The organism is Marinobacter xestospongiae (genome assembly GCF_023156385.1).
GTDB lineage: Bacteria > Pseudomonadota > Gammaproteobacteria > Pseudomonadales > Oleiphilaceae > Marinobacter > Marinobacter xestospongiae.
In genome coordinates, this window is record NZ_JAKZAK010000001.1 from 168,495 (window position 1) to 282,781 (window position 114,287).

The 114,287-nt window shown below is 61.7% G+C and carries 103 protein-coding genes (2 of these 103 cut by a window edge); 72 read left to right on the plus strand and 31 right to left on the minus strand.

The features are described from left to right. Positions 1 to 1,108: the 3' portion of a DUF4153 domain-containing protein gene (locus tag MLD24_RS00795; RefSeq protein ID WP_248163214.1), read on the plus strand. 719 nt of this gene lie to the left of the window's left edge; only the last 1,108 of its 1,827 coding nucleotides appear in the window; its start codon lies off the left edge, out of view; it ends in the stop codon at positions 1,106 to 1,108. On the opposite strand, the gene MLD24_RS00800 is transcribed toward MLD24_RS00795, so the two are convergent. Further along, on the minus strand, positions 1,065 to 1,667 hold the full coding sequence (locus MLD24_RS00800; RefSeq protein ID WP_248163215.1) for a TetR/AcrR family transcriptional regulator: 603 nt from the start codon (positions 1,665 to 1,667) through the stop codon (positions 1,065 to 1,067). The two genes, MLD24_RS00795 and MLD24_RS00800, sit on opposite strands and share 44 nt — an antisense overlap. Positions 1,668 to 1,913: 246 nt before the next feature. Here MLD24_RS00800 and MLD24_RS00805 point away from each other — a divergent pair, with 246 nt between their 5' ends. The 5 genes from MLD24_RS00805 (at position 1,914) to MLD24_RS00825 (ending at position 5,708) form a co-directional block, all read left to right on the plus strand. Further along, positions 1,914 to 2,600, plus strand: a complete 687-nt coding sequence (locus MLD24_RS00805) for a DUF4336 domain-containing protein (RefSeq protein ID WP_248163216.1) — start codon at positions 1,914 to 1,916, stop codon at positions 2,598 to 2,600. Positions 2,601 to 2,753: 153 nt separating this feature from the next. Further along, the gene (gene trhA / locus MLD24_RS00810; RefSeq protein ID WP_227174243.1) at positions 2,754 to 3,413 is read left to right on the plus strand and encodes a PAQR family membrane homeostasis protein TrhA; all 660 of its coding nucleotides are present in this window, start codon (positions 2,754 to 2,756) and stop codon (positions 3,411 to 3,413) included. After that, positions 3,403 to 4,248, plus strand: coding sequence for an NAD-dependent protein deacetylase (locus MLD24_RS00815; RefSeq protein WP_248163217.1), 846 nt, complete (start codon positions 3,403 to 3,405; stop codon positions 4,246 to 4,248). Before trhA ends, MLD24_RS00815 begins: the two co-directional genes overlap by 11 nt. A gap of 111 nt (positions 4,249 to 4,359) precedes the next feature. Further along, on the plus strand, positions 4,360 to 5,154 hold the full coding sequence (locus tag MLD24_RS00820) for a siderophore-interacting protein (protein ID WP_227174247.1): 795 nt from the start codon (positions 4,360 to 4,362) through the stop codon (positions 5,152 to 5,154). A gap of 89 nt (positions 5,155 to 5,243) precedes the next feature. Continuing rightward, a complete protein-coding gene (locus MLD24_RS00825) occupies positions 5,244 to 5,708 on the plus strand; it encodes a DUF302 domain-containing protein (protein ID WP_248163218.1) in 465 nt (154 codons plus the stop codon). Positions 5,709 to 5,749: 41 nt separating this feature from the next. Here MLD24_RS00825 and MLD24_RS00830 read toward each other — a convergent pair whose 3' ends face one another. Continuing rightward, positions 5,750 to 6,169, minus strand: coding sequence for a universal stress protein (locus tag MLD24_RS00830; RefSeq protein WP_248163219.1), 420 nt, complete (start codon positions 6,167 to 6,169; stop codon positions 5,750 to 5,752). 188 nt (positions 6,170 to 6,357) lie between these two features. Between MLD24_RS00830 and yghU the strand changes: the two genes are divergently transcribed. Beyond that, complete coding sequence (gene yghU, locus MLD24_RS00835; protein ID WP_248163220.1) at positions 6,358 to 7,224, plus strand: glutathione-dependent disulfide-bond oxidoreductase; 867 nt, start codon at positions 6,358 to 6,360, stop codon at positions 7,222 to 7,224. On the opposite strand, the gene MLD24_RS00840 is transcribed toward yghU, so the two are convergent. Genes MLD24_RS00840 through MLD24_RS00855 form a run of 4 tightly spaced genes read right to left on the minus strand, consistent with a single transcriptional unit; the run spans position 7,221 to position 11,626 of the window. Further along, positions 7,221 to 7,931, minus strand: a complete 711-nt coding sequence (locus MLD24_RS00840) for a DUF2894 domain-containing protein (RefSeq protein ID WP_248163221.1) — start codon at positions 7,929 to 7,931, stop codon at positions 7,221 to 7,223. The genes yghU and MLD24_RS00840 overlap by 4 nt on opposite strands. Further along, complete coding sequence (locus MLD24_RS00845; RefSeq protein WP_248163222.1) at positions 7,924 to 8,649, minus strand: OmpA family protein; 726 nt, start codon at positions 8,647 to 8,649, stop codon at positions 7,924 to 7,926. The genes MLD24_RS00840 and MLD24_RS00845 overlap by 8 nt, the downstream gene beginning before the upstream one ends. Further along, positions 8,649 to 10,946 (minus strand): DUF802 domain-containing protein, encoded by a 2,298-nt coding sequence (locus MLD24_RS00850; protein ID WP_248163223.1) that lies wholly within the window; start codon positions 10,944 to 10,946, stop codon positions 8,649 to 8,651. Before MLD24_RS00850 ends, MLD24_RS00845 begins: the two co-directional genes overlap by 1 nt. Further along, a complete protein-coding gene (locus MLD24_RS00855) occupies positions 10,943 to 11,626 on the minus strand; it encodes a DUF3348 family protein (RefSeq protein ID WP_248163224.1) in 684 nt (227 codons plus the stop codon). Before MLD24_RS00855 ends, MLD24_RS00850 begins: the two co-directional genes overlap by 4 nt. 313 nt (positions 11,627 to 11,939) lie before the next feature. On the opposite strand from MLD24_RS00855, the gene MLD24_RS00860 reads away from it, so the two are divergent. Together MLD24_RS00860 and betI are read left to right on the plus strand one after the other, a co-directional pair. Beyond that, complete coding sequence (locus MLD24_RS00860; protein WP_227174268.1) at positions 11,940 to 12,785, plus strand: CPBP family intramembrane glutamic endopeptidase; 846 nt, start codon at positions 11,940 to 11,942, stop codon at positions 12,783 to 12,785. A 115-nt stretch (positions 12,786 to 12,900) separates the two neighbouring features. Beyond that, positions 12,901 to 13,509, plus strand: a complete 609-nt coding sequence (betI, locus tag MLD24_RS00865; RefSeq protein ID WP_248163225.1) for a transcriptional regulator BetI — start codon at positions 12,901 to 12,903, stop codon at positions 13,507 to 13,509. A gap of 56 nt (positions 13,510 to 13,565) precedes the next feature. Here betI and MLD24_RS00870 read toward each other — a convergent pair whose 3' ends face one another. After that, positions 13,566 to 14,786 carry an MFS transporter gene (locus MLD24_RS00870; protein ID WP_248163226.1) on the minus strand — a complete coding sequence of 407 codons (1,221 nt, stop codon included), beginning with the start codon at positions 14,784 to 14,786 and terminating at the stop codon, positions 13,566 to 13,568. 250 nt (positions 14,787 to 15,036) lie between these two features. Here MLD24_RS00870 and MLD24_RS00875 point away from each other — a divergent pair, with 250 nt between their 5' ends. Further along, on the plus strand, positions 15,037 to 16,458 hold the full coding sequence (locus MLD24_RS00875) for an esterase-like activity of phytase family protein (protein ID WP_248163227.1): 1,422 nt from the start codon (positions 15,037 to 15,039) through the stop codon (positions 16,456 to 16,458). Positions 16,459 to 16,809: 351 nt separating this feature from the next. Continuing rightward, positions 16,810 to 18,474, plus strand: coding sequence for an OFA family MFS transporter (locus MLD24_RS00880; protein WP_248163228.1), 1,665 nt, complete (start codon positions 16,810 to 16,812; stop codon positions 18,472 to 18,474). A 29-nt stretch (positions 18,475 to 18,503) separates the two neighbouring features. On the opposite strand, the gene MLD24_RS00885 is transcribed toward MLD24_RS00880, so the two are convergent. Further along, a complete protein-coding gene (locus MLD24_RS00885; protein ID WP_248163229.1) occupies positions 18,504 to 19,586 on the minus strand; it encodes a substrate-binding domain-containing protein in 1,083 nt (360 codons plus the stop codon). Between the two features lie 202 nt (positions 19,587 to 19,788). Between MLD24_RS00885 and MLD24_RS00890 the strand changes: the two genes are divergently transcribed. From MLD24_RS00890 to MLD24_RS00905, 4 genes are all read left to right on the plus strand, one after another. After that, entirely contained in the window at positions 19,789 to 20,325 is a 537-nt protein-coding gene (locus MLD24_RS00890; RefSeq protein ID WP_248163230.1) for a hypothetical protein, read from the plus strand. A gap of 52 nt (positions 20,326 to 20,377) precedes the next feature. Beyond that, positions 20,378 to 21,073 (plus strand): hypothetical protein, encoded by a 696-nt coding sequence (locus tag MLD24_RS00895; RefSeq protein WP_248163231.1) that lies wholly within the window; start codon positions 20,378 to 20,380, stop codon positions 21,071 to 21,073. A 12-nt stretch (positions 21,074 to 21,085) separates the two neighbouring features. Next, positions 21,086 to 21,415 carry an antibiotic biosynthesis monooxygenase family protein gene (locus MLD24_RS00900; RefSeq protein WP_248163232.1) on the plus strand — a complete coding sequence of 110 codons (330 nt, stop codon included), beginning with the start codon at positions 21,086 to 21,088 and terminating at the stop codon, positions 21,413 to 21,415. Between the two features lie 140 nt (positions 21,416 to 21,555). Further along, the gene (locus MLD24_RS00905; RefSeq protein ID WP_248163233.1) at positions 21,556 to 22,053 is read left to right on the plus strand and encodes a DUF2059 domain-containing protein; all 498 of its coding nucleotides are present in this window, start codon (positions 21,556 to 21,558) and stop codon (positions 22,051 to 22,053) included. Positions 22,054 to 22,081: 28 nt separating this feature from the next. On the opposite strand, the gene MLD24_RS00910 is transcribed toward MLD24_RS00905, so the two are convergent. After that, entirely contained in the window at positions 22,082 to 23,116 is a 1,035-nt protein-coding gene (locus MLD24_RS00910) for a lipid A deacylase LpxR family protein (protein WP_248163234.1), read from the minus strand. A gap of 39 nt (positions 23,117 to 23,155) precedes the next feature. Between MLD24_RS00910 and MLD24_RS00915 the strand changes: the two genes are divergently transcribed. From MLD24_RS00915 to MLD24_RS00930, 4 genes are all read left to right on the plus strand, one after another. Next, positions 23,156 to 23,605, plus strand: coding sequence for an N-acetyltransferase (locus MLD24_RS00915; protein WP_248163235.1), 450 nt, complete (start codon positions 23,156 to 23,158; stop codon positions 23,603 to 23,605). Between the two features lie 26 nt (positions 23,606 to 23,631). Next, positions 23,632 to 26,424 carry a hypothetical protein gene (locus tag MLD24_RS00920; RefSeq protein WP_248163236.1) on the plus strand — a complete coding sequence of 931 codons (2,793 nt, stop codon included), beginning with the start codon at positions 23,632 to 23,634 and terminating at the stop codon, positions 26,422 to 26,424. Between the two features lie 145 nt (positions 26,425 to 26,569). After that, positions 26,570 to 27,622: a hypothetical protein gene (locus tag MLD24_RS00925; RefSeq protein ID WP_227174292.1), complete on the plus strand. Its 1,053-nt coding sequence runs from the start codon at positions 26,570 to 26,572 to the stop codon at positions 27,620 to 27,622. 271 nt (positions 27,623 to 27,893) lie between these two features. Beyond that, a complete protein-coding gene (locus MLD24_RS00930) occupies positions 27,894 to 28,937 on the plus strand; it encodes a pre-peptidase C-terminal domain-containing protein (RefSeq protein WP_227174294.1) in 1,044 nt (347 codons plus the stop codon). 179 nt (positions 28,938 to 29,116) lie between these two features. On the opposite strand, the gene MLD24_RS00935 is transcribed toward MLD24_RS00930, so the two are convergent. Further along, entirely contained in the window at positions 29,117 to 30,649 is a 1,533-nt protein-coding gene (locus MLD24_RS00935; RefSeq protein WP_248163237.1) for an FAD-binding domain-containing protein, read from the minus strand. Next, positions 30,646 to 30,789 carry a DUF2256 domain-containing protein gene (locus MLD24_RS00940; RefSeq protein ID WP_227174298.1) on the minus strand — a complete coding sequence of 48 codons (144 nt, stop codon included), beginning with the start codon at positions 30,787 to 30,789 and terminating at the stop codon, positions 30,646 to 30,648. Before MLD24_RS00940 ends, MLD24_RS00935 begins: the two co-directional genes overlap by 4 nt. Positions 30,790 to 30,937: 148 nt before the next feature. Between MLD24_RS00940 and MLD24_RS00945 the strand changes: the two genes are divergently transcribed. Further along, positions 30,938 to 32,626 (plus strand): HAD family hydrolase, encoded by a 1,689-nt coding sequence (locus MLD24_RS00945; RefSeq protein ID WP_248163238.1) that lies wholly within the window; start codon positions 30,938 to 30,940, stop codon positions 32,624 to 32,626. Position 32,627: 1 nt separating this feature from the next. Beyond that, on the plus strand, positions 32,628 to 33,215 hold the full coding sequence (locus MLD24_RS00950) for a DUF2845 domain-containing protein (protein WP_227174302.1): 588 nt from the start codon (positions 32,628 to 32,630) through the stop codon (positions 33,213 to 33,215). A gap of 28 nt (positions 33,216 to 33,243) precedes the next feature. Here MLD24_RS00950 and MLD24_RS00955 read toward each other — a convergent pair whose 3' ends face one another. Continuing rightward, positions 33,244 to 34,776, minus strand: coding sequence for a cryptochrome/photolyase family protein (locus MLD24_RS00955; RefSeq protein WP_248163239.1), 1,533 nt, complete (start codon positions 34,774 to 34,776; stop codon positions 33,244 to 33,246). A 79-nt stretch (positions 34,777 to 34,855) separates the two neighbouring features. Beyond that, on the minus strand, positions 34,856 to 36,220 hold the full coding sequence (locus MLD24_RS00960; RefSeq protein ID WP_248163240.1) for a phospholipase effector Tle1 domain-containing protein: 1,365 nt from the start codon (positions 36,218 to 36,220) through the stop codon (positions 34,856 to 34,858). A 326-nt stretch (positions 36,221 to 36,546) separates the two neighbouring features. Between MLD24_RS00960 and hemN the strand changes: the two genes are divergently transcribed. Then, complete coding sequence (gene hemN, locus MLD24_RS00965; RefSeq protein ID WP_248163241.1) at positions 36,547 to 37,968, plus strand: oxygen-independent coproporphyrinogen III oxidase; 1,422 nt, start codon at positions 36,547 to 36,549, stop codon at positions 37,966 to 37,968. Between the two features lie 35 nt (positions 37,969 to 38,003). On the opposite strand, the gene MLD24_RS00970 is transcribed toward hemN, so the two are convergent. Together MLD24_RS00970 and MLD24_RS00975 are read right to left on the minus strand one after the other, a co-directional pair. Then, on the minus strand, positions 38,004 to 40,019 hold the full coding sequence (locus MLD24_RS00970) for a YncE family protein (protein WP_248163242.1): 2,016 nt from the start codon (positions 40,017 to 40,019) through the stop codon (positions 38,004 to 38,006). 162 nt (positions 40,020 to 40,181) lie between these two features. Further along, positions 40,182 to 42,203: a methyl-accepting chemotaxis protein gene (locus MLD24_RS00975; protein WP_248163243.1), complete on the minus strand. Its 2,022-nt coding sequence runs from the start codon at positions 42,201 to 42,203 to the stop codon at positions 40,182 to 40,184. Positions 42,204 to 42,487: 284 nt separating this feature from the next. Here MLD24_RS00975 and ubiU point away from each other — a divergent pair, with 284 nt between their 5' ends. Further along, positions 42,488 to 43,483, plus strand: a complete 996-nt coding sequence (gene ubiU, locus MLD24_RS00980) for a ubiquinone anaerobic biosynthesis protein UbiU (RefSeq protein WP_248163244.1) — start codon at positions 42,488 to 42,490, stop codon at positions 43,481 to 43,483. Between the two features lie 9 nt (positions 43,484 to 43,492). Beyond that, a complete protein-coding gene (locus tag MLD24_RS00985) occupies positions 43,493 to 44,380 on the plus strand; it encodes a U32 family peptidase (protein ID WP_248163245.1) in 888 nt (295 codons plus the stop codon). A 60-nt stretch (positions 44,381 to 44,440) separates the two neighbouring features. Here the strand turns inward: MLD24_RS00985 and ubiT are convergent, their stop codons facing one another. The 3 genes from ubiT to MLD24_RS01000 form a co-directional block, all read right to left on the minus strand. Continuing rightward, entirely contained in the window at positions 44,441 to 44,992 is a 552-nt protein-coding gene (gene ubiT / locus MLD24_RS00990; RefSeq protein ID WP_248163246.1) for a ubiquinone anaerobic biosynthesis accessory factor UbiT, read from the minus strand. A 124-nt stretch (positions 44,993 to 45,116) separates the two neighbouring features. Continuing rightward, positions 45,117 to 45,776 (minus strand): two-component system response regulator NarL, encoded by a 660-nt coding sequence (gene narL / locus MLD24_RS00995; RefSeq protein WP_248163247.1) that lies wholly within the window; start codon positions 45,774 to 45,776, stop codon positions 45,117 to 45,119. Between the two features lie 16 nt (positions 45,777 to 45,792). After that, positions 45,793 to 47,652, minus strand: a complete 1,860-nt coding sequence (locus MLD24_RS01000; protein WP_248163248.1) for an ATP-binding protein — start codon at positions 47,650 to 47,652, stop codon at positions 45,793 to 45,795. 274 nt (positions 47,653 to 47,926) lie between these two features. On the opposite strand from MLD24_RS01000, the gene MLD24_RS01005 reads away from it, so the two are divergent. From MLD24_RS01005 to MLD24_RS01035, 7 genes are all read left to right on the plus strand, one after another. Then, complete coding sequence (locus MLD24_RS01005; protein ID WP_248163249.1) at positions 47,927 to 49,195, plus strand: MFS transporter; 1,269 nt, start codon at positions 47,927 to 47,929, stop codon at positions 49,193 to 49,195. A 133-nt stretch (positions 49,196 to 49,328) separates the two neighbouring features. After that, positions 49,329 to 53,078, plus strand: a complete 3,750-nt coding sequence (locus MLD24_RS01010) for a nitrate reductase subunit alpha (RefSeq protein ID WP_248163250.1) — start codon at positions 49,329 to 49,331, stop codon at positions 53,076 to 53,078. After that, on the plus strand, positions 53,075 to 54,652 hold the full coding sequence (gene narH / locus MLD24_RS01015) for a nitrate reductase subunit beta (RefSeq protein ID WP_248163251.1): 1,578 nt from the start codon (positions 53,075 to 53,077) through the stop codon (positions 54,650 to 54,652). Before MLD24_RS01010 ends, narH begins: the two co-directional genes overlap by 4 nt. An 11-nt stretch (positions 54,653 to 54,663) precedes the next feature. Further along, on the plus strand, positions 54,664 to 55,404 hold the full coding sequence (narJ, locus tag MLD24_RS01020) for a nitrate reductase molybdenum cofactor assembly chaperone (RefSeq protein WP_248163252.1): 741 nt from the start codon (positions 54,664 to 54,666) through the stop codon (positions 55,402 to 55,404). 20 nt (positions 55,405 to 55,424) lie between these two features. Continuing rightward, positions 55,425 to 56,102, plus strand: a complete 678-nt coding sequence (narI, locus tag MLD24_RS01025) for a respiratory nitrate reductase subunit gamma (protein ID WP_227174328.1) — start codon at positions 55,425 to 55,427, stop codon at positions 56,100 to 56,102. 57 nt (positions 56,103 to 56,159) lie between these two features. Further along, positions 56,160 to 56,963, plus strand: coding sequence for a peptidylprolyl isomerase (locus tag MLD24_RS01030; RefSeq protein ID WP_248163253.1), 804 nt, complete (start codon positions 56,160 to 56,162; stop codon positions 56,961 to 56,963). 188 nt (positions 56,964 to 57,151) lie between these two features. Beyond that, positions 57,152 to 57,853 (plus strand): Crp/Fnr family transcriptional regulator, encoded by a 702-nt coding sequence (locus MLD24_RS01035; protein WP_248163355.1) that lies wholly within the window; start codon positions 57,152 to 57,154, stop codon positions 57,851 to 57,853. A gap of 88 nt (positions 57,854 to 57,941) precedes the next feature. On the opposite strand, the gene MLD24_RS01040 is transcribed toward MLD24_RS01035, so the two are convergent. Beyond that, on the minus strand, positions 57,942 to 58,652 hold the full coding sequence (locus MLD24_RS01040; RefSeq protein ID WP_248163254.1) for a hypothetical protein: 711 nt from the start codon (positions 58,650 to 58,652) through the stop codon (positions 57,942 to 57,944). 223 nt (positions 58,653 to 58,875) lie between these two features. On the opposite strand from MLD24_RS01040, the gene MLD24_RS01045 reads away from it, so the two are divergent. The 11 genes from MLD24_RS01045 to MLD24_RS01095 all read left to right on the plus strand — a co-directional run bounded on the left by MLD24_RS01045 (position 58,876) and on the right by MLD24_RS01095 (position 71,069). Further along, complete coding sequence (locus MLD24_RS01045) at positions 58,876 to 60,180, plus strand: ATP-binding protein (protein WP_248163255.1); 1,305 nt, start codon at positions 58,876 to 58,878, stop codon at positions 60,178 to 60,180. A gap of 171 nt (positions 60,181 to 60,351) precedes the next feature. After that, entirely contained in the window at positions 60,352 to 61,068 is a 717-nt protein-coding gene (locus tag MLD24_RS01050) for a response regulator (protein WP_248163256.1), read from the plus strand. Positions 61,069 to 61,161: 93 nt separating this feature from the next. Next, positions 61,162 to 61,680: a hypothetical protein gene (locus MLD24_RS01055; RefSeq protein ID WP_248163257.1), complete on the plus strand. Its 519-nt coding sequence runs from the start codon at positions 61,162 to 61,164 to the stop codon at positions 61,678 to 61,680. Between the two features lie 718 nt (positions 61,681 to 62,398). Further along, positions 62,399 to 62,899, plus strand: a complete 501-nt coding sequence (locus MLD24_RS01060) for a hypothetical protein (protein ID WP_248163258.1) — start codon at positions 62,399 to 62,401, stop codon at positions 62,897 to 62,899. A gap of 97 nt (positions 62,900 to 62,996) precedes the next feature. Continuing rightward, positions 62,997 to 63,386, plus strand: coding sequence for a hypothetical protein (locus MLD24_RS01065; RefSeq protein WP_248163259.1), 390 nt, complete (start codon positions 62,997 to 62,999; stop codon positions 63,384 to 63,386). Between the two features lie 697 nt (positions 63,387 to 64,083). Next, entirely contained in the window at positions 64,084 to 65,289 is a 1,206-nt protein-coding gene (locus MLD24_RS01070) for a hypothetical protein (protein ID WP_248163260.1), read from the plus strand. 50 nt (positions 65,290 to 65,339) lie between these two features. Next, positions 65,340 to 65,993 carry a leucine-rich repeat domain-containing protein gene (locus MLD24_RS01075; protein ID WP_248163261.1) on the plus strand — a complete coding sequence of 218 codons (654 nt, stop codon included), beginning with the start codon at positions 65,340 to 65,342 and terminating at the stop codon, positions 65,991 to 65,993. Positions 65,994 to 66,387: 394 nt separating this feature from the next. Then, positions 66,388 to 67,971, plus strand: a complete 1,584-nt coding sequence (locus MLD24_RS01080) for an IS1182 family transposase (protein WP_248163262.1) — start codon at positions 66,388 to 66,390, stop codon at positions 67,969 to 67,971. A 496-nt stretch (positions 67,972 to 68,467) separates the two neighbouring features. Next, on the plus strand, positions 68,468 to 68,920 hold the full coding sequence (locus MLD24_RS01085; RefSeq protein ID WP_248163263.1) for a hypothetical protein: 453 nt from the start codon (positions 68,468 to 68,470) through the stop codon (positions 68,918 to 68,920). Between the two features lie 12 nt (positions 68,921 to 68,932). Beyond that, positions 68,933 to 69,085: a hypothetical protein gene (locus tag MLD24_RS01090; RefSeq protein WP_227174357.1), complete on the plus strand. Its 153-nt coding sequence runs from the start codon at positions 68,933 to 68,935 to the stop codon at positions 69,083 to 69,085. 1,645 nt (positions 69,086 to 70,730) lie between these two features. Then, positions 70,731 to 71,069 (plus strand): DUF2750 domain-containing protein, encoded by a 339-nt coding sequence (locus tag MLD24_RS01095; protein ID WP_248163264.1) that lies wholly within the window; start codon positions 70,731 to 70,733, stop codon positions 71,067 to 71,069. Positions 71,070 to 71,367: 298 nt separating this feature from the next. Here the strand turns inward: MLD24_RS01095 and MLD24_RS01100 are convergent, their stop codons facing one another. The 4 genes from MLD24_RS01100 to MLD24_RS01115 all read right to left on the minus strand — a co-directional run bounded on the left by MLD24_RS01100 (position 71,368) and on the right by MLD24_RS01115 (position 77,420). Next, positions 71,368 to 72,855 (minus strand): carboxypeptidase regulatory-like domain-containing protein, encoded by a 1,488-nt coding sequence (locus MLD24_RS01100; RefSeq protein ID WP_248163265.1) that lies wholly within the window; start codon positions 72,853 to 72,855, stop codon positions 71,368 to 71,370. A gap of 336 nt (positions 72,856 to 73,191) precedes the next feature. Beyond that, a complete protein-coding gene (locus tag MLD24_RS01105; RefSeq protein WP_248163266.1) occupies positions 73,192 to 74,004 on the minus strand; it encodes an alpha/beta fold hydrolase in 813 nt (270 codons plus the stop codon). A 401-nt stretch (positions 74,005 to 74,405) separates the two neighbouring features. Beyond that, entirely contained in the window at positions 74,406 to 76,010 is a 1,605-nt protein-coding gene (locus MLD24_RS01110; RefSeq protein WP_227174365.1) for an MFS transporter, read from the minus strand. 15 nt (positions 76,011 to 76,025) lie between these two features. Further along, a complete protein-coding gene (locus MLD24_RS01115) occupies positions 76,026 to 77,420 on the minus strand; it encodes an MFS transporter (protein ID WP_248163267.1) in 1,395 nt (464 codons plus the stop codon). 255 nt (positions 77,421 to 77,675) lie between these two features. Here MLD24_RS01115 and MLD24_RS01120 point away from each other — a divergent pair, with 255 nt between their 5' ends. The 26 genes from MLD24_RS01120 (at position 77,676) to MLD24_RS01245 (ending at position 102,766) form a co-directional block, all read left to right on the plus strand. Then, a complete protein-coding gene (locus MLD24_RS01120) occupies positions 77,676 to 78,077 on the plus strand; it encodes a putative zinc-binding protein (RefSeq protein WP_227174369.1) in 402 nt (133 codons plus the stop codon). Further along, entirely contained in the window at positions 78,077 to 78,481 is a 405-nt protein-coding gene (locus MLD24_RS01125) for a ribonucleotide reductase subunit alpha (RefSeq protein WP_248163268.1), read from the plus strand. The genes MLD24_RS01120 and MLD24_RS01125 overlap by 1 nt, the downstream gene beginning before the upstream one ends. Positions 78,482 to 78,758: 277 nt before the next feature. Beyond that, positions 78,759 to 80,870 carry a transcriptional regulator NosR gene (nosR, locus tag MLD24_RS01130; protein WP_248163356.1) on the plus strand — a complete coding sequence of 704 codons (2,112 nt, stop codon included), beginning with the start codon at positions 78,759 to 78,761 and terminating at the stop codon, positions 80,868 to 80,870. Positions 80,871 to 80,933: 63 nt separating this feature from the next. Beyond that, complete coding sequence (gene nosZ / locus MLD24_RS01135) at positions 80,934 to 82,823, plus strand: TAT-dependent nitrous-oxide reductase (RefSeq protein WP_227174373.1); 1,890 nt, start codon at positions 80,934 to 80,936, stop codon at positions 82,821 to 82,823. Positions 82,824 to 82,910: 87 nt separating this feature from the next. After that, positions 82,911 to 84,215 carry a nitrous oxide reductase family maturation protein NosD gene (locus MLD24_RS01140; RefSeq protein ID WP_248163357.1) on the plus strand — a complete coding sequence of 435 codons (1,305 nt, stop codon included), beginning with the start codon at positions 82,911 to 82,913 and terminating at the stop codon, positions 84,213 to 84,215. Beyond that, positions 84,212 to 85,147, plus strand: coding sequence for an ABC transporter ATP-binding protein (locus tag MLD24_RS01145; RefSeq protein WP_248163269.1), 936 nt, complete (start codon positions 84,212 to 84,214; stop codon positions 85,145 to 85,147). Before MLD24_RS01140 ends, MLD24_RS01145 begins: the two co-directional genes overlap by 4 nt. 1 nt (position 85,148) lies before the next feature. Continuing rightward, on the plus strand, positions 85,149 to 85,979 hold the full coding sequence (locus MLD24_RS01150) for an ABC transporter permease (RefSeq protein WP_227174377.1): 831 nt from the start codon (positions 85,149 to 85,151) through the stop codon (positions 85,977 to 85,979). A 98-nt stretch (positions 85,980 to 86,077) separates the two neighbouring features. Continuing rightward, entirely contained in the window at positions 86,078 to 86,656 is a 579-nt protein-coding gene (locus tag MLD24_RS01155) for a nitrous oxide reductase accessory protein NosL (protein ID WP_425562306.1), read from the plus strand. Positions 86,657 to 86,871: 215 nt separating this feature from the next. Then, a complete protein-coding gene (locus MLD24_RS01160; protein ID WP_227174381.1) occupies positions 86,872 to 88,611 on the plus strand; it encodes a nitrite reductase in 1,740 nt (579 codons plus the stop codon). Positions 88,612 to 88,665: 54 nt separating this feature from the next. Further along, complete coding sequence (locus MLD24_RS01165) at positions 88,666 to 88,977, plus strand: c-type cytochrome (RefSeq protein WP_227174383.1); 312 nt, start codon at positions 88,666 to 88,668, stop codon at positions 88,975 to 88,977. Next, positions 88,977 to 89,321, plus strand: a complete 345-nt coding sequence (locus MLD24_RS01170; RefSeq protein ID WP_248163271.1) for a c-type cytochrome — start codon at positions 88,977 to 88,979, stop codon at positions 89,319 to 89,321. The genes MLD24_RS01165 and MLD24_RS01170 overlap by 1 nt, the downstream gene beginning before the upstream one ends. Next, a complete protein-coding gene (locus tag MLD24_RS01175; RefSeq protein ID WP_248163272.1) occupies positions 89,318 to 90,529 on the plus strand; it encodes a cytochrome D1 domain-containing protein in 1,212 nt (403 codons plus the stop codon). Before MLD24_RS01170 ends, MLD24_RS01175 begins: the two co-directional genes overlap by 4 nt. A gap of 49 nt (positions 90,530 to 90,578) precedes the next feature. Continuing rightward, positions 90,579 to 91,052 carry an Lrp/AsnC family transcriptional regulator gene (locus MLD24_RS01180; protein ID WP_228752859.1) on the plus strand — a complete coding sequence of 158 codons (474 nt, stop codon included), beginning with the start codon at positions 90,579 to 90,581 and terminating at the stop codon, positions 91,050 to 91,052. Next, the gene (gene ahbB / locus MLD24_RS01185; protein WP_227174389.1) at positions 91,039 to 91,533 is read left to right on the plus strand and encodes a siroheme decarboxylase subunit beta; all 495 of its coding nucleotides are present in this window, start codon (positions 91,039 to 91,041) and stop codon (positions 91,531 to 91,533) included. Before MLD24_RS01180 ends, ahbB (MLD24_RS01185) begins: the two co-directional genes overlap by 14 nt. Continuing rightward, complete coding sequence (locus MLD24_RS01190; protein ID WP_248163273.1) at positions 91,530 to 91,973, plus strand: Lrp/AsnC family transcriptional regulator; 444 nt, start codon at positions 91,530 to 91,532, stop codon at positions 91,971 to 91,973. Before ahbB (MLD24_RS01185) ends, MLD24_RS01190 begins: the two co-directional genes overlap by 4 nt. Continuing rightward, entirely contained in the window at positions 91,948 to 92,544 is a 597-nt protein-coding gene (gene ahbB, locus MLD24_RS01195; protein WP_248163274.1) for a siroheme decarboxylase subunit beta, read from the plus strand. Before MLD24_RS01190 ends, ahbB (MLD24_RS01195) begins: the two co-directional genes overlap by 26 nt. Then, positions 92,537 to 93,721, plus strand: coding sequence for a heme d1 biosynthesis radical SAM protein NirJ (gene nirJ, locus MLD24_RS01200; RefSeq protein WP_227174395.1), 1,185 nt, complete (start codon positions 92,537 to 92,539; stop codon positions 93,719 to 93,721). The genes ahbB (MLD24_RS01195) and nirJ overlap by 8 nt, the downstream gene beginning before the upstream one ends. Positions 93,722 to 93,803: 82 nt before the next feature. Continuing rightward, entirely contained in the window at positions 93,804 to 94,637 is an 834-nt protein-coding gene (cobA, locus tag MLD24_RS01205; RefSeq protein WP_248163275.1) for a uroporphyrinogen-III C-methyltransferase, read from the plus strand. Between the two features lie 2 nt (positions 94,638 to 94,639). After that, on the plus strand, positions 94,640 to 96,142 hold the full coding sequence (locus tag MLD24_RS01210; protein ID WP_248163358.1) for a nitrite reductase: 1,503 nt from the start codon (positions 94,640 to 94,642) through the stop codon (positions 96,140 to 96,142). Between the two features lie 187 nt (positions 96,143 to 96,329). Further along, the gene (locus MLD24_RS01215; RefSeq protein ID WP_248163276.1) at positions 96,330 to 96,779 is read left to right on the plus strand and encodes a c-type cytochrome; all 450 of its coding nucleotides are present in this window, start codon (positions 96,330 to 96,332) and stop codon (positions 96,777 to 96,779) included. Between the two features lie 10 nt (positions 96,780 to 96,789). Continuing rightward, complete coding sequence (locus MLD24_RS01220; protein ID WP_248163277.1) at positions 96,790 to 98,199, plus strand: cbb3-type cytochrome c oxidase subunit I; 1,410 nt, start codon at positions 96,790 to 96,792, stop codon at positions 98,197 to 98,199. A gap of 130 nt (positions 98,200 to 98,329) precedes the next feature. After that, entirely contained in the window at positions 98,330 to 100,165 is a 1,836-nt protein-coding gene (locus tag MLD24_RS01225; protein WP_248163278.1) for a nitric oxide reductase activation protein NorD, read from the plus strand. After that, on the plus strand, positions 100,162 to 100,722 hold the full coding sequence (locus MLD24_RS01230; protein WP_248163279.1) for a cytochrome c oxidase subunit 3: 561 nt from the start codon (positions 100,162 to 100,164) through the stop codon (positions 100,720 to 100,722). Before MLD24_RS01225 ends, MLD24_RS01230 begins: the two co-directional genes overlap by 4 nt. 23 nt (positions 100,723 to 100,745) lie before the next feature. Continuing rightward, positions 100,746 to 100,976: a cytochrome C oxidase subunit IV family protein gene (locus MLD24_RS01235; protein WP_248163280.1), complete on the plus strand. Its 231-nt coding sequence runs from the start codon at positions 100,746 to 100,748 to the stop codon at positions 100,974 to 100,976. A gap of 157 nt (positions 100,977 to 101,133) precedes the next feature. Continuing rightward, the gene (locus MLD24_RS01240) at positions 101,134 to 101,730 is read left to right on the plus strand and encodes a DUF998 domain-containing protein (RefSeq protein ID WP_248163281.1); all 597 of its coding nucleotides are present in this window, start codon (positions 101,134 to 101,136) and stop codon (positions 101,728 to 101,730) included. 166 nt (positions 101,731 to 101,896) lie between these two features. After that, on the plus strand, positions 101,897 to 102,766 hold the full coding sequence (locus MLD24_RS01245; RefSeq protein ID WP_248163282.1) for a PhzF family phenazine biosynthesis protein: 870 nt from the start codon (positions 101,897 to 101,899) through the stop codon (positions 102,764 to 102,766). Between the two features lie 51 nt (positions 102,767 to 102,817). On the opposite strand, the gene MLD24_RS01250 is transcribed toward MLD24_RS01245, so the two are convergent. The 3 genes from MLD24_RS01250 to moaA all read right to left on the minus strand — a co-directional run bounded on the left by MLD24_RS01250 (position 102,818) and on the right by moaA (position 106,125). Next, positions 102,818 to 103,603 carry a CbbQ/NirQ/NorQ/GpvN family protein gene (locus MLD24_RS01250; RefSeq protein ID WP_248163283.1) on the minus strand — a complete coding sequence of 262 codons (786 nt, stop codon included), beginning with the start codon at positions 103,601 to 103,603 and terminating at the stop codon, positions 102,818 to 102,820. A 113-nt stretch (positions 103,604 to 103,716) separates the two neighbouring features. Further along, positions 103,717 to 104,976, minus strand: coding sequence for a diguanylate cyclase domain-containing protein (locus MLD24_RS01255; protein ID WP_227174420.1), 1,260 nt, complete (start codon positions 104,974 to 104,976; stop codon positions 103,717 to 103,719). 156 nt (positions 104,977 to 105,132) lie between these two features. Then, positions 105,133 to 106,125 (minus strand): GTP 3',8-cyclase MoaA, encoded by a 993-nt coding sequence (moaA, locus tag MLD24_RS01260; RefSeq protein ID WP_227174421.1) that lies wholly within the window; start codon positions 106,123 to 106,125, stop codon positions 105,133 to 105,135. Positions 106,126 to 106,387: 262 nt separating this feature from the next. Here moaA and MLD24_RS01265 point away from each other — a divergent pair, with 262 nt between their 5' ends. Beyond that, a complete protein-coding gene (locus MLD24_RS01265; protein ID WP_324197250.1) occupies positions 106,388 to 106,756 on the plus strand; it encodes a YbaN family protein in 369 nt (122 codons plus the stop codon). A 114-nt stretch (positions 106,757 to 106,870) separates the two neighbouring features. Next, positions 106,871 to 107,368 (plus strand): DUF5071 domain-containing protein, encoded by a 498-nt coding sequence (locus MLD24_RS01270; protein ID WP_227174422.1) that lies wholly within the window; start codon positions 106,871 to 106,873, stop codon positions 107,366 to 107,368. Positions 107,369 to 107,460: 92 nt separating this feature from the next. On the opposite strand, the gene MLD24_RS01275 is transcribed toward MLD24_RS01270, so the two are convergent. After that, the gene (locus MLD24_RS01275) at positions 107,461 to 108,540 is read right to left on the minus strand and encodes a fatty acid desaturase family protein (RefSeq protein ID WP_248163284.1); all 1,080 of its coding nucleotides are present in this window, start codon (positions 108,538 to 108,540) and stop codon (positions 107,461 to 107,463) included. A 67-nt stretch (positions 108,541 to 108,607) separates the two neighbouring features. Next, positions 108,608 to 109,711 carry a ferredoxin reductase gene (locus MLD24_RS01280; protein WP_248163285.1) on the minus strand — a complete coding sequence of 368 codons (1,104 nt, stop codon included), beginning with the start codon at positions 109,709 to 109,711 and terminating at the stop codon, positions 108,608 to 108,610. 263 nt (positions 109,712 to 109,974) lie between these two features. On the opposite strand from MLD24_RS01280, the gene MLD24_RS01285 reads away from it, so the two are divergent. Beyond that, positions 109,975 to 110,601 carry a TetR family transcriptional regulator gene (locus MLD24_RS01285; protein WP_227174425.1) on the plus strand — a complete coding sequence of 209 codons (627 nt, stop codon included), beginning with the start codon at positions 109,975 to 109,977 and terminating at the stop codon, positions 110,599 to 110,601. 78 nt (positions 110,602 to 110,679) lie between these two features. Here MLD24_RS01285 and MLD24_RS01290 read toward each other — a convergent pair whose 3' ends face one another. The 3 genes from MLD24_RS01290 to MLD24_RS01300 all read right to left on the minus strand — a co-directional run bounded on the left by MLD24_RS01290 (position 110,680) and on the right by MLD24_RS01300 (position 113,749). Next, positions 110,680 to 112,191, minus strand: coding sequence for a WS/DGAT/MGAT family O-acyltransferase (locus MLD24_RS01290; protein ID WP_248163286.1), 1,512 nt, complete (start codon positions 112,189 to 112,191; stop codon positions 110,680 to 110,682). A 174-nt stretch (positions 112,192 to 112,365) separates the two neighbouring features. Next, complete coding sequence (locus MLD24_RS01295; protein ID WP_248163287.1) at positions 112,366 to 112,962, minus strand: HD domain-containing protein; 597 nt, start codon at positions 112,960 to 112,962, stop codon at positions 112,366 to 112,368. Between the two features lie 16 nt (positions 112,963 to 112,978). After that, positions 112,979 to 113,749, minus strand: a complete 771-nt coding sequence (locus MLD24_RS01300) for a class II aldolase/adducin family protein (RefSeq protein WP_248163288.1) — start codon at positions 113,747 to 113,749, stop codon at positions 112,979 to 112,981. Between the two features lie 246 nt (positions 113,750 to 113,995). On the opposite strand from MLD24_RS01300, the gene MLD24_RS01305 reads away from it, so the two are divergent. Beyond that, positions 113,996 to 114,287 carry the start of a Crp/Fnr family transcriptional regulator gene (locus MLD24_RS01305; protein ID WP_248163289.1) on the plus strand. The gene runs 401 nt beyond the window's last position, so 292 of the gene's 693 nt are visible here — the first part of the coding sequence; the start codon lies at positions 113,996 to 113,998; the stop codon falls past the right edge of the window.

Genomic DNA, 114,287 nt, shown 5'->3' on the forward strand with positions numbered 1-114,287 from the left:
GGGTCTGGAACAGGTATGGCAAACCGGTCATGCCTCGGCGTTGATGATGTCGCTGACCCTGGTTGTGCTGTTTGGCTTTAATGCGGTTTTTACCGCAGACGATGGCCGCCTGCCGTATCCGCAGGAGCTGAACCGGGCGGTGCTTATCGCGGTGGCACTGCTGCCGGTGTACTCGGTACTGGCGGCCTGGTCGCTGTCAGTGCGTGTTGAGCAGTACGGTCTCTCTGTTGACCGGCTTTGGGCCGCCGTCCTGCAATTGCTGATTGCCGGGTTTACCCTGGGTTATGCTCTGCTGCTGATGTGGCGTCGGGCGCGGGCGCTTACGGCCATGCATGCGTTGAATCGGGGCATGGCCCTGGTGGTGGTGCTGGTGTTGCTGGCCGTCAACACTCCCATTGCAGACCTTCGCGCCTGGGCGGCATCCAGCCAGAGCGAGCGACTGCTCTCCGGCGAGGTGTCGGGGGAGGTGTTTGACTTTGACTACCTGCGCTTTGATCTGGGTACCTATGGCATGGAAGCGCTGCAGCGCTTGCAGGCAGCGCCGGAACTGGCGGATGACGATGCGACCCTGGCCAGGCTTGAGGCTTCGCTGGGCAAAGAGTCCCGCTGGGCACCCGTGCTCCAGGTGGATGCCAGCGATATGGCCGAAGTCGCTGGCATCGTGACGGTGATCCCGCAAGGTGCTCAGGTGCCCGATGCGATCCTGGCGCAGCTGGCTGAGTTCAGCCCGTTCTGTCTGCAGGTCGGGTCCGATTGCCAACTGGTGAAGGTTGCCGGCCCCAGGGGCGAGCTGTGGTTTGAGATGTCCAGTGGGGCTGACACGCGCTGGCTTGGTAACGTGTTTGGGCTTCGTGATGGTAAGGGTGTGATGCTGGGAGAGCAGTTCTGGATCGGTTGCCGCGACAGGGGCGACGCCCGCTCCTTGCGGCCGGAGCAACTGAGCCTGGTGCCGGGCTCGGTACTGTTGTTCGGTGACGGCGACTGTGCCCTGCAGGTGAAGCCAACACCTGATTACCTGCGGGAGCTGTTGCCAGCCGTCCCACCATCAACGGCGGAGAGCGAGGCTAGTTCCCGGGGTGGGTCTGCAACCCCCGGATCAGCAGGGTGACCATCTCATCCAGGCTTTGCCGGCCGCTGCGTTCATCAATTTCGCCACAGACCTCCAGCATGATGGCGCCGTGGACGCCGGCCCAAAGGGTGCGCACCGTGGCGTCTGGGTCGGCACTGACCCGGAACCGGCGTTCCGCCATTCCCTGTTTAACCATGTCAGCGAACAGCTGGAAGGCGGGGGAGCGGGCAAGCAGGCCGAACAGGTCGGCCTCAATGGCGGCAGACGATGTCGATGCCAGGAACAGCGCCCGGTCCGAACACGCCAGTTCGCGGTAGAGCCGGGCGGCCTGGCGTAACAGGGCATCGCTGGGCAATCCGGGAGCGGATGCCATCAGCCGGTGTTGCCACTCTTCCACCCAGCTTTGATACAGCGCCCGCACCAGGTCCCGCTGCGAACCGATCAGTGATTCGATGGCCCCGGCTTCAATATCCAGCTCCCTGGCCAGCCGTTCCGGGGTCAGTTCGTCCAGGCCGTGGCGTCGGACGATATCCCGGGCGGTTTGCAGGCATTGCTGGCGGCGGGCAGGTGAACAATCACCGGAGGGTTGTTGGTTCATCGGCAGGTACCTTTTTTACATCCTGGACACATGGGCAGTCTGGACATGGATGTCCCGGGGAAAGCGTCTTCACAAAGCCTAGCACGGTTTGTGGGCGGTCTGACCTGGCGTTGCTCACCTTGTGTGTGAACCGCTCTGTAGGCCAGAGATGATCGGGAATTAATCAGAGGCTCCCTTGGTGCTGGCGCCGGGTCGGGGCATGATGGAAACTCTGGATTGCCCAACCTGACCATGAAAGGAGTCTCTGTGAACTACCTGGCCGATAACCTGTGGATCTTTGAAGGCGAAACCGTTCCCTTTTACGCCATGCCGTACCAGACCCGGATGACGGTGGTGCGGTTGGCTTCCGGACAGCTCTGGCTGCACAGCCCGATCCGGTTGACGGAAGCGTTGCAGCGGCAACTGGCAGCATTGGGCGAGGTGGCGTTTCTGATCGCCCCGAACCACCTTCATCACCTGTTCCTTGGCGACTGGCAGGCGGCCTATCCGGACGCTCGCAGTTACGGCACCCGGGAAGTGATGGCGAAGCGGGAAGATCTGCACTTTGACGGCGAGCTGACGGATTCCGCCGACTTCCCCTGGTCTCAGGAACTGGACCAGTTGATGTTCACCGGCTCCAAGGTGATGGAAGAATGTGTGTTCTTCCATCGCCCTAGCGCCACGATGATCGTCACCGATCTGGTGGAGAACATCGATCCGCAGATCTTCAAACCCTGGCAGCGTGGTCTGGCAGGGTTGGCCGGGGTGTTGGCGCCCAACGGCAAGATGCCACTGGACTGGCGGATGACGTTCCTGTTCAAGAAAGCCCAGACCCGGGAACACCTGCGCCGCATGCTGGCCTGGCAACCCCAGCGACTGATCATGGCTCATGGCAAGATCATTGACCGGGAGGCTGGCGATTTTCTGGCGCGGTCCTTCCGTTGGGCGACCTGAGGGCTGTCGATCCACGCCATCATGGAACTGACATTCGCCGCCGGTATAAACTGATAAACCATTTTGGCGCCTGTTTCCCGCCACGGGGAACAGGCTTCGCTGATCGGGATGCCGGTTGCTTTGCTGGTGCCAGGGTCCCTGGGAGGAGTGTCCGTGTCTGAACTAGCCGTGGACCGACGCACGGTCCGGGAACAGTCTGCTGTTGAGGAGTTTCTCAATTCCGTCACCCACGGAATCGGAGCGCTGGTCGCATTGTCGGCGGCCACAGTCCTGATCACCCTGGCCAGTCTCGATGGTGATCCCTGGCGCATCGTCGGCGTCTCGATCTATGGCGGCTGTCTGTTCCTGCTGTACCTGGCGTCCACCCTGTACCACGGCATCCGCCACGAACGGGCCAAGCCGATCCTCAACATCATTGATCACTGCAGTATCTATCTGCTGATCGCCGGCACCTACACGCCCTTCCTGCTGGTCAATCTGCGCGGGCCCTGGGGCTGGTCGCTGTTCGCGGTGATCTGGGGACTGGCGTTGGCGGGCATCCTGCTCAAGGCCACCCGACCCAGCCGTTACGAAACCGCCCACCTGCTGAACTACCTGGTGATGGGCTGGCTGATTGTGGTGGCTTACCAGGAGTTGCTGACCAGCTTTTCCGAGTTTGGTCTGACCATGATTGTCGCCGGTGGCGTGTCCTATTCCGTGGGGGTGATTTTCTTCGTCCTGGACCGTTACCCGTTCATGCACGCCATCTGGCACCTGTTTGTGCTCGGCGGAAGCACCTGTCACTACATTGCGGTGTTCAGCGATGTGCTCTGAGGTTCCGGCGGACCCCCAGGTGGCGGCTTTGGCCAGCAAGGCCCTGGCGGAGTTTCTGGCACATCATCCGCGGCTGTTTGTGCTCACCGGCGCTGGCATCAGTACCGGTTCCGGCATTCCGGATTATCGCGATCACAATGGTCAGTGGAAACGACGGCCACCGGTGCAACACCAGGCCTTCATGACCGACGCCGCCGTGCGCCAGCGGTACTGGGCCCGCAGCCTGGCGGGCTGGCCGGTCATCCGCAACGCCCAGCCCAACGCCGCTCATCAGGCGTTGGCCGCCCTGGACGGTCAGTGGGGATTCACTACCCTGGTCACCCAGAACGTGGATCGCCTGCACCAGCGGGCGGGGAGCCAGCGGGTGGTGGATCTTCACGGCCGCGCTGATGAGGTGGTTTGCATGGGATGCCAGTGGCGGGGCAGCCGGGACCAGGTCCATCGCTGGTGTGAAGATCTGAACCCGGCGTTTGCCGGCTTGTCAGCGACGCCGGCGCCGGATGGTGATGCCGACCTGGAGGTTGCCACCGAGCATTTTGAAGTGGCGGACTGTCCCTGCTGCGGCGGCATTCTCAAGCCGGACGTGGTGTTCTTTGGTGACTTCGTCCCCGGCGAGCGGGTGGCCACCGCGCTGGATACCCTGCGACAGAGCGACGGCCTGCTGGTGATTGGTTCCTCGCTGATGGTCTACTCGGGGTTCCGCTTCTGCCGCTACGCCAGCGAATGGGACAAGCCCATTGCCACCCTCAACCTCGGGCGCACCCGCGCCGACGAGTTGGCCGCCCTGAGCCTGCGGGCACCGATCGCCGAGACCCTGATCCCGTTGGCGGGCTGAAACCGGCCGTTCCTGAGAGGTAGGGGGATACCATGATTATTAACTGATAATCATTCCTGATTGGTCTGGGGAGTGGTAGCATTATGCCACCAAATTGACAGGGAGATACCCATGCCCAGCCCAACCTTCCGCGAAGTCAGCGTCAACCGCGCCTGGTCTCTGACCCCGAACATGCAACGGGTCGAACTGGTGGGGGAGTCGCTGCTGGAATTCCCCGATGGACTGGATGGCGGCTACATCAAGCTGACGTTTGACCAGCAGGGGCAGCCGATGGACGACCCCGCCGCGCTGGAGGCGCTGGGATGGCAGCAGGCCAAGCTCCGTACCTACACCATTCGCCGGTTTGATCGTGCCCGCCAGATGATCACCGTTGATTTCGTATTGCACGGCGATCACGGCGAGCCGGGACCGGCCTCCGGCTGGGCCAGCCGGTGCCAGCCGGGCGACCGCATTCTGATCGCCGGCCCGGGGCCTGCCCGCCGCGTGGGCAGCAAGCCGGCCTGGTGTTTTATTGCCGGCGACATGACCGCCTTGCCGGCCATCAGTGCCAACCTCGAGCAACTGCCCGAAGACAGCCGCGGCTACGCGGTGATCGAGATCAATCACCAGGACGATCGTCAGGCCCTCGAGAAGCCAGCGGGCGTGGAACTGATCTGGGTGGTGAAGTCCGACACCGAGAACCTGGAATCCCGGGTCCGCGAACTGCCCTGGCTGGAGGACGGTGCGCCGGCGGTCTGGGTGGCCTGTGAGTTTTCCACCATGCGCCGGCTGCGCCAGTACTTCAGCCCGGACCGGGGCATTGAGCGGCGCCAGCGCTACGTCAGCAGCTACTGGCGTGAAGGGCGCTCCGAGGACCAGCACAAGGTGGACAAACAGGCCGACGCCAAGGCGGCGGGGGAGGCCTGATTGCCTGAGGCCAAGTCAGAGGCCGACGTGGGTTGAACGACTGAGCTAGACTTGGGCTTTCTGAGATGGATCTGAAAGGAGAACTGCCCATGTTGTCACGTCGTTCGATAGCGCCATTACTTGCCCTGGTACTGGCTTCTGTGTCGTTGGGTGCCCAGGCCGCCGATGGGCTGGTACGGGTGGCCAGCGAACACAGCGTGGCCGAGACGGCTGATCGTCTGGTGACGAACCTGGAGGCCCGGGGTATGACGGTGTTTGATCGCATCGACCATCGTGCCGGCGCCGAGGGTGTCGGGCTGACTCTGTCGCCGACCGAGGTAGTGGTGTTTGGCAATCCCAAGGCTGGCACGCCGCTGATGCAATGTGCGCCCTCCGTCGCGATCGATCTACCGCTCAAGGCCCTGGTGTGGCAGGACGCCGATGGCAACGTCTGGCTGGGCTACAACGACCCTGCCTATCTGGCGGAACGTCACAACATTCAGGGCTGCGACGCGGTTCTCGCCAAGATGACCCAGGCGCTGGCCAACTTCGCCCGGCAGGCGACAACGGATTAGCGGCGTCTAACGCCCCAGCTGCGCATTCACCAAGCGGCGTCTCAGCGCACCACGAACATCGATACGTCGCTGTGTCGTAGCAGGATGGCACCATTGGATCGCAGGATGTGCAGCCGGTCAGCCACCCCTGGTGGGTGTGAGGCCATCACCACCAGATCGGCGCCGGTCTGTTCGATCGCGGTCAGCAGGTCGTCATCCAGCTCCACGGCGGTGTCCGGCGATTCGATGAACAGGGTCTCGGTGGCGATGGCATGCTGGTCCCCCTGCTCGCGGGCGAACTCTTGCAGCTTTGTTTTCAGTTCCTGGCTGTTGTGGGCTGCAGGGGACGGCGTGCTGTTGCTGACGGTGACGTAGCACAGCGTGGCCTGGTAGTGACGGGCAATGTCGACGGCGGTGCTCAGGGCTTTGGACAGTTTGTCGAGGTGGTTCAGATCCACCGGAACCAGAATCTTCTTGTACATGTCGGTCTCCCTTGATGCGTGGCATCGGCCTTTACCAATGCAGACACCCCTCAGTGTAGGCAATCCCCGACGCTTGCGTGGCGTTCGCCATTGGATTCCATCGGCGTCGGCCCCATATCTCCGTTCAGTGAGCCAACAGTCCGGGCTGCAGGCCCGGGTTGTAAACGACACCCCAAAGGAGTCCTGACATGTCCGAAGGCAGTTACGTACCACCCCGGGTCTGGCAATGGGAAGCCGGTAACGGCGGCGAATTCGCCAGCATTAACCGGCCCATCGCCGGAGCCACCCACGAGCGTGAACTTCCGGTGGGACGGCATCCGCTGCAGCTCTATTCCCTGGCCACGCCCAACGGCGTCAAGGTCACGATAATGCTGGAGGAATTGCTGGCACTGGGGTTCGAGGGGGCCGAGTACGACGCGCATCTGATCCGCATTCTGGACGGTGATCAGTTCGGCAGTGGGTTTGTGGCGGTGAACCCGAACTCCAAGATCCCTGCGATGGTGGATCACAGCGTCAATCCGCCGCAGCGGGTGTTCGAGTCCGGCGCCATTCTGCTGTACCTGGCCGAGAAGTTTGGTGCCCTGCTGCCGCAGGACCCGGCAAAACGCACGGAGTGCATGTCCTGGCTGTTCTGGCAGATGGCCAGTGCGCCCATCCTGGGCGGTGGGTTTGGTCACTTCTACGCCTATGCGCCGGAGAAGTACGAGTACCCGATCGACCGCTACACCATGGAAGTGAAGCGACAGCTGGACGTGCTGGACCGTCATCTGGCCGCTCACCGTTACCTGGCGGGGGACGAGTACAGCATTGCCGACATTGCCGTCTGGCCCTGGTACGGTGCCCTGGTTCGCAATGCACTGTATGACGCCGGCGAGTTCCTGGACGTTGCGTCCTATACTCATGTCCAGCGCTGGGCGGAGGACATTGCCCAGCGTCCGGCGGTGCAGCGTGGCCGGATGGTTAATCGCACCTGGGGCGATCCGTCCGAGCAGTTGCATGAGCGTCACGATGCCAGCGATTTCGAGTTGCGAACCCAGGACAAGCTGGCAGTTTAAGGCGCCTTGCGCCCCATTTTCTCCAGTGCCAGTAAGGTGTCCACATAGCCGGCAAACCGCTGCAGGTAGTCCGGCGACAGGGTCTGCAGGTCGCGGATGGCGCGGCTGACCAGTCGGTGGGGGTTCATGGGGCCAGCGTCGGCCGGGGTGCGTTCGATGGCATCGCGGATTCGCTGCTCCAGGGCCTGATGACCCTGGGTCTGGCGTATCTGGGTCATCGCCCGCAGCGGTTTGGGCTGGTCGCTGCTTGCCGCCGAGCTGGTGGTGTCATCGGTCTGCGACGGCGCCATACCTATAAGCGCGGCCAGGGGCGATGGCTTCACCTCCGGTACCGGGGTGGCTGCGACGTTGAGCTCCGCCACCAGGCTGCTCAGTGGCGATAACCGCCGGGCTGCAGGCCCGGACTCTGACTTCTCCCTGTTCCCCGTTTCCGCTTTCCCGTTCTCTCTTGCCGCAGCGGCTGTGGCGAGGTTTTCCCGTTGTTGTTCAACGTCGCTCTGGCAGTCCCGCACGGCCTGCAGCAGGCGCTCGCTGGCCGCTGCCTGGTGCAGGTTCCGCCGCTCCAACCGTTGGCACAATGCGTCCAGATAGCGCAGTCGCACCGGCTCGAGGTGCTGGGCGTCGCTGGCCTTCAGCGCCGTGAGCCGGTGGCGGGCGCGGGCGAGGGCAGAGTCCTGTGGCGCGTCGATGGGCGGGGTGTCAGCCATCTCCGCTCCCATCCACGGTTTCCTGACTCGGTGCTGCCGGTGCCGTTTCCGGGGACGGTTCGGTTTGCGGCCGGGCGGCGCTTGACCGGGGCACGGTGCTGATTTCCACCCGCCGGTTGCGGGCGCGGGCCTCGGCATCGTCGTTGGGCACCGCCGGGTGGTGCGGGCCGAACGCGGCGGCGAATACCCGGTCATTGGGCAGGCCCTGGTCAATCAGGGTGCGGGTGACGGTGAGCGCGCGCTGGGCCGACAGGCCCCAGTTGTCCTGATAGCGCCGGTTGCCCCGGTGAATGGGCAGGTCATCGGTAAAGCCACTGACCATCAGCAGTTCGTCGTGCTCGTCCAGGTAGGCCTGCAGGGGCTGGACCAGTGAGTGCAGCAGGTCGGCGCCATCGGCCTGCAGCTGATCGGAGTTGAGCTCGAACAGCACGCTGCCGCTGATGCCGATGCGGCCGTCACGGAACGTCACCTGGCCCCGGGCCAGCGGTGTTGCTAGGGCCTCTTCCAGCGCCATGCGGCGCTCTTCCTCGGCCAGTCGGCGCTGCTCCTCGGCAATCCGTCGTTGCTTTTCCTCCGCCAGGGACTGGCTGAGCTCCAGCTGAACCCCAATCACCCAGACCAGGATCAGCACCAGAATGCCCACCAGTGCCGCCATCAGGTCGGAGAAGATCGCCCAGACCGGCGTGGCCTGACCGTCGCTGTCTTGAAGCTCGTCCATCAGCTGGCTCCGGCGGTCTCGTTCTGGTCGCGCTGCAGTGCGGCGACGGCGTCGATGACCTCCTGCTGGGAGCTGAGGCTGAGGTCAATCACTTCCCGGGCCTGGGCGACGTAATAGGCCAGTTGCTCATCGTGGCGGCTGGTGGCCGCCTCCAGCGCCTGCCGGACCTCACCGAGGCGACTGACCAGTTGCTCGTTGGCACTGCCGAACAGCTCCACCGCGTGGTGGAAGGCCTCGCTGAGTGCGCCCACTTCCTCACTGCTGCCGGCCATGTCCTGACTGATCCGGCCCAACTGCTCGCCCTGGTTCTGGATCAGCTGATCAAAGCGCTCACCGAGGTTGGTGAGGGTGTCGCCGGCACCGCTGACCAGACGCTCGATAGCCTGGCGTTGGCCCTCGGTGGCCTGACGCTGGCTTTCCAGCAGGCCGTCGAGTTCGCTGACCAGGCGCTGGCGTTCTTCCAGCAACTGGTTCTCACGCTCGCTGTTGCGAATCATCTCGGCCTTGAGTTGCTGGATGGCATCCGCTGCCGCCTTCGGGGTCTCCGAGGCGGTTTCGATCAGCCGGGTCATTGGGGCCTCCAGGGCGGTGCCCAGCTCACCCAGGTGGCGGCCAACGGTTGCTTCCAGGGCGTGCAACCGCTGCACGGCGGCATCGCTGCGTTCGCTTTCCTGGGCATGGAGCTGACTGAGCTGTTCGGTCAGGGTGGTGACCAGAGCGTCCAGCCCCTGCCGCTGGTTGGCCACCAGCTGATCGGCGTCCTGCGCGAAGCGCTGCTGGTGGCTTTCCAGCGCGGTCTGCAGGGTGGCAGCGAGGGCGTTGCTGCTTCGCTGTTGTTGCGCCAGTCCCTGCTGCCAGTGTTCCGCGGTCTGGACCGAGGCCTGTTGCAGGCGCTCGCCCAGCTCACCCAGCTGCGCGCGGCTTTGCTCCAGCAGCGCCTGTTGGCTCTGTTGCAGGTCGGTGAGCCACTGCTGCATCTGTTCCGCCTGCTGCTGCTGGCGTTGTTGTCCGTTCTCCAACAGAGCCTGCTGCTGCTCGGCTGCGGCCTGTTGCTGGCGGTCCAGGGTTTGCCGCCAGTTCTCGGCAGCGGTGGTGGTGGCTTCGCTGAACGCCTCGCTCAGGCTGGCCATCTGTGCCGCGCTGTCGGCGTGACGTTGCTGCTGTTGCTGGTCGATCCGCGCCAGCAGCTGCTCGGTGGTGGCCTGGAATTGTTGCTGCTGGCGGTCCAGAGCGCTCTGCCAGCTTTCGGTGGTGCGGGCCTGGGCCTGGGCCTGCTGCTCAATGCCCTGACGCCATTGCTCCGCGGCCTGATTACTGGCGCTTTGCAGGGTGTCTGTGAGCCGGGTCAGCTGCTGCCCGGTGGTGTCAGACCAGCGTTGATGCAGGTCGCCGGCCTGCTCGCTGAGGGCGGCCATGGTGTCGCGGACCATCGGCTCGATGCGTTCGGCGGTAAGCTGACCACTGCGTTCCAGGGCTTGCTGGAGCGACTGCGCGACCGAGTCTGCCAGCGTCTGGTAGTGATCGCCCACGGTGTTGTGGAATTCCTGCTGGTTGCTGGTCAGGGTCTGACCGAGCTGGTCCCCCAGCTGCTCCATGCGGCTGGTCATGGCCTGCATGGCCGAGACCATCTCCGGCCAGGCCTGGGCCTGACTCTCAAGGGCCTGGTAGGCCTGTTGTCGTTGGTGGTCGAGCGACAGGTGGTGCAGTTGCTGCTGCAGTGTGCGGTCGAGCTGGCGGGAGAGCTGGGCCCGGTCGCGACGGCTCAGGGTGGCAGCCAGTCCCAGCATGGCAGAACCGGCGACGCCGGCAATGGAGGTGCCGAACGCCAGGCTGAGACCGGCGATGGGTGCCGCCAGCGCGCCACGAATCACGCTCAGCTCGGTGCTGCCGCCGAGAGCCGAGGCGGCACCGTTAAGGGTGACAATCATGCCGGCAAAGGTGCCCAGTAACCCCAGCATCACCAATAGCCCTGACAGGTAAGGCGTCAGTTGCGGGCCGGGCAGGGCGGCGGAATGGCCGTCCAGCCGGCGCCGGACAGTGTGCTGGATGGCCTGGGGCAGATCGGCAAGCCACTCATCAAGCTGGTCCCGCTGCGCCGGTGGCTGGCGCAGGCATTCGGCGAGCTGGCGACTGCTGCGGCGAAAGCCCACCAGCTCGGCAAAGCCCAAACCATAGACCGCGGCGATGATGACGGTCACCGTGAGTGCCAGCGGGTCGGAATCACGAAAGCCCAGTCCGATCCAGGTCACCACGGCGGCACCAAGAACGAACGCGAGGGCGAAGAACAATCGACTCATGGGGTATTGCTTACCTCGTTGTGAAACGCCTCCAGCAGACCGAGTGCGGGTTCCAGCCGAACATCCAGTTCGGCGAGTAACAGGCCCTGCGCTTCCTCGCAGTACTGATGGAACCAGCCTCCGGCATCGGTTGCCGGTGCCTCGGTGGCGGAGGTCTGTAGGGCCTGGAAGCGCTGCTCCAGGACCCGGGGAATGTTGGCAAAGCCCTGGCTGGTGAAAGCCGCCAGGGTATGATCGAACACAGCATCCAGCTCGCACAGTTTGCCCAGCGCCGGTCCCTGCTCAGCCAGCGCCGAGCGGACTTTGCTCCGGAACTGGCGACTGGCGGCGGCCAGTTCGCGCTGGCGGGCGAGATAGGCCTCCTGCAACGGCGCGAAGGCCGGAGCGCTGTGGTCGGCGTCATCGCCGTACTGCTGAATCTTGGCGGTCAGTGTCCGGCGGATACGGGCCAGTTCCTGACACAGCCGCTCCAGCGTGGCGGTGCCGCCGAGGCCACCCGGACGCCCACGGAAGGCCAGGGCGGCCTCCAGATTCATGGTATCCCCAAGCCCGAACAACCGCCCCAGCCGCTCGGACAGACACGGCAACCGGTCGTCCCCCGCAGGCGCGCCGGCATCCGCCAGCAGCTGCAACAGCCGGACACGGGAAGGCGACATTCTGGAAGCTGGGGCTTGGGTCATCGGGTGCGGGTCACCGCTGTGGTTCTGTGGCCGTATCGGGTCCCTGGCAATCAGGGGGCCGATATTCTAATCGCTATTGGCGGTCGATGATAATGGCGATCCCCCTTTCAGGCCCGACTGGCCGGATGCCGGCAGCTTTGGCGATTGCGGATCGCCTGATATTCCGAGACGTTGCGGTGAAAGGTACGATGTTTCCTCTGATATCATTACCTTTCGTCAATCCAGAATTGCCTCTGGTCCAGAGGGCGTACCCGGCCTTCAGGTTCCGGGTATGGTGGGAATCTGATCCCGTGGATCAAGAGTAGGGAACGCTATGCTGCCATTCGCTTCGCTTTGCGCCCTGCTGCTGGTTGCCTCCGGCCTGAGCCTGCATCGCTGGCCCCGGTATCTGGGGGCGTTGCTGGTGCTGCTGGTGGCGGTACTGGTGGAGTATGTGACGCCGGTGTTCGCCGGGTACCTGCTGGGTTATCTGGTGCTGACCGCGTGGATGGCGGAGTGGCCGGTGCGGCGCTGGGTCCGTTACCTGCGCTATGGCCTCTGGTTTGCTGCCAGTGTGCCGCTGGTGATTCACCAGGCGCCAGGGTACGACGGCCTGCTGTTGGCCGAACAGGTCACGCTGAAGCCCGACAGTATCGCCACCGACCTGTACTTCAACCATGACAAGATCTGGGTGGCCTGGTCGCTACTGGCATGGCTGCCGCTGTTTCGCCAGAGCATTACGCCGCGGCGTCGATTCGTGGCGGTATTGACGCCGCTGTTGCTGGTGCTTGGCCTGGGGCTGGTCATGCTGTCGGCCATGGCATTGGGGCTGGTGCAGTGGCGGCCTGGATGGTCGGTGTGGTTCTGGGTGTTCGCGTTGACCAACCTGTTGAACACTTGCCTGGCGGAGGAGCTGCTGTTCCGTGGCATCGTGCTGCGTCAGCTGCTGATCCGCTTTGGCTGGATCATCGCCCTTGGCTTGTCGGGCCTGTTGTTCGGGCTGGTGCATTTTCCGGGGGGCTGGGCCTATGTGCTGGTGGCCACGCTGGCCGGCGTGCTTTATGGCCTGGCGTACCTGTGGACCGGTCGATTGCTCTGGGCGGTGATGGTGCACTGGCTGCTGAATCTGGCCCACCTGGTGCTGTTTACCTACCCCATGGCGGCCGGTTATGGAGGGTGACGGCGGCCATGGCGCATCGCGAATAGTACGGATGGTGAACGGAAATGGTTGATTCGCGGCCGCCAATTTTGCAGTCTTGCCCTTTTTGCCACCGCCGGTTGGGAATGGAACAGACATGCCGATTGTTGGAGTCAGGGATACACGCAGGCAACAGCTGATTGATGCCACCATGGCGTCAATCGCCGAGCTGGGCATGCAGAACACCACCATCGTCAGCATCAGCAAGCGTGCCGGAATGTCGTCGGGGATCATCAGCCACTATTTCGGTGGCAAACAGGGGCTGATCGAAGCGGCACTGCGCTACCTGCTGGACCAGTTGGGCCGGGAGTTCCGTGAGCGCATCGTTCGCACCGACGGGTCTGCGCTGCAGCGGCTGGACTGCATTGTCGAGTCCAACTTCTCCGAATTTCAACGTTCCGATCTGGCGGCCAAGACCTGGCTCAGCTTCTGGGCCCGCTCGATGCACGAGCCCGGCCTGCAGCGATTGCAGCAGATCAACAACGCCCGCCTCTATAGTAACCTGCGGTACGCCTTTGCCATGGCCCTGTCACCAGCGCCGGCAACTGCCGCGGCGCGTCAGACTGCGGCGATGATTGATGGCTTCTGGCTACGAAGCGCTCTGAGCCTGGACCCGGAAGAAAGCTTCGAAGCCGGCGAGACCCTCTGCAAGCGCTTTGTGCGCAACCTGTTGGCGGAAGGCGAGCAGGCCGTGGCTTCGGCCTAGAGCGCTTTGGCGCTGATCAGTGGCTCAGTAGGTCAGCGAATTAACCGCACGAGATACTAGCCGTTCGCGGCGTCCGGGCAGGCGTCCTCGCGGTTGGCTCCCCCCAGTTGGCGCCAGGCGGCAAAGAAGATCAGCAGCCCCACCACCGAGGTGGCCGCGCCGACATAACCGGTGGTTTGCCAGCCCAGCCCGGCGGTGATCGCCAGCCCGCCCAGCCAGGGCCCCAGGGCGTTGGCGACGTTGAACGCGGCATGGTGGGATGCTGCAGCCAGGGTCTGGGCGCCGGTGGCCACGTCCATCAGATGGGTCTGCAGTGAGGGCCCCAGCGCCACCATCAGGGCCACCAGGAAACACACCACCAACAACAGCGGCAGTGACTCAGACGCCGCTGGAAACAGCATCAGCATCGCCGCACTGAACATCAGTATGGCGCCCACCGCCCGGAACTGCAGCCGGTCAAACAGCCAACCGCCCAGCAGATTGCCAACGAAGCCTCCGAGACCAAACACCGCCAGTGCCACCGGAATCCACACCGGTTCCACCCGGGTCACTTCCAGCAGGGTTGGGGCGAGGTAACTGAACACGGTGAACATGCCGGCAAAGCCGATGGCGCCAATGGCCAGGGCAAACCAGATGGCCGGTTTGTTGAAGGCGCGGATCTCACTCAGCGGGCTGTGGCGAGCCTCGTCGCGGTCCAGTGGCAGGAACGCAATCACCAGCGCCATGGTCAGCAGCGACACCCCGCCGACAAAGGCAAAGGCGTATCGCCAGTCCAGATACTGGCCCAGCACGGTGGCCAGGGGGTTGCCCAGCAACAGGGCCAGGGTCAGCCCCATCATCACCCGGCTTACCGCCTTGGCCCGCTGACTGGCCGGCACCAGCGATGCTGCCACCAGAGCGGCCACGCCAAAGTAGGCGCCGTGGGGGAGGCCAGCGATAAACCGGAACAACAGCAGGGAGTCGTACCCGCTGGCCAGGGCGCTGGCGAGGTTGCCCAGGGCGTAGAAACCCATCAGCAGGATCAGCAGGTGGCGCCGGAACAGGCGGGCGCCAAGGATGGCGAGAATGGGAGCGCCCACCACAACCCCCAGGGCGTAGGCACTGATCAAATGGCCCACCTGGGGTTCGGTGACGCCCAGATCCTGGGCGACGTTGGGCATCAGCCCCATGATGGCGAACTCGCCGGTGCCGATGCCGAAGCCGCCCATGGCCAGGGCAAACTCGATCAGGAACAGTTTGAGCCTTGAATGGGTCGGGATCGCGTTGGCAGTGGACATAAGGCTCCTGGGAGTCGATGGGTGGAACGCCGAAAACGCAGCGATTCCGTTTCCGATATGAGGCGGGCGATTGTGGCGGTTGGCCAACCAATCCGCCATAGGCGATTGTGGCGATAGAGCCCTGACCACGAATTGTCATGTTGGTTCGATAGTCTGCGGCCTCCCCGGCCTGTGCCCGCCGCAGGCTTCACCTGCGGTACTCCATCCGGTGCCGGCTCGGGGCCTGCCTCACGTGACAAGGAATCAAACAATGAACAGAACTACACTGCTCCTGGCCTCCCTGCTGACGTCCACACTGCTGGTGGGTTGCAGTGACGACGATGATGGCACCACCCCGGCGGCGGTCTTCGACAGTTTTCCCGCTGAAGGGGCGCTGTTGCCCTTCCAGGTGTTACGGGATGACCTGATCGACGGCAAAACCCAGCAGAGTTTTGAGGTTCGCAATGGCGGCTTCGGGTCGGCGATGACGGCCCATCCCTCAAGTCCGACCCGCTTCTATGCCCTGACCGACCGCGGCCCCAACGCCTCGTTTACCGGCGATCACGGCAAGGGCAAGGTGTTCCCCACGCCGGACTACACCCCGCGCATCGGCCTGTTTGAGGTCCAGGCAGATGGTGTGATCACGCACCTGAACAGCATCCTGCTGAAACGCCCGGATGGCAGCCACATCACCGGGCTGCCCAACACCTCCGCGCTGGGCGGTACCGGCGAGACCCCTTACCACGCCAGTGGCGAGCCGGTGCTGGTGGATGACAGTCAGCCTTATGATGAAACCACCAACCCCCTGCGGCTGGATGACTATGGCCTGGATGGGGAAGGCCTGGTGGCTCTCTCCGATGGCACCTTCTGGGTCAGTGACGAGTACGGCCCGCACATGGTGCATTTTGATGCCGAGGGCCGGGAGATCGGTCGTATCAACCCGTTCGCCGATGACAGCCGGGTCAGCCTGAACCTGCCGGCGGAGTTTGCCAACCGCCGCGCCAACCGGGGTATGGAAGGTCTGGCGGTAACGCCGGATGAGACCACCCTGGTGGGGATCATGCAGTCGACTATGTACAACCCGGGCAGTGCGGTGAAGGATCTGGACATCACCCGTCTCGTCACCGTGAATCTGGAGACCGGCGCCATTGGCCAGTACCTTTACCGCCAGCAGAAAACCCAGAACTCCAACTCAGAAATCCTCGCCCTCAGCGATACCGAGTTTCTGGTGCTGGAGCGTGACGGCAGCTTCCTCTACGGAGGCCCCAATGGCGCGGGCGCTGCCAAGCCGGATGCCCAGAAGCAGGTGTACCGGATTGACCTGTCCAGCGGTACCAACCTGGAAACCATCGCCCTCAACGGTGACCTAGCTCAGAATCCGGCGCTGGGGCTGACCCTGGCAGGCAAAACCCTGGAGGAAGTGGTGCTGGAACAGGGCTGGGGGGCGCTGACCGCCGCCGGTATTGTGCCGGTGAGCAAGTCCCTGGTGGTGGATATGGTGGCTGAGGTGAACTATCCCCACGACAAGATGGAAGGCCTGTGGCTGATCGATAACCAGCGCCTCGGGGTGCTGAACGACGACGATTTCGCCACCTGGTCCAGCGGCGGCGTGCTGGAGCAGAAAATGCTTGATGCCAATACTGTGGATGGCAATCGCCTCTACATCATCAACGCCGACCTGTCGGTGGATTGATTCCGCGGCCTCGGTGTTCAGACCGGGGCCACTTTCCTGCCGTTTTCCTGCGTCTTACCGGCGATCATTCTTTGGTACTGGGCCAAAAGTACCGCTGCCGGCCCCCACACGCACATTGATCCGCACCGCTGATTCCTGCCCGACGGGGTTTACCGGTGCCCGGGCCACGCTGTCATCATTCTCTTTTAATCTATGAATGAATGTTCATAATACCTTCGGCTAGTTGTGACCGATACCGTCGTTGACTCAAATCAATGTCGCTATTGGGCGTTTGTGGTTATGCACCTTCATTCATAACTTGGGCGCCAACATCAGAACGTACAACACAGATAACAAGAACGGAGTTCGCTTATGGATGGGGTAGCAGGAGATCGTGTCTACGACGGTGACGAAGCCGAGCCGAAACCGGGTTTTTTCGACCGTGAAAACACCATCGCCGGACCGGGCTTCAATCGCTGGCTGGCGCCAACCTCGGCGCTGGCGATTCACCTCTGTATCGGGATGGCATACGGCTTTTCGGTATTCTGGCTGCCAATGTCGAATTTGATCGCAGGGGCAGATACCGCCGCCTGCGCTGACATCGGCTTCTTCCAGGCACTGACGACCACCACCTGCAACTGGACCGTGTCCCAGGTGACCTACACCTTCGGTATCTTCATCGGCATGCTGGGGATATCCGCCGCGCTCTGGGGCGCCTGGCTGGAACATGCCGGCCCCCGCAAGGCCGGGGCCATCGCGGCGCTGTGCTGGGGTGGTGGTCTGGTGCTGGGCGGGGTCGGCGTCATGACCCATCAGCTGTGGCTGTTGTACCTCGGTTGCGGTGTGCTGGGGGGCATTGGTCAGGGCCTGGGTTACATCACCCCGGTATCGACGCTGATCAAATGGTTCCCGGATCGTCGTGGCATGGCCACCGGCTTTGCCATCATGGGCTACGGCGGCGGCGCCATGGTAGGCGCGCCGCTGGCGGTATGGCTTATGGACTATTTTGGCCAGGACGGCGGCACCGGCGTTGCCAGCACCCTGATCGTGATGGGGGTGGTCTATTTTCTTGCCATGGGCGCCGGTGCGCTCAGTTTCCGGGTACCACCCAATGGCTGGAAACCGGAGGGCTGGCAGGCCCCGGCCAGCAGCAACGCCAATGGCATGATTACTCACGGCCATGTCCATCTCAGTGTGGCGTGGCGTACCCGTCAGTTCTGGCTGATCTGGGGAGTGCTGTTCCTCAACGTCACGGCGGGCATCGCGGTGATCTCCATGGCCAGCCCGATGCTGCAGGATGTGTTCGGCGGGGCCCTGGTGGGTCTGGATGACACCTCCGGTGGCCTCACCGCAGCGCAGCAAGCGGCAGTGGTGGCGGCTGCGGCCGGCCTGGTGGGGCTGATCAGCCTGTTCAACAGTGTTGGTCGGCTGTTCTGGGCGTCGCTGTCTGACAAGATTGGCCGCAAGAACACCTACTACACCTTCTTTGTACTGGGCATTGCCATGTACTGTCTGCTGCCGACCTGGGGTCACCTGGGTATGGCGGGGCTGTTCGTGATTTCGATCTGCGTCATCCTCAGTATGTATGGCGGCGGCTTTGCTACCGTGCCGGCCTATCTGGCGGACATCTTCGGCACCCAGATGGTTGGCGCCATCCACGGTCGGTTGCTGACCGCCTGGACTGCTGCCGGTCTGGTGGGCCCGGTCATCATTGCGATGATCCGCGAAGGCCAGCTGGAGGCCGGGGTCGAACCCGCATTGGTCTATGACCGCACCCTCTACATCATGGCCGGCCTGCTGTTACTGGGGCTGATCTGTAACAGTCTGGTGAAACCGGTAGACCACTCACTGCACATGAGCGATGAGGATCTCGCCCGGGAGCGCGCTCTGCAGAAGGACAGCGGTGTCGCTGCCAACGCTGCAGATGCGGCCCGGGGGCGCTTCGGTGCGACCGGGGTGATGGCCTGGCTGGCGGTGGGTATCCCCTTCCTGATCGGGCTCTACATCGCCCTGGCCAAGGCCGCTGCGCTGTTCTGACAAGTGGGTCAGCCCGTCGGTGCGCGGCATCAGCCAGACGGGCTTTCACCTAACAGCGCCTCGAACGTGGTGACCTCGCCGGGGCGGTCTGGCTGGTAACCGGGAACCTGGCCAATACGGGCAACCACGGCCTCTGATGCCATCAATGCCCGCAGCCGAGTCAGTCCCGGTTGCTCCAGTCGGTCCTGGTGGCACACCAGCAGATAGTGCTCCCGGGCCAGTTGCCGATACCGCAGACCAAACTGGGCTGCAGCGGCCTCCACTCCGAATCCCACATCCGCCATACCGGCGGCCACGAAGGCCGCTACGGCGGTGTGGGTAAACTCCTGTTGTGGTGACAGGTTCAGGTCGGCTTCGGCCAGTCCCTGATGCTGCAGCAATCGATTGAACAGCACCCGGGTGCCGGAGTGGTGATCTCGGCCAATGAAACGCAGTTGCCGCTTGACCAGGTCGGTGAGATGGCGCACCGGTGGGGTGGTGTCCGGCCGCATCATCAGACCTTCGCTTCGGGTGACAAACCGGATCAGCCGCAGTGGCCGTCCGGCCAGCAGGTGGTGATAGTGGGCCAGGGTGTCCTGTGCCAACGCCGGATCGGTGGGGAAATGCAGGCTGGCTACGTCGCAGTCACCCCGGTTAAGGGCTGACAGCGCTTCTTCCGGGTTCCGGTACTGCAGGTTCACCGACAACTGATCGTTGAACTCCGTCAGCAGGGCAACGGCGTAGCCGTGGCTGGCGTGCAGTCGCAACACCGTTTCGGCATTGGCCCGCAGGTGCTGGATCTGGCCATTGAGTTCGGCGGCCATGCTGTCCAGCTGGGGACCAAGCCGGGCCTTGACCCGGTGCTCGGCCCAAAGCAGCGTTTCACCCAGCTCGGAGAGGGTTGTGCCGCGGCCCTTACGCATGTTCACCAGGGATAGTCCGAACACCTCCCCAGCCCGGTTCAGCAGGTTCCAGCCGTGACGATAGGAAATCCCGGTCCGCCGTGCCGCATCGGTGAGTTTTCCGGTGTCACGAATGCCTGCCAGCAAACGAAACAGGGTTGGTTCAAGCAGGTCGCTCTGCTCGCTCTGGAACAGCCAGGCGGGCGCGATGGTCAGTTTGTTGTTGTTCATTGGGAGGGATCGCCGATTGCTGAAAACCCCTATCTCATCAAATGGTCCGAGTGATTGCCATGGGTCTTTGGTGCCTGTCGATAAACGGAAAAATCCGGCATGGATTTATCGAACTGTCGACCTTGCCCGGCCATTGGCTCGCGGTTCTGCTAAAACAGCCGATCCAGAAAAATATAGATTGAGATGGTTTCTGAGGTTGAGAATGAGACGTGTTGTACATTCGTTGACGCTGCTTGGCCTGGTGTTTGTGGCCAGCTCCCTTTCTGCCCGCGAGCTTGTGGTGGGCGATACCGGCATCACCTTCCAGGCGCCGGATGAATTCAAGGTGCTGTCGTCGGAGGTGATGGCGGCGAAGTGGCCCAGTCGCCGGGCTCCGCGCTGGGCCGTAGGCAACCGGACCGGTGGTACCACCATTGCCTATGACCTGAAACCCCATGACATTTCCCAGGCCTCCGCGGACCAGCTGATTGGGGTGTTCAGCCAGCTGTTCAGCAGGGTGGTACCCGGCATCGTCTGGCAGCAGCGCCGGACGCTGGATATTGATGGTCGCCAATGGGTGCATCTGGAGTTCACCTCCAATGCTATCGATACCGATATCCACAACAGCCTGCTGGCGACCAGCTATGGCGACCAGATGCTGGTGTTCAATTTCAACTCCACCCGGGAAGAGATCAAGCAATACCAGGAAGCCTTGGAGGCCAGCATGATGACTATCTCTTTGCCGCCAGCGGGTCTGTGAGCGGTCTTTTGCCGGCAGTTCTCCGATAACGTTCCACCGTACAGGATGTATGATGACGGATACCGTTCCCCCCAAGGCTTCCCCCGCCGATGTTGCCCTCACCGATGTGGCCGCGCACCTGACCCGAGAGCCAACGCTTGGGCAGGTATTGAAACCGGTAAACCGCCAGAACCTGTCGGCGTCGGCGATTGACTGGAAACCGCTGCAGCGAGGTGGCGCCAACTTCCGTACCCATTGTCTGCACGACGTTGCGCCGGATCGGCTGGAGTTCCGGGCCAGTGGCGGACTGCGGCGGTTCTGTCTGGTGTTTATTGTGGCCGGTCTGGTCCTGTCCGGGCTGTTTGTGAGTGAGCAGTTGGCGGCCGGGCCGCGCATCGACCAGTGGTTGCCGGTGTTGTTCCCGCTGCTGTTCGTTCTGGCCGGCGTGGTGATGTGGTGGCTGGCTGGCCAGCGACGGGTGTTTGATCTCACGCAGGGCTATTACTGGCGGGGGAAAGGCAGGGTGACCGGGCCCGAGGCGTTGAACAAACAGAAAGATGTGGTTGCCCTGGCGGAGATTCGGGCACTGCAGTTACTGGAGGAACGGGTTCACAGCGATGGCGCTTCCTATTACAGCTTCGAACTCAATCTGGTTCTGGCGGGAGGGCGCCGGATCAATGTGATCGACCACGGCAGTCGTGCCTCGGTGGTAAAGGATGTCACTTTACTTGGCCAGCGGTTGGGTGTACCGGTGTGGGATCGCAGCTGAACGGAGCGTGAGATGAAGTACCTGTTCGAGATCCGCGTGGCCGAAGGCCATACCGCAGAAGAGTACGCCGACGCCTGGGTGCGGGCGTCGCGCATCATCCAGCAGGCACCGGGTGCCCGGGGAACGGAACTGCATCGCAAGATCGGTGACCCCCAGGCGCTGATCGCCATCGCCTACTGGGACAGCAAGGCGGACCGGGATGCCATGTCGGCAAAAAAGGACCCGGACGTGGCGGCGATCCTCGCCAGCGTTGCGTCTTTTGTGGAGATTCACCGGCTGGTAGAGTTCGAGGACCCGGAATGGACGGTGCTGCCACCGGGACAGGACGCCATAGCAGAGTAACCGGTCGGGACATCCGCAGAGCGGTCCGGTCAGGCTCGCCGGGCGCTCGCTTGCGTTTTCAGGGGGGCCGGGGCACAGTGTCGCCCTTTGATTCTGAGTGAACTCAGAGCCCCCCAGGAAAGCAACCAAGGAGACTGGTTATGAACACCCTTCGCGCCACCGCCCTCGCCCTGTCGATCAGCCTGTCCGGAGCCGCCTTTGCCGATACCGATGGTCAACGGGAGACCGTGGAGAGACTGCTGAATCTGATGGACATGCAGGCGATGATGGACGGTATCGATGCGCAGCTGGATCAGATGGCACCGCAACTGGGCCAGCAGATGGGGATACCGCCCTCGGAGCAGGCGCTGTTCAACGAGTTCATGTCTGACTTCATGGCGCTCAAGCGCAAGGAAATGACCTGGGAACGGATGAAGGAGCCCATGGTCGACATCTACCTGCGCCACTACACCGAGCAGGAGCTTCAGGACATGCTGGCGTTTTACAGCAGCGAGACCGGACAGTCCGTGGTGGCCAAAATGCCCCAGGTGGTTGGTGAGAGCATGCAGGTCTCCCAGCAGTTGATGCGGGACTTCCTGCCCAAAGTACGGGCCCTGGCGGAGTCCTACAAGAAGCGTCGCCAGAGCACCGACGAGTAGTCGCGGGCTCTCTGGCCACGGACGTGCTCTACAGCCGCCAGGTGACCGCCACACTGCCGTAGGAGAACGCCTCCTTGTGGGTGTCCTCCTCGCCGGTGTTGGCCCGCACGATCAGCGAAATCTGAAAGCCGGGGCTGTGCCAGTCGACGCCGACCCCGGCCTGCCCGACCCAGGGGGCCTGTTCCAGGTCGTAGGGGCCATCCTCGTGGTCCAGGTAGGAATAAGGCACATACTCCACACCGATTCCGATAAACGCGGACCAGCCTGAGCCCGCCATATCCAGGGCGCCAGGCAGGCCGATGCTGGGGGAGGCACCGGAGTAATCGGGAATGAAGTTTACCGGCAAGTGCCGGCCCATCCGCCAGATCAGCGCGGCGGTGCCATTGGTGCGGAAGCCGGACAGCTCGGTACCCACAACCCAGGCCATTTCGTTCTCGACCTGGCCACCGCTGCGGAACAGGGTGCGTCCATGGTAGGCGTGAACACCCACCAGCAGGTTGCTGCCGAGCTGGTTGTCCCAGCCCCGGGGCTGGGTACTGCCGGTGATCTTGTGTACCCACTTCTGGGCCTGCTCTGCGCCACTGTCCGGGCCCACGACCCCCGCACCGATGCCGTAGCCGGTGATGCGTTCCCGATTCCAGCTCCACAGGGTGGTTTCCAGCCCCAGAAAACCGGCGTAGGGCAGGTCATCGTACTGGGGCTCGCTGGTGGCAATGTTCTCTGGCGTCAGCATCATCTGGCGAAGACTGGTCGCCAGTGCATGCTGTGTGCCGGCTGCACCGATGCCGGGCAGCCATTGGAGACGATCTCGCAGTGATCGGGCCAGTGTGCTGCGCTGGCCTTCTGGCGCCTCGGCCCGGTCGGTGAGGTAGGAAAGCCGTAGACCGTTGGTGTAGCCGCGGTCGCTGCCGGTCAGCAGATCGTTGTCCCAGGACAGGTTGACGACGTCGGACTGGGCCGGCTGCATCACCCCCAGGCCGAGGGTCGCGCACAGAACATAGCCTGCATTGGGTAAAGAGCAGTATCGGGAAAAACGGTATCGGGAAAAACAGCGTGGGGACAAACAGGTCTCCTCGATCCACAACACGGTAAAGAATCGAACATGATACGACCATTTCGCGAACAAGACATGACGGCGGTGCTGGATATCTGGCTGGCGGCATCCATCCAGGCCCATGACTTCATTGAACCGGCGTTCTGGCAGGCCCAGGTGGAGGCCATGCGTGAGCAGTACCTGCCGGCCTCGGAAACCTGGGTCTGGTGTCACGACAACAACGTCGTCGGCGGCTTTCTCAGCCTTTATGGCGATACCCTGGCGGCGCTGTTTGTGGCGCCGGAGTTCCAGCGCCAGGGCTTCGGCCAGTCGTTGCTTGCGGTGGCCCGGGAGCAGCGGCCAACCCTGGAGCTAACGGTCTACAGCGCCAACGCGAACGCTGTGGCGTTCTACCGGCGCCAGGGATTCAGCGTCACCGGTGAGGCTCCCGATGCCCACACCGGCGCGCCGGAACTGACCATGGTCTGGCATCGTGAACCGCAAGTGACGTCTGGATAATGGCGCCGGCATAGGAGGGAAAGGCAATGCGAGTGGATTGTGGCCAGTGTGGCACAACCCAGAGTCCGGGCTGGCAGGCTGGCATGCTGTGCCAGGCGTGCGGTGGTGTGGTGCGCCCGGAAGTAAGGTGTGCCTGGTGCTGTGAATGGACCCCGGACGCGAATTTCTGCCGCCATTGTGGCGCCGGGACCGTATCCCGGGAGCACTTTGGTGTGGCCCGGATGCTGAAGGCCGCGGGCGTGGACCGGCTCAGTCTTGCGGATCGGGTACGGGCGCTGACGCCGGCCCAGCAAGAGGATTACCAGCGTCGCTACCTGCCGCATCAGGCATTGCTGGAGCGGCAGCTGCGGGCAATGGCCTGGATCGACCAGTGGTTGTTGGGCTGCCACGAGGTGGAGCTCGCCAATACCCTGGTGCCACTGATGCCGTTTGACGACGACACTCGAGAGGCGTTGGAACTGACGCCCCAGCCGGACCTTCAGTGCGACTATGAAACCCTGCTGCTGATGGTTCGCGATGCCCGTATTCCGCTGTTGAGCCACTATGCCCGCCGTGCCGTGTTCAAGGTTGCGTCGGCGTCGTTCGTGCGCAAGTTCGGACAGGACTGGTTGTGGCAGTGCCTCCACGAACTGGGTGATGCCACGGCGATGGACCTGGAAACCCTGGATGTCTTTGCCGAGCCATTGCTGGTGCTCTGGGGCCAGCCTGCGTTGCCCTGGCCTCCCGAGATCACGGAACCGTTGCTTCGCAGCTGCGAGGTGTTGCTTTATCACCCCCTGTCTGCGCGTCAGCGCCTCACTTTGGCGGCGGTGATTGCCCGCTGTCGGGCCAGCGGGGTGGCTTTTGATTCGTCGCTTTCGGCGTTGCTGGACGATATCGACGGATTTCTTGCCAGTGATGATCGCCGGCTGCGGCTGATGGCTGCCTTGACCCTGGGCCACTCGCCAGTGATTGCACAGATGGCATCGGCACATGACGACCCGCTCACCGCGGCGGCAGGCTGCTGGTTGGCGGACCATGACCTGGAAAGGCTGGCATCAGTGCTGGCCGACGCAGACCCTGCGCTGGTGGCGCTGTGGTGTCGGCGACTGGTGATCCGGCCCCGGCACTGGCCTGACACGTTGAACCAGGCGCTGTTGTCCCGGCTGGCCCAGTCCCGGGAGCCCGCGCTAAGGCAGGAGCTGGTGACCGCCTTGCTAGCGCCTGGCGCCGGGGCCGAGGTCGTCGCGCAACTGGTGAGTGAAGCTCGCCAGTGTCGTGATCAGGCACTGGTGGCGAACCTGCTGCGACAGCACTGGCGCGAGGCGGACACCCTGTGGCCGTTGCTGGCGGAGGAACTATGGCATCCAGAGTTGGCCGAGGTGTTACTGGACCTTGCGGAGGACCGCTGTTTTCCGGCCGGATTACTCAAACGGTTACTGACCGGTGATGCGCTGACGAATGCCGGGCGGATCACGCTGGCGACACGGCAACTGCAGGCCGGCAGTCGTTCCGGCTCCGAAGGGCTGGCACCGGCGCAGGCAGAGTGCCTGCTGCTACTGGCCACTGACCACCTGGAGGCCGGAGAGGGTGATAGGGTTGCCTCCTGGCTGGTGCGATTGCTGCTGGAGCATCACGATTCGGTGGTGGCGGTGCTTGAGACCCGGTCTGAACTGGCCGAGCGTCTGGCCAGGGCCCTGGGCGACGAGGGCTCGTCGGCTCTTGGGCGCCACGCCATGAGTGACAACCTGGCACAGGCGCTGCTGGGTTCCCGCAGCCAGCCGTCGCCATTCTACCGGGCCTGGCGTGGTCAGCAGGACGGCCTCCCGGCATTGGCCTGTGCCGCTGCCCGACAACTGGGTTATCACCATGACTACCCGGAGGGCTTCCACCAGGCCCTGCTGTTGCAACTGGCCCGGGCTGGTGACGGCCCAGGCTCCGAGGACTGGGTGTTACTCGCCGACCTGCTGCGGGTCCCGACAGCGGACGCCACTTGTCTGGCCCGGCTACTGGCGCTGGCCCTGTCAGGCGCGGCTGGTACGCCGCTGGCTCCCCTGGAACTGGTGCAGGCTTCCAGCTCTGATCCGGAGCACTTGGCCGAACGTCTGCCGCCACTGGATTGCGAGGACTGGGGGACCGGACTGGTCCGTGCCCTGATACAGGGTGAACCGGTCGATGACGGGGTAGAAATGTTGCTGAGTGCCAGTGCCCTGGCGGTGGCTCGCGATGGAGAACGCTGGTTGTCCGGTCAGGGCGGGGCACTGGCCAATGCGGTACTGACGGCCCTGAACCGGGGCTGTCCCGGGTCCTGGCAACTGACTCTGCTGCGCCTTTTGGAGGCGCTGGCTGAGCATCTGGCGCTGTCGTCGGAGACACCGCACCCGGGGGTTCAGGGCGATTTGCCTCCCGCTGTTGAAACGGCGCTGTCAGCAGATGCTGTCACGGCCCTGGTGCAATGGCTGACCCCTGCTGGTCGAGATGCTGGCGACGATGGGGATACGGGTAACTGCGACGGTGTGGTTGACTGCAAGGATGCGGTTGCCACTGAAGAGGGGGACGCGCCGGGCGTCGATGTCGACACTGACAAAGGTGAAGGTACGGACGATGCTGCTGGCAATGACGTGGCAGTGGCGCAGACCCTGGCTGGCCTGGAACAGGCCCTGGCGGCTGCCAGAACCGCTGCTGAGGGGCAGCCTCCGGAAGTGGCGGAAGCCATCCTGGCGGCAACCCGGGAAGGGCTGGAGCCGGGCATTGCCATGGTGTTGCCGATGTTGTCGGCCTTGCCCCTGGAGCATCAGATGGCCTATCTGGACCGTATCCAGCAACTGCGGAGTCAGTAACGGCATCTTCCATACTGTCTGAGTGACTGGTTGAGGTTGCCTGGCCAAAAGTGGCTGACCCGTTGATACCTGTCTACTCTTGAGACATCGGACGCGGTAATCGTCGGAGGCGTACGTTCGCCTTCGGTGACCTCAGGAGGGTGCAATGACAAGTCTGTCCCGGTGGCTTTGGATTGTGCTGGCGGCAACGCTGGCAGTGGGTTGTGGCGGCGGTGGTTCTTCCGGTGGCGATGACCCTCCCGGGGACGACACCCCGGGTGACGGTGGTGGCGATGGCGGTGGCGACCCGGGCGACGGCGAGCCCGGCATCGCCAGCGAGCGTATTGCCACGGTGCGTTATGACCTGGATAACAATGGCGTGTTTGAAGGCGTACGCCAGTTCAGTTACGACACCGAGGGGCGTCTGGTCCGGGAACAATACACCTACACCGACGACGGTGAGGAAGATGCGGATTTCGTCTCGTTTTCCCTGTCCAGCGATGACGATGCCAACTCGGTACTTGAGTACAGCTACGGCACCGATGGTAGGCTTGAGAGCATTCGCCAGACCCAGGCCGACGGTCGTTACATCGACACGACCTACGACTGGAACGACGATGGCTGGCTCAACACCAGCACCCAGATGATCTACAGTGCTGCTGGCGCTCTGCAGTTCGCCACCCAGCAGCATCTGGAGCATAACGGTAGCCGCCTGGTGAAGGTCGAGGAGTACCTGCCCAACGAGCCGGACCCGGAAAGTACCATTACCTTTTTCTACGATGGCAGCGATCCCCTGCCGGTTGCCAGTGAGGATTCCCGCAGCGATGTGCGGACCGACATCACCTGGACCGGATTCGGCAAACCGGATGCCTTTGCCCGCAGTGGCCTCAACTCCGACCTGACCAGCTCCACGGACCTCATCTATGACGCTCAGGAACGCCTAGTGGAACGCCGGTTTACCAGCAGTATCAATCCGTCGGTGAACTTTTACACCTGGTTTTTTGAATACAGTGGTGACCAGGACCGGCCCAGTGTCCAGCTGATCGACATGCAGTCTGATGGCACCATTGAGGCGCGGCTGGAATTCGAGACCGAAACCGCCATCTGCCAGCAGGTGGTTGCCTTCCTTTGGGGCGCCGAGAGCGCGGAGGAGCCCGACGAACTGGCGCCCTACGTACCGGGAACCGGTTACGTGCACATCAGCCAGTGTGTTGAATAGGTCCTGCCAGCACCTCTGGCGTACCTGAGCGGTCTTCTCTGGGAGGCGTTCAGGTACGCCAGGTTTCTCTGTTTACTCTCCCCTGGTAATTTCAACAAACATTCTCCGTCCCGCCCGGTTTAACGTTATGATATTGCCGGCAAGCGGGTGCTCCCGACAGTGCCGCCGTGTGGCTGGCGGTGTGGGCATCCGGCGCGGTACGGCTGCGCGTGTGGAACGGATGCCCCGGTATCCGGCTGTTGTTAAACCTCAGGACGATAAAGGTTTTGTGATGAAAAAGAATGTTTCTTCCCTGGTTCTTGGTGGCGTGGCGGTGACGCTGCTGGCTGGTTGTCAGGCTCTGCAGGGCCCCTCTGCCGGTGGTGTAGGTACCCAGGCTGCAGTGAGTGCACCGGGCAAACTGGTGGTGGGTGAGCGCGCCCGTGGCGAGCTGACCACCCAGAGCGGCCTCAACCTCAAGGACGGTAGCCGTTATGCCCAGTTCAACCTGAACCTGGACGCCGATGAGCTGGTGGAAATCGAGCTGGACGGCAGCGTGGTTGGTTCCCTGGCGCTTTACAACAGCCAGAATGAGCTGATGGCCAATGCCTCGCCGCTGTATTTCAAAGTGGAAGATGCAGGCCAGTACACTCTGGTGGTAAGCGGTGCTGACGCCAACACCTACGGTCCCTTCAGCCTGAACTCCCGCACCCTGGAGCTGAACCAGGTGTCCAGTCTGGTGCCGGAAGACAGCATCAGCGACTGGATGACCGACGGTGGTAACAGCTACACCCTGACCATCACCGAAGCCGGCGGTTACCAGATCGACATGACGTCGGACGTTGTCGACGCCATGCTGATCCTGGAAGGCCCCGGTGGCTACGAGTCCCAGGATGACGATGGCGGTGAAGGCTACAACGCCCGCCTTGGGGATATTCTGGAACCGGGCGAATACACCCTGACCGCAACGTCCTACGACGCCACGCCGGGCCTGTACGATCTGTCTGTCTCCAAGATGGATGTGGACCTGACGGAAATGACCGGTGGTCCGATTGACGTTCCTACCGAGGTGACTGGCTGGATGCGTTCCGGTCCGGACATCTTCACCTTCACTGTGGAAGAGGAAGGCCTGTACCAGATCGACATGCGTTCTGACACGTTGGACTCACTGCTGACCCTGGAAGGCCCCAACGGTTTCTCCACTGAAGACGACGATGGTGGCAGCAACTACAACGCTCAGATCACCACGCGTCTGGCGCCGGGTGACTACCACATCACCGCCAGCAGCTACGACGACAGCCGGGGCATCTACACCCTGTCTGTGATCCGTCGCTGAGGCTGGTCTGATCTTGCGACCCGGACCACCTCTGGTGCCCGGGTCGCCTCTCCGAACCTACGCCTTTCTTCTGCGCCTACCCCTTTCGTCTGTTCCTGCCCCGCCTCTTCTACACTTTCGCTTTCTCAACACGCTCGCTTTCTCCACGCTCTCGATGGTTCCCAAGCCTAAAACGATGATCAGTCATCGAATAACGACAACTGCTGTGCCATTGCTGGCGGCTGGCGGTCTTTGATCAGTGGGCGAGGGCGTGACTGTTTCGGTCCCTTGCGGCTGCCATGTCGGCTCAGCACGCGTCGAGTCTCATCATTGGTCAGCCGTTGCTGACGGAATTGGCCAATGGCCTGACGCGCCTGGCGGGCGGCAAGCTGGTGGTCGCAGATGGGCTTCGGGTAAGCCTGGCTGCCATAGCGCTGCTGTTGGTTGTGACTCAGCAGCCAGGGGGTGTGGATCAGATCATCCGGTAACCCCGACAGTTCCGGTAACCATTGCCGCAGGAACTGACCGTGTGGGTCCAGCTGCTTGCTTTGGCGTACCGGATCGTAGATCCGCAAGGCGTTGATGCCGGTCAGGCCTCCTTGCATCTGCACCTGTGGGTAGTGGATACCGGGTTCAAAATCGGTGAACAGCCGCGCCAGGTGGAGGGCGGGCTGGCGCCAGTGCAACCACAGCTGATAACTGGCCACCGCCATCACCATCGCGCGCAGCCGGAAATTGATCCAGCCGGTATGGGCCAGCGCCCGCATGGTGGCATCCACCAGCGGCCAGCCGGTCATGCCCTGCTGCCAGCGCTGCAACCGCTCCGGGTCATCGGGCGCGGATTTCAGGTGTTCCAGATCCCGGTGTACTGCCCGGAACTCTAGCTCCGGCTCGTCTTCCAGTTTCTGGATAAAGTGGCAGTGCCAATGCAGCCGTGACCGGAAACGGGTCAGGCTGCGCTGCTTTCGTGGCAACGCCACACGGGCGTCGCCTGCCTGTTTCGATTGCTGGTACAGCCGCCGCAGACTGACGGTGCCGTACGCCAGGTGCGGACTGAGCCGGGAACAACTGCTGACGGCCGTATTGGGGCTGGAGATCCGGTACTGGTACCCCAGGCAGCGCTGGCTCAGGAAACTGTCGAGCAACCGCTGCCCGTGATGGCTGCCACCGGGCTGTCGCTCCGGGCAGGGCGTATTCCAGCGGCAGGCCGGTTCACGCCAGGGGCTTTCGGGCAGGGTAGATGGCGGTGCCGGCAGGCTGGGCGGAGGGGACAGGCAATCTGCCATCATGCGCTGGCGCCAGTGGTGATCCCAGACATCCCGATTGGCCAGACGGCGCACCACGCCGAACTGATGCCACTCCGACAGGGTCACACCGTGACTCTGACACCAGCCGGCCACGGCGATGTCCCGCTCAAACGTCCAGCGGCCGCCGGTTTCCTGGTGGCAGAACAGGCGCTGGATGCCGCACCGCCGATGCAGGTCTGCCAGCGCATCGGGGACACTTCCATAGTGCAGGTACAGGCGGTTGCCGTGTTGGCGTAACTGCTGGTCCAGCTGCCGCAAGCTCTCTGCAATAAAGCGCCAGTGCCGTTCGCTGGTGTCGTCCAGTTGCCAGTACCCGGGCTCCACCACGTACAGGGCGATCACCGGCTGCGCCAGCGCGGTGGCGGCCGACAGCGGACCGTGATCGTCCAGTCGCAGGTCCCGCTTGAACCACACCACCGTCGTCATTGTATCGACCTTCTGGCCCGGCGGCAGCGCTCACTGCAGTAACGTACCTGCGGCCAGTCACGGGCCCACTTGCGGCGCCAGCGAAACGGACGCCGACAAACCGGACACTGTTTTTCGGGGAGCTGGGATTTTTTGTGCATTGCCGACTCTTGGGTTTTACTGACAGTACGGCTGGTGCTGCCTGCTGGATTGGCTCAAACCGCAACGGGCTGATCCGGGCTTTCCTTGTGAAGATGGGGCAGGGGACTGGCCGGGCGATGCTCAGCGGAAACAGGAGAGACGTGGAACATGGCCCGATTTTCCGATTCGCTGCCGGTGCCGGCAGTGTTGATGTTCGACTGGCATGGCACCCTGGTGGATACCAGCGATGCCATGTTCAGCGCGATGGAGGACATGCTGCCCCAACTGGAGGAGCTTGGTCTGGTTGAACGGCTGTTGCCGGAATCCAAGTGCATGACCGCGGAGGATGCCCGTCTGGTGCGTTACATCCGGGTCTACCGCCGATTGCACCCACGCATCCTGGCTGAGCGGCGAGTGTCCCGGACCGACATCTTCAATGCCATTTTCGGTGACGACCGGGACGCCCGGCTGATTGCTCACGACGCCTACAACCAGTGCTACCGCAAGTACTTCGGTCAGGTGAAGCCGTTTCAGTCCGGCGTGTACGAGTATCTGGTGGCCTGCAAGGAACTGGGTATCCGGCTTGCGGTAGCCACCAACCGCAACCGTGAGTTTCTCGATACCGAGATTGCGACCGTCGACGACGGGCGCTGGCAGGGCCTGTTCGACACCACGGTGTGCGCCGATGACGTTACCCACTACAAACCCGATCCGGAAGTCATGCTCAGGGCTCTGGACAATCTCGGTCTGGCGGCCGATCAGCACGCCTGGTACATCGGTGACAGTTACGTCGACATGATTACCGCAGCCCGCGCCGGGGTGACCCGGGTGTTCTACAACGGCGCCTGCTGGGATCAGGATCGCATTGAAAGCTGGTTCAGCTACCGCGACACCCCCCACGCCATCCTCGACAGCTTTGAAGACCTGATGGACGGCCTGGCGCTGCTTGAGCGTGGCCATCCGGGGGCGCTCAATGGCTCGGTGGCGCATTTGCGGCCCCCCGCCCACCCGCCGCCGACGCCACCGGAGCCGCGCATTGAAGCCGACTGGCACCCGGCGGTGGCGAAACTGATTCGGCCGTCGGTGATCCTGTTCGATTGGCATGCCACCCTGGTGGACACCCTCGATGCCATGTACCACGCCGTGGATGACATGCTGCCGGAGTTCCATGCGCTGGCCCTGATGAACCGGATGGTTGCGCCGGAGGACAGCAAAACCCCGGAGGATGCCCGCCTGGTGGCGTACGTGCGGGAATTCGCGGCCTTGCACCCCAAGGTCAAGGCTGACCGGAAGATCTCCCGCACCGACATATTCGAGGTGCTGTTTGGTGAAGATCAGGAGGCCAAGCAGATTGCCCATCAGGCGTTCAATCGCCACTACCGCAATCACTTCGGCACGGTGACGCCGTTTGAGCCCAAGGTCAGCGACATGCTGGCGGCCCTGCGTCGCCATGGCATTCAGGTGGGGCTGATCACCAACCGGGACCGGGAGTTCTTTGAGCAGGAACTGGCTGCGGTGGAGGGGCATGGCTGGGTGCATCTGTTCGACACCACCGTGTGTGGCGACGACACGCCATTGCGCAAGCCCCACCCCGACCAACTGCAACTGGCTGCGGCCAATTTGGAGTACCCGGCCGACCCCTGTGTCTGGTACGTGGGGGACAGTACCACTGACATCATCGCTGCCAAGCGGGCAGGGATGACCGGAGTGTTCTTCAACGGCGCCCAGTGGGATCTGCCCTGGCTCAACAAAATCTTCCCCGGTACCCACCAGCACCCTCACAAACCGGATGTGGTGGTGAACGACTTCTCCGAGTTCTGGGCCCTGGTGCTGGCGTGCGAGGTGGGGCCGCCCTGACATGATGACCCCACGCCCTGATCCGAAGAAGTGGATGACCTTGGTGCTGACCTGTCTGCTGATGGGGCCTGCCCTGGCCCACGCCGCCATTCGCTGTGGTACCTCGCTGGTGGATCTGGGGGACTGGCCGGTGGAGGTGCGGGACCGCTGTGGTGAGCCGGACTATGTCGCGGTTTATCCCACCCGGGCGGTGCCAGGGCTGGGGGTCACCCAGACGGTGGAACACTGGTATTACAATCCTGGCCCCCAGCGTCTGATCCGTCGTCTGGAGTTTCGCAATGGCAGCCTGCAACGGGTTAGAACCCTGGGCTACGGTTTTTACCCCGATCCCCGCGCCCGCTGTGATAGCCGTGCCCTCAGGGAAGGGCTGAGTGAATTTGAGCTGGTAAGCCGCTGTGGCGAGCCGGTCTCGGAGCGGTTGTTCTGGCAGCCGTTTGATCTGTCCAGCCTGGCCGATCCGGTGCCGGGGATTTCGATCATGCCGGTGAAGGAATGGCTCTATGGCTTTGGCAAGCATCGCTTCCGCCGAATCGTGATTCTTCGGGACGGTCTGGTGGTGGAGGTCCGTACCGGCAACAAGCCACGGTAATGTGTCAGGCGCGCCTGACCGCACGCGATCAAAGCTGTTCCAGGTGGTCCAGCAGCCAGTCACCCCGGGCCAGTATCGCCTGGCGCCGTTCCGGCTTTTGCCGGTCCCAGTTGCGGTACATCATCGTCATGCGTGGATTGCCGGCAAACTGGTCACGGTGACGGTCGAGGAAGTGCCAGTACAGGGCATTGAACGGACAAGCCCGGTCGCTGGTGCTGTCGGTCACCCGGTAGTGGCACTGCTGGCAGTGGTCTGACATTCGCTGAATGTACTTGCCGCTGGCCGCGTAGGGCTTGGAGCCCAGGTAGCCGCCATCGGCGTGCATCACCATACCCAGGGTGTTGGGCAGTTCCACCCAGTCATAGGCATCCACGTAGACCGCCAGGTACCAGTCGCAGATGTCCGCCGGCGCAATGCCGCTGAGCAGGGCAAAGTTGCCGGTGACCATCAGGCGCTGGATATGGTGGGCATAGCCGTTACGGCGAGTGGCGTCGATGGCCCGGTGCAGGCAGCGCATGCGGGTGTCCCCGGTCCAGTAGAACCAGGGCAGTGGGCGCTGGTTGCCGAGTCTGTTGAGTTGCGCATAATCCGGCATGGTGAGCCAGTAAAGGCCACGGACAAACTCCCGCCAGCCGAGAATCTGGCGCACAAACCCTTCGGCGGCATTGAGTGGCACCTGGCCGCGCTGATAGGCCTGGCAGGCGGCGTCGCACACCTCCTGAGGGGTAAGCAGGCCGCAGTTGATGTAGGGCGACAGCACCGAGTGGAACAGCCAGTCCTCCTGGTCCGACATGGCGTCCTGGTAATCGCCGAAACATGGCAGTGCGAAGTCGATGAAATGTGCCAGCGCCTCCCGGGCCTGATCGCGGGTGACCGCGAAGTGAAAATTGTCACTGCTGCCAAAGTGGCCGGAGAAGTGGGTTTCCACCAGGTCGATCACCTCACGGGTGATGGTGTCCGGCTCCACCCGGAAGGGCGCCGGCGCGGGGGGCTTGCCGGTCCATTTCTTGCGATTGTCACTGTCGTAGTTCCACTGGCCGCCTTCGGGCCCGCCGTCGGCGGTCATCAGCAGACCGGTGTGGCGCCGCATTTCCCGGTAGAAATACTCCATTCGTAACTGTTTGCGGCCCTCGGCCCAGCGGGCGAACGTCTGCTTGCTGGCAAAGAAGCGGGTGTCGGGCCGGATTTCCACCGCCACCTTGAGGCGCTGGTGCCACTGGCGGATGGCCTGATCGAGTCGCCATTCGCCGCATTCGGTGGTGATCAGGCGTTCAGGCGCATGCTCGGTGACCCTGGCGGCGACAACCTCCTCCAGGGTCTGGTGCTGGTTGTCGGGGTGGTAGGGCTGGTAGTCGACCTGCCAGCCGGCCTGGCGAAGCTCGTCGGCAAAGTGGCGCATGGCGCTGAACAGCAGGATCAGTTTTTTGCGGTGGTGGTTGGTGTAGCTGGCCTCCTGGTGGACTTCGGCCATCACCACCCGGTCCCAGGTGGGATCGCCGTCGCAGAGGGCGGACAGGCCGTGGCTGAGTTGATCGCCGAGGATCAGAATCAGGTTGCGCATGGTTGGGTCCTGGCGGTGTCGGGGTTTGGTTACCCCCGGTTTACGTCACACCGCCAGTGCTGGATCTCGCTGAACCGAATCAGGCCGCCTTCACAAACGCCAGCCCATGCTCGTCGCCCTGATGCCAGACACAGACCGCATCCGCCGGATCAAACAGGTCACTGGCGATCTGGACCCGGTCGCCTTCCTTAATGGCCTGCTCGGTGCGAATGCGCACGCCACCACCGGGGCTGAAGTCCAGCAGTTGGCAGCTCATTGGCTGGGCGCCCTGACTGACCGCCAGCTCTGCCTCAACCGGCCCCACCTGATGGCGCCGGGATTGTCGACGGTCTTCGCCCCTCGACGGGATCGTATCGCTGTCGGGAGCATCGGTTGCCGCGGCAGCGGGCTGGGAGGCTGTGGCAATGCCGCTGGTGGTTTCAACCCGGGATGGCATGCCTTCGAGTTCCGGAAAGTCAGGGTTGCGGGGCAGGTATTTGCCACTGCGGACCAGCCGTTCCACCGAGTGATGAATGGCAACGTTCAGGGGTGGGTCGGCGGGATCGCCATAGACCGCCCGGATGCCTTTCTCGAAGCGCAGCATCTCCAGCAGACGGTAGCCGGTGCTGAAGGAGTCGTGGGCGGGCATGGCCGGGTCCGGGTCGGTAAGACCGGCAAGGTAGGTGGCGTCAAAATCCAGTCCCAGGGTGCGGGCCTTATCCGCCATCCACAACAGGGCAATGTCCGACAGACCGGCTTCCTTGTAGCCACCGCCAATGTCGGAATGGACTCCGCGGAACCAGCACTGCTCCACCGTCTGGTCGTCGTTGATCTGCCCGGTCCACAGGTCGGGCGCGAACGGGCCACGCTGTTCGTCCAGCGCCAGTGCCTGGTAGGCGTGTTTGACCTGGGGACTGAGGTGGGTGTTGAAGAACCCCACCCAATGGCTGGTGAGGTTTTTCAGCAGCGGCGTGGGAGCGCCCATGGCGCCGACGGTATCCCAGACCCCAATCATGCGGATGTCGGGACGGACATTCTCATCGTAGATGCTGTTGGGGCGTTGTTCCGGTGGGGTGCGGTAGTAGCGGTAGGCCTTGGGCAGGGTTTCCAGCTCGCTCTTTTCCATCAGCCCGACGGCGTGGACGAAGCCGGCCACGGCCCGGGCGGTGTAGGCACCGCGGCTGAAGCCAAAGCAGTAGATCTCATCTTCGTGGCTGTAGTTGTGAACCAGAAAACGGTAGCAATCCAGTACGTTTTTGGCGACCCCCTTGCCGAAGGCGCCACCCAGCAGGCGGTCCACCCGGCTGCCGGTGCCGACGCCCTCGTCATAGAACACCACCTGTTCGGTGCCATCGGAGCCGGTGGGCCGAATGCTGCGGACCAGCTTGACCACGTTGGTGGGGGCGATGTCGGGCTGGTTCCAGGTTCCATCGCAGCAGAGGATGATCCGTTTCTTTGAGCGCATGGCGGGGCCTCCTGTTGTGCTCCAGGCGCCCCTGACCTCTGTGGGAACGGTACCTCCGTGCAACGGTATCCGGCGTTGGCGGGTTGAGGGGCTGCCTTGTTGTTTTGCCCTCGGACATATCAAACCACGATAACAGCGCCACTTGGGGGAATTCCGGTGGCGGGGCGGGCAGACCCGGTGAGGACCTGCCAGCCGATGAACACCCCGCCGGTGTTTTCCAGACAGTATAGACGACCGCAGTTTCCACGGTGGGTTTGATGTTGGTCAAAGGTCAAACCCGCGACCGCCGCTAGACTATGGCTTTGTGATCTGTGCGAGAGGTGGTCATGGCAGTTGAAGCGGTACAGTGGGATACAGCGACAGGGATCGGCGAGGCATTGGTTTGGGACGACGCGCTGATCCGGCGCTACGATCTCAGCGGTCCGCGGTACACCTCGTACCCCACGGCCGTGGAGTTCCAGTCCGGGTTCGGGGATAAGGACATGGTCCAGGCGGCCCTGCGCAGCCGTCAGAAGGGTGGACCCTTGTCTCTCTATACCCACCTGCCGTTCTGTGCCCATCTGTGCTACTACTGCGCCTGTAACAAGGTTATTACCAAACGCTACGACCGGGCCATGCCCTACGTCGAGCGGCTGCTCCGGGAAGCGGAGCTGCAGGCGCCGCTGTTTGGCCCCGATCGCACGGTCACCCAATTGCACTGGGGCGGGGGTACCCCTACCTTCCTGCCCCGGGACGCCATGCGTCACCTGATGCAGGGCTACGCCGAGCGCTTCCGGCTAGCGGACGATGACCAGCGGGATTTCAGCATTGAGATTGATCCGCGGGAAGTGGCCGACGATACCCTGTCGACCCTGCGGGAGCTGGGCTTCAACCGCATCAGCCTGGGCGTGCAGGACGTCAATCCGCAGGTCCAGAAGGCCGTCAATCGCATTCAGCCACGGGCGATGACCGAGGTGGTGCTGGACGAGGCCCGTCGGCTGGGCTTCGGCTCAATCAACCTGGATCTGATCTACGGTCTGCCGTACCAGACGCCGGAGAGTTTCGCCGAGACCCTCGACAGTGTTATTGAGTTGTCTCCTGACCGGTTGTCGGTGTTCAGCTACGCCCATCTGCCGGAGCGTTTCTATCCCCAGACGCGGATTGCCAACGACACCTTGCCGACGCCGGCGCAGAAGCTGACGATCCTCCACAACACCATCCGGCGGCTGCTGGAGGCGGGGTACGAGTACATCGGTATGGATCATTTCGCCAAGCCCGACGACAGCCTCGCGGTTGCCCAGCGGGAAGGCCGTCTGCATCGCAACTTCCAGGGCTACACCACCCACGCGGAATGCGATCTGGTGTCGCTTGGGGTGTCTGCCATCGGCCAGACTGACGACGCCTACTTCCAGAACAACCACGACCTGCCGGCCTGGGAGGAGTCCATCGACAACGGCCAGCTGGCCATCACCCGTGGTGTGAATCTGAGCTGGGACGACCAGATCCGTCGCTGGGTCATCGGCGAGCTGATCTGCCACTTCGGATTGGATCGGGACCGCTTCCAGCAACAATGGGCGCTGGACTTCGATCACTACTTTGCCGATGAACTCAAGCGCCTGCAGCCGATGATGCGTGACGGCTTGGTGGCGGATACCGGCACCAGCCTGCTGGTGCTGCCGGCCGGGCGGCTGCTGATCCGGGCGATCTGCCAGCTGTTTGATCGCTATCGCAAGGAAGGCGCCAGCCAGCGATTCTCCCGCATCATCTGACGCCTCTCGCTAAGGCATAACCCTGCCGGGGGCTGTCAGCGGTCCTGCATCAGCACGACTGACTCCGGCGCGGTGGCATTGAGTCGCACACTGGGGGCGACGTTGCCCTGCAGACTGTCATCGGTCAGGAAGTCGCGCCACAGCTGCAACTGGCCGTTGATCTTTTCCGCTACGTACAGATCCTGGCCGTCGAAGGCGATGTCCACCGGATTACCCAGCCCGGTCAGGTCGCTGCCGTCGCCAGGGTTGGCGATGCGTTTGCCGACCATCACCGTGCCATTGGCCATGGACGCGCCGGGCAGGGTCATCAGCGCACCATCGTTACTCTCCGCCCCGGAACCCACGTCCGACACGATCAGGGTGTCGCTGGCGGCATGGTAACGGATGCCGTGGAGATTGGTGGCCGCCGGTTCCGGCATCAGAATACGGTCTGGTCCGGCGCTGCCCAGGCGACTGGAAAAATCATCGTAGGCAGCGACGGTGCCGTTGGTGAGCGCGACGTAGAGCGTGTCGCCACTGGCATCGTAGTCACTGTCCCAGGGCGCCACGTCTCCGGTACTGACTACCCGGGGAGTGGCGTTGCCACTGTCACAGGCACTGAACACCAGGATTTCCGCCCCGGCCTGTTCCGCTACGATTACCAGCCCCAGGTCGTCCGCCAGCTCCACGCCCTTGGGCGACATCAGCCGGGTATTGCTGCCGGTGATCAGTCGATCCCGTGACAGGCTGAACGCCATCCGTTCCTCCACCGCACCTATCACCGCCAGGCCGCTGTTTGCGGTGGTGCCGTCGTCGTAGCTGAGGTAGGCGTTACCATCACGATCCAGAGTGACGTTTTCGGCGCTGGCCAATGCACTGCTGAAAGCAAGTGCCAGATTACTCTCCAGCCCCTTGTCCACAGTGAACAGCTGGCCGGAGGTCGCTGAGCCCACGGCCGGGTTGCTGGTCACCAGCACCTCGTAATCGGTGCCAGGATCACTGACATCAGTGGCGCCGGGCATCGGCATCATGGTCGGCATGATGGCAAGGGATTCCGGTGCCGGGGTGTCCAGCACATGGTCCGGGGCGACGTTGCCACCGGAGGTCTGAAACAGGTTGTGGATGGTCAGCAGGGCGCCGCCGCCATTGGCTTTCTCGGCGATGCGCAGGTGGGGGCCATGGAGTTGCAGGTCCACCGGGTTACCCAGCCGGGTGTTGTCGCCCTTGAAGGTGATGGCGGCAGTGACGGTGCCGTTGGCGGTACTGGCGTTATTGATGACATAAAGCTTGCCATCGTCTGGCGAGCTGGCCTGGCCAACGTCAGACACTATCAGGCGATCGCTGGCGGCGTCGTAGTCAATGCCGTGGAGATTGACGGAAGTCTCGTTATCGCCGTCGATGATCGAAAATGTGCGGCTGGCGCCACCAATACCGAGGGTGTCTTCGAAGTCGTCGAACACTGCGACCAAGCCATCCACCTGGGCCACGAACAGGCGATCACCATCAGCATCGTAGTGCACATCCCAGGCATTGGCGGCCAGGGCCACAGTGGCGACCGGGGCAACGTTACCGGCGGCTGAGGCACCGATGACCAGCAGGTTGCTGGCGGTGTTGTTGGCTACCACCACCAGTCCCTGTTCGGCCAGATAGGCCATGCCCTTGGGCTTGAGCAGGGTGGTGTTGGCCCCGGTCAGCTGGAAGCTGGGGTCATCGCTACTGCGCTTGGCGGCGTTGCAGGCGGTGACTACACGGCCGGTGTCCATCAGATCACCGGCCTGGATGAGGTGGCCGGCGTGGGTGACCAGTACGCCTTCGTTGGCACCGGTGGTGTAGCTGTTCAGCAGCGCGAGATCCCGGTCACGCACTCGCACGGTGGTATCGCCGTCACCGCTGTTACTGGCGATGTACAGGGTCGCCGCCGGGAAGGTCACCGCCGGAGTATCGTTATCGTCACTGTCGAAGACGCAGCCTGTTGTCAGCACCAGTGAACCCAGAAGGGCAACGGTCAGCGGATGGGGTTGAAAGCGTTTGCAGCAACGATGGCTCCATTGGGAAAAACGTGGTTGTGTCATGATCCATTCCTCGTGTTCTCGTTTGTAATGGCAAACAGGCCCCCCGGAAAGCGCCAGAGAGGGTGGGCTCTTTGAGGAGTACTCGCGAGAAACGGGTTTGGAGGCAGAGCGGGCGAAAAAAAGTTGAACCGGTGACAGTCGGCCGCCGTCACCGGTCCGTACTCAGGCCTGGGCCGGCACCTTGAAGTCGTTGGCCAGGTCCTGCAGCTGGCGTGACAACCGGGCCTGTTCACCGGTCACCTGGGTGATCTCCTGAGAGCCGGTGAAGGTCAGATTTGCGGCTTCGCGAACCTGTTCCATGCTGCCGGCCAGTTCCCGGGTGACGGCCACCTGCTCCTCCGAGGCGGTGGCAATCTGGTTGGCCATATCGGCAATGGCGGAGACGTCGTTGAGGATGTCAGCGAAGGTCTGCTCCAGGTTCGAGGCCTGTCCGCTGGTCTCATTGGCCAGCCGGTGGCTGGTGGCGATGGATTGGCCGGCATTGCTGGTGATGTCCCTGAAACCGCCGACAATGTCCTCGATCTTGGTGGTGGACTCGTGGGTCTGCCGGGCCAGCGCCCGCACCTCATCGGCCACCACGGCAAAACCGCGCCCGTGCTCCCCGGCCCGCGCCGCTTCAATGGCGGCGTTCAGTGCCAGCAGGTTGGTCTGTTCCGCCACCTGGCGAATGACTTCAACCACCTCGCTGATGGACTGACTGCGCTGCTCCAGGGTATCGATTACCGCGTTCACCTCCTGCACCGAGCGCGCCAGGCTGTGAATCCGCGCCATGCTTTCCTGCAGCACCCGGTCGCCGTCCCGGCTTTTCTCCCGGGCCCGCTGGGCGGCATCCGCCACCTGTTGGGTGTTGCGGGAGATGTCCTCCGAGGTGGCGGTCATCTCTTCGGTGGCGGTGGCCACCTGTTCGATCTGCTGCTGTTGCTGGCGGACCTGGGCCGCGCTCTGGTCGGCGGTGGAGCTGGTCTGCTCAGTGGAGGTCGCCAGCTGGATACTGGCCTTGTCGATCTGCAACAGGGCCTGGCCAAAGCGTTGGAACAGCTCGTTGATGGCGGTGCCTATGGCCCCCATTTCGTCCCGGCTGGCCACGTTGATGGGCCGGGTCAGATCCTTCTGGTCCATGGCGAAGCGGATGCCGGACAGCAGTTGCCCGACCTGACGATTGATGGTGCGGATGGTCAGCAGCATCAGCACCAGCACCGCCAATACCGCCGCCGCGGCCAGCACCGAGGCGGTGAGCAGGTTGCTGCGGGCGCTTGCCAGGCTCTGGTCAGCCAACTGGCGGACGTTGTCCAGCAGCACCTGGCGGTCGGTGTTCATGACTTCAATCCGCTCGGTGGTGGTGTCGAACCAGCCCGCGGCGTTGAGTTGGGTCAGGCCGGCGGCGTTGGCAAACAGGGTCTGGCGCTGGCGGGCCAGTTCCTGGCTGGCGGGGAGGGTATCGAGTTTTGCGATGGTGTCCCGCAGTGGCGAGTCCGAGGGCAGCATCGACTGCACGCTGGTGAGGTACGCCTGTTGTCGTCCTGCCAGTTCGGCCACCTGTTGCAGTCGAGCCAGATCAAAGCGGCCACTGCGGATCAGCGAGGCGCCGCCGGCCCGTTCGCGACCGGCGTATTCGGCGGCCTCGGCAAGGGCGAAGTAGGCATTGACCTGACGGGCCAGCTCCCCGGTGCTGGCGCGGCGCACGATCAGTGGAATGCGGTCGATCATGCCCATGATCAGCCCGGTGTAACGACGACCGGACTCGCTGGCGGCAATTGATCTCTGATCCACCTGCTGGCGGAGGTTGGGCAGATCTTTCAGTTGCTGCTCGACCTCCCGGATGCTGGTGGTGACGGCGCGGTCAAATTCCGCTTCGGCGAGCAGGGCGCGGATGTTGTTGTTGTATTCCTGCAGGCGACGGTCGGTCTCCTGGCGTTGGCGGTCCAGGTTCTGCTTGGCCTGACGGGCTAGATCACCACTGCTGGCAAAGGCGACGGCGGAGCGGCCCCGTTCCTTCTGCAGTGCGGCAATCAGCGGGTCGGCCAGGCCAACCAGGCGGACCCGGTCGTCCAGTTGCTGCATTTTGGACAGTTCGTCCCGGGAAGTGAGAATGTTGTCGATAGCGAAGTACAGGATCACCAGCAGGGCGGGCAGTACCAGAAGGATGAGCTTGCCCTGCATGGAGAGGTGGTTGAGCGCTTTCATGGTGGGCCTCGTCAATGAGTTCACACGGTACTTCCATTCTTCTTCAGTCTAGCAGTTGCCGGTATTCGCGCGATGGAGTAGCTGAAGAGGTAGGGCCGGCCTATGTAACATGCTGTCAGCAAACGTTAATCGCCGGAGTCGTCAGCAGAAAATCGGTCAATAGGGAATTGAACGTGGAGTACCACGGCGGTGGTAGCGGCTATCCGGGGACGGTCTGACAAAGGTCAAGGTGACCCTGGTGGGAGGCGGGTAAGGTGTCGGCTTTGCCCGCTGCGGAGGATGTCATGGAGCTTGTTTGTCCCGCCGGTAGTCTGCCGGCCCTCAAGACCGCCGTCGACCACGGTGCCAATGCGGTGTACATCGGCTTTCGCGACAGCACCAACGCCCGCCAGTTCAGCGGCCTCAACTTCAATGACCCGCGGGCGGCGGAGGGCATCGACTACGCTCACCGTCACGGCGCCCGCGTCTTCTGCGCTATCAACACCTATCCCCAGCCCGATGGCTGGCGCCAGTGGACGGCCGCGGTGGACCGCGCCGCCCGCCTGGGGGTGGATGCCCTGATCATCGCCGACATGGGGCTGCTGGCCTACGCCGCTGACCGCTACCCGGACCTGTCCCGTCACCTGTCGGTGCAGGGCTCGGCCACCAGCTACGAAGCACTGCGCTTCTACAAGGAAACCTTTGGTATCCGTCGGGCGGTGCTGCCGCGGGTGCTGTCGGTGGACCAGGTACGGCACGTCGCCCGAGCCAGTCCGGTGGAGCTGGAGGTTTTTGCGTTCGGCAGCCTGTGCATCATGGCGGAGGGGCGCTGTTATCTGTCGTCCTACCTCACCGATGAGTCTCCCAACACCCGGGGTGCCTGTTCGCCGGCCAAGGCGGTACGGTGGCAGGAGTCGGCCCAGGGGCTGGAATCCCGCCTCAATGAGGTGATGATCGACTGCTACGGCGATGGCGAAGCGGCCGGCTACCCGACCCTGTGCAAGGGCCGGTTTGAGGTCGAAGGCAGCGTCTATCACGCCATCGAGGAACCGGTCAGTCTCAATACCATGGACCTGTTGCCGGAACTGGCGGCCATGGGCATTACTGCCGTCAAGATCGAAGGCCGCCAGCGTAGCCCGGCCTACATCCGCGCGGTGGCCGGCACCTGGCGCCAGGCGCTGGACCGGTTGGCCGCCGGCGCTGATCGCTATGCCGTCGAGCCGGGCTGGAGTCATACCCTGTCGGGGCTGTCGGAGGGCGGTCTGACCACCCTCGGCGCTTACCACCGCAACTGGAAATAGGAGCCCATCATGCTCTCTCTGTCCCTTGGCCCCATCCTCTGGTTCTGGTCGCGACAATCGGTGTTTGATTTCTACGCCGAGGCGGCGGAGTGGCCGGTGGATCGCATTCACCTGGGGGAAACGGTGTGTTCCCGGCGTCGGGAGCTCAAGCTGGAGGACTGGCTGGCGCTGGCCCGGGAACTGGCCGCCTGCGGCAAGGAAGTGGTACTGTCGAGCCAGACCCTGATCGAGTCCGAAGCCGATCTGCGCACCCTGCGCCGGCTGTGTGAACAACAGGAATTTCGGGTCGAGGCCAACGATCAGAGCGCCATGCAGCTGCTGATCGACCAGGGCGTACCCTTTGTGACCGGGCCGGCGGTGAACATCTATAACAGCGCCACCCTGAAGATCCTGGCGCAACGGGGACTGCAGGGCTGGAACCTGCCGGTGGAACTGTCGCGACAGACCCTGGAGGCACTGTTGGCGGAACTGCAGGAGCAGGGACTGGTGTTGCCGGTGGAGGTGTTTGCCTGGGGCTTCCTGCCACTGGCGTGGTCGTCCCGCTGCTTTACCGCCCGCCATTACAACCTACCCAAGGACCGGTGTGAGTTCCGCTGCCTGCAGCACCCGGACGGGCTGTCGTTGCGGTCCCGGGAATCCCAGGAGCTGTTTCGTCTCAACGGCGTTTCCACCCTGTCGGGCTACCGCTACGATCTGCTGCGGGAGCTGCCCTCAATGGCCGCCATGGGCGTGGACGCAGTACGTCTCAGCCCGGAGTGGCAGGGCATGGCGGAGGTGGTGCAACGTTTTGACGCTGTCCGCCGCGGTAAACAGCCGGCTACCGATCCCCTGCAACTGGTGGAAGCACCGCCGTGCAACGGCTACTGGTACGGTCAGCCGGGCATGGCAAGCGCCTGAGCGCAGGCGTTTGCGCTGATGATCCGGAGGCAGGCGCCGTGATGGCGCCTGCGCTGGTGTTCAGCCTGTCAGGGCCGGGGTCCGGGTTGGCAGCAGTTGCCACTCCAGGCTGTCCAGCAGGTTCTTCAGGCCCAGGCCCAGCTCGGTGTCGCCCTCGATCACCAGGCGACGCTGGAAGAACAGTTGATCCGGGTCCTGCTGCCGTTCCGCCAGGGTGCGAAAGGCGGCCAGGGTGCCACGAATGGTGGCTTCGCCGGGGCCGTCCACCACCCGGAGCCGGCCACACCAGAACCCCAGGGTGACGCCGGGCTGACCGCCGTGGCACTCCAGCCGGATACGGCGGCCCTCGAACTCGTCAAACTCGCCGCCGCTGATGGCCTCGGCAAACACCCGGTTCAGCGGGGCCTCCAGCAGCAGCTGTTTCAGTGGTACCGGCACGCGGCGGTCCAGCGCCGCCAGCCAGGGCGCCGGCGACGGTGCATAGGCTTTCAGCACGCCGGTCAGCTGATGCCTCAGCGACGTGGGTGCTGCGGCGTGGTCGGCATGGCTGCGGGCATGACCCGGCAAGGATGGCAGGGCGCGGACAAGCTGGCGGGGGTGGGGCAGGGACATGTGACCTCCAGAACGGTAGCGATCCCGCCAGCCTATCGAAACCGGTGCCCGGGCGACTTGATATAAGCCAACGCCCGCCAGATCAGAGGCAAGCAGTAGGCTAAGGCATTAGCCCGACGGGACACTAACGGTGCAACCCTTCTTCCACCGCCCACACCGCCACTTCCACCCGCGATCTCAGTTTGAGCTTCTTCAGCAGGTGTTTGACGTGGACCTTGACGGTGCCATCGCTGATGTTGAGCTTGCGGCCGATCATCTTGTTGGACAGGCCTTCGGCGATCAGTTTGAGGATGTCCTTCTCCCGCGGGGTGAGACTGGCGTAATCGGCCCGCTCGGTTTCCGGCTTCTGTGACCTCAGCGCCTCTGCCAGCAGGGCGGTCAGACGGTCGCTGATCGCCATCCGCCCCAGCGCGGCCTGGCGCAGTTGGGGTACCAGGTCGTCCGGCTCCATATCCTTGAGCAGGTAGCCGTCAGCACCGGCCCGCAAGGCCGCCACCACATCGTCCTCGTGGTCGGAAACGGTGAAGATGATGATGCGGGAGCCGATCTCATCGGCACGCAGCGCCTTGAGGGTATCGATGCCGTTCATCTCCGGCATGTTCAGGTCCAGCAGGATCAGGTCGGGTTCGATGTCCCGGGCCAGGGCAATGCCGTCGCGGGCGTTGCTGGCTTCGGCCACCACCTCCATGTCGTCTTCAAGTTCGACCAGTTGCTTGATGCCCTGGCGCAGCAGGGGATGGTCATCGATCAGCAGAATGCTGGCGGGTGCGTCCGTATCCGGCATGGGCAAAAGTCTCCAGTCAGGCTTCGGTGGTGGATGGTTGGGTTGGAATCAGGTGTCGGCTCTTGGGGATAAACGCCAGGGTGACGTCCACGCCACCTTCCGGGCGGTTGTTGACCGCGAGCCGGCCGCCCAGGGTTCGGGCCCGGTCCTGCATGATGATCAGGCCGTAGTGCTGGGGCGGCTGATCGCCGTCGGGGAGCCCGACGCCGTTGTCACTCACCCGGACCTTGACGGTCGGCGTGTCGAAGGCAATGGTGACCTCAACCTCGGTGGCCCGGGCGTGCTTGACGGCATTGGCCAGCGCCTCCCGGACCACCTGCAGCACATGGATTTCTTCGTTGGCAGACAGGGTCTGGGGCGGCAGCCGGAAATCCAGGCTGACGCTGTAGTCGAGCCGTTCGCTGAACTCGTTCACGGTCTCCCGCAGGGCGCTGCCGAGGTCTGGCGTATCGAGTTTCAGGCGGAAGGTGGTGAGCAGTTCCCGCAATTGTCGGTAGGCGCTGTTCAGGCCGGTACTGAGCTCTTCCAGGATGTCTTCGTGCAGCTGCTCGTTGTTCGGGTCGAGTCCCACCCGGCGCAACCGGGCCACCTGCATTTTCAGGTAGGACAGGGACTGGGCCAGGGAGTCGTGCAGTTCCCGGGCGATCACCGCCCGCTCTTCCGCCAGGGTCAGTTGCTGCTGCTCGGTGATCTGGTTCTGCAGGAAGATGGCGGTGGCGAGCTGGTCGCTGAGGGTTTCCAGCAGGCGACGGGCGGTGGAGGGCAGGCCCTGATCGCGGCGGTACCACACCTCCAGGGTGCCTAGCAGGCTGGAGGCGGTACGGATCGGCAGCAGCAGGCGCTGGCCGTCCTCGCTGGGGGGCAGCGCCTCGTAGGCTTCGGGGGTGACCAGACAGGCGGTGCAGTGGTGATCGCGGCAGTAATAGGGCCGGTCGACGCTGGCGGTGGTCACCGCTTCCACCATCTCGGCGGCATGGCGGTCGTGCAGGTAGAGCCGGATCGGGCCGATGTTGAGCAGTTCTTCCAGTTGCTGCAGCAGGGGAATCGAGCCGCCGCACAGGTCGCGGTTGGCAAACAGTGAACGGCTGGCCCGGTGCAGCAGTTCCAGGGCAGCGTGGCTTTTCTCCAGCTCGCGGGTTTTCTCCCAGGCTTCCGATTCCAGTTGCCGGTAGCTCTTGGCGAGGGCGCTGGTCATCTGGTCGAGGGCGCCGCCGAGCTGGCTCAGCTCATCCCGGCCGGGCAGGTTGGCGCGCTGGTCGAAGTCCTTGCGGCCCACGGCCTGGGCGATTTCCAGCAGCCGCCCCAGGGGCCGCAGCACCCGTGCCTTGATGTCGAACACCATCAGTACGATTACCAGCGCGGCGAAAATCAGGCTGATGGTCTGCACCAGGTTCATCAGCCGCACCCGGGCTTCGGTGCGGGCCTCCAGCATGGCCACCAGGCTGTCAATCTTGTGAACCAGCCGATCGATGCGCTCCCGCAGTTCGGTGGCGGTGCTGGCGGTGGGGCGGTCACGAAACAGCGGGCGGATCTGCTGCTGCCAGAGCTCGGTGACCTGCTGGTGCTGGCGGGCCAGGTCATGGTCCACCGCCGACGGCAGGGCATTGATCAGGCCGGGATGTTCCAGGCGCTGGCTGAAGTTCTCCAGCCGTTGCAGTCGCTCGTTTTCAGTCAGCCCGCCGGGGCCGGAGACCTGCAGCCAGTCGCTCAGCAGCACGAAGCTCTGCATCCGCAGCGACCCCGCAAGGTTGATGGCGGTGGCGCTGCCCTGGATGCTGGCGGAAATGGCCATGGAAATGGCGATGTTCATCAGGGCAACGATGCTGATGGCAGCGACAACAGCGCCGAGACGGTGCACCAGGGAGTTGTTCAGCATAGGTCAGTGTGGCCGTATCCGGAGGGCTGTATTCGTTGATTCTAACCCAGCAAGGGTAGCCCAAACACCGCGGGCTGTCGCAGTTTTTGAACCCCGGGCCATCGCTTTTTCATGGCAATAACCCTTTGGAGATAGAGGCTTACCCCGGATGGCGTTGCCTCCAATGCGTCTTTGACCGTCGACACTGGCGACACTCACACTGATGGGGCACGGTGGTGGCCCCGGATGGCTCATGCCGCTGCAGTCCATTGCCACAGAGCCAGACGGGGGAAGCATGCGCGGGCACCGACCCAGCCAATCGGTTGACCAGACCTCGCTGATGGTTGCGTTGCCGCTGACCCTGGCGGCGTTTTTCGTGGCCTTTGCCTGCTGGACCCTGTTCGCGGTGCTGGGGGTGCAGTTACGCCACCAGTTCGCCCTCAGTCATCTGGAGTTTGCTTTGCTGCTGGCGATGCCGATGCTGTCTGGCGGTCTGGTGGCGTTCCCGCTGGGGGTGGCCACCCAGCGCTTCGGCGGTCGCCGGGTGATCCTGGCTTGTCTGCTGGCGTTGATGGCGGCACTGCTGTTGCTGTCGTCGGTGCACAGCTACACCGGTTTTCTGGTCGCGGGTCTGGGCTTGGGCGCGGCCGGTGGCCTGTTCAGTGCCGGCCTGCAGTACCTGGTGACCTACCTGCCGCCCTCGCGGGCCGGCCTGGTGCTGGGGGTATTCGGCGTCGGTGTCAGCGGTGCCGGCTTTTCCTACCTGATCGTGCCGGTGGTGGAGCGTGCCTACAGCTGGCAGCTGGCGCCTCTGGCCTATGTGCTGGTACTGGTGGTCATCGCGCTGTTGCTGCTGGTGCTCACCGATCCCGAACCCACCGACCGTAGCCAGCGCCCGCTGGTGTCGCTGGGGGTATCGCTGCGGTTCCTGGCGCGATCGCGGGTCTGGCGGCTGTGTCTGTATTTCAGTTTTCTGTTCGGTGGCCTGGTGGGCCTGGGCCTGTGGTTGCCGGATTACCTGTCGACGCAATTCCAGCTGTCCCTGGAGGACGGCGCCCGCTGGTCATTGCTGTTTGCGCTGCCGGTGGTGCTGGCCCAGATCGCCGGTGGCATCGGTGCCGATCGTTTTGGTGCGGTCACCCTGCTGCGGCTGGTGCTGTTGCTGTGCCTGGTGCCGCTGTTCCTGCTGTCCTATCCCGACACCGACCTGGCCATCGTCGGTATCGAGCGGACGATCCTGCTGTCGATCCAGCCCTCGCTGGACTGGGTGGTGGTCGGCCTGGTGCTGCTCAGCTTTACCATGGGGCTGGGGCTGGGGGCGCTGTTGCGGCTGTTGTTTGACGAATACCCCCGCCATCTCGGGGTGGTAGGCGGCCTTATGCTGGCCGCGGCCTGCTCCACGGCCTTTCTGTTGCCGCTGATGTTTGGTCTGGCGGTGGCCTGGGTGGGGGTGGCCAGTGCGGTGTTCATGTTGCTGTTCATCTTTGGCCTGTGCACCTGGGTGGTGCTGGAGTGGGCCAGTCGCTCCGACCGGTGTATGGGGCCCCTACCCCCAACGGGTTAGCCACCGGGTCTCTCGGGGTAACCACGCAGATTTCAGGGTTTTTCTTCCTCACAATGATTCCAAACGATACCGGGGCAGGCCCTTTGGAGCGCCGGTTTCCGGGCGTCTGCCCCCCTGTGTCTGGAGAGAGACCATGAGTCACTTGATCGATAAACTGAACTACTTCAGGAAGAAGCGGGAACCCTTCGCCAACGGTCACGGCGAGACCCACGCCGTCAGTCGTGACTGGGAAGACGGCTACCGCCAGCGCTGGCAGCACGACAAGATCGTGCGCTCCACCCATGGGGTGAACTGCACCGGTTCCTGCAGCTGGAAGATCTACGTCAAGAACGGCCTGGTGACCTGGGAAACCCAGCAGACCGACTACCCCCGTACCCGCCCCGACCTGCCCAACCACGAGCCCCGTGGCTGCCCCCGGGGCGCCAGCTACTCCTGGTACATGTACAGCGCCAACCGGCTGAAATACCCGCTGGCCCGCAAGCACCTGCTCAAGCTGTGGCGGGCGGCCAAGGCCCAGTACCCGGACCCGGTACAGGCCTGGGCGTCGATCGTCGAAGACCCCAGGAAGAGCACCGAGTACAAGACCCGCCGGGGCATGGGCGGTTTTGTCCGTTCCAGCTGGGATGAACTCAACGAGCTGATTGGCGCCTCCAACGTCTACACCGCCAAGAAGTACGGCCCGGACCGGGTCATCGGCTTCTCGCCGATCCCTGCCATGTCCATGGTGTCCTACGCCGCCGGCAGCCGCTACCTGTCGATGATCGGCGGTGTCTGCATGAGCTTCTACGACTGGTACTGCGACCTGCCGCCGGCCTCGCCCCAGACTTGGGGTGAGCAGACCGACGTGCCGGAATCCGCCGACTGGTACAACTCCGGCTACATCATCGCCTGGGGTTCCAACGTGCCCCAGACCCGGACTCCGGACGCCCACTTCTTCACCGAGGTGCGCTACAAGGGCACCAAGACCGTGGCCATTACGCCGGATTACGCCGAGGTCTCCAAGCTCTCCGACGAATGGCTCAACCCCAAGCAGGGCACCGACGCGGCCCTGGGCATGGCCATGGGCCACGTGATCCTGAAAGAGTTCCACATCGACAACCCAAGCCCGTACTTCACCGACTACGTCCGTCGCTACACCGACATGCCGTACCTGGTGATGCTGGACAAGGCCGAGGACGGCCGCTACGTGCCGGGCCGGTTCCTGCGGGCAAGCGACCTGGTGGATGGACTGGGGGAAGAGAACAACCCCGAGTGGAAGACCATCGCCATCGACGAGGACAGCAACGAGCTGACCGCCCCCAACGGCTCCATCGGTTTCCGCTGGGGCGAGAAGGGCAAGTGGAACCTGAAGCAGAGCCAGGGTGCCGGACAGAACAACACCAAACTCAAGTTGTCGCTGGTGGAAGGGCACGACGAGGTGGTGGACGTGGCGTTCCCGTACTTCGGCGGCATCGAGCACGATCACTACAACCACGTCGAAGTCAGCGACACCCTGACCCACAAGCTGGGCAGCCGCAAGGTCACCCTGGCCAATGGCGAGCAGGCACAGGTGGTCACGGTGTTTGACCTGATGGTGGCCAACTACGGCATCAACCGTGGCCTCGGTGATGACGATGGTGCTACTGCCTACGATCAGGTCAAGCCCTACACCCCGGCCTGGCAGGAACAGATCACTGGCGTACCGGCAGAGAAAGTCATCCGCATCGCCCGTGAGTTTGCCGACAACGCCGACAAGACCCGGGGTAAGTCCATGGTCATTGTGGGAGCCGGGATGAACCACTGGTACCACATGGACATGAACTACCGTGGCCTGATCAACATGCTGATCCTCTGCGGCTGCATCGGCCAGAGCGGCGGTGGTTGGTCCCACTATGTCGGCCAGGAGAAACTGCGGCCGCAGACCGGTTGGCAGCCGCTGGCATTCGCCCTCGATTGGCAGCGCCCACCCCGGCACATGAACTCCACCTCGTTCTTCTACGCCCACTCCGGTCAGTGGCGTTACGAGAAAGTGGGTGTGGATGAGATCCTGTCGCCGCTGGCGGACAAGGACAAATTCTCCGGTAGTCTGATCGACTACAACGTTCGCGCCGAGCGCATGGGCTGGTTGCCGTCGGCGCCGCAGCTCAACCGCAACCCGCTGACCATCGCCGCCGAGGCAGAGAAGGCGGGCATGGAAGTGGCGGACTACGTCGCCCAGTCCCTCAAGGACGGCAGCCTGGCTTTCGCCGCCGAGGACCCGGACGCGGAGCAGAACCATCCCCGCAACCTGTTTGTCTGGCGCTCCAACCTGCTGGGTTCCTCCGGCAAGGGCCACGAGTACATGCTCAAGTACCTGCTGGGTACCACCAACGGCCTGCAGGGCAAAGACCTGGGCGAGGAAGGTGGCGCCAAGCCACAGGAAGTCAAATGGCACGACGAGGCCCAGCAGGGCAAGCTCGACCTGCTGGTGACCCTGGACTTCCGCATGTCCACCACCTGTCTGTACTCCGACATCGTGCTGCCGACGGCCACCTGGTACGAGAAGAACGACCTCAATACCTCGGACATGCACCCGTTCATTCACCCGCTGACTGCGGCCACCGACCCGGCCTGGGAAGCCCGCAGTGATTGGGAGATCTACAAGGGCATCGCCAAGGCCTTCTCCCAGGCCGCCGAAGGCCACCTGGGGGTAGAAAAGGACGTGGTGACCCTGCCGCTGCTTCACGACGCGCCGGCGGAACTGGGCCAGCCGTTCGACGTGAAAGATTGGAAAAAGGGCGAGTGCGAACTGATCCCCGGCAAGACCGCGCCCAACTTCATCACCGTGGAGCGGGACTACCCCAACACCTACGCCCGTTTCACCTCCCTCGGCCCGCTGATGGAGAAACTGGGCAACGGCGGCAAGGGCATCAACTGGAACACCCAGAAGGAAGTGGATTTCCTGCGGGATCTCAACCACCGCCACAGCGAGGGGGCCAATGCTGGCCTGGCGAAGATCGAAACCGCCATCGATGCCGCCGAGGTGATCCTGTCGCTGGCGCCGGAAACCAACGGCCAGGTGGCGGTGAAAGCCTGGAAGGCGCTGTCGGAGATGACCGGTCTGGATCACACCCACCTGGCCACCAACAAGGAAGAGGAAAAGATCCGCTTCCGCGACATCGTGGCCCAGCCGCGCAAGATCATCTCCAGCCCGACCTGGTCTGGCCTGGAAGACGAGCATGTGTCCTACAACGCCGGTTACACCAACGTCCACGAGCTGATCCCCTGGCGCACCCTCACCGGCCGTCAGCAGTTCTACCAGGACCACGAGTGGATGCGGGCCTTCGGTGAGAGCCTGCTGGTGTACCGCCCGCCCATCAACACCAAGGCGGCGGCACCGATGATCGGCAAGAAATCCAACGGCAACCCGGAGAAGGCGCTGAACTGGATTACCCCGCACCAGAAGTGGGGCATCCACAGCACCTACAGCGACAACCTGCTGATGCTGACCCTGTCCCGCGGTGGCCCCATCGTCTGGCTCAGCGAGGACGACGCCAAAGACATCGGCGTAGAAGACAACGACTGGATCGAGCTGTTCAACAGCAACGGTGCCATTGCGGCACGGGCAGTGGTGAGCCAGCGGGTAATGCCGGGCATGGCGATGATGTACCACGCCCAGGAACGGATTGTGAATGTACCTGGCTCCGAGGTGACCGGCACCCGCGGCGGCATCCACAACTCGGTGACCCGGGTGTGCCCGAAACCGACCCACATGATCGGTGGCTACGCCCAGTACTCCTACGGTTTCAATTACTACGGCACCGTCGGCTCCAACCGTGACGAGTTCGTGGTGGTGCGCAAGATGCACCGGGTGGACTGGCTCGATGGCGAAGGCAACGACGATGTACAGGAGGCAGTGAAATGAAAATCCGTTCGCAAGTCGGCATGGTGCTGAACCTGGACAAGTGCATCGGTTGTCACACCTGTTCGGTGACCTGCAAGAACGTCTGGACCAGCCGTGAAGGCATGGAGTACGCCTGGTTCAACAACGTCGAAACCAAGCCCGGTGTTGGCTACCCCAAAGAGTGGGAGAACCAGGACAAATGGAAAGGCGGCTGGCTGCGCGACAGCGCCGGTCGAATCAAACCCCGCATCGGTGGCAAGTTCCGGGTGCTGGCAAATATCTTCGCCAACCCGGACCTGCCCCAGATCGACGACTACTACGAGCCGTTCGATTTCGACTACCAGCATCTGCACACCGCCGGCGACAGCAAGCATCAACCAGTCGCCCGGCCCCGTTCGCTGATCTCCGGCGAGCGCATGAAGAAGGTGGAGTGGGGGCCCAATTGGGAGGAAATCCTCGGCACCGAATTCGCCAAGCGCCGCAAGGACAAGAACTTTGACCAGGTGCAGGCGGACATCTACGGCCAGTTTGAAAACACCTTCATGATGTACCTGCCGCGGCTGTGCGAGCACTGCCTCAACCCGGCCTGTGTTGCCAGTTGCCCCAGCGGCGCCATCTACAAACGGGAAGAAGATGGCATCGTGCTGATCGACCAGGACAAGTGCCGGGGCTGGCGGATGTGTGTGTCTGGCTGCCCGTACAAGAAGATCTACTTCAACTGGAAAACCGGCAAGTCCGAGAAGTGCATCTTCTGCTACCCGCGCATCGAAGCCGGCATGCCCACGGTGTGCTCTGAGACTTGTGTTGGCCGCATCCGCTACCTGGGTGTACTGCTCTACGACGCCGACCGCATTGAAGAAGTGGCCAGCGCGCCAGGGGAGCAGGAACTGTACGAGAAGCAGCTGGAGATCTTCCTCGACCCGTTCGATCCCAAGGTGATCGAGCAGGCGCGGAAAGACGGCGTGCCGATGAACGTCATCGAAGCCGCCCAGCAGAGCCCGGTGTACAAGATGGCGGTGGACTGGAAGCTGGCGCTGCCACTGCATCCGGAGTATCGCACCCTGCCCATGGTCTGGTATGTGCCGCCGCTGTCGCCAATCCAATCCGCGGCGGAAGCCGGCAAGGTGGCGTTTGACGGCGTGCTGCCGAAGATCGAGAGCCTGCGGATTCCGGTCAAATACCTCGCCAACCTGCTTACCGCCGGTGACGAAAAGCCGGTGGTGACCGCGCTGAAACGTCTTCTCGCCATGCGGCTGTACAAGCGGGCGGAAACCGTGGAAGGCCGGGAAGACCTGCGGGCACTGGAGGAGACCGGTCTGAGCAAGGCCCAGGCTGACGAGATGTACCGCTACCTGGCAATTGCCAACTACGAGGACCGTTTTGTCATACCCACCAGCCACCGCGAACTGGCGAAAGAGGCGTTCCCGGATGCCTCGGCGTACGGCGAGCGCAATGGCTGCGGCTTCAGCTTTGGCAATGGCTGCCACGGTGGTGACAGTGAGTTCAGCCTGTTCGGCGGTCGCAAGCAGACCACCACCATGGTGGAGCAGCTGACCACGGTGAAGCAGGTTGACCCACGGCAACTGCAGGATTGAGGAGACCGACCATGCAGATTATTCGAGTCATTGCCCGCTTGCTGGACTACCCCACCGCGGAACTGCAGAGCGCCAAGGATGCCCTGGTCACCACGGTCTTGGAGGAAAGCCATCTGACCACCCCGCACAAACAGGCGTTGCTGCGCTGTGTGGAGGTGTTCTGCGATGAAGACCTGATGGACCTGCAGGAGGCCTACGTCAGCACCTTCGATCGGGGACGCTCGCTGTCGCTGCTGCTGTTCGAGCATGTGCACGGTGAATCCCGCGACCGCGGCCAGGCGATGGTGGACCTGCTCGGCGAGTACGAGGCCGCCGGCCTGGAGCTGGATGCCCGGGAGCTGCCGGACTACCTGCCGCTGTTCCTGGAATTCCTCTCCACCCGGTCACAGGCGGAGGTGCGCCACTGGCTGGAGGACATTCACCACATTCTCGGGCTGCTGGCCGAACGGTTGTACCAGCGTGAGAGTCTGCATCATGCACTGTTTGACGCCCTGCTGGATCTGGCCGGTCAGGCGCCGGATCGGCGCCAGCTGGCGAGCCTGGTGGCGGACGAGGTGCGGGATGACACCCCCGAGGCGCTGGACAAGGTCTGGGAAGAGGAAATGGTGCGGTTCGTGGATGATCAGAGCGGTCCCTGCGGCAGTTCCGGTGCGGTCGGCCAGCGCCGTCGCGAGCTGGAACAGGTACAGACCATCCACTTGAGCGATCAGCTGATGCCGGCGGCGGATCAGTTGCCGGCAGGGCGCGCCTGAGGGCGCAGGAGGGAATAACCATGTCTTATTTCAACACACTGATTTTCGGAATCTACCCCTACATCGCCCTGGCGGTGCTGTTTATCGGCAGCTGGCTGCGTTACGACCATGGCCAGTTCACCTGGAAGGCCGGCTCCAGCCAGATGCTGCGCAAGAAAAACATGGCGCTGGCCAGTGGTCTGTTCCATGTCGGTATTCTGGTGATCTTCTTCGGCCACCTTGTCGGTCTGCTGACGCCCCACTGGGCCTACGACTGGTTCATGACCGCCGGTACCAAACAGGTGATGGCGATTGTGGTGGGTGGTGTTGCCGGCGTGGCCTGCCTGGTGGGCGCGGTGATGCTGGCGGTGCGTCGCTTTACCGACCCCCGGGTCCGTGCCACCAGTACCGTGGCGGACGACCTCATCATTGTGCTGCTGGCGGCCCAGGTGGCGCTGGGGCTGCTGACCATCCTGCCCACCCTGGGACATCTTGATGGCAGCACCATGCTGCGATTCTCCGCCTGGGCCCAGGGCATCCTGACGTTCCAGGGTGGCGCGGCGGCGCACATTGCCGGGGTGCACTGGATCTACAAACTTCACATTTTCCTCGGGCTGACCCTGTTCGTGGTGTTTCCGTTCACCCGCCTGGTGCACATGTTCAGCGCGCCGCTGGAATACGTGACACGACGCTATCAGGTGGTGCGTAAACGCGCCTAGTCAGCCATCTCGGGCAATTATTGCAGCCGATCATGACAGCCGACTGGAGGACCGATCATGCAGCTTATTCCCACCGGCGAAGCCGATAAGCCCCGCAACCAGTTTCCACCGGTGAGCGTTGGCGAGACCCTGATCCCGGAGGCGGACATCGCCGCCGAGTTGCAGCACCATCCCGCCACCGAAGTCAGCGAGGCCTGGCACCAGGCCGCCCGCAGTCTGGTGGTGCGGGAGCTGCTGCGCCAGGATGCCCGACGTCAGGGGATCTCTGGTGACAGTGAGGAAGCGGTGACCAGCCGGCTGCTGGAGCAGCAGCTGGCGATCCCGGACCCCGACGACGCCGACTGCCGCCGCTACTATGACGCCAATCCTGAGCGCTTCCGCAGTCCCACCCTGTTGGCCGCCAGCCACATTCTGTTGCCGGCGGCTCCGGACGACGGCGAGGAGCGGCAGCGTCAGCAGCGTCTGGGGGAGGAGCTGCTGGCGCTGCTGAGCCAGGGCGAGGCCAGCTTCGAGGCCCTGGCCCGGGAACACTCCGCCTGTGAATCCCGCCACCAGGGCGGCAGCCTGGGGCAACTGGTGCCGGGACAAACGGTGACCGAGTTTGAACGCCCGCTGTGGCACCTGCCGGAAGGGATCGCATCGACACTGATCGAATCCCGCTATGGCTGGCACCTGGTGCGTATCGACCAGCGCATCGAGGGCAGGATGCTGCCGTTTGAGCAGGCCAAACCCCGGGTACGGCAGTTGCTGCTGGAGGGCAGCACCCGTCGCGCCCTGCGCCAGTACCTGCTGGTTCTGGCGGCGGAGTTGGGAGTGGAGGGCGTCGATCTGGAGGTGTCCGGATCACCGCTGTTGCAGTAAATGGCCTTTCTGATCCAGATCAAGTCGGTGTCAGAAAGCGGCCCGATACCCCCGATATACCCCCATCGGGGGAGCGCCAATCGGTCGGCAAGGCTCTATGATAAACACACATATCAAATATATGATTAGAGGAGCTGGTCATGGGGTTCGCCGAAGTCGTCAATACCAAGTTCAGTCAACCTGTACCGATGCCGGCGGAGGGCATCGAGACAGTCAGTGACGACCTCCGCGCCCTGCAGCAGCACCCACTGTTCCGCGCCTTTGACGCGGTGGACTTTGCCCGGGTGATCCGCCAGGCCCGCCGGGTCCGGCTGGGACATCATCAGGTGCTGTACCGCCAGGACATGCCCGCCAGCCACTTCTACTTTGTGGTGTCCGGCTGCCTGCGACTCTACCGCCTGGATGCCTCCGGCATTGACCGCACCCTGGACAGCCTCGCCCCCGGTGACTGCTTTGCCGAGGTGATGATCTACGCCGATCCGGCACGTTACGCCTGTTACGCCGAGGCACTGAAACAGAGCGAGGTATTAATGATCCCGGTCAAGGCATACCGGGCGCTGTTGGCGGAGAATCCGGACTATGCCCAGCACGCGTTGCGGCACTATGCCAGCCGCGCGGTGTCGCGGTTCCATGATCTGGAGATCATGACCGTGCAGAATGCCCGGGACCGGTTGATCCGATATCTGGTTGACCTGCTGCCCGGTGGTGCCCGGGAGGGTGGCGAGGTGGAATTGCCATTGCCGAAGTGCCTGGTGGCGTCCCGCCTGGCCATGCAGCCGGAAACGTTTTCCCGCATCCTGGCCGAACTCAAGGCCAGTGGGTTGGTACGGGTGAACAAGAGCCGGCTGTTCATACCCAACCCGACCCGATTGATGACCCTCTCCCAGTGAGTGGCGGCTTCGGCCCAACCACTCCGGCCTGAATGGGGCAGCCGCTGGCTGCCCCTTTTTTTGCCTTTCTGGAAAGCGGTGCGAAGGCTCAGAAGTGGTAGGCCACGGTGATCATCGCCAGCCCCTGTACGTCCTCCAGCTTGTCTTCCACTTCCTTGCGTTCCCGTGCCAGGCTGCCGGCATTGAGTACCTGGTTGGGATCAACCGCTGCCATGGACACATCGGCGTCCCGCATCGGGAAGATCAGCCCCAGTTCCATCATGAAATCGAAGCCGGGTTCGGCTTCCAGGCGGTTGCCCCAGCCCACGCTCAGGTAGGGGTTAACGCCCTGCTGGTTGGCGTCGAGGCTCAGAGACTCAAGGCTGTTGGCGGCCAGGTGCTGTCCCCCTACGTTGAGGGCGTCACCGACGTCGGCGTTCCCTTCAATGTCGGTTTTCTGCCAGATCAGACCACCGGAGACGAAGATCTCGTCGGCCCAGCTTTTGAACGGGTACCAGTCCAGGCCGATCTGGGCGCTGTAGGTGCTCAGTTCGCCGTCGTCATAATCGATGCCCTTGACGTTGACGCTGTCAAAATCGTCGAGATCGCCATCCAGGCCGGCGAACTGGGCCCGCAGCTGAAACTGGTCATGGCCCATCAGTTTCCAGGGCAAACGGGTACTGACCATGGCACCGCCACCCTGGGAGCCCAGGGTCAGACCCGCGCTGTAGTCAGCGGCAAGCCCCGGTACGGAGGCGGCCATCAGCAGGGCAGCGGCCAGGCCGCGTTGGAAGGACGAAGTGAGAGTTGGCTGTTGCATGAGGTTTTCCTGTTTGGCAATGGATAAACGACCGACGGTTCCGGTCATGCCAGACAGCTTGCCGGGTCAGGGGCCGGGGTTCCTCAGTGGGTGTGTCGGGGTTTGTCATGGTTCTGTCGCGAAATCGTCACAATTCCCCACCCATTGGGGCTGGTCTCAGGTGATGAGCGAACTATGATTGGCGTTCCATCCGGCACGGGGCCGGGCTGTATCGGAGGTAACCATGATTCGACTGTTCATCAGTCTGTACCTGATCCTGCTGGCGGGTGTCTTCGCCTATAAGGCGATTGGGCAATACGCCATCACCCCGATGGTCCACGACTGGATCGAGTTGGATCGTACCAACGACTACATTGGCGGCTTCTACATGTTGGATGCCCTGCACCAGCGTCTGCCCCCGGCCGAGTTTGACGCGGTATTGGCGAACTACCCGGATCGATCCAACCTGCCGCTGACCATGATGACCAGTACCGATACCGCCATTCCGGCCCCGATCCGGGAGCGGCTCGTCGCCGGAGAGAGCAATGTGCTGGATCTGGAGGCCGACATTATCTACCACCGCCTTTCAGGGCCTGAGTCGGGGCGGGTGGTGGCGCTGGGCCCCGTGGGCACCTATGAGCCGCTGATGGAGGCCTCACGCTGGTACGAACTGTCGATGTTTGTGGTGCTGGCGATGCCGGTGTTCTTCTGGCTGGCCCGGCTGCAGGCCAAGTTGCGGGGGCTGGAGCGGGTGGCGACCCGGTTGGGGGAGGGCGACCTCAGTGCCCGTGCCAGCGAGAAGGGCGGTGATCGGGTGGGCCGGCTCAATCAGGCCTTCAACCGTATGGCGGAGCGGCTGGAGAACCTGATCGCCAGCCATCGCAGTCTCACCAATGCGGTGGCCCATGAGCTGCGCACACCGGTAACCCGGGCCCGTTTCCAGCTCGACATGATGCGCCAGGAAACCGATGAGGCCGAACGTCAGGGGTATATGTACGGAGTCTCCGACGATATCGACGAACTTGCCGACCTGGTGGACGAACTGCTGACCTATGCCCGCTTCGACCGGGCGCCGCTGTCGCCGGCGCTGACGCCCCACAACCTCCACCAGAGTCTGGACAAGGTGGTGGCGTCCTACCGGCACAGCAGCGACATTCGGGTGGAGTATTCCGGGGGTTGGCACGCAGGTGACGAAAACAGGGCGATGGTGCCGTTTGAGCCCCGGCACCTGGAACGGGCCATCGGTAATCTGGTGGGCAACGCCCACAAGTACGCTCACAGCCGTATCCGCATCCTGGTGCGCCAGGACGGCGATCGTTGTGAGGTTCTGGTGGAGGACGATGGGCCCGGCATTCCGGTGGATGAACGGCAACGTGTGTTCGACCCCTTCCGCCGGCTCGACAGCAGCCGCACCCGGTCCACCGGTGGGTATGGTCTGGGGTTGGCGATTGTGCGCCAGGTGGCGTTGTGGCACCGGGGCCGGGTCACGGTAACGGACTCTGACCTGGGCGGTGCCTGCTTTTGTGTGTCCTGGCCCACTGTCTGGTAGAACGACACACCGGCCGCTAGAATGCCGTGAGTATCTGTCCCGTGAGTGCAGTTCACTTGAGTACAGTTTACCTGAGTGCATTTCACCCGAGTACAATTTACCTGAGTACAACAGCCCCGCGTTAACCGGGGCTGTTGTTGTTCCTGCCGCAACCCAAGGTTCTCGATCATCATGCCGAAAGTGCTGTTCGTAGAGGATGACGACAAGCTGGCGTCGCTTATTGAAAAGTACCTGTCCCAGCAGGGCTTTGAGGTGGAAGTCATTGCCGATGGCAGCGATGCACCTGCGGCGGTGTTGGCCTCCCGGCCTGACCTGGTGATGCTGGACCTGATGCTCCCCGGCAAGGACGGCTTTACCATCTGTCGGGAGATCCGCTCTCACTATCCCGGTCGCATCCTGTTCCTTACCGCCAGTGAGGACGATATGGACCATGTGGCCGGCATTGAGCTGGGGGCGGACGATTTCATCACCAAACCGATCCAGCCCCGGGTGTTGCTGGCCCGCATCCGCATGCTGCTGCGCCGACAGGGCAATCAGGCCCGTTCAACCGACAGCCAGCCCCGGGATCTGAGCTACGGTGGGCTGACCATCCACGGCGTGCGCCGGGCGGTGGTGCTGGATCAGGAGCCGGTGTCACTGACCGCCAGTGAGTTTGACCTGCTCTGGCTGCTGGCCAGCCACCCGGAGGAAGTGTTGTCCCGGGATTATCTGTACCGGACCCTGCGGGGCATTGAGTATGACGGTATGGACCGCGGTATCGACAGCAAGGTAGCCACCCTGCGCCGCAAGCTGGGAGACAGCGCGTCCATGTCCACCCGCATTATCACGGTTCGTGGCCAGGGCTACCTGTTCGCACCGGACAGCTGGGAAACCCGTAATACCGGCTGAAGACAAACTGGGGACAAATTCAAGACGTTGTGCATTGCAATAATGTGGACAATAGGACTACCCAGCAAGGACTGACTCACAAGGAACCCATTCATGCAAACCTCTGGTGCCTGCCAACACCTTCGTCGCCGCCTGGCGCTGCCAGCGGCCCTGATGACCGTGCTGCTGAGTGGCTGTGGCGGCAATGACGACCCGATCTTCCGGGAGATCAACGAAGAGATCAAAGTGGATCTCAAACGCCTCGATATGAACCGGGACGCGCTTTACCCGGGTGAGAGCACCCGTCTGGAGTGGCGCTCGTCCGGCGCTCTGCTGTTCGATGCCCGGCTGTATCTGAGCGACGATGAAACCCTGTCCAGCGACGATCGTCGACTGGTGGACGAAGAATGCGGCGTGGAGCACGACGACCATTGCTCGGCCCTGCGCGAAGTCACCTTCCACTGCCGGTACGAGTCCGACAATGACTTCACCTGCCGCGAAGACGGCGATGTGCTGCAACGCAACAACCTTACCGACTATTTCCCTCAGCTGCCGTTCACCGGCTACCTGATCCTGGAAATCTGCGGCGACCGCAACTGCGACACCCGCCGTGAGCCCATCACGTTTTACTGACCCTGAACCCTCTGCTCTTCCCTGAAGCCTGCCGCCACGTTCGTGGCGGCTTTTTTACTTCCGAAACACGGAAAATAGACCTGTCCCGGCGTCACTGTTCTTTATACAGTAGTATTGGGTGCGCAAAATGTGGAAGCCAAGCGATTACATGGTGACCCAATGAGAAGTGCGCTAAGCTGTTGTTTAATCGAAAACTTGAACCCGTGCCGGGATGTGTGAAATGCGGAGTTATCTAGAATCGGCTTTTTCGCAATATCGCGGAACGCGGTCTAATTGTTGTTAAGTGTGCGGTAACCATCTGCGGATAGTGAGGAAAAAATGATAGAAAACTATAATCCCAACGAGTTCTACTCAAAAAGAGATTGGCTAAAGACTCTCTTGAATAGGTCCGAGCAACAGTTATCTGGTCTATACGGAATCAAGGAAAAAGAAAAGTTTAAAACCATTTTCTCCTTGGTTTCGCTGTTTCTTTCTTTTTCGTTGCTACTACTAACGTTGTTTGTGTTAATTAACCCAAATAGATCTATCTTAGTTAGCCCTGAAATTCATCAATTTCTAGGTCCTATTTGTGTATTTCTTGGTTACTTTATTTTTAAATCCTCATCAAGTTTTTACGAGCATAGAGCAATCTTAAGGCAGGTAAGTGAATATATTTACCAACAACGAAAGGCAGTAGATAGAGCCGAAGAGGCACTACATTATTCAGAGGAGAGACTCAATGAAAAAAGATATTGAGTCTTCAATTTCTGACCTTGAGAGCGTCACGAGCAACACAGAGAAAACCCTAGATAAATTAATACAAGCATCGGAAAAAGCAGATGCTAGTAGTTCGTCCACTCTGTTTGGTGCCGCAGGCGGAATTATCGGAGCACTGGCAGGCGCTTTGATTGCACCGTACATTGCTCTATCCGCGTTATTACTTTCAACTCCGCTTACAGCTCTCGGCATTATCGGGGGAATTCTTGTATATAGAGGGCGAAATGGAATAAAGCTAGAAAAAATGATTGCTCAGAATCGAATTGCATGTGATGAAGTCTTGGATCGTATAAACAGCTTGCCAGAAAATGCCCCTCAAGACGTGATTGATGGTCTATGGGATAATTACAATATTCTAAATGGTGCATACCGAAATCAGGCAGCTATTGCTTTATCCCCAAAAGAAAAAAGTAAGCAAGGCTTGATGCTTCCAGGAGGCTCAAAGAAAACACTTAACAAGTAGTTGCAGTTCGTTCCGGCCCTGGCGGGCCTCCACCGGACCGGTTTGCTCCGCTGCGCTTCGCAACCCGGCCGCTGAACATCGGCGTTAGCACTACATTATGATCAACAATATCCATACTCTTAGAGAAAAGAATCCACCGAACTTCGTTAAAGATTACAAGTATGATGAATGGTATTTAGACGAAAGCGATCTTTGCTATGACTTCGGCACGGGCGATTGTGAATTTACGATAATATTTGAAGGTAGATCCGAACTGACCAATATGGACAAGCTGATCCTTAGCCAACTACTAGGCAAAGTTGTAGAGCTTGACTCTGAAGTTGCTAGTAAAATTAAGCCGTACGAAGATTATGAGTTTGAGTTGTCATATATAACTATTGGTGCGTCAGTCTTATTTAGCTACTGTGGGGTTAACGTTAATTCAACGTGGGAATCCGAGCTCACCATAGAAGACGGTGAAAATTGCACTTTTAGGCGTGTGTTTTAATGCTGGTTCAGGTGCTAACAAAGCCATCAAAAATCGCGCTTTCAGCGATGGACTCGCAACAAGTTGCTCGCTTTTTATGGCGCCATTATATTTTGTTTTGTTAAGGAAGATATGTCGTTAATCCAAGGTTATTGCTGGATTATAAATATATTATTTAATATCTTTGGCTGTCTATGGATGTTCATGATGGTCCTTTTTGCAGGGCTAACTGTTTACACTAATTTAGCCGGGGGCATTAATGGGGCTATATATCCTTGGTCTTTATTTTTGGGGCTCGTTCCTGGATTCTTCTTCGGAAGCTTTTTGAGAAAGTTAGACTTTAAGAAAATTAAGCGCTGGGCTGTAGGGGCTGGCATCATTGGTGAGTAATATAAAAAGTGGCTGTTGTCGGACGCACCTACGCTGGCGCTCCCGGCGTGGATATCGGGGTTACTGACCTATTGGCTCAGATCCCGGAGGAGGTTCATGTATAACCAGCCGCTGTTGTCGGACAATTTTTCCACCGCTTCACCGGGGGAAAATAAATCTGTCCCGGTTTTCACAAAACTTCACGTTACGAATGATTGCGCAGAGAACTCGTAACTTTCTGAAAAGTATGATATTTTTTATTTCTCCGGATTTTTGGGTCATAAATGAGGCATTGCGTCGATTGATAATTTGCTTATAGCCACTACCACGGGATGAGGTTGATTACACCATGAGGGATGTACTCGAGTTGTTTGAAGCGTTGCCTCAAGAGTATCCTCAATTGTTGGAACGCGCTACGAACCGCGGTGCACAGATCGTATTTGCCGGCGCGGACTTCTTTACGCTGCAGCCCTTTGCGGTTGAATTGCTGCACCTGAGCCCCGCTCAGGTGGCCCTGTACCCCACCGTTGAAGAGGTGCCAGGCGATGACCGGTTCCTTCTCGCATTGAGTGACGGGCAACTCGAATACGCCACCCAGGTTTATGGTGAAGACATCCGCTACGATTTCTTTTTCCAGCGCGAGGAAAACTCCCAAACCCGCTTGCAGGCTTACCACAACGACGGTCACGTCAACGCTGTGGAGGTTGAACGAATAACCCGCGACGATCAGGGGCTGCCGCTGCTCTACGAGCGCGTTGACACCCACGTGCGCTTAACCCAACGGTACCAGTATCAGCAGTGCGGCACTGCGGACGGCCAACGCTGGATGTGTGACATTACCAGAGAGAGCGTCAATCCGGCGCACGATTACACCTGCCAGCAACGACAGCGGGTCTATTTTGCAGACGACGACTATACGGTTGACCGCATAGAGTCACTCGACAACGGCGACATACTCTACGACCGGGCAATGAACTCGCTTTCGCTGGAGGAACTGTTGGAACAGGCCAAAGAGGCTATTGAGAGCAGATTGCTGGCGGGGCTGAGCCAGGAATCGCTGGAAAGCGTCGAAGTACGCTGTGTGTTGTTCGAGTATTCGCTCCAGGGCCCCTTCCCCCCTACCCTGGCGCTGATCCAACCGCACGAGGTTGACGATAATCCGGAGTATGCACCGTTAAGCTGGCTGAATGCACCAGACGCGGAGCTTTTCAGCGAAAGAGGCCTGGACGCTGTCGACTTTCATCAAGGCTGCAGTGCGTTGTTCGACCAGCTCAATGCACAGCTGGACGCTTTGGAGTTCGAGAGCCAACAAGAACTGGTAATCACGTTTTACGTCGAGTTTTGCCGCCGCCTAATGAACAACCCTCGACTGGCAACATTAATCAGAACCGACGACGATTTTTTTGTGACCGCTCGGGATTTCGAGGCGGCCAATGAACTGGAATTGCTCGAACGGGTTCTTCCCGCACGCCAGTGGCAATCAATGAAATCGACCATCGAGTCGCACGAATACGCTTCAGGGCGACAACAATGCCATGGAGATAATCCGCAATGATGGCGATTAAGTTCTTTTCAACGCCAAAAAACCAAAAGGATAGCTAAGAAATGTCGAGCTCAGAGGACCTGTTTGAGTGTTATGAAGTTGAAGACGGCGGCGTCGTTATTGGCGACTACCACGGAGACGCCACCGATTTGGTGATCCCCGAAACAATCAAGGGTGAGGTGGTCAGGGGTATATACCGCTATGCCTTTAAGAACAAAGGCCTGAAGTCCGTGGTGTTACCTACAACTCTGGAAGAAATTCACGCGGAAGCTTTCTCTACAAACCAGCTGACGAGTATCTCCTTCCCCGAAAAGCTGTACTACATAGGCCAGGACGCGTTTTACAACAACCGGTTAAAGAGCCTTGTGATCCCAGAGGCAATTACCTACATCGGTCATGGGGCGTTTTCCAGAAACGCCTTGGAAGAGTTGAAAATTGAAGCGCAGCTGGAAACTATTCCCGACTATTGCTTCACACGTAATGCGCTGACATCACTGTCATTGCCAGAATCGGTCGTAGAGATTCGTGTGAGTGGCTTTGCCTATAACAACTTTGTCGATTTGGTGATCCCACACCACATCAAAGAGATCGGCCCCCAAGGCTTTCAAGGCCTCGAGCACATTAAGCGCGTGCGCATGCCGGAGCGGTTTATGAATCGCATCAACAACATTTTTCTGGACTCGGCGATAGAACACGCAGAGTTTTCTGCGCTGTAGCCCGGTGACCTGGGCCGGCCTGTCTGCAGCGACCACCTACGTCGCTGCAGACAGCTTTAGTCGCCGTTTCCACCAGCTTGGGCGCTCTGGCGCTTCTCCTTTTGGTAATCCATACCTTCATAACCCCATATCAGGATGAGCCGTACCTGAGTATTTACATTCTAGATAAAAAGGGAATGGATGAGCTCCTAGAAGGCTACCATGAGTATGCTCAGTATGTAGTTGGGGTTGAGATTTTTGATTCCGGTCGAAATGCCTAACCAAATGGTCAACAGGACGCGCAACTACGCTGCGCTCCGTTGCCGCCCGTTACCACTGGCGTTGAGGCTGTAGAAAAACCCCCGAAATCCCCACCGGTTTTGCTAGGATTGTACAAACAGACAAGGAGTGTCCGATGCTAGAAGCCAAGCCCCGATTCCGGCCCTACAACCACGATCAAAACTCGATGGTGGTGATCAATTACCGGGATCAACTTCAGCCAGGGACTTTCGAGCACGCGGTTCACTACCTGGTCCAGCACAAGCTGGACCTGTCGATCTTTTATCCTCGGTACCGCAACGAGAACACCGGTCGTCGGGCCTACGACCCGGCCATCCTGCTGCCGGTCATTCTGTTTGCGTATTCCCGAGGCATCACCTCCAGCCGTGAAATGCAGTGGTGCTGCGAGACCAACATCCTTTTCAAGGCCTTATCCTGCGATACCGTGCCGCACTTCACCACGCTGGCGAAGTTTGTCAGCAGTTACGCTGATGAAATCGAGGCACTGTTCGAGCAGGTGCTGCTGGTGTGTCATGAGCAGGGCCTGCTGGGGAATGAACTCTTCGCCATTGATGGCTGCAAAATGTCCTCCAACGCCGCCAAGGAATGGTCGGGCACCTTCAAAGAACTGGAGGAAAAGCGCAGCAAGCTGCGACGCCTGATCCGCCACCACCTGCGGGAACACCACGAGAAAGACGAGGCAGAGACCGAGGCCGAACTGGACCGGGACATCCGCCGGGCGAAGACGATCCTCTCGCTGGATGAATCGTTGAAAAAAGTAGACCGCTTCCTAAAGACAAACCGCCCAAGGATGGGCCGGGGGAAGCGGAGCAAGGAAGTGAAGAGCAACATTACCGATAACGACAGTGCCAAGATGACCACCAGCAAGGGCACGATCCAGGGCTACAACGGCTTGGCCACGGTGGACAAGAAGCACCAGGTCATCATCGACGCCCAGGCTTTTGGGGAAGGTCAGGAACACCACACCCTGCAACCGGTACTGGAAACCGTTGAAGCCCGCTACCGCAAGCTGGGCATTGCCGACAGCATCTACCAACAAAACACCATCATCACCGCCGACACTGGCTTCGCCAACGAAGCCAACATGAAGTACCTGCACAATCGACAGATCAACGGCTATATCCCGGACAACAAATTCCGTAGCCGCGACCCGAAGTTCCAGAACCAGAAAGCCAAATACGGCAAACGCCACCAGAGCCAGACGAATACCGGCTGGAAAAACATCATCCCGGCCAGTGAATTCCAGTTCGATCCGGTGAATCTGACGTGCATCTGCCCGGCGGGTGAATCTCTGACCTACCGGAGCCAGAAGGAAGCCGAGAACGGCAAGACCCGGGTTCACTTCGAAGGGCGGTTACTGCAATGCCGGCACTGCCCCAAGAAGCACCGATGTATGCAGAACCCGACGTCCGCCGATCACCGCAAAGGCTCGGGAAGGCAGGTTTCGTTCACCATCGAAAACAAACGCCAGCCCAACTACACCGACTGGATGAGGCATCGGGTGGACAGCCCGGAGGGCAAAGCGATCTACAGCCACCGAATGTCGGTGGTGGAACCGGTGTTCGGCAACATCGGCACCACGAAACGATTGAACCGCTTCAGCCTGCGGGGCAAGAAGAAGGTGCAGGGCCAGTGGCAGCTGTATTGCCTGGTGCACAACATTGAGAAATTGGCGAACTATGGGCACTTGGCGGCATGATGTGAGGGCGAAGGCCCCTCAAAAAGGGCTACAGGAAGCCAATCATAGCGTCCCTGAAGGCGCTGATGTTGCTGAATGGCTAGACAAACACGGGCTGCGAGTCATCGGCCAAGCTGATGCTGGCGACAGAAAAATTGGGGATCAGGTGGTAGGGAGGACTCGGAAACGAGTTTTTCTACAGCCTCGTTGAGGCTGTAGAAAAAAACCGAAATCCCCACCTCAATTGATGGCTGCAAGATGCCCTCCAGCGCCGCCAAGGAATGGTCGGGTACCTTCAAAGAACTGGAGAGAAAGCGCAGTAAGCTGCGACGCCTGATCCGCCACCACCTGCAGGAACACCACGGACGACTCGGAAACGAGTTTTTCTACAGCCTCGTTGTGTACAAGGAAACAAGGAGGAAAGTATGTGGAATCGAGGAAAAGTTACCAGGAATTCAAGAAAAAGTATGAGGAAGTGCGGCTAGATGTGTATAAGGAGGTTCCTTAAGCAATCAATATGCCGCTGGTGAAGTTGACACCGATCAATAACCTTGCATTAGCAAAATACAGGGAGTGGAGTGTCGGTACTACCACAAGGAAACCTCCTAATGGTGGATGGGACTGGGCTACATGGTCAACGGTATATAGAGAAAAGTACCCGAAGTGTACCGAGATTGCCATATGGTACGGGGGAACGCTTTGTGGGCTTGCTCTCGGCAAGATGTCTGAAAAGAATGTGCACGTAAGGCTTGAGGTTTTGGAGGGCTCGACTTCCCCGATCCACCCTTTGAAAGGGCGGGTCGCCTATATTGCACTGACAGCGGTTGAAATGTTTGGTTATGCACTTGGCGCCGAAGAGTCAAGGGTTATAGATCCAGTTGATGGAGCAATAAGAAGTTACGGGAAGCTTGGGTATAGACTTTTTACTGCTGCCAAAAAAAAACCGAGATATATGAGCAAAGTGTTGTAAGGAGACGGTACGATGAATAGATTTGAGACTAATGAGAAAGATGAACCAACGACTGATTCAATGCGAAAAAAAGTCAGGGAATATTCGAAAAAGGTCCGTGAGAACAAGCCAGTTCTTGCCCCCAAAGAACCTGAAGGAAAGATTAATAATACCTTCAGAGACTGATTGAAAGTGTAGGGTGGGTTATGAGTGAAAACAGTGAATCTTCGCATGATCCTTCTGTCTCCGAGGCGAGGAAACGAGTCAGAGAGAGAGCTAAGGAGTTAAGAAAGAAAAATCTTGTTCCACCAGTGGATGAGGATGAGCCTTTGGGGCGACTATCTGGTGGACCTGAGCATCTTGATCTCGAGGATGACGAGAATTCTGACAAGTAGTACACAACAAAGCCAGTCACGGCGATGGCTACAACATTGCGGCTTCGCCTCCATTCCGTAGCCGCGCATGCTGGCTGGCGCTAAAAGTTAAGGATGACCATGCAGTATTTTGGCCCGGCTCTTCTCACTATTCTTGGGTTGGTAGTTATTTATTCTGCCGCATTCGTGACGTATCACGTATCGCGATCTGATTCGCTTGAAGTGGGCCAGAAACGAGCCATTGTCTTATTCGTATGGCTGGTTCCATTGATAGGCCCCACTGTGACAGCTGCCGCGCTAGGGGATGAGTTCGTAGGGCAGAATAGGAAGCCAAGCGTCCCATTGCTAAGCTACATTTTCTTGGGCTCAGTGTTTTCATCGGCACAAGACCAGAAGGGTGGGCCCTCACATGCTCAGGGAACTGATTCCTCGGGTGGAAGTGATACAGACTTTTAACAAGTCGCTGTTGTCAAAAAATTTTCTGCCGCTATGCGGCTCCAAGATTGCAGCAAGGTTTCGCATTAGCCTCAAGAGAAGGATAGTCACCAGTGAGTACGGTGGAAATAGCAAGACATTCAAGAAAGTTACTCCTGCTACGCTTTGCAATCGTGGTAGCACCTTTGTTTTTCTTCATCGTCATACTAGAAGTTGATCGGTATGCGCAAGTTCGAGATCACCTAATAAGCATACTCTCCGGCTATCTTCCTGTATTGTTTGCCATCTTCGGTCTCACGATTCTTATATTGGCCTATAGAGCACATAGCCTTTCATCAGGAATAAAGGCACTTTTGGTTCGGGGAGAAAGCGCGTCCAACGACGAAATAAAGGAAAGCGCCAAGAACCTGAAAAAGTTATTCACTTCGCTCTTAGGGGCGGCGAAACTGAGTATATATGCTGTTATCCCCTTGTATTTGTCGGGGGCAACATACAACTTAGCCGTTCTGTTAGCTCTTCCGTCGGTTCTTGCGTACGGATATTGCTTAAGGCACCCCTACCTCTTGGCAGTGGGGAGATGCTAACAAGTGGGTGAAGTCCACTGCTGGAATCATCGGCTGATTTGGGTGATATGTGGCAGATGACTATTCAGTCAAGAGGATATATGGGTGCGGCTACGAAGTTTTTGATCTTATACCTAATTCCAGTGATTTCCTTGGCTGTTACGTTTGTTGCGTATCTATTTGTTTATGGAGAGAGTGTTGATCATCTTCTAATAGATTTTTCCTTGGTCTTGGTTATGTCAGGTTTTCTGATTTCATCGATTCTCAGTTTTAAGCTGATTTTTCAGTTTTTAGGTGACAACATAAATTACTTGGGTATAACGTTTGCTGTGGTCGGGTGGCTGGTAGGTTCGATTCCAATAAGTTTATATGCGGTTTTTCTTGTACAGTGACTGCAACCAACAACGCACACATAACGCGGTGTTACGTTTCGTCGTCGACAATGTATAGAGTATTTTAATGAATATAGAAATAATCGGTGATCGCGAGTTTATCAGCTCTGTTCAGGAGCAAGGCGGTGTTTGGGTGCTAATGGCTGGCCAAGCGCTTTATGCCTTACAGGCGGATGGTGGCAGGGCTCTTCCTGTTTGGTCATCCGCAGAAAAAGCAGGAGCGTTCGCTGAGAAATTGAGCCAAAAAGGACTGTCCCCGGTGTTCGTACCGATGAGCAATTTCCTGGGTGCTGCCTGGTTGGGTTCGTCGAGCCTCCAGATCGTTGATGTTTTGGCTTCGCCTCGCTACGGCCAGGAATCTCTCACCTACACAGCAGAGGACCTCCGTGCCAGACTCAAAACGTAACAGTGCGCGGCCTGCGGTCGCCGGACGTCCCTGACGAGCCTTTGCTGTACCCCGTGCTACAGCGAGAATTCCGAGTCATGGCGCCTGATACTCATCCGATTCAAAATTGGATGGTATGAGAACGAAAGGTCTTGGCCGCAGTACTGGCTGGCCAGGCTGTGATGCCTGAAAATCTGCGATGACGCGTAACCGCGAAAACTGGCAGGGGCAGCTAACGTTTCATCGATGACTGGGTTCGTCAACGGGAAGAGGCCGGTCAAGTGACCGGCCTCTTCTGTCTGGCTTTTACGACGGCCAGTTAGCGGGCGTAGGATTTGATCGGTTGTTTGGTTTGAGTATTTTGATGGCTTGGGAGGCCCAGAAAGCCCACATTGTTATTCCACTCCTGGACAACCTGGGTCGTGACTGACCCATCGGTGTCGACCACGAAGTTCACCACATGCCACCAATCACCCTCAGAGCCCTGGGCATTTGCCGGTGAAAACACCTGGGTTTCACCATCTATAGACAGCTCTACCCTGGCCGGCGAGTCAGAGATCGTTCCTGAGCCGGCGTAACGCTTGACCATATATCGGTAGGTGCCCGGGTATGGGAACCGCGAGACCGTAGTAACTTCAGGGCCAAAACTGCGGGTGTCGTCAACATCCAGGTTGATTGTTGCATCGTCATAGATTTCGGTCTTGTTGGCGAAATAGAGGTGGAACTCTTCGCTGCCGTCGGCATTCGCCGGGCCGTAAAGGTGACTGTCCAGGTCAGATGGATTCTGCCCCCAGGTCAAAGTCAGAGCAACGGAGGCCTGGAACAGAACCAGGTCTTCGGACAGTGTGGTATCACTGTTGCCGACGGTGATCTCACGGGTATTCGACAGGGTAAGACGGGTTGCTGAGATCAGCAGTTCGGAATCGGGACGAACCTGAAGGGAAAAGGTTCCGTCAGCGGCGGTACGGGTTGAGGAGCCACCAATGTAGTCCTGGCCCTGGGAACGGACAATGGCGTCGGCAATCGGGTTGCCTGCCTCGTCTACCACGCGACCAGAGATGGTGATGGCGTCGTAGAGGACATCCGCATTCCAGCTGGTGAAGTGGTTGACGGTGCCTTCATAGAACCATTCGCCGTTTTGTTCCACCTTCTGGGCGCTGCCTTCTTCACGCCAGATAGTGTCCTGTTGATCAAAATAGAACAGCGGAATGTTCCAGGGAGATTGGGACGGTGAGCGGGCATCCGCGATGGGAATGCGGATTGTGGCAGATCGACCTTCGGCCAGTTGCAGGTTGTCGCCGGCTTCACCGTGGAAGGTGGCTGTGATCGCGCCCCAGGATTCCATCAGCCCTTCTTCACCATCTGCTCCGATGGCTTCGTAGCCACCAGGCATGCGGCTGGGATCGCCCGATGGATCAATCACGGTAAGGTGAGCGGTGACATTGCCGCTGTATGGATTGCCGTCGGAATCAACAAAGCTGTTGGCGTCCAGCTCGACCAGGTCAACGCCATCGACACTCAGGGCGACCGCCTGACCGGCATTGAAAGTGTCCATGACATCAGCAGGCAGCAGTGACAGTTCGAGATTTTCATTGTTCCAGCTGAGGTGTTCGCCGGCAATGACGGAGGTATCCCCGAAACCGTTGGCCGACGCGTTGACTGCGATACGCTCCAGCTCTCCGGGGGCATTGAAGGCAAAGCGACCATTGGCGTCGGTGGTAACGGTTTCCAGTGCGCCGCGACCTGCGGTCGTAGCTGTGACGGCGGCATTGGGTACGGGATCGCCGGTGTAGTAATTACGAACCACTCCGGAGAGGCTCTGATTCTCTGGGTTGCCGGTATCGGGTCCACCGGTCGGTGAGTCATCGGAAGAACCGCCGCATCCGCTCAACCCGAGGATTGCGAGGGTGCTGAATGACAACGTTCGGAACGTGGCTGCGCGAACACGCGGGGCAGATGGGTACTTCGAAAGCACAGTTAGCCTCCTTGGCTTTTGGATAATCCTGACGACTCCGGGTGAATCGTTTTCGCCCCTGCGATGGGATTGCAGAGGCGGTCTGAGTGACAACAAAGACGACAGATTGTATCGGCGAGATTTGAGAATTGCCAGCCTGGCCTGTTCGGCTTTTGGTCTGATGCCCGATCAGTCCGGCAATGCCTCCAGATGCTCTTCTATCAGCGCCACAAACCGCTCCGGCGCCTCCACGGGCAGCATGTGGTTGGCGTCTGCCAGTATCACTTCGCGGCTGCGGGGCAGGTGGCTTCGGGCGGCGTTGCAGACCACGCGGAACAGTGGCCGGGTGTTTTCGCCACGGGCGATGGTGGTGGGGATGTTCAGGCCGGCCAGGGTTTCTGCGGTGAGGTTCGGGGTCTCGTTCTGGTGCAGCTGCAGGTCCAGGCTGCCGGCGTTGTCCAGCTGTTGCTGGCGAACGGCGTCCGGCTGGCGGTCGAAATAGCCCGGAGCCCCGCCGGAGCCGTCGATCAGCTGACGCACGGCCTCGGGCCATTGGGCCTCTGCCGCCAGCGGAAACACCGGTTCGAACATAGCCTGGGCATCGGCACCGAACTCCGCCATGGCCTCGTCTGCGAGATAGCCCGGAAAGCCGGGGTCACACAGGCACAGGCTGGCAAAACGCTGCGGTGCCAGGGTGGCGGCATTGAGGGCGACGTCGGCGCCGTAGGACCAGGCCACCAGGTGGACCCGCTCCAGCGCAAGATGATCCAGCAGGGTCAGCAGGTCCCGGGCATGGGTGTTGAGACCGAATGAACCTGGCGCCGGCTGGGTTTCGCCGAAGTGGCGCAGGCAGGGCACGATGACGTCGTAAGACTTGGCCAGCGACGCCTGGTGAGGCGCCCACAGGCGTGGATCGGCCAGCGCACCGTGCAGCAGGATCAGGGCATCGCCCTGTCCCTGGCGCTGGTAGGGCATGAGAAATTCGGAGTTGGACTTGGTCATGTTGAAGGCCTGCGAACTGGACGGTTGGTTGTCGTGGTGAATCAGTGAATCTGTCCGTCGCAGCAGTATCGCCTGTCGGTTCGGGTTGCTCAACATGCTGAATTGTCGAGGATAATCTGGTGAACGCGGGTGATAGAGGATAAAAAAGCCGGCCTCAGTGTCCCGTCCGGTGAATTCGCTGATCTACTGCGTCGCTCTGGGGCTCTTGGCCAAGGCGCCAGTGCGCAGGTGTGGTGGTTCCACATCAAGCGCTGGCAACACCGGCCAAGAGCCCCAGAACGGCGCCCTTTGGGAGCCACTGAAAATGTTGATAGACGCGTTTTCAGTGGCTCAGTTGATTAGCGAATTCACCGGACGGGACACCAGGGCCGGCAAAGCACAGTAAGTCGAGGTCGATGAGTTCAGGGGTTGCGGAATTCGGCCTTGGGGCCCAGGTAGTACCACCAGTTCAGCACCAGGCAGCCGGCGTAGAACAGGGCGAAGCCGTACAGTGCCATTTCCGGGGTGGCCGCCTTGATCTGCTCGCCGAACACCTGGGGGATGACAAAGGCGCCGTAGGCCGCCACTGCGGAGGTCCAGCCCAGGGCCGGGCCGGCCTGTTCCTTGTCGAACACCATGGCGATGGTGCGGAAGGTGGAGCCATTGCCAATGCCGGTGGCTGCGAACAGCACCAGGAAGAGCAGCAGGAAGGGCATGAAGAATTCCTGCGGGGTGGCGGAGCTGTACGCCAGCTTCAGGTAGTAGGCGACCCCGAGTGAGCTGGCGATCATCACGATGGCGACAATACCGGTGACCAGGGCGCCGCCGACCTTATCGGCAATCCAGCCGCCGACCGGGCGAATCAGCGCGCCAATGAACGGGCCCATCCAGGCGTACATCAGCGCGGACGGGCCGTCCGGGTTGACGATGTCGTGGGTCATGGCGCCGTCCACCATCACGTGCTGATAGCCGAACACCACCTTGATCGCCAGGGCAAAGCCCGCTGAAAAGCCGATGAAGCTGCCAAAGGTCATGGTGTAGATCACGCTCATGATCCAGGTGTGCTTATTGGAGAAGATCCGGAACTGGCGCTGCAGGTTGGGTTTGATCTCGCCCGGAATCAGCTTCAGCAGCAACACCGTGCCCAGCAGGATGCCGCCAATCACCGGCCATTTCGCCCAGTCCGGTGCGCCCAGCCCGACCGGCTGCGGCAGGATGATGTAGAGCCCTGCGGCGGCGGTCAGAAAGCCCACCGCCAACATGCCGCCAATCTTGCCGAAAGCGCCGGCCGGGCTGCCAATGTTGGGAGACACCGCCTCGGTACGGATGTTGTTCATGCCGAACCAGCCCGCCAGAGCCAGTGGAATCAGCAGCAGCAGCCAGACAAAGCCGGCGTTGTGAATCCAGGTTTCGCTGCCGGCGGGGATCTTGCCGATCAGGGTGCCGGAGGTGTTCTCCAGGATCATTGGCTCGCCGCCGAAGACGCCGAAGGTCATCACCAGGGGCACCAGAATCTGCATGGTGGTGACCCCGGCATTGCCCAGACCGGCGTTCAGCCCCAGGGCGAGGCCCTGCTGACGCTTGGGAAAGAAAAAGCTGATGTTGGACATCGATGAGGCGAAGTTGCCGCCGCCGATACCCGACAGAAACGCCAGCAACTGGAACACCCACAGCGGTGTGTCGATGCTTTGCAGCGCGAAGCCGGTGCCGATGGCCGGGATCATCAGCAGCGCGGTGGTGAAGAAGATGGTGTTACGACCACCGGCAATGCGGATAAAGAAACTGCTCGGAATCCGCAGGGTGGCGCCGGTCAGGCCGGCGATGGCCGTGAGGGTGAACAGCTCCGCCTTGGGAATGGGAAAGCCCAGGTTGAGCATCTGTACGCTGATGATGCCCCAGTACAGCCACACGGCAAAGCCGCACAGCAGGCTGGGAATGGATATCCAGAGGTTGCGGTTGGCAACCTGCTTGCCGGTGGTCTGCCAGAACTGGTCGTTCTCGACATCCCAGGTTTTCAGGTCGGTCATGGTCGGGTCCCCGCGTTAATTGGCATGGGCTGGTGAGTCGGTCGCTTCCGGATGGCTCCGGTGGCGCTTGGAAGGTGCGTTGGTATCGGTTTCGCGGCCGTAGTCCGGCTGAATCTCCGGCAGGTAGCGGGCCTGGTCGCCCTCCCGCAGTTCCGGGTGACGGCGGTTCTCCATGCGTACGATGGCACCGTGCATCCACAGGAAAGACACCAGCACGATGGCGAACAGCAGCATGAAACAGCTGGTCCAGACGCCAATCAGGTCGTTCATGGCGCCGAAGGTGATAGGCAGCACAAAGCCGCCAAGGCCGCCGATCATGCCCACCAGACCACCGACGGAACCGACGTGATCCGGGTAGTAAACCGGGATGTGCTTGTACACCGCGGCCTTGCCCAGAGACATCATGAACCCGAGGGTGACGGTGAGCATGACGAACAGGTAGACCGGAACCACGATGGCGAACTCGATCGGGCCCTCAATGCCCCGGACCACGTAGCTGGTTTCCGGATAGCTGAGGATGAACAGGCAAATCAGTGACACGCCGTAGGTCCAGTACATCACCCGGCGGGCACCGAAACGGTCAGATAACCAGCCGCCGAAGGCCCGGAACACGGAGGCCGGGGCGGTGTACAGTGCCGCCAGCATGCCGGCCTGCTCCAGGGTCATGTCGTAGGCGCCAACGTAGTAGCGCGGCAGCCAGGAGGCCAGGGCAACGAAGGCGCCAAACACGAAGAAGTAGTACAGCGAGAAGCGCCAGACCTGCAGGTTTTTGAGTGGCGCCAGCTGCTGTTTCAATGGCACCGCACCGCTGCCGCTCTGCTGTTCCCGCGCCCGGCGGGGGTCGTTTTCGGTAAGCAGCCAGAACAGCACGGCAATGGCCACCAGCACGCCAGCGTAGATCTGCGCGGTGCTCTCCCAGCCAAACGCCACCACCAGGAATGGCGCGGCGAAGTTGGTTACCGCAGCGCCGACGTTACCGGCGCCGAATACGCCCAGTGCGGTGCCCTGGTGCCCTTTGTCATACCACTCCGAGATATAGGCCACACCGACGATGAACGAACCCCCGGCCAGCCCGACCCCCAGCGCCGCGAGCAGGAACAGCTCGTAGGTGCGCACGGTGGACAGCAGGTACACCGCCACCGCCGTGGTGAGCATCAGGACCGTGAACACCAGCCGGCCACCCATGCGTTCGGTCCAGATGCCAAGGAAGATCCGGCTGATTGACCCGGTCAGGATTGGCGTCGCCACCAGCAGCCCGAACTGGGTGTCCGACAGCCCCAGCTCCTGTTTGATCTTCACGCCGATGATGGAAAAGATCGTCCACACCGCGAAGCAGGTGGTGAACGCCAGGGTGGAGAAAAACAGCGCCTTGTGGGCTTTGGGAGGGTTGTACTCCTGTTCGCTCAACATGGTTGTGCCCTCGTTGGTTTGGTTTGCAACTGGAACGATTACGGCACAGCCCCTTGAGCCCGAAATTGACATACATCAAAAACCGCCGGCACCTACCCCATACGCGCCGGCGGGCTATTACCCCCGATGGATCAGGGGGTAAGGCGGGCGCAAACGGGTTATCCACTTTGCCCCTTGCGAGTACCTCCAAAGGGGAAGCGATCCCGGCCGTCAGCTTGCCTAGCATGGTGGGGTAGTCATGTTCAGGAGCCAGCGATGACCTCCCGCAAACAACGACCACTGATCTATGCCTGCTCCGGTTGCTCGGATGTGGCACAGCTGGCCAACAGCGCCGCCGTGCGACTCGATCATCGGGGAGCGTTCGAGATGTCCTGCATCTCTGGCGTTGGGGGCAAGGTGCCGGCACTGGTGAAGACCGCCCGCTCCGGTCGGCCGGTGATGGCGGTGGACGGCTGCCCCCTGCACTGTGCCCGGGCCTGTCTGGAAGGGGTGGGGGTCACGCCTGATGACCATGTTCGGCTCTACGACTTTGGCTTTCGCAAACACTATGGCCGCAGCTATGACGATGACGCGGTTGAAGAGGTTTGCGACGCCATTCTGGTGCGGCGGGAACGTCTGATTCCGCTGTTGCAACTCGACGCTTCTGGAAGCTGCTGATGGTCCACAACTACCAATCCCTGATCGAAACCGCGCTGATCCAGCCGGAGCCCCAGCGCCTGCTGTTCGTGTTCTGCCGTGCCGAACTGCCGGACGACGCCAGTGCCGGTGAGCGGGCGGCGTTCCAGCGGGGGGAGGGCGGTGCTCTGACGCCGGTGATCTGCGTCGACAAGGCGCCGGCGGAGGTGACCCGCTTCCACGACCTGGAGATGGAATCCCGCCAGACCGGGCAGGACTGGGATGTGGTGTTTGTCGCCGCGATGTCGGGACGTGCCGGGGTGGCGCCGGCATCGGAAGAAGCCCAGCAACCACTGACCATGATGGTCGAGTCCATTCGCCTCGGCCACATTGCCAGCTACCTGCCGCTGAATCGCCATGGCCAGGCCATCAGCCTGGATCAGTAGTCCCGGATCAGCGCCCTTGATCGACAGTCCCTGATCGGTACTCCCGGATCAGCGGTTCCGGATAGATGGCCCTGGAAAACAGTTCTGGAAAAACAGTCCTGGATCAATAACCCGTCGCTTTCCCGAACCGGTTGATGGTTATCAATTTATTGGCTGTCGCCGCTGGTTAGGGTGGCAGCCAGGTCGGGACCTTCCCGGCACCAACCAGAAGAACGATAGAACGATGAGAGTGGGAACAACCGTGAAGTTGTCTGTTGTCCTGACGCTGTTGCTGACGATGCTGGGGATGGCGTCTCCGTTGCTGGCCATGCCGGTGGCCGAGTACGAGCCGCTGGCTGCCCGCCAGGTGGTGGCCGACGCCATGCCGGAAGTGGATCGTCTGGAGCCCCGGGAGGACAACCGGGCGATCCTGGCGCTGTACGCCGGCGACACCCTGAAAGGCTATCTCTACCAGACCCTGGACTTTGTTCAGACACCGGCTTACTCCGGCAAGCCGGTGAACGCCGTGGTGGTGATGGACCCGCAGGGGCAACTGCTGGCGACGAAGGTGATTGAGCACCACGAGCCGATCCTGCTGGTGGGCATTCCCGAGCGCCGGCTGCACGAATTCACCGATCAGTATATCGGTCTGGCGGCGGACCAGCGGGTCACCGTGGGTGGCTCCAGTGATGGCAAGCGGGTGGCGGTGGACGGGGTGTCCGGTGCCACGGTGACGGTGATGGTGATCAACGAAGTGATCATGCGTACCGCTCACAAGGTTGCGGTTGAGCTGGGGCTCGTTGACGGTCATGCCAGCAAGCGTCCGCCAGTGGCGGAGATTGTCGGCAAGGCGGAGGCCGACAGGAACTGGTCAACGTTGACCGGCGATGGCTCCATCCGGCGTCTGCTCCTGACTCAGGAGCAGGTGGATGAGGCTTTCCGCGGCACCGCCGCTGACAAGGGCCGGCAGGCCCGGCATGGGCGCCAGGACGGACCGGTGATCGATTTGTACGCCGCGTACCTGAATGCCCCGGGCATTGGTCGCAGCCTCCTCGGAGACCGTCAGTACGACTGGTTGATGTCCGAGTTGCAGGAGGGCGAGCATGCCATCGCGGTGATGGCCAATGGCGAGTATTCCTTCAAGGGCTCCGGCTACGTTCGTGGCGGTATCTTCGATCGCATCCAGATCCGCCAGTTTGGCGACACCTTCAACTTCCGCGACCTGGACTACCATCGCCTCAGCGATGTCTACGCCGAAGGCATGCCGGCGTTCCGGGAAATGGCGATATTCATCGTGCGCCAGCAGTACCGTTTCGACCCCGGCACCGAATGGTCGCTGGAACTGACGGTCAAACGCCAGACCGGTCCGCTGGACAGCGAGTTCCAGGTTTTCCCGCTCAGCTACCAGTTGCCGTCGCAGTACTACGTGCGGCCGGAGCCGGTCCTCAGCGAAGCCGATCGTCTGGCCGAGCAGCCCCTGTGGGTGCAGGTGTGGTATCAGCGCCAGTTCCAGGTGGGCGTACTGGCTGTGGGCATCGCGGTGCTGTTGTTCATTCTGTTCTTCCAGGACTGGCTGGTGCGCCGGCCCAAACTGATGCGCTACCTGCGTCACGGCTTTCTGGTCTACACCCTGGTGTTCGTCGGCTGGTACGCCCTGGGGCAGCTCTCGATAGTGAACGTGCTGACTTTCGTCCACAGCCTGATGGGCAGCTTCAGCTGGGATACCTTCCTGATCGATCCGATCCTGTTTGTGCTGTGGGCCGCAGTGGCCGCCATTGTGCTGCTGTGGGGCCGGGCGGTGTACTGCGGCTGGCTGTGCCCGTTCGGGGCGTTGCAGGAGCTGGTGAACGAGATCGCCCGCAAGCTCAAGGTGCCCCAGTACAACCTGCCGTTTGCCGTCCATGAGCGCTTGTGGGCGCTCAAGTACCTGATCCTGCTGGGGCTGTTCGGGGTGTCCCTGGAATCCATGGCGACCGCCGAACAGCTCGCGGAAGTGGAGCCCTTCAAGACCGCGATCACCCTGCGCTTCGACCGTGAATGGCCGTTCGTCACCTACGCCGTGCTGCTGGTGGTGGTCAACCTGTTCACCCGCAAAGTCTACTGCCGCTACCTCTGTCCACTGGGTGCCGCGCTGACCCTGCCGACCCGCTTCCGAGTGTTCGACTGGCTCAAGCGTCGCAAGGAGTGCGGTAACCCCTGCCGGCTGTGTGAGAAGGAATGTGAGGTCCAGGCGATCCACCCCGACGGCACCATCAATTACATGGAATGCCACTACTGCCTGGACTGCCAGATGACCTATTTCGATGACCACAAATGCCCGCCGCTGATCGTCAAACGGCGGGGTAAACGCCGGGGACGTAATGCCCCGGGGCGGCCCGAGGAACGCATTCCTGCGGTAGCCGTGGATTGACCAAGCCAACAGGACCCCTGTTTCTGAACCCTTATTCCTGAGTTGAAAACGGAGCACCGAACCATGAAAAAAGAACAGAACGAACAGCAAGAAGCCCCGCAGGGCGGTCTCAGCCGCCGGCGTTTCCTGGGTGCCACTGCCGCTGCTGGTGTGGTGGGTGCCACTGGTCTGGGGACGGCGGTGATGTCCCGGGAAGCCTGGGCGGACGCCGCTATGGAAGCCCGCAACAAGGCGGTGGTACATCCCGGCGAGCTGGATGAGTACTACGGCTTCTGGAGCGGTGGCCACTGTGGTGAGGTCCGGGTGCTCGGGGTGCCGTCCATGCGCGAGCTGATGCGTATTCCGGTGTTCAACGTGGACTCCGCTACCGGCTGGGGCATCACCAACGAAAGCAAGGATGTGTTGGGCCATGACAACACCTATCTCAATGGCGACGCCCACCACCCCCACATATCCATGACCGACGGTCGTTATGACGGCAAGTACCTGTTCATCAACGACAAGGCCAACACCCGGGTGGCCCGTATCCGGCTCGACATCATGAAGACCGACAAGATCACCACGGTGCCCAACGTGCAGGCGATCCATGGTCTGCGGCTGCAGAAAGTGCCCCAGACCAACTACGTGTTCTGCAATGCGGAGTTCGTGATCCCTCAGCCTAACGATGGCTCCGAGTTTGCCCTGGAAAACAGCTACACCATGTTCAACGCCATCGACGCCGAGACCATGGAAGTCGCCTGGCAGGTGATCGTCGACGGCAACCTCGACAACATGGACGCCGACTACACCGGCCGCTACGCCGCCTCCACCTGCTACAACTCCGAGAAAGCTGCCGACCTGGCCGGCACCATGCGGGCTGATCGGGACTGGGTGGTGGTTTTCAATGTTGATCGCATCGAAGCGGCCGTGAAGGCCGGCAACTTCAAGACCATTGGCGACTCCCAGGTGCCGGTGGTGGACGGTCGCCATGGCTCCGAGCTGACCCGTTACGTGCCGGTGCCGAAAAACCCCCACGGCCTCAACACCTCGCCGGATGGCAAGTACTTCATCGCCAACGGCAAGTTGTCACCGACCGCCACCATCATCGCCATCGACCGGCTCGACGACCTGTTCGACGACAAGTTCGATGATCCCCGAGATGTCGTAGTAGGTGAGCCGGAACTGGGCCTGGGGCCCCTGCACACCACCTTCGATGGTCGCGGCAACGCCTACACCACGCTGTTCATCGACAGCCAGGTGGCGAAATGGAACATCGAAGATGCTATTCGCCACTACAACGGCGAGCAGGTGAACTACATCCGCCAGAAGCTGGACGTGCATTATCAGCCGGGCCACAACCATGCCTCCCTCACCGAGTCGCGGGATGCCGACGGTCAGTGGCTGGTGGTGTTGTCCAAGTTCTCCAAGGACCGCTTCCTGCCCGCCGGGCCGCTGCATCCGGAGAACGATCAGTTGATCGACATTTCCGGCGAGGAGATGAAGCTGGTCCACGACGGTCCGACCTATGCCGAACCCCATGACTGCATCCTGGTGCGTCGGGACCAGATCAAGACCCGCAAGATCTATGACCGCGACGACCCCTATTTCGCCAGCGCCCGTGCCCAGGCGGAGAAGGACGGTGTCACCCTGGAGTCGGAGAACAAGGTGATTCGCGACGGCAACAAGGTGCGGGTGTACATGACCTCCGTGGCGCCGACCTATGGCCTGACCGAATTCCGGGTCAAGCAGGGGGATGAGGTCACCGTCTATGTCACCAACCTGGACACCATTGAGGACGTAACCCACGGCTTCTGCATGGTGAACCATGGCGTCAGCATGGAGATCAGCCCACAGCAGACCAGCTCCGTCACCTTCACCGCCCATTCACCCGGGGTGCATTGGTACTACTGCAACTGGTTCTGCCACGCCCTGCACATGGAGATGGGCGGCCGGATGATCGTCGAGAAGGCCTAGGACGGCGAATGGAAGGCCCGTGGCTTTGCTGCGGGTCTTCCTGCCGGGACCGCAGTAACTCACAGGCCACCAAGGTTTTTCATGATGATGAAACGGATTCTGTTGGTCATGACCGTGCTGATTGGCCTGACGGCGTCGCCGGTGTGGTCGCAGGCCGGTCTGCAGCCGCAGCTTGATGCCATGGCCGAGGGCAGTGTGCTGACACTTCCAGCGGGCACCCTGCCATCCCTCCGGGTGACGGTGCCGGAGGTGACCATCCGCTGTCACCAGGACACAGTGATCGACGCCGGTGGCGACGGCCATGCTGTGGTGATCGCCGCGCCTGGCGCCACCCTGTCCGGTTGTCGAATCCGCAACTGGGGAGCCGATCTCAACAATCTGGATGCCGGCGTCTTTGTGACGCGGGCCGCCGAGGGTGCCGTGGTGGCGGACAACGATCTCCATGGCCCCGGTTTCGGCGTCTGGCTGGACGCCACGCCGGATGTGACCGTTCGCAACAACCGTATTCAGGGCAACCCGAACCTGCGCTCCCAGGACCGGGGCAATGGTATCCACCTGTTCAACACCCAGGGCGCCCTGATTGACGGCAACCGTATTCGCCAGACCCGGGATGCCATCTACATCGAAACCGCCAACCACAACCGCATCGTCAACAACGACATGAGCGACCTGCGCTATGGCATCCACTACATGTATTCCCACAGCAATCATCTGGAAGGCAATGTCACCCGCAACACCCGCACCGGTTATGCGCTGATGCAGAGCAAGCGACTGACGGTGGTGAACAACCGCTCCGAGAACGACCGCAATTACGGCATCCTGATGAATTTCATTACCCAGTCCGAGCTTCGTGGCAACCGCATCGTCGGGGTCCACCAGGGCCAGAGCGGCGGCGTCGACATTCAGGGCGCCGAGGGCAAGGCGGTGTTTATCTACAACTCGCTGTACAACACCTTCAGCGACAACGTCTTCCGCGACAGCGATATCGGCATCCACCTGACCGCCGGCTCCGAGGACAACCAGGTCAGCGGTAATGCGTTCATCGATAATCGCCGCCAGGTCAAATACGTCGCCACCCGGGAGCAGGAATGGTCCAGCGAGGGCCGGGGCAATTTCTGGAGCGATTACCTGGGGTGGGATCGCAACCAGGATGGCATCGGCGACGTCGCCTACGAACCCAACGATCAGGTCGACCGCCTGCTGTGGACCTACCCCGAGGCGCGGGTTCTGATGCACAGCCCGGCGGTGGACACTCTGCGCTGGGTGCAGCAGGCGTTCCCGGTCATCAAAGCCGCCGGCGTCAGCGATCACCATCCGCTGATGCGGCCACCCCGATCACACAGTTTGTCAGCGAATTTACCAGAGCGGACACCAGGCCAGGAGGCGCCATGAGCTGTTTTGAACTGACCCAGGTGCACTACCGCTACGATCGCCAGCCGGTGCTCAGGGACCTCTCCCTGGCCCTGGCGCCAGGCCAGATCCTGGGGCTGTTTGGCCACAACGGTGCCGGCAAGACCACCACCATCAAGCTGATCCTGGGTCTGCTGACCCCGGATCAGGGCCGGCTGTCGGTGCTGGGTGGCGAGGCTGGTGATGCCTCCGTTGCCCGACACATCGGCTACCTGCCGGAAAACGTGATGTTCTACCCCCAGCTCAGTGGTCGCGAGATCCTGCGCTACTTTGCCCGCCTCAAGCGGGTGTCTGAAACCCAGGTGCCGGAGCTGCTGGCCCAGGTGGGGCTGACCGACGCCGCCGATCGCCGGGTGCGGACCTACTCCAAGGGCATGCGCCAGCGTCTCGGGCTGGCCCAGGCCCTGCTCGGCTCGCCGCGGCTGCTGATGCTGGACGAACCGACGGTGGGCCTGGACCCGGTTGCCACCGCCGAACTGTACCGGCTGTTGCAGCGACTTCGGGATAACGGCACCGGCATCGTGCTGTGTTCCCACGTGCTGCCCGGCGTGGAGCCCTACATCGACCAGGCCGCGATCCTGTCCGCTGGCCAGCTTCAGGCCTGTGGCGATCTGGCCCAGTTGCGCCGTCAGGCTGATATGCCGGTGCGGTTGAGTCTTCGCAGTGGTCGTGGCGATGGTCTGCTGTCTGCGCTCAATGGCCATATTCCAACGCTGTCGACGCTGCAGCCAGGGCCCGACACCCTGGTGGTGGAGGTGCGGGCCAGCGACAAAATGGCGGCCATCGAGGCGCTGCTGGGCGCCGGTGGCGTGGACGACCTGCAGGTGCATCAGCCCACCCTGGAGGATCTCTACTGCCACTTTATCCAGGCGCCGTCGTCAGCGGACGCCGCCGATCACCAGGGAGGGGTGTGACATGACCGCCATCTGGACCATTGCTCGCAAGGAACTCAACGACAGCCTGCGCAATCGCTGGCTGCTGGCCATTGCGGTGGTGTTCGCCACCCTGGCCATGGGGATTGCCTGGTTCGGGGCTGCGGCCTCGGGCAGCGTCGGCTACGTCACCACCCCGGCGACCATCGCCAGCCTGGCCAGCCTGGGTATTTTCCTGATTCCGCTGATCGCCCTGCTGCTGGCCTACGACGCCATCGTCGGCGAGGACGAGGGCGGCACCCTGTTACTGCTGCTGACCTATCCCCTCAGCCGGGGTCAACTGCTGTTGGGCAAGTTCCTCGGTCACGGCCTGATTCTGGCGCTGGCCACGTTGTTGGGTTTTGGTCTGGCGGGAGTGGCCATTGTGATGCTGGTGGATGATGTGGCGGTGGTGCCGCTGGCGCTGGCTCTGGGTCGTTTCATTCTGTCATCGGTGCTGCTGGGCTGGGGCTTTGTGGCGCTGGCTTACCTGGTCAGCGTACGGGTCAGCGAAAAACCGGTCGCCGCCGGCCTGGCGCTGGCGGTTTGGTTCCTGTTTGTGCTGGTGTTCGACCTGCTGCTGCTGGGCACACTGGTGGCCGGTGAGGGCGCGATCCGCCCGGACCTGCTGCCCTGGTTGCTGCTGCTCAATCCAACAGACATCTACCGGCTGCTCAACATCGTGGCGTTTGGTGACGCCAGCCAGTTGACCGGGGTGCTGAGCCTGGGGGCGGACCTGCCCTTCGGTGCCGGCGGCCTGTGGCTGGCGCTGCTGGTGTGGGTGGCGGTGCCTTTTACCGGGGCCTGGGCCCTGTTTCGTAACCGGAGAATCTGATCATGGCTGTACTGACATTCTGGACGCCTCGCCAGGGGCGAGCGGCGGGCTCTGTCCCTGGTGCTTCGCAGGCACCTCTGTTGCCACTGTCGTTCTCGATGACGTTGCCGTTTTCGATGACGTTGCTGCTGGCACTGCTGCTGGCGCTGGGCGGCTGTTCCAAGGCGCCGGAGGAGGCGGCAACGCCGCGACAACCGGTGAACTTCCAGTCCGGTGACGAGTGCCACGTCTGCGGCATGGTGATCCAGTCCTTCCCCGGGCCCAAGGGCCAGGCCATTGGTGCTGGCAGCCAGGCGAACGGCCCATCGGTGAAGAAGTTCTGCTCCACCCGTGATCTGCTGGCCTGGAAACTCCAGCCTGAGCATCGACGCCAGGACGACGCCCTGTTTGTTCACGACATGGCCCAGACCGAATGGGCACATCCGGCGGACACCGCGCTGATCCCGGCGGAGACGGCGGTGTTCGTGGTGGGCTCCAGCCGCCAGGGCGCGATGGGCCCGACCCTGGCGTCATTTGCCGAGCCGGCGGCGGCGCGGGCGTTTGCCGAACGCTATGGCGGCGAGGTGCTGGGCTATGACCAGCTCACCCTGGATCATCTGATGCCCGGCCACGGCCATGAAAACGGCCATCAGGGCATGGCCCACGGGGCAAATATGGGAATGGCCGCAGAGCACTGAAAGGTGCGGCCACCCGGAGCGGATCATGGCAACTTCCCGGTGAGAATGATTGCTGTTATTGACTGTCGGCTTGAGTTGTAAGTACATGAAAAAAATATTCTTTCCGCCCGGTCAGCGTTGATCAATATCAAAGGGTTCGGGCTATCCGGTTCCTAAGATGACAGAGAGTTCAGGGATGCAGTCCTCAACCAACTACTCTGTCCAAGGAGTTCGTCATGACCCGCAGAGGCACCCCCACCGCCCCCCGAGGGGGCAAACTGTTACTGGCCACATTGATATCCGCCCTGTCCCTGTCCGCGACGGGGTTGCAGGCGGCGGAAAACCCCGAAAACGCCAACGCAGCCTACCAGGGCGAGGCGTCGGCGGTGGACCCGAATGCCGCCCGCATTGTGCATAGCCCCGGCGCGCCGGACCTGACCGAGGCCGAGTTCGAGCAGGCCAAGACGCTCTATTTCCAGCGTTGCGCCGGCTGTCACGGCGTCTTGCGTAAGGGTGCTACCGGTAAGCCGCTGACTCCCGACATCACCCAGGAGCGCGGCCAGGCCTACCTGGAAGCACTGATCACCTACGGTTCTCCCGCAGGGATGCCGAACTGGGGCACCTCCGGCGCCCTCAGTGAGGCGGAGATCACCACCATGGCCAAGTACATCCAGCACGAACCGCCGACTCCGCCGGAGTGGGGCATGTCCGCCATGCAGGAATCCTGGAACCTGATCGTGCCGCCGGAAGAACGGCCCACCCGCCAGATGAACGATCTCAACCTTGGCAACCTGTTCTCCGTCACCCTGCGGGATGACGGCAAGATCGCGCTGATCGACGGTGACACCAAGGAGATCGTCAAGACCATCGAAACCGGCTACGCCGTGCATATTTCCCGCATGTCCGGCTCAGGGCGTTACCTGCTGGTGATCGGTCGTGACGCCAAGATCGACATGATCGATCTGTGGGCCGAGGAGCCCACCAAGGTTGCGGAAATCAAGGTAGGGCTGGAGGCCCGTTCGGTGGAGACCTCCAAGCATGAGGACTACATGGACACCTACGCCATCGCCGGTGCCTACTGGCCACCCCAGTACACCATCATGGACGGTGAAACCCTGGAGCCCTTATCCATCGTGTCCACCCGTGGCATGACGGTAGATACCCAGGAATACCACCCTGAGCCGCGGGTGGCGGCGATCATCGCCTCTCATGAGCACCCCGAGTTCATCGTCAACGTCAAGGAAACCGGCAAGGTGCTGCTGGTGAACTACGAGGACATCGAGAACCTCAAGGTCACCACCATTGGCGCCGCGAAGTACCTGCACGACGGCGGCTGGGACAGCACCCACCGCTACTTCATGACGGCGGCCAACCAGTCCAACAAGATCGCGGTGATCGATTCCCGCGATGGCGAGCTGGAAGCGCTGGTGGACGTTGGCAAGATTCCCCACCCCGGTCGCGGTGCCAACTTTGTGCATCCGCAGTATGGCCCGGTATGGGCTACCAGCCACCTGGGTGATGAAACCATCGCACTGATCGGTACCGACCCTGAAGGCCATCCCGATTACGCCTGGAAGCATGTCGATACGATTCACGGTCAGGGTGGCGGCTCGCTGTTTATCAAGACCCACCCCGAGTCCGAGCACCTGTACGTGGACACCACCTTCAACCCGGACCCGGCGATCAGTCAGTCGGTGGCGGTGTTCAACGTCAACGACCTGCAGGCCGGTTATCAGGTGCTGCCCATTGCCGAGTGGGCCGATGTGGGTGAGGGCGCCAAGCGGGTGGTGCAGCCAGAGTACAACGAGGCCGGTAACGAAGTCTGGTTCTCGGTGTGGAGCGGCAGCGAGGAGGAATCCGCGCTGGTGGTGGTCGACGATGAAACCCTGGAGCTGAAGACCGTGATCAAGGACGACCGGCTGATCACCCCGACCGGCAAGTTCAATGTTCACAACACTCAGTACGACGTGTACTGAGCCCAGGCCGGGCAGGTCAGGCCTGCCCGGTCACAAACCGATGGAGACCCAACCATGAAACCCAATCTGATCCCGATATTGGCGGTCTTGCCCTTGCTGGCCGCCCCAGTTGCCCAGGCCAGCGACGGTGAGGCGCTGTTCAAGAGCAAACCGTGCGCGGCCTGCCACGCCGTGGACACCAAAATGGTAGGCCCGGCACTGACCGAGATTGCTGCCAAGTACAGCGACCAGGAAGGCGCGGTGGACACCCTCGCCGACCACATCAAGAACGGCACCCAGGGTAACTGGGGCCCGGTGCCCATGCCGCCGAACCCGGTGACGGAAGAAGAAGCCCGGACCCTGGCGGAATGGGTGCTGGAACACTGATGGCACGGCGCATTGCGAGTGTCGCGGCCGGCGCCTGGCTGTTGCTGGCGCTGCCGGCCACGACCCTGGCGGCGCCGCCACCGCAGGCACTGACACCGGAGCACCGTCAGCGCCTGCACGACCTGTTGGTGCAGGACTGCGGTTCCTGCCATGGCCTGCGGATGACCGGTGGCCTGGGCCCACGCCTCACCCCCGAGACGCTGGCCGGCAAGGACCGGGAAAGTCTTGAGGCCACGGTGCTCCATGGCCGCCCCGGCACCGCCATGCCGCCCTGGCAGGGCTTGCTGGATCAACGCGAGGTGGCCTGGATGATCGACCAATTGCTGCAAGGAGTGGAACCATGAAACCCCGCCTGGTGCCGTTGTTGCCGTTGTCGCTGGCGTTATTGCTGGCGCTGATGTTGAGTGCCTGCGCCCAGTCGCCGGCGCTGCGTGCCACCGGTGACCTGGGGATCATCGTCGAACGTGGCAGCGGCAGCCTGCTGCTGGTGGAACACAGCCATCAACGCCGGCTGGCAAGAATTGAGGGGCTGGGGGACCTGTCCCACGCCTCGGTGGTGTTTTCCCGCGACCAGCGCTACGCCTACGTGTTCGGGCGCGATGGTGGCCTGACCAAGGTGGACCTGCTACGCCAACGCATCGACCGCCGGGTGGTGCAGGGGGGCAACAGTATTGGTGGCGCCATCAGTCAGGATGGTCGCCTGATTGCCGTGGGCAACTACGAGCCCGGCGGCCTGCGGGTGTTTGATAGTGACACCCTGGAACCGGTGGCGGATATTCCCGCGCCTCTGCTGGACACGGCGGCCGGTGTCGACAGCAAGCGGTCGCGGGCGGTGGGGGTGGTGGATGCCCCAGGCCAGCGGTTCCTGTTCAGCCTGTTCGACACCGGCGAAATCTGGTCGGTGGACATGACCGAGCCGGCGTCCCCGGAGATCAGCCGTTACCACGACATTGGCCGCCAGCCCTACGATGCCCTGCTGACCTCTGACGGCCGTTACTACCTGGCCGGGCTGTTTGGTGAGGATGGCATGGCGCTGCTGGACCTGTGGCAGCCCGAGGCTGGCGTCGAACGGGTGCTGCACCACTATGGCCGCGGTGACCAGCGGCTGCCGGTGTACAAGATGCCTCACCTCGAAGGCTGGACGGTGGCGGGTGACAGTGCGTATGTGCCGGCGGTTGGCCGCCATCAGGTGCTGGTGCTGGACCGCAATAACTGGCAGCAGACCGATGCCATCGAGGTGGCCGGCCAGCCGGTGTTTGTGATGGCGCGGCCCGATGCCCGCCAGATCTGGGTCAACTTCGCGCACCCGGATAACCACCTGGTGCAGGTGATCGACACCCGCAGCCACAGGATTATCGACACCCTGGAGCCCGGCCCCGGTGTGTTGCACATGGAGTTCACGCCCCGTGGCGAGCAGGTCTGGCTGTCGGTGCGGGACGCCGGCGAGGTCCAGGTCTGGGACCCGTATCGGCTGACCCGGATGGCGACCCTGCCGGCGGAAAAGCCCAGCGGCATCTTCTTTACCAGTCGCGCCCATGAAATCGGGCTTTAGGGATTTTATTCAACCAGGAGAGTGACCGGTGGATTCGCTGACCCGACGGATGATCAACCAGTACCAGCACAACCTGCCGCTGTGCGAGCGACCCTACCAGCGTATGGCCCAGAGCCTGGGCTGCACTGAGGACGAGGTGCTGGCGCGCCTGGATCAGTTGCAGAGCCACGGTGCCCTGTCCCGGGTCGGACCGGTGTATGACCATCGCCGGGCCGGGGCCAGCACCCTGGCGGCCCTGGCGGTGCCGGACACGGAGGTGGACGCGGTGGCTGATTGGCTGAATGAACTGGCGGAGGTCAACCACAACTACCTGCGGGAACACCACTTCAATCTCTGGTTTGTGCTCACCGGTCCTGACCGGCCTCATCTGGACCGGGTGATTGCGTCGATTGAGGCCCACACCGGTCTGGCGGTACTGGACCTGCCCATGGAACAGGCGTTCCGCATTGATCTGGGCTTTCCGCTTGATGAGCCCCGTTTCGACCCGTCCGACCTGCGTGAGGTGAACCATGGCCCTGACTGAGCACCAGCAACAGACCCTGCGGCAGCTGCTGGAACAGGGGCTGCCATTGCACCCAAGGCCCTGGCAGGTACTGGCTGAGACAGTTGGGGCCGAAGCCACCGAGCTGTTGGCCCAGGCCCGGCAGTGGCAGCACCAGGGCCTGTTCCGGCGTTTTGGCCTGGTGGTGAGGCATCGCGCGCTGGGGTATCGCGCCAACGCCATGCTGGTGCTGGATGTTCCCGACCACCAGGTGACTCTGGCCGGGGAGTCGCTGGCCCGTTCATCGGGGGTGAACCTGTGTTACCAGCGGCCACGACGGCCGAACTGGCGCTACAACCTGTTCTGCATGATCCATGGCCAGGAGCGCACCCGGGTGGTGGCGCTGGTGCAGGAACTGCTGCGGCAACATGGACTGGATGGCTGCGACCACCGGTTGTTGTTCAGCCTCAAGGCCTTCAAACAGTGTGGTGGCCGTTTTGTGGCCCCGGAGGCAAACCGATGAACGACGATCAGCGCCGGCTGATGAACCGGCTGCAGCAGGGGTTTCCGCTTGTGCCATCGCCCTGGCGTGCCCTGGCCGATGAGCTGGATCTGGAGGAAGCGGCGCTTCGACAGCAGGTCGACGACTGGCTGGCGGACGGCACCCTGACCCGGTTTGGCCCGATGTTCGATGTTGAGGCCCTGGGTGGCGCCTTCACCCTGGCCGCGATGGCGGTTCCGGAGCCCCGCTTCGAGGCCGTTCATCAGCTACTCGATGGTTTGCCGGAAGTCGCCCACAACTACCGCCGGGAACACGCCCTCAACATGTGGTTCGTGCTGGCCTGTGACAGTCCAGCTGCGGTGACCCGCAGCCTTGAGCACATCGAGGCGGTGACCGGGCTGGTGGTGATGAACTTTCCCAAGGAGGCGACCTACCATGTCGGACTGCATTTCCCCGTCTGATGCCGCCCTGGCCCGACGGCTGATTGAGCTGACCCAGGCGGGCCTGCCGGTGGTGGCGGAACCCTGGCAGTGGCTCGCGGCAGAGCTGGGTCTGACCGAGGCCGACACCCTGGCGCTGCTGACCCGACTGCAACAGGGTGGTGCCATTCGCCGGGTGGCGGCGGTGCCCAATCACTATCGCCTGGGCTATCGCTACAACGGCATGACGGTGTGGGACGTTGATGATGACCAGGTCGATCGCCTGGGCGCGCTGATCGGACGGGAACCCGGTGTCAGCCACTGTTATCGGCGGCCCCGCCGGCTGCCGGTATGGCACTACAACCTGTTTGCGATGATCCATGGCCGCAGCCAGCAGGAGCTCGACCAGCAGCGGGCCCACCTGCGCCAACTGCTGGGGGAGGCCCGTCGCAGCGATGACATGCTGGTGAGCAGCCGCATTCTGAAAAAAACCGGCGTGCGCCTGCCTGAGACGCTTGCCCGCACACCGTCCGGCATCCCTGATGAGCCATCTCAGCATTCAGCTCATCAATCAAACCCAAAACCCGACACCGGGAGCGATCACCATGCTTAGGATCAGTCAGTACCTGCGCCATCTGGCCGGCCAGGCGCCGGCACCGCGAGCGGCCCGGCCCGGCAGCACCCGACCACCGGTGGTGATCTGGAATCTGCTGCGGCGCTGCAACCTGACCTGCAAGCACTGTTACGCCACCTCGGCTGACAGCGTGTTCCGGGACGAGCTGGACACCGCAGAAGCCTTGCGGGTGATCGACGATCTCCACGCTGCCGGGGTGCGGGTGCTGATCCTCTCCGGCGGTGAGCCGATGCTGCGGGAGGATCTGTTTGAGATCTCGGACTACGCTCGCCGGCTGGGGTTCTTCGTGGCGCTGTCCACCAATGGCACTCTGATCAACGAAGACACCATCGAGCGGGTGGCGGCGGCGCACTACGACTACGTTGGCATCAGCATCGATGGCCTGGAACAGACCCACGACGAATTCCGCCAACTCGAGGGCAGCTTCCGCACCTCGATGAAGGCCATTCGCCTGTGTCGCCAGCGTGGTATCCGGGTGGGGCTGCGTACCACCCTGACCCGGTACAACTTCAAGCAACTGCCCCAGTTGCTGGGGCTGATGTGGCAGTACGACGTCAACAAGTTCTACCTGTCCCACCTCAACTACAGCGGCCGGGGCCGCCGCAGCCGCAAGCACGACGCCTACCAGCGCATGTCCCGGGATGCCATGTGGCAGATTTTCGACCAGGCCTGGCGCGATATCCGGGAAGGGCGTGACACCGACTTTGTCAGCGGTAACAACGACGCCGACGGCGTGCTGTTGCTGCAGTGGGCAAGGCAGGTGATTCCCGCCAGGGCAGAGCAGCTCGAAGCCCTGCTGCGGGCCTGGGGCGGCAACGCCTCCGGCGCCGGCATCGCCAATATCGACAACACCGGGGAAGTCCACCCGGACACCTACTGGTGGCAGCACTCGGTTGGCAACGTTCGCCAGCGCAGCTTCCGTGATATCTGGCTCGACCGGCCCGATCCGCTGCTGGTGCAGTTGCGCCAGCACCCACGGGCGGTCGGGGGACGCTGTGGCAGCTGCCAGTGGCGGGCCCTGTGCAATGGCAACACCCGCACCCGGGCCTGGGCAGACGGCGACCTGTGGGCGGAAGACCCGGGCTGTTACCTGAGCGACCAGGAAATCGGCCTCGGTGGCGAACGCCGCATTACCACCGCGCCGGCGGGTGTTTAGTGAACCAGCCCGCAATCAGCCTTCGCCTGGCCGCGCTGCTATGACCAACAAACTGAGAGAGACCACAAACCGGGAGACCGTCATGACCCAACCTCTAACATTGCCCCCCTGTGCCCAGGCCCACCTGGCCGGTGGCACGGTTGCCCTGGTGGGCGCCGGTTCCGGTGACCCCGGCCTGCTCACCCTGCGGGCCTGGAGCCTGCTGCATCAGGCCGATGCGGTGGTGTACGACCGCCTGGTGGGCGATGACCTGCTGCGGGCACTGCCGACCACCTGCCAGCGCCACTACGTTGGCAAGACCTGTGGCCGCCACGTGCTGTCCCAGGGCCAGATCAACGATCTGCTGGCGACGCTGGCCTGCCGCGGCCTGCGAGTTGTACGCCTCAAAGGCGGTGACCCGTTTGTGTTTGGCCGCGGCGGGGAGGAGCTGGATCACCTGCTGGCCAGGGGCATTGACTGTCAGGTGGTACCCGGGGTCACCGCCGCATCCGCCTGCACCGCCTACGCCGGCATTCCGCTGACCCATCGCGGCCTGGCCCAGTCCTGCACCTTCATTACCGGCCACCTGCAGGCCGATGGCCAGCTCAACCTGCCCTGGCAGGCGCTGGCGGTGCCGGGTCAGACCCTGGTGTTCTACATGGGGTTGGGCAACCTGGCGGAAATCGCCGGGCGCCTGCAGGAAGCCGGGCTCGCCCCCGACACCCCCGCCGCGCTGGTGGAGAATGGCACCCTGGCGGAACAGCGGGTGATTCGCAGCTGCCTGGCAGATCTGCCGGACACCGCACGCCGGGCGGAACTGCAGACCCCGACCCTGACGGTGGTGGGTGAGGTGACACGGCTGTTTGGCCATCATCGTCTGATGGCGCCGGGGCAGTTCCAGGGAGCCCATCCACTGGCGGTACAGGAGGCGGTATGACCATGACGCTGGTAAAGCTGAAGCGAGCTGTCTGGCTGGTATTGGGAATCGCCACCGCGCTGAGCCCGGCATCGGTGGTTGCCGAAACCGCCGCCGAGCTGTACCAGCAGCACTGCCAGGCCTGCCATGGCCAGTGGCGCCAAGGCGCGACCGGGCCGGCGTTGTTGCCGGAGAGCTTGCGACGCATACGCCAGGCCGACGTGGCGTCAGTGATTCGTGAGGGCCGCCCCGCCACCCAGATGGCCGGCTTTGGCGACCGGCTGAGCGAGGCCGAGGTGACCGCCCTGGCGGATTACCTGTTCCAGCCCAGCGACGTGGAGTTGAGCTGGCCGGCGACCACCATCAACGCTCACCACCGCCACTTTGTTGACGCCTCCACCCTGCCGGATACCCCCCAGCACGACGCCGATCCGCTGAACCTGTTCGTGGTGGTGGAGGCGGGCAATCATCACGTCAACATCATGGACGGTGACCGCTTCGAAATCCTTGAGCGGTTTCCCTCCCACTACGCCCTGCATGGCGGGCCCAAGTTCTCGCCGGACGGCCGGTTCGTCTACTTTGCCTCCCGCGATGGCTGGGTCAGCCTCTACGACCTCCACAATTTCCGCAAGATTGCCGAGACCCGGGTAGGCATCAACACCCGCAACCTGGCGGTGAGCCACGATGGCCGTTGGGTGATGGTGGCCAATTACCTGCCCGGCAACCTGGTGGTACTGGATGCCCGGGACCTGTCTCTGGTCAAGGTGATTCCGGCGCTGGCGGAAGACGGCCATGGCAGCCGGGTCAGTGCGGTGTACACCGCGCCGCCCCGGGACAGCTTTGTGGTCGCGCTCAAGGACGTGCCGGAAGTGTGGGAGTTGTCCTACCGTGACCAGCCGCCACTGACGCCTCGGCGGCTGCCGGCCCAGGACCTGCTGGACGACTTTTCCTTCACTCCCGACTACCGCTATCTGCTGGCGACCTCCCGCAAGGCCGGCGGTGGCCAGGTGGTGGACCTGGACAGCGGCGAGGTGATCACCGACATTCCGTTGCCGGGCATGCCCCATCTGGGCTCCGGCATCTACTGGCAGTATCAGGGCCGCTGGGTCTACGCCACCCCCAACATCCGCGAAGGGGTGATCTCAGTGCTGGATCTGGAGACCTGGGAGCTGATCACCGACATCGAGACCTTGGGCCCCGGCTTTTTCATGCGCAGTCACGCCAACTCCCGCTACGCCTGGACCGACGTGTTCTTCGGCCCGGAACGGGAGGCGGTGCATCTGATCGACAAACAGACCCTGACCCTGGCCCACACCCTGCGGCCGATGCCCGGCAAGAACGCTGCCCATGTAGAGTTCAGTCACGACGGCCGCTATCTGGTGCTGAGCGTCTGGGACGAGGACGGGGCACTGATCATCTACGACAGCGAGACCCTGGAGGAGATCAAGCGCATCCCCATGAACAAGCCGTCCGGCAAGTACAACGTCGGCAACAAGATCGGCTACGCCGAGGGCACGTCTCACTAGTGTCTTGTTGATATCGCCAGGCCGGTCACGGACCTGCCTGGCGCACTTCTCAAATGCCTTGATATTTGCCAATCCCCCGCCTTCGAAAAGTAACTTTATCCCCTTGATTATCATCAAATTAATCGTACTCCCATCGCTATAACCTAGTGCTGTAGTCGGATATAAGACGAACGATGGAGAGAGAGCGATGGCTGAGCGCTTCACCAAAAGCATGGCCAGGAACATCTATCTGGGAGGAAGTGTGTTCTTCGTCCTGTTGTTCCTGGCGCTGACCCTCGATACCCAGGTTCGGGCGATGCCCGAGCGGGACAATCGGGAGCTGATTACCGAGGCTGTGGCCAAGGGTAAGGAAGTGTGGGAGCACAACAACTGTGTCGGCTGCCACACCATCATGGGCGAGGGGGCCTACTTCGCGCCGGAGCTGGCCAACGTCTTTGATCGTCGTGGTGGCGGTGACAGCGCCACCTTCCGCGCCTACCTGGGCGCCTGGATGAAGGCCATGCCCACCAAGGTACCCGGACGTCGGCAGATGCCCCAGTTCAACCTCACCGAAAAGGAGGTGGATGCCCTGGCGGCCTTCCTGGAATGGACATCGAAGATCGATGACAACAACTGGCCACCCAATATCGAGGGTTGAGGACGCTGCTATGAAATACCAGTCTCAGGCGGTTGCCAAACCGTACTTTATATTTGCGCTGATCCTGTTTGCCGGCCAGATTCTGTTTGGTCTGATTCTTGGCCTGCAATACGTGGTGGGAGACTTCCTGTTTCCCGAAATTCCGTTCAACGTCGCTCGCATGGTTCATACCAACCTGCTGATAGTGTGGTTGCTGTTCGGGTTCATGGGGGCTACCTACTGGCTGGTGCCGGAAGAGGCCCAGACCGAACTGCACAGCCCGCTGCTGGCGAAGGTGCTGTTCTGGGTGTTCGCCGTTGCCGGGACCCTCACCATCCTCGGGTATCTGTCGGTGGACTACGCCACCCTGGCGGACCTGACCTACAACAACCTGCTGCCCACCATGGGGCGTGAGTTCCTGGAGCAGCCCACCATCACCAAGATCGGCATTGCGGTGGTGGCCGTGGGCTTCCTCTACAACGTGGGAGTTACTGCACTCAAAGGCCGAAAGACCGTGGTCAACATCGTGCTGATGACCGGTCTGTTCGGGCTGGTGGTGCTGTGGCTGTTCGCTTTCTACAACCCCAGCAACCTGACCCTGGACAAGTACTTCTGGTGGTTTGTGGTGCACCTGTGGGTGGAAGGCGTGTGGGAGCTGATCATGGGCGCGATCCTGGCCTACATCCTGATCAAGCTCACCGGTGTGGACCGGGAAGTGATCGAGAAGTGGCTCTACGTCATCATCGCCATGGCGCTGATCAGTGGCATCATCGGCACTGGCCACCACTTCTTCTGGATCGGGCCGCCTGAGTACTGGCTGTGGCTGGGATCTGTGTTCTCGGCGCTGGAGCCCCTGCCGTTCTTCATGATGGTGCTGTTCGCCTTCAACATGGTGAAACGCCGTCGCCGTAACCACCCCAACAAGGCCGCGCTGCTGTGGGCCCTGGGGACCTCGGTGATGGCTTTCCTCGGCGCTGGCGTGTGGGGTTTCCTGCATACCCTGGCCCCGGTGAACTACTACACCCACGGTAGCCAGATCACCGCTGCCCACGGCCACATGGCCTTCTACGGCGCCTACGTGATGATTGTGCTTACCATCATCTCTTACGCCATGCCGATCATGCGCGGACGGCCCTACGGCAACAGCGCCACTGCCCAGGCCATGGAGATCTGGGGCTTCTGGCTGATGACCCTGTCCATGGTGTGCATCACCCTGTTCCTCACCGGTGCGGGCGTGTTGCAGGTGTGGTTGCAGCGCATGCCGGATGCCGGCGAGGCGTTGTCCTTCATGGCCACCCAGGACCGTATTGCACTGTTCTACTGGATGCGGCTGGTCGCCGGCGCCTTCTTCATGGGCGGCCTGGTGGTCTACCTGGGCAGCTTCCTGATCAAGGGCGAGGCGCCAGAGCCGGCTCTGGAAGGAGCGGCGGCCCGAGCCTGAATGCATTGTCCCGGTGGGATCATGCCAGAGTGGGGACTCGGCAGTTGCTGACAGCACTGCCAGGACCTGGTCTCACCCAGGGACATCCCTGTATCTGACGGACCCTGACGCAACAGTGGACTAGATCGCAATGGAAGAGTGGGTTGGCTTCAAATGGCACCAGTACGTAACACGCCAGGCACTGGCCCAGTACCCGGCTGCGGCGGTGCGCCTTGAGGACGAAGCGCGGGGGCTGGGTATCCTGTTCCGTGCCCTTGGCGGCGACCCGGGGCTGAGCCTGGTGGCGGCGGAAGCCCGACCCCTGAAGATACGACGGCGATGGCTGCAGCGTATGGCAGGCACCCATCGCCGTTTCGAGTTGGCCTGGCGGGACCAGCAGAGTGTGAGATTGCCGGAAACGATAGCAGCCTTTCCCAAGGCATCCCTGAACCGTGATCTCTATCTCTGGCTGGCCGCCATGGCCGCCTGTGGACCGCTGTCAGCCGGAGACTGGCTGGTGGCGAACCAACAGGCGGTGACCCGGGTTCTGGCAAGCTGGCCAGGCCTGGCAAAGTGCTATGCCCGCCTGGCCCGGGCCTGCGTGGCGACTCGCCCGACGCCGGAAAGCATGGCCGGGCCGGAACGGTCGCTGGAGACTGCGATACAGACCGCACTGCTGAGCCCGGGCAGCGTGCCCCGGCAGCCTGACTGCACGGTGGACCCCTGGCCGGTGCCGTTGTGGCTGTATCCGGCCCAGGGTCTGCCAGCGGCGAACGGCCACAGCAGCGGTGACAACGATGACCCTGGCAACCACAGCGGTGGTCAGCGCCGCCACCACAAACGCAAACAGGCGGAGCGGGTGGAGGCGTTTGATCGCGACAACGGGTTGATGATCTTTCGCCTGGAAAGCCTGTTCTCCTGGACCGAGTTCGTGCCGGTGGATCGTGCCGGTGACGACACCGAGGAAGAGGACGCCGCTGAGGTAGCCAATGACCTGGATGTGATCTCGGTCTCCCGGGACCGCAGCCAGGTCTCCGCCAGCATCAAGTTCGATCTCGACCTGCCCGCCGAGGAGCAGGACGACCTGACCCTGGGGCCGGGCATTCTGTTGCCGGAATGGGACTGGCGTGCGCAGCAATACCGCGAACGCCACTGCTGCCTGAAGCCGGTGCTCAGCCAGGCCCCGGAAGCGGATGCTGATGGCATCCTGCCGGCCCACCTGCGGGCGACGGCACGGCGGCTGCAGCGCCAGTTTCGTGCCCTGAAGCCCCAGCGCCAGTGGCTACGTCGCCAGGCCGACGGTGAGGAGCTGGATCTGGATGCCTGCCTGGAGCAGCGCATCGAGCAGCGACGGGGGGCGGTGGCCACCGATCCCGGTCTCTATCGCCAATGCCGACCCAACCAGCGGGACCTGGCCTGCCTGGTGCTGGCGGACCTGTCGCTTTCCACCGACAGCCACATCAACGATCGCCAGCGGGTGATCGACATCATCCAGGACGGGCTGTTGTTGCTGGGTGAGGCGTTGCACGCCAGCCAGGACCCGTTCGCCCTGTGCGGTTTTTCCTCCCGGCGGCGCAACGAGGTGCGCTTCCATCACATCAAGGGATTTGGCGAGCGTTTTGATACCCGCTGTCGTGCCCGTATTCAGGCGCTGGCGCCGGGCTACTACACCCGCATGGGGGCGGCTATTCGCCAGGCCACCCGGGTGCTGATGGCCCGGCCGGAGCACCAGCGGCTGTTATTGCTGCTCAGTGACGGCAAACCCAACGACCTGGATATCTACGAGGGGCGTTACGGCGCCGAAGATACCCGCAAGGCGGTGCAGGAGGCCCGCCAGGCCGGGGTGGTTCCGTTCTGCGTCACCATCGACGCCGAAGCCAACGAATACCTGCCGTACCTGTTCGGCAGCAACGGCTACGTGGTGATCCGTGACCCGGCGCAACTGCCTGCCCGGTTGCCGCTGCTGTACATGAGCCTGGTGTCATGACCAGACCGCGCTACCTGCCCGGCGACCTGGCGGTGTGGTTGCTGATTCTCGCCGAGCTGGCGGTGTTTGCGCTGCTGTTTGTCGGGTTTGCCGTGGCCCGGGCGTTCGATCCGGCCACCTTCGCAGCAGGGCGGGCTGAACTCCACCCGGGGGTGGGGCTGGCCAGCACCCTGTCGCTGATTGTCGCCAGCTACCTGGTGGCCACGGCCACCGTCGGGTACCGGCGGGGCCGTGACGGCACGGCGGTGAGACTCTGGCTGGCACTGCTGGTGTCGCTGGCATACACCCTGGGCAAACTCTGGGAGTACGGCCAGCTCTATGGGGCCGGTTACCACCTGGGGTCAGACACCTTTTTCATGTTCTATTTCTTCCTTACCTTCTTTCACTTCCTGCATGTGGTGGTGGGGCAGGGCGTGCTGCTGGCGCTGGCCCGCAAGGCACGCCGACCGTGGCAGGATGACCGCGACACCAACGCCATGGAATCGGGCGCCTGCTACTGGCACATGGTGGACCTGGTGTGGCTGGCCCTGTTTCCGCTGCTTTATGTGGTTGCTTAGCGCCAGACCGACAAGGAGACACCATGATCCTCACCCTGATGATCCTGATCGTGTGCACGGCGCTGCCGGTGCTGCTGGCCAATGCGGGCCTTCAGGGCTTACTGCCCCTGGTACTGGCGATGATTCTGATCAAGGCCTGGCTGGTGGTGGATCGCTTCATGGAGCTGCGTCATGCGCCCCGTCACTGGCGCTGGGCCGTCCAGGCCTGGGCTCCGATGGTGGTGCTGGCCGTGATTGTGGCTGGTGGTTGGTAGGCGTTTTTCACTGCGGGTACATCTGGCTTTCTTCTCTGTGTGATCAGATCTGGTCGGACAGGCCGACTCACGTTACAGTAACCAGCTGATAATTAGGGACTAACTGTCGGCTCCCTAACTTCCCCCCGAAACGGTTTTCCAAGAAGGAAGGAAATCGATGTTGTCGCAAGTTGTCGCCTACTCTGGTGTTCTGGCGTCTGTATGGCTCGTGCTCGGTGTGTTCGTCGCAGGCCTCAGGTATGAGGGATACAGCCATACCAAACAGTTCTGCAGTGAACTCGGCGCTGCCGGCAGCCCAACGGAAAAGTTCTCGCCTCTTATCAACAACTACCCGCTCGGCGCACTGTTCTCGTTGTTTGGTGTGTATGTGATGATCAATGACAGCTCATCAGCGATCATGGTCATTGTCGGTGTTCTGATCGTGATGCACGGGCTTGGCACATGGGTCGCCGGTTACTTCCCGATGGATGCCGATCTGTACACCGAAACCCCCACGTTTTCCTGCAGGGTTCACTCCTGGGCGGGATTTGTCATGCTGTTCTCCCTGCTGATCGCGCCAGCACTCAGCCTGTTTGATGATGGGCTTCCGCTTCCGTTCAAGGCCTTCACGGTGGCCTGTCTGCTATGTACGGTCCTGTTTATGGCTACGCTGGCCAAAGCCTTTAAGGAAAAGGGGAATCCGGGCATCCACCAACGGTTGAGCTACGGAGCCCAGCTGGCCTGGCTTTCAGGGCTGTCGATTACTCTGGCGTAAGGCCAGCGACGATGAGGGCCGTCTGGCTAGGCAGCCTGCCCTGGGTCAGTTGCAACTGGCTTTCTGAAACGTGCGCAACAATCCACCCGGGTCTGGGACTCTGGGTCAGGGCGCCCTTAGCGGCGCTGCATCAAGATCCGACAGACCAATCCTGGAGCAACTGACATTGGAAAACGTCGAAGTATTTCTGGTGAATGCCTTCATTGCCAATGAAACCGGTGGCAACCCGGCAGGCGTTGTGCTGCATGCGGACAATCTGTCCAACGAAGAGAAACTGAAGATAGCGCAGGCTGTCGGGTACGCTGAAACCGCGTTTGTGGCCGAGGATGATAGAGCCGATTTTGCGTTGTCGTTCTTTACCGTCACCGGAGAAGTGGATTTCTGTGGCCACGCTACGTTAGCCGCATTTTCAACCATGTACAGGGAAGGTGTGGTGGCCGAAGGCGAGTATGTTCAAAGGACCAAGGCGGGGTTACTTGCGGTGACGGTAGGCGCGAATGGGCATGTGGTGATGGCGCAAAAGCTGCCTGAATGCCTTGGCGTATTTGAGTATGAGGCAGTATCTGGACTTATTGGCGTTGAAGCGGCCTCTCTGGCGTCGACGCAGTTACCGGTGGAAGTAATATCAACCGGGTTGCCCGACATGATTGTGCCCGTGCCACAGGGCTATCTTGACAGACTGCAGGTCAACGAACGCTTGCTCAGCAATTTCTGTAAAGACCACGGACTTGTGAGTCTCCATGCTTTCGAGCTGTGCGAGGAGAGCGGCAGTGTGACGGCGAGTTGCCGTAACTTCGCTCCACTGTTTGGTATCCCGGAAGAGTCTGCAACGGGAAGTGCCAGTGGCGCGCTGGCCTGTTATCTATCCAGGCACCTTAACGGTGGGCGCTCGGGGTGCTTTACGTTCGAGCAGGGCAGGGCAATGAACTGCACGTCAGTGATCACCGCTTCTGTAGACTATGACGGATCTGATGTTGCCAGGGTCAGAGTGGGTGGGTTTGCTAAAGAAATTGGAAAGCAGATCATCTCCCTATAAGGACCAGCAGTGGAATCAATTTCGATGGTTTCCAGGGTCAGCGGCAAGCTTTCAATCCCCTCCAAACACTGCCCGGGCCACGTCCATCAGGGCTGCCACCGTGGCGTCGTCATCACTGAGTGGTTCCGCCAGGGCGGCGCGGCAGGCGTCCAGGGTGGGCAGGCCTGCACCGATGAGTTGGGCGGTGTAGATGAGCAGGCGGGTAGAGGCGGCTTCCTCCAGGTCGTGGTCTTTCAGGTTGCGCAGGGCATTGGCCAGGCGCACCAGTAACTGCGCCAGATCCGGATCACAACCGGATTCCCGTTGCACAATGGTGGTTTCCACCGCCGCCTCGGGGTAGTCGAAGCGTAGGGACACGAAGCGCTGCCGGGTGCTGGGTTTCATGCCTTTGATCAGGCTCTGGTAGCCGGGGTTGTAGGAGACCACCAGCATGAAGCCTGGCGCTGCCTGCAGGCATTCTCCGGTGCGTTCCAGCGCCAGCTCCCGGCGATCGTCAGCCAGGGGGTGGAGCACCACGGTGGTGTCTTTGCGGGCTTCCACGACCTCGTCCAGATAGCAGATACCACCTTCACGTACCGCTCGGGTCAGGGGGCCATCCTGCCAGTAGGTGCCCTCCGGTCCGATCAGGTGCCGCCCGACCAGATCGGCGGCGGTGAGGTCGTCGTGACAGGCAACGGTGTACAACGGCCGGTTGAGGCGTTCGGCCATGTGGAGAACAAAGCGGGTCTTGCCGCAGCCGGTGGGTCCCTTGATGAGCACCGGTAGCTGGTGCTGGCAGGCCCCTTCGAACAGCGCGATTTCGTTGCCCTGGGGCTGGTAGAACGTGGGCTCGGTCATGAACACCTCAACAGGCCGATGAACAGTGTGATCAGCGATCGGCTACGATGCTGATCCAGTGTCCCCAGACTACCGCGGCAACGCGGGAGTGCCTTGATCGATGTAAAGCGCGTTCAGGCGTAAGAAGCATCGGCGACGATGCGATTGCGGCCGGCCGATTTAGCCTGGTACAGCCGGTGGTCGGCCTGGTTGATAAGCGCATCCAGTGACGGCTCGCAGCCATGGGCGAGGCCGATGCTGATGGTGCAGCGGATGTCCTGGCCGTCTTCTCCAAGGTTCATGTCTTCCAGGCTGCAGCGGAACTGCTCGAGCCGGGCTTCAGCTTCGGTCTGGTCGAGCTGGTCCAGGAACAGGCAGAACTCCTCGCCACCAAAGCGGGCGCAGAGGCCGTCCTCACCGAAGTGCTGCTGCAGCATGCTCGCCGTGGCCTGGAGGATGTCGTCACCGGTCTGGTGGCCGAAGCTGTCATTGATGTTCTTGAAAAGGTCAATATCCAGCATGGCCAGGGTTGATGGCTCGCCCTGCTCATGGCGGTTGGCCAGTACCGGGGCCAGTTGCTGGAAGAAGTAGCGGCGATTGTAGAGGCCGGTCAGGGCATCGGTGTGAGCCTGGCGACGGATGGTTTCGATGTTCTCAATGTATTCGATGTTCTGGGTCACACGGCAATAGAATTCTTCCGGGCAGAAGGGCTTCTTGAGAAAGTCGTTGGCGCCGTTCTTGATGAACTTGGCAGTCAGGGACGGGTTGTCGACGCCGGATACGCCCACGATGCTGATTTCATCCTTGGAGTACTGGGAGCGTACTTCGTTGCACAGCTTGATGCCGTCCATTTCCGGCATCTCCTTGTCGGTAATGATCAGCTTGATGTCGGGGTGGTCCGACAGCTGTTTCAGCGCCTCGATACCGGTTCGTGCCGACAGCACTTCGTAATTCTGGCGCCGCAACAGGCGGATCAGGTGCATGCGGGAGTTCACCGAATCGTCGACGATCAGCACCTTGATGTCCTGGTTTTCCCGCAGCTTGATCAGCAGCTGTTCCAGGTAGGTAAAGGACTGCCGGCTTTCCTTGGTGATGTAATCGATAACTGGCAGCTTCCAGATGGCAGCGCGGGTATCGTCGTCGATACGGCCAGTCATGACCACCCCGGGGACTTCCTGGCCCAGCAGATAGTCGATGGCTTCACCGTTGGGGGCGTCCGGGAGGTTGTAGTCGATGATCGCGCAGAAGAATTCCCCCAGCCGATCCTCCAGAGCCTTGGCCTCGGCCAGGGTCTTGGCCACCGTTGGGGTGAATCCGGCCCGACGGACCAGGTGGCTGTGGATTCGGATGATTGGGGCGCTGTCCTCTACGATGAGGACGTCGGGCTTGTTCATCAGGCTACATCGTCCATGCCGGCTGGAGTGGTTGGGTGCCCGGAAACACCACGGGCCCTGGCATCATCATAGCCGTTTTTGGCGTGACGGCTAAGCCATCGCCGAGGCCGCTTCGGTAACTACATAGCGCAGTTGGCGTTGTGAGGGCGTGAGGGCTCAGCCCCCGGTCATGTTCATAAAGCGGAGAATCTGCACATCACCGTCGCTGGAGAAGTGGTGGCGTTCGGGTTTCAGGTCCATGGCCTGGATGATGGCGTCCCGCAGCCGGTCGTCGTCGATGGGGTTGGCGCGCAGTACCCGGCGGAGGTCCACCGAGTGCTCATTGCCCAGACACAGCAGCAGCCGGCCTTCCACGGTTACCCGCACGCGGTTGCAGGTGGCGCAGAAGTTGTGGGAATGGGGTGAGATGAAGCCGACCCGGATGTCGCTGTCGGGCATCCGGTAGTAACGGGCCGGGCCGCCGCTGTCTGCCGTGGTGGGCACCAGTTCGTGGCGTTGGCGGATGATGGTGCGCACCTCTTCGCTGGTGCACAGGCTTTCACCGCGATGGTGTTCGGTGATGGTCCCCAGCGGCATTTCCTCGATGAAGCTAATGTCGATGGCCTTGCGGCGGGCGAACTCGATCAGCTCGGGAATCTCATCGTCATTGCGCCCCTTCATCACCACCACGTTGAGTTTGATGCCGTCAAAACCGGCTTCCCGAGCCGCGTCGATGCCCGTCAGCACCTGGGGCAACCGGCCGGTTCGGGTGATGGCGCGAAACCGCTCCGGATCAAGGGAATCCAGGCTGATGTTCAGGCGTTTCAGCCCTGCCTGCCGGAGGGGCTGTGCCAGCCGGTCGAGCTGGTTACCGTTGGTGGTCATGGCAAAGTCCCGCAGCCCGAGCTGGCCAATGTCCCGGACCAGTTCGAGAATGTCCTTGCGCACCAGCGGCTCGCCTCCGGTGAGGCGGATTTTCTCGGTGCCAAGGCTGACAAACGTCCGGGCCAGGCGGGCGATCTCTTCCAGGGTGAGCACCTGCTGGCGGGGCAGGAAGGTCATGTCCTCGGCCATGCAATAGACGCAACGGAAGTCGCAACGGTCGGTCACTGAGAGTCGGACGTAGTTGACGGTGCGACCGAAACGGTCGGTCAGTGGCGCCTGGGGCATGGTGGTTCCCTGTGCTTGTGGGGCTGCGGTTCAGTACCAGTATCGCAAAACCGGCGGGCGGGATTAATACCCCTGCCGTAGTAACCCCTTTTATTCATTCTTGTTGTCGGTCAATCTGAAGGTTCCTAACCCTAACCAATCCACTACACTGAAAACAGCCCCCGGCTTTACCTGTCGCAAGTTAACGGAGTGCGACAATGGGCGGCAGTGCATAGTGTTGGCTTTGCGGTACACTGGAGGCTTCAGTTCAATGGGTGAGTCAGTGAAGTTGTCCATCGGAAAGGGCGGTTACCGGTTGTTGGCTTATGTCTCCGTAGCGCTGGCTGTGGTGGGGGTGGTGCTGCCGCTGATGCCCACCACGGTGTTCGTGCTGATTGCCGCCTGGGCGGCGGGCCGGAGTTCGCCCGAGTTTGAGGCCTGGCTGCTCAATCACCAGACCTACGGTCCCATCATCAGCAACTGGCGGGAGCGCGGCGTGGTCCCCCTCCGGGGCAAAGTACTGGCCTGCGTGATGCTGACCATCAGCTGGTCGATACTCTTCTTCACCGGCTCGCCCGTGTGGTTGCTGGTGGGACTGGGGGTGTTTTTCCTCTGTCTGGCAACTTACCTGCTGTCGCGGCCTTCCTATTAAGTTCGGTCTAACTAGACATTCTTTTCATTACCGGAGATGAGGAAATCAGGCAATCTGTGGCGGCTAGCTGTAACGAGCTGCCTGGGATGGCTTGTGCTTTTGAAATGGAGATTCATGATGCACCTTCAGATTTCGAGTAAATCTGACCTGGAGTCAGTCAATAAAATCATAGCCTTGGGCTACCCAGAGAATCAGACCTGTCTGGACCACCTGCTGTCCTGGACCTGTGATCCCAACTGGCCGGTGGCAGCGCCGATCTATCAGTACTTTCTGGCTCTGGGCAAGGCTGAGGTGCAGCGAGTGCTGGCGCTGGCAAACCGCTGCGATCAGGACTGGCGTTATTCACTGATTACCGCGCTCATCGCGCACTACGATGATGAGGTGTTGGCAGAGTGTGTGGATAGCTTGAGGCGTTGGGCATCTGAGACCGGGGCGAAGGAGTGTGATTTCGAATCCATCCGTATCCTGACCGACCGGGAACTGATCCCTGCGGAGGAGATCGCCGAGATCGTGAAGCGGAATCTGTTTGTCTACAACGTTTGGATCAAGGAAACACTTTCCGCGTCTGAACGCGCTGTTTATTCGCTGCCATTGGGCAGTCACACGCTCTAGCCTCTCTGCATCCAGAAAGAGGAGACAACCACGGCTGTCCCCTCTTTACTTCTAATGCACTACTTCTGACGCACTGTTTGGCGCGTTGCTGGTTACGCCGGCTGGGCTTCGAATCTGCGGCGGACGCGGTCGGGTAGGGAGAAGCGGCCGATGCGTTTAAGTACCGTCCAGTACTGGCGGGCGAAGGTGTCGGTGTTGTAGCGGATGCCGTGTTTTTCGCACACCGCCTGGACTCTGGGCGACATTTCCCGGTAACGGTGGGCGGGGATGTCGGGGAACACGTGGTGCTCGATCTGGTAGCTGAGGTGGCCGCTGAGCAGGTGGACCCAATTGCCGCCGGTGAAGTTGCTGGAGCCAGTCAACTGGCGCAGGTACCAGTGGCCCTTGCTTTCGCCCACGCATTCCTCTTCGGTGAAGGTCTCGGCGTCCTGGGTGAAATGGCCGCAGAAGATGACGGTGGATGACCACAGGTTGCGGATCAGGTTCGCGCCGATGTTGCCGGCCAGCACGATGGGGGCTACCGGGAACGTCAGTAACGGGAAGAACACGTAATCCTTGAAGGCCTGGCGTCCGCCCTTGCGGAAGAAATCGCGAAGGAACGGCAGTTTGGATTTCAGGCTGATCTCACGACGGCGAATGCGTTCACTCTCCAGCTCATGCACCCCAACTCCCCACTGAAACAGCACCGTCAGCAGGATGTAGTTGATGAACTGCAGAAAATGGCCCGGATGCCATTTGACGTCATCACTCAGCCGTAACACCGCGTAGCCGTAGTCCCGGTCCTTGCCGATGATGTTGGTGTAGGTGTGGTGCTCGTAGTTGTGGGTGCGGCGCCAGGAGTCGCTGGTGCAGACGGTATCCCATTCGTAGGTCTGGGAGTTCAGCGACGGGTCGTTCATCCAGTCGTACTGGCCGTGCATGACGTTGTGGCCAATCTCCATGTTCTCGATGATTTTCGACAGGCCCAGGGCCAGGGTGGCGGCAGCAAACACCGGGGGGATAAAACCGAAGGGCATCAGTACCCGACCGCCGACCTCCAGTGTCCGGTGCAGGCGCACCACCTTGCGGATGTACTTGGCATCCCGTTCCCCCAGATCCGCCAGCACGTCGTTGCGGATGGCATCCAGATCCTGTTCCAGTTCTTTCAGTTGGGCTTCGTTCATCTTTTGCATGTCTGGTCTCCTTGCCCGGCCTGCGTGGGCCGGTCTGTTGTTCTTGTGCGCAATGTCGCTGTGGCGATTACAGGTCCACCGTGACCGGGCCCTGGGGCACCGAGACGCAAAGCTGAATGCTTTCCTCGCCGGGGCCGGACGCTTTGCCGGTCACCCGGTTGATCACGGTGCCGCTGGTTTTGCGGCAGCTGCACTGGTGACAGATACCCATGCGGCAGCCGTACTTGGGCGACAGCCTGGCGGCTTCAGCGATCTCCAGCAGGGCCACGTCACCGCTGGCTTCCACGCTGACGTTGCTGCGTTCGAAGCGCACATCGCCGCCCAGGTCGTCGTCAGGCAGGGCGGCCTTGGGTGCGGAAAAAAAGGTGCTGTGAATGCGGTGCTCGTCGATGCCCCGGTGGTAAAGCAGGTCGCCAGCCAGATCCATCAGCCCCTGGGGGCCGCAAAGGTAACAGCGGCGGGCACTGAGGCCAGGCACGGCGTCCAGGTGGCTGTCGCTGAGGTACTGGGGCGTGCGGCCCTCATCCGTGGCCACCACGGTGAGGGTGAAGGCCGGCCAACGCTGGCGCAGGGCGTACAGCCGTTCGGCGCCAATCACGTCGGCCTGGGTGCGGACGAAGTAGAGCAGGGTGACCGGTGCTCGGAAGTCGTCAGCCGCGAGGGTTTCCAGCAGACTCAGTACCGGGGTGATGCCGCTGCCACCGGCGATGAACAGCAACGGCTCCGGCAGCTCCGGTGCCAGGAACTCGCCGAAGGCCTCCCCCAGACCCAGGGTGGTGCCGATGGTCAGTTGATCGTGCATCCAGTTGGTAACGCGGCCGCCGGGCAGGCGCTTGATGGTCAGGGTGACGGTGCCGTGCTGCTGCCACTGCCGGGGCGAGCACGACAGGCTGAAGGTACGATTGTGGCGAACACCATCAATGTCGATACAGATGTTCACATGCTGGCCAGCGGCGAAGCCCTGCCAGCGGGGTGCGGGTTGCAGGACAAAAGTCCGGGTGTCGGCGGTTTCGTCAACAATGTCGACGACCCTGGCCGGAACGTACTGGCGTACCAGCATCGGGTCGATGGACGCCAGCAGCGGGTCAAAGAAGGCAGCCGGGTCTTCGCGATTGAAAAGCTGCTTGCCCAGCCAGCGCAGCGCGCCGTTGTTTTCCAGAAGTGACAGCATGGTTTCTCCCTCCATGTGTACAGTTGTTCACTTGATGTGAACGAATGTACACAAGTGCTTTGTCGGCTGTCAATCAGCCCAATGGCAGGCCGGTAGGTAACGCTATCTTTATGATTTTAAAAATGTATTCTTGGGTTTATCCGTGCTTTCTGAGGTTTCAGTGAAGTGCCTGCTTCAGCAAAGGCCTGAAAAGACATGCTATCTGTCGCCTTACAGGCAGTTTTGTGTACACTTGTTTGCCTTACTGAACGCCACGGACTGTTATGACCGAACGCAAACGCCGCAAACCTGGAGAGACCCGGGACAAACTGATGGAAGCCGCACTGACACTGGTGGGTAAGGGCCGCCATTTTGCCAGTCTGGGGATTCGGGAGGTGACCCGGCAGGCCGGGGTGGTGCCTACGTCGTTCTACCGTCACTTCCGCAATATGGACGATCTGGGGCTGCAACTGGTGGACGAGTTGGGGCTGGTGCTGCGGCGAATGATGCGGGATGCCCGCGCCAATGTACTGCAGGCGGAAAAGCTGATGGCGGAGTCGGTGGCGATCTTTATCCGCCACGTTCAGGACAACCGCAGTTTCTTCGTGTTCATGGCTCAGGGACTGGCGGGGGAGAGCCGGGCCGTGCAGGAGGGCATTCGCAGCGAGCTGCGTTTCTTCGCCAGTGAGCTGGCCAATGACCTGCGCCGGCTGAGGTTGGTGGATCACCTCAACGATGCTGACCTGGACCTGACCTGTGATCTGGTGGTCCGCACGGTGGCGTTCAGCCTGACGGACCTGATCAGCGTGTCAGCGGATGATGACTACCAGATCGACCAGATCCGTCAGCGCACCACCCGCTATCTGCAGTTGATCTTTGTCGGGGCGGCGCACTGGCAGACCGGCGACTGACCGGTCTGCCCTCCAGCGCGATTCGCACCGACGTTTCGGCGTTCTTCCTCGTCGTTATTCTTCTGGCTGCTCTGCCAGCTACTCTTCGGTCGCCGTGCCTGGCTTGCGGGCGTTGGCGGTCTTGCTCCGGTTGCCGGTCGCCGGTTTGCGGGCCCTTGGTTTGCGTGCTGGCTTGTCGCTTGGCTGCTGCTCTGCCGCAGGTTCCAGCAGCCGCTCCAGTTCATCCAGAGCCTCTCCGGTGTAGACCGCCAGCCGCTGCATGCTCGGCAGGGTATCCCGGCAGCCAGTGAAGCCGAAGTTAAGAGAGCCGTCGTAGCTCAGACAGGTGATGTTCAGGGCGCCGCCGTGGGCGATCAGCGACACCGGGTACATGGCCTCGAGTCTCGCACCCTCGTAGTAGAGCGTACGGCTGGGGCCGGGCACGTTGGAAATGGTGACGTTGAACACCGGTCGCATACGCCCGCCCATGCCGGACATCAACTGCAGGATATAGGGCGACATCAGCATCATGGTGTATTGGGTCAGGGCCTTGCGGGGCAGTTTCTGCAGGTGTTCCTTGGCGCGGCGGGTCGACTCACGGATCTGCTCCAGCCGCGCCAGCGGGTCGGCTTCGTCGGTGGCCAGCGAAGCGATCATGAAGCTGATCTGGGTGCCGGTACCCTCGTCGTCGGCAGGCCGGATGTTGACCGGGATACCGGCGGTCAACGGACTGTCCGGCAGTTCGTGCTGGTCCAGCAGGAATCGGCGCAGGGCGGTGCCGCAGAGGTACAGCACAATGTCGTTCATCGAACTGTGGGACAGCTTCGCCAGGTGCCGCAGGCGGGCCAGCCGGTAGTGTTGGGTGGCCAGCCGGCGTTGGGCTGTGACCCGGTGGTTCAGCGGCGAGACCGGGCCGGTAAAGGGCGCGGTGAGGCCATCCTCCGGATGGCGGGCGGATTGCACCAGACGGGACATGGCGCCCCACAGTCGCGGTGCCATATCGGCCTGCAGCTTCAGGGCGTCCCGGGCCTGGGACACAGCGCCGGCCACCGAGGCCTCGCGATCGGTCTTGCTGGCACGGCGCTGCTCGGGGCGGACCGCCCACGGTGGCAGCATGTTGGTTTCGTCGGGATTGGTGGACAGCACCCGCTGCATCAGCCGAACCCCGCTGATGCCATCGATCATCGAATGGTGCATCTTGGTGTACAGCGCAAAGCGGTTGTTCTCCAGCCCTTCGATGATATGGCATTCCCACAGCGGGCGGTGGAAATCCAGATGGTTGGAGTGCAGCCGCGACACCAGGATACCCAGCTCCCGCTCGCTGCCTGGTTTGGGCAGGGCGGAGTGGCGGACGTGGTAATCCAGGTCGATCTCTTCATCGACGCTCCAGGCCGGGGCGATAACACGGCCGAGGTTACCGGGAAAAGCGAGCTTGTAGCACCAGGGGCTGGCGACTTCGCGGGCGGTCTTCATGCGTTGGACCATGTCCCGCAGGAAGGTGTCGGGGGCGTTCTCGGGCAGTGAAAAAATCTGCAGCGTGCCTACGTGCATGGGGGTGTCGTCTGACTCCACCGCCAGCCAGGAGGCGTCCAGTGTTCCCAAACGTTTCATTCTTGTCTTGTCCTCGTGTTGCCTGGGCTTCCGGTTCCGTGGAAGCGGGCTTGTTATTTATTGGTGAGCCGCTTTGGGTCTCTTTGGAATTATGGGTAGTACGTGTGTGCAGGTTTGAGTATACGTACAAGCGGGGAGGGAGACGAGGGGCTCGCCTCCCCGCGTTGAATTGCGTCAGGCCATGGCGTCTTCCGCTTCCTTGTACAGCGAGCGTACCGGCTTGGCGAAGACCCGGCGAACCATAGGCTCGAAGAACGACAGCGGCAGCACCTCACCGTCGGGATTGAACGCGGGGGAGTCGTATTTGCTGACAAACTCGATGGTACGTTTGAAGTGGGGGTGATCCCGGTACTGGTTGCGCATGTCCCGGTCCATGCCCAGGTAATGGAAAAAGTAGTAACCCTGGAAGATCGCGTGGTGCTTGATCATCCAGTGGTTGGCCTCGCTGACGAATGGCTCCAGCAGCACGGCGGCAACGTCGGCGTGGTTGTAGCTGCCCAGGGTGTCGCCGATGTCATGCAGCAGGGCACAGACCACGTACTCCTCGTCCTGGCCATCGCGGTGGGCGAGGGTTGCGGTTTGCAGGCAATGGGTCAGACGGTCCACCGGAAAGCCGCCAAAGTCGCCTTCGAGCAGTTTCAGGTGTGCCAGGATTCGGTCGGGCAGGCCACGGGCGAATTGGCCGAACGACTGGGCGATGATCTGCCAGTCTTCCGGAGTGCCATCTTTCATGTGGTGGAACCGGGCGTGTGGGGCGTTGCTGTCGGTCATGGTTGATTCTCCTGGCTCAGTCGCGGAAACCGGCGTTGATCCGGTCCAGTTTGCGCAGCAGCCCGGGCCACGCCAGTTTGCCACCCATGCCGCGGGTGACCTGTTCTGCCTGTTGGCGAATGGTGTCGACGATGCCGTCCGGAATCGGTGTCAGCGGCTGGCTACCGGCGAGAGCCCGGATCTGTACCTCACAGGCCTTCTGCAGGATGTACATGCCGAGGAAGGCATCGGCAATGCTGCCACCGGTGGTGAGCAGCCCGTGATTGCGCAGGATCATGAAGTTGTTCCCGCCCAGATCGGCCTGCAGTCGGGCCTTTTCATCTTCCCGCAGGGCGACCCCCTCGTAGTCGTGGTAGGCCAGGTTCGACAGCGGGAACAGGCTCTGCTGGGATAGAGGCAGCAGGCCGTGTTGCTGGGCCGAGACCGCCACACCCTCAGTGGTGTGGGTGTGCATCACACAGACCACGTCCTCCCGCACGGCATGAATGGCGCTGTGGATGGTGAACCCGGCAGGGTTGATATCGAAGTCGTCGGAGTCCAGCTTGTTGCCGTCCTGATCCACGCGCACCAGGCTGGAGGCGGTGATTTCATCAAACATCATGCCGTAGGGGTTGATCAGGAAATGGTGGTCGTCGCCAGGAATGCGAGCTGAGATGTGGGTGAAAATCAGGTCGTCCCAGCCGTACAGCGCAATCAGCCGGTAAGCGGCGGCGAGGTCAACCCGCAGTTGCCACTCTTCCGCGCTGACCTGGTCTTTCTTGGAGGGAATGGCCAGTTGTTCGGACATGGTCTTTGCTCTCTCTGGTTGTTGTTGTCGATGGTTGTCAGTGGTTGTTGGCGATCTGGCGGGGCTGGCGATCAGCCACCGGATAGCCCCAGTGTAGGCCGGTGTTCCGCGGTAAAACTGTCAACCTGTTTACAGTCTGCCGATGGCCGCCGATATGGTCTTGGCAGAAGAGATGGCCATATTGGCAGGTAAAACACTGTCAACTGGTTTACATTCAATGAAATCCAATTGGCCTAGACTGCTGTGATGACTGACTTGACTGCGATCCTGCGCACCTGCCCGTTGTTGGCTGGGTTGCCGCCACCAGCGCTGGAAGAGGCCGCGGCGATGTCCAGATTGCGCCGCTTCAGAATGGATGAGCCGATCTACGCCAAAGGGTCGATGCAGTCGACTCTGTGTGTCATTGCCGAGGGGACGGTTCGCATCAGTTCGGTGAATGCCGCCGGGCGCGAGGCGACGCTGATCATCTTTGATGCCGGTGCCTGGTTTGGCGATACCGTGTTTTCGCCGGATATGCCCCGGGTGTATGGGGCTACCG

Excerpts from the sequence above, each read along its gene's own strand:
- MLD24_RS00800 (WP_248163215.1), bottom strand. The coding sequence starts at position 1,667 with ATGAACCAACAACCCTCCGGTGATTGTTCACCTGCCCGCCGCCAGCAA.
- MLD24_RS00815 (WP_248163217.1), top strand. The coding sequence starts at position 3,403 with ATGTGCTCTGAGGTTCCGGCGGACCCCCAGGTGGCGGCTTTGGCCAGC.
- MLD24_RS00820 (WP_227174247.1), top strand. The coding sequence starts at position 4,360 with ATGCCCAGCCCAACCTTCCGCGAAGTCAGCGTCAACCGCGCCTGGTCT.
- MLD24_RS00825 (WP_248163218.1), top strand. The coding sequence starts at position 5,244 with ATGTTGTCACGTCGTTCGATAGCGCCATTACTTGCCCTGGTACTGGCT.
- MLD24_RS00830 (WP_248163219.1), bottom strand. The coding sequence starts at position 6,169 with ATGTACAAGAAGATTCTGGTTCCGGTGGATCTGAACCACCTCGACAAA.
- yghU (WP_248163220.1), top strand. The coding sequence starts at position 6,358 with ATGTCCGAAGGCAGTTACGTACCACCCCGGGTCTGGCAATGGGAAGCC.
- MLD24_RS00840 (WP_248163221.1), bottom strand. The coding sequence starts at position 7,931 with ATGGCTGACACCCCGCCCATCGACGCGCCACAGGACTCTGCCCTCGCC.
- MLD24_RS00845 (WP_248163222.1), bottom strand. The coding sequence starts at position 8,649 with ATGGACGAGCTTCAAGACAGCGACGGTCAGGCCACGCCGGTCTGGGCG.
- MLD24_RS00850 (WP_248163223.1), bottom strand. The coding sequence starts at position 10,946 with ATGAGTCGATTGTTCTTCGCCCTCGCGTTCGTTCTTGGTGCCGCCGTG.
- MLD24_RS00855 (WP_248163224.1), bottom strand. The coding sequence starts at position 11,626 with ATGACCCAAGCCCCAGCTTCCAGAATGTCGCCTTCCCGTGTCCGGCTG.
- MLD24_RS00860 (WP_227174268.1), top strand. The coding sequence starts at position 11,940 with ATGCTGCCATTCGCTTCGCTTTGCGCCCTGCTGCTGGTTGCCTCCGGC.
- betI (WP_248163225.1), top strand. The coding sequence starts at position 12,901 with ATGCCGATTGTTGGAGTCAGGGATACACGCAGGCAACAGCTGATTGAT.
- MLD24_RS00870 (WP_248163226.1), bottom strand. The coding sequence starts at position 14,786 with ATGTCCACTGCCAACGCGATCCCGACCCATTCAAGGCTCAAACTGTTC.
- MLD24_RS00875 (WP_248163227.1), top strand. The coding sequence starts at position 15,037 with ATGAACAGAACTACACTGCTCCTGGCCTCCCTGCTGACGTCCACACTG.
- MLD24_RS00880 (WP_248163228.1), top strand. The coding sequence starts at position 16,810 with ATGGATGGGGTAGCAGGAGATCGTGTCTACGACGGTGACGAAGCCGAG.
- MLD24_RS00885 (WP_248163229.1), bottom strand. The coding sequence starts at position 19,586 with ATGAACAACAACAAACTGACCATCGCGCCCGCCTGGCTGTTCCAGAGC.
- MLD24_RS00890 (WP_248163230.1), top strand. The coding sequence starts at position 19,789 with ATGAGACGTGTTGTACATTCGTTGACGCTGCTTGGCCTGGTGTTTGTG.
- MLD24_RS00895 (WP_248163231.1), top strand. The coding sequence starts at position 20,378 with ATGACGGATACCGTTCCCCCCAAGGCTTCCCCCGCCGATGTTGCCCTC.
- MLD24_RS00900 (WP_248163232.1), top strand. The coding sequence starts at position 21,086 with ATGAAGTACCTGTTCGAGATCCGCGTGGCCGAAGGCCATACCGCAGAA.
- MLD24_RS00905 (WP_248163233.1), top strand. The coding sequence starts at position 21,556 with ATGAACACCCTTCGCGCCACCGCCCTCGCCCTGTCGATCAGCCTGTCC.
- MLD24_RS00915 (WP_248163235.1), top strand. The coding sequence starts at position 23,156 with ATGATACGACCATTTCGCGAACAAGACATGACGGCGGTGCTGGATATC.
- MLD24_RS00920 (WP_248163236.1), top strand. The coding sequence starts at position 23,632 with ATGCGAGTGGATTGTGGCCAGTGTGGCACAACCCAGAGTCCGGGCTGG.
- MLD24_RS00925 (WP_227174292.1), top strand. The coding sequence starts at position 26,570 with ATGACAAGTCTGTCCCGGTGGCTTTGGATTGTGCTGGCGGCAACGCTG.
- MLD24_RS00930 (WP_227174294.1), top strand. The coding sequence starts at position 27,894 with ATGAAAAAGAATGTTTCTTCCCTGGTTCTTGGTGGCGTGGCGGTGACG.
- MLD24_RS00935 (WP_248163237.1), bottom strand. The coding sequence starts at position 30,649 with ATGACGACGGTGGTGTGGTTCAAGCGGGACCTGCGACTGGACGATCAC.
- MLD24_RS00940 (WP_227174298.1), bottom strand. The coding sequence starts at position 30,789 with ATGCACAAAAAATCCCAGCTCCCCGAAAAACAGTGTCCGGTTTGTCGG.
- MLD24_RS00945 (WP_248163238.1), top strand. The coding sequence starts at position 30,938 with ATGGCCCGATTTTCCGATTCGCTGCCGGTGCCGGCAGTGTTGATGTTC.
- MLD24_RS00950 (WP_227174302.1), top strand. The coding sequence starts at position 32,628 with ATGATGACCCCACGCCCTGATCCGAAGAAGTGGATGACCTTGGTGCTG.
- MLD24_RS00955 (WP_248163239.1), bottom strand. The coding sequence starts at position 34,776 with ATGCGCAACCTGATTCTGATCCTCGGCGATCAACTCAGCCACGGCCTG.
- MLD24_RS00960 (WP_248163240.1), bottom strand. The coding sequence starts at position 36,220 with ATGCGCTCAAAGAAACGGATCATCCTCTGCTGCGATGGAACCTGGAAC.
- hemN (WP_248163241.1), top strand. The coding sequence starts at position 36,547 with ATGGCAGTTGAAGCGGTACAGTGGGATACAGCGACAGGGATCGGCGAG.
- MLD24_RS00970 (WP_248163242.1), bottom strand. The coding sequence starts at position 40,019 with ATGACACAACCACGTTTTTCCCAATGGAGCCATCGTTGCTGCAAACGC.
- MLD24_RS00975 (WP_248163243.1), bottom strand. The coding sequence starts at position 42,203 with ATGAAAGCGCTCAACCACCTCTCCATGCAGGGCAAGCTCATCCTTCTG.
- ubiU (WP_248163244.1), top strand. The coding sequence starts at position 42,488 with ATGGAGCTTGTTTGTCCCGCCGGTAGTCTGCCGGCCCTCAAGACCGCC.
- MLD24_RS00985 (WP_248163245.1), top strand. The coding sequence starts at position 43,493 with ATGCTCTCTCTGTCCCTTGGCCCCATCCTCTGGTTCTGGTCGCGACAA.
- ubiT (WP_248163246.1), bottom strand. The coding sequence starts at position 44,992 with ATGTCCCTGCCCCACCCCCGCCAGCTTGTCCGCGCCCTGCCATCCTTG.
- narL (WP_248163247.1), bottom strand. The coding sequence starts at position 45,776 with ATGCCGGATACGGACGCACCCGCCAGCATTCTGCTGATCGATGACCAT.
- MLD24_RS01000 (WP_248163248.1), bottom strand. The coding sequence starts at position 47,652 with ATGCTGAACAACTCCCTGGTGCACCGTCTCGGCGCTGTTGTCGCTGCC.
- MLD24_RS01005 (WP_248163249.1), top strand. The coding sequence starts at position 47,927 with ATGCGCGGGCACCGACCCAGCCAATCGGTTGACCAGACCTCGCTGATG.
- MLD24_RS01010 (WP_248163250.1), top strand. The coding sequence starts at position 49,329 with ATGAGTCACTTGATCGATAAACTGAACTACTTCAGGAAGAAGCGGGAA.
- narH (WP_248163251.1), top strand. The coding sequence starts at position 53,075 with ATGAAAATCCGTTCGCAAGTCGGCATGGTGCTGAACCTGGACAAGTGC.
- narJ (WP_248163252.1), top strand. The coding sequence starts at position 54,664 with ATGCAGATTATTCGAGTCATTGCCCGCTTGCTGGACTACCCCACCGCG.
- narI (WP_227174328.1), top strand. The coding sequence starts at position 55,425 with ATGTCTTATTTCAACACACTGATTTTCGGAATCTACCCCTACATCGCC.
- MLD24_RS01030 (WP_248163253.1), top strand. The coding sequence starts at position 56,160 with ATGCAGCTTATTCCCACCGGCGAAGCCGATAAGCCCCGCAACCAGTTT.
- MLD24_RS01035 (WP_248163355.1), top strand. The coding sequence starts at position 57,152 with ATGCCGGCGGAGGGCATCGAGACAGTCAGTGACGACCTCCGCGCCCTG.
- MLD24_RS01040 (WP_248163254.1), bottom strand. The coding sequence starts at position 58,652 with ATGCAACAGCCAACTCTCACTTCGTCCTTCCAACGCGGCCTGGCCGCT.
- MLD24_RS01045 (WP_248163255.1), top strand. The coding sequence starts at position 58,876 with ATGATTCGACTGTTCATCAGTCTGTACCTGATCCTGCTGGCGGGTGTC.
- MLD24_RS01050 (WP_248163256.1), top strand. The coding sequence starts at position 60,352 with ATGCCGAAAGTGCTGTTCGTAGAGGATGACGACAAGCTGGCGTCGCTT.
- MLD24_RS01055 (WP_248163257.1), top strand. The coding sequence starts at position 61,162 with ATGCAAACCTCTGGTGCCTGCCAACACCTTCGTCGCCGCCTGGCGCTG.
- MLD24_RS01060 (WP_248163258.1), top strand. The coding sequence starts at position 62,399 with ATGAAAAAAGATATTGAGTCTTCAATTTCTGACCTTGAGAGCGTCACG.
- MLD24_RS01065 (WP_248163259.1), top strand. The coding sequence starts at position 62,997 with ATGATCAACAATATCCATACTCTTAGAGAAAAGAATCCACCGAACTTC.
- MLD24_RS01070 (WP_248163260.1), top strand. The coding sequence starts at position 64,084 with ATGAGGGATGTACTCGAGTTGTTTGAAGCGTTGCCTCAAGAGTATCCT.
- MLD24_RS01075 (WP_248163261.1), top strand. The coding sequence starts at position 65,340 with ATGTCGAGCTCAGAGGACCTGTTTGAGTGTTATGAAGTTGAAGACGGC.
- MLD24_RS01080 (WP_248163262.1), top strand. The coding sequence starts at position 66,388 with ATGCTAGAAGCCAAGCCCCGATTCCGGCCCTACAACCACGATCAAAAC.
- MLD24_RS01085 (WP_248163263.1), top strand. The coding sequence starts at position 68,468 with ATGCCGCTGGTGAAGTTGACACCGATCAATAACCTTGCATTAGCAAAA.
- MLD24_RS01090 (WP_227174357.1), top strand. The coding sequence starts at position 68,933 with ATGAATAGATTTGAGACTAATGAGAAAGATGAACCAACGACTGATTCA.
- MLD24_RS01095 (WP_248163264.1), top strand. The coding sequence starts at position 70,731 with ATGAATATAGAAATAATCGGTGATCGCGAGTTTATCAGCTCTGTTCAG.
- MLD24_RS01105 (WP_248163266.1), bottom strand. The coding sequence starts at position 74,004 with ATGACCAAGTCCAACTCCGAATTTCTCATGCCCTACCAGCGCCAGGGA.
- MLD24_RS01110 (WP_227174365.1), bottom strand. The coding sequence starts at position 76,010 with ATGACCGACCTGAAAACCTGGGATGTCGAGAACGACCAGTTCTGGCAG.
- MLD24_RS01115 (WP_248163267.1), bottom strand. The coding sequence starts at position 77,420 with ATGTTGAGCGAACAGGAGTACAACCCTCCCAAAGCCCACAAGGCGCTG.
- MLD24_RS01120 (WP_227174369.1), top strand. The coding sequence starts at position 77,676 with ATGACCTCCCGCAAACAACGACCACTGATCTATGCCTGCTCCGGTTGC.
- MLD24_RS01125 (WP_248163268.1), top strand. The coding sequence starts at position 78,077 with ATGGTCCACAACTACCAATCCCTGATCGAAACCGCGCTGATCCAGCCG.
- nosR (WP_248163356.1), top strand. The coding sequence starts at position 78,759 with ATGCTGGGGATGGCGTCTCCGTTGCTGGCCATGCCGGTGGCCGAGTAC.
- nosZ (WP_227174373.1), top strand. The coding sequence starts at position 80,934 with ATGAAAAAAGAACAGAACGAACAGCAAGAAGCCCCGCAGGGCGGTCTC.
- MLD24_RS01140 (WP_248163357.1), top strand. The coding sequence starts at position 82,911 with ATGAAACGGATTCTGTTGGTCATGACCGTGCTGATTGGCCTGACGGCG.
- MLD24_RS01145 (WP_248163269.1), top strand. The coding sequence starts at position 84,212 with ATGAGCTGTTTTGAACTGACCCAGGTGCACTACCGCTACGATCGCCAG.
- MLD24_RS01150 (WP_227174377.1), top strand. The coding sequence starts at position 85,149 with ATGACCGCCATCTGGACCATTGCTCGCAAGGAACTCAACGACAGCCTG.
- MLD24_RS01155 (WP_425562306.1), top strand. The coding sequence starts at position 86,078 with ATGACGTTGCCGTTTTCGATGACGTTGCTGCTGGCACTGCTGCTGGCG.
- MLD24_RS01160 (WP_227174381.1), top strand. The coding sequence starts at position 86,872 with ATGACCCGCAGAGGCACCCCCACCGCCCCCCGAGGGGGCAAACTGTTA.
- MLD24_RS01165 (WP_227174383.1), top strand. The coding sequence starts at position 88,666 with ATGAAACCCAATCTGATCCCGATATTGGCGGTCTTGCCCTTGCTGGCC.
- MLD24_RS01170 (WP_248163271.1), top strand. The coding sequence starts at position 88,977 with ATGGCACGGCGCATTGCGAGTGTCGCGGCCGGCGCCTGGCTGTTGCTG.
- MLD24_RS01175 (WP_248163272.1), top strand. The coding sequence starts at position 89,318 with ATGAAACCCCGCCTGGTGCCGTTGTTGCCGTTGTCGCTGGCGTTATTG.
- MLD24_RS01180 (WP_228752859.1), top strand. The coding sequence starts at position 90,579 with ATGATCAACCAGTACCAGCACAACCTGCCGCTGTGCGAGCGACCCTAC.
- ahbB (WP_227174389.1), top strand. The coding sequence starts at position 91,039 with ATGGCCCTGACTGAGCACCAGCAACAGACCCTGCGGCAGCTGCTGGAA.
- MLD24_RS01190 (WP_248163273.1), top strand. The coding sequence starts at position 91,530 with ATGAACGACGATCAGCGCCGGCTGATGAACCGGCTGCAGCAGGGGTTT.
- ahbB (WP_248163274.1), top strand. The coding sequence starts at position 91,948 with ATGTCGGACTGCATTTCCCCGTCTGATGCCGCCCTGGCCCGACGGCTG.
- nirJ (WP_227174395.1), top strand. The coding sequence starts at position 92,537 with ATGCTTAGGATCAGTCAGTACCTGCGCCATCTGGCCGGCCAGGCGCCG.
- cobA (WP_248163275.1), top strand. The coding sequence starts at position 93,804 with ATGACCCAACCTCTAACATTGCCCCCCTGTGCCCAGGCCCACCTGGCC.
- MLD24_RS01210 (WP_248163358.1), top strand. The coding sequence starts at position 94,640 with ATGACGCTGGTAAAGCTGAAGCGAGCTGTCTGGCTGGTATTGGGAATC.
- MLD24_RS01215 (WP_248163276.1), top strand. The coding sequence starts at position 96,330 with ATGGCTGAGCGCTTCACCAAAAGCATGGCCAGGAACATCTATCTGGGA.
- MLD24_RS01220 (WP_248163277.1), top strand. The coding sequence starts at position 96,790 with ATGAAATACCAGTCTCAGGCGGTTGCCAAACCGTACTTTATATTTGCG.
- MLD24_RS01225 (WP_248163278.1), top strand. The coding sequence starts at position 98,330 with ATGGAAGAGTGGGTTGGCTTCAAATGGCACCAGTACGTAACACGCCAG.
- MLD24_RS01230 (WP_248163279.1), top strand. The coding sequence starts at position 100,162 with ATGACCAGACCGCGCTACCTGCCCGGCGACCTGGCGGTGTGGTTGCTG.
- MLD24_RS01235 (WP_248163280.1), top strand. The coding sequence starts at position 100,746 with ATGATCCTCACCCTGATGATCCTGATCGTGTGCACGGCGCTGCCGGTG.
- MLD24_RS01240 (WP_248163281.1), top strand. The coding sequence starts at position 101,134 with ATGTTGTCGCAAGTTGTCGCCTACTCTGGTGTTCTGGCGTCTGTATGG.
- MLD24_RS01250 (WP_248163283.1), bottom strand. The coding sequence starts at position 103,603 with ATGACCGAGCCCACGTTCTACCAGCCCCAGGGCAACGAAATCGCGCTG.
- MLD24_RS01255 (WP_227174420.1), bottom strand. The coding sequence starts at position 104,976 with ATGAACAAGCCCGACGTCCTCATCGTAGAGGACAGCGCCCCAATCATC.
- moaA (WP_227174421.1), bottom strand. The coding sequence starts at position 106,125 with ATGCCCCAGGCGCCACTGACCGACCGTTTCGGTCGCACCGTCAACTAC.
- MLD24_RS01270 (WP_227174422.1), top strand. The coding sequence starts at position 106,871 with ATGATGCACCTTCAGATTTCGAGTAAATCTGACCTGGAGTCAGTCAAT.
- MLD24_RS01275 (WP_248163284.1), bottom strand. The coding sequence starts at position 108,540 with ATGCAAAAGATGAACGAAGCCCAACTGAAAGAACTGGAACAGGATCTG.
- MLD24_RS01280 (WP_248163285.1), bottom strand. The coding sequence starts at position 109,711 with ATGCTGTCACTTCTGGAAAACAACGGCGCGCTGCGCTGGCTGGGCAAG.
- MLD24_RS01285 (WP_227174425.1), top strand. The coding sequence starts at position 109,975 with ATGACCGAACGCAAACGCCGCAAACCTGGAGAGACCCGGGACAAACTG.
- MLD24_RS01290 (WP_248163286.1), bottom strand. The coding sequence starts at position 112,191 with ATGAAACGTTTGGGAACACTGGACGCCTCCTGGCTGGCGGTGGAGTCA.
- MLD24_RS01295 (WP_248163287.1), bottom strand. The coding sequence starts at position 112,962 with ATGACCGACAGCAACGCCCCACACGCCCGGTTCCACCACATGAAAGAT.
- MLD24_RS01300 (WP_248163288.1), bottom strand. The coding sequence starts at position 113,749 with ATGTCCGAACAACTGGCCATTCCCTCCAAGAAAGACCAGGTCAGCGCG.